Annotated in this window: 112 protein-coding genes and 1 tRNA gene (2 of these 113 cut by a window edge); 26 read left to right on the top strand and 87 right to left on the bottom strand. The window is 61.2% G+C overall.

Annotation, left to right across the window (positions count from 1 at the left end; genetic code table 11):
- Window positions 1–571: the 3' portion of an argininosuccinate lyase gene (gene argH / locus ACYPYQ_RS07515; protein WP_459722236.1), read on the top strand. It extends 818 nt beyond the left edge of the window; only the last 571 of its 1,389 coding nucleotides appear in the window; its start codon lies off the left edge, out of view; its stop codon occupies window positions 569–571.
- A 190-nt stretch (window positions 572–761) separates the two neighbouring features.
- Here the strand turns inward: argH and prmC are convergent, their stop codons facing one another.
- The 6 genes from prmC to ACYPYQ_RS07485 form a co-directional block, all read right to left on the bottom strand.
- Complete coding sequence (prmC, locus tag ACYPYQ_RS07510) at window positions 762–1,619, bottom strand: peptide chain release factor N(5)-glutamine methyltransferase (RefSeq protein ID WP_459722233.1); 858 nt, start codon at window positions 1,617–1,619, stop codon at window positions 762–764.
- 5 nt (window positions 1,620–1,624) lie between these two features.
- On the bottom strand, window positions 1,625–2,707 hold the full coding sequence (prfA, locus tag ACYPYQ_RS07505; RefSeq protein WP_459722230.1) for a peptide chain release factor 1: 1,083 nt from the start codon (window positions 2,705–2,707) through the stop codon (window positions 1,625–1,627).
- Window positions 2,704–3,957: a glutamyl-tRNA reductase gene (gene hemA / locus ACYPYQ_RS07500; RefSeq protein ID WP_459722226.1), complete on the bottom strand. Its 1,254-nt coding sequence runs from the start codon at window positions 3,955–3,957 to the stop codon at window positions 2,704–2,706. Before hemA ends, prfA begins: the two co-directional genes overlap by 4 nt.
- 83 nt (window positions 3,958–4,040) lie before the next feature.
- Window positions 4,041–4,436, bottom strand: a complete 396-nt coding sequence (locus tag ACYPYQ_RS07495; RefSeq protein WP_459722223.1) for a hypothetical protein — start codon at window positions 4,434–4,436, stop codon at window positions 4,041–4,043.
- A 37-nt stretch (window positions 4,437–4,473) separates the two neighbouring features.
- Window positions 4,474–8,223 (bottom strand): tetratricopeptide repeat protein, encoded by a 3,750-nt coding sequence (locus ACYPYQ_RS07490; protein ID WP_459722219.1) that lies wholly within the window; start codon window positions 8,221–8,223, stop codon window positions 4,474–4,476.
- A 52-nt stretch (window positions 8,224–8,275) separates the two neighbouring features.
- Window positions 8,276–10,318 (bottom strand): CHASE2 domain-containing protein, encoded by a 2,043-nt coding sequence (locus tag ACYPYQ_RS07485; RefSeq protein ID WP_459722214.1) that lies wholly within the window; start codon window positions 10,316–10,318, stop codon window positions 8,276–8,278.
- A 137-nt stretch (window positions 10,319–10,455) separates the two neighbouring features.
- On the opposite strand from ACYPYQ_RS07485, the gene ACYPYQ_RS07480 reads away from it, so the two are divergent.
- The 6 genes from ACYPYQ_RS07480 (at window position 10,456) to ACYPYQ_RS07455 (ending at window position 14,812) form a co-directional block, all read left to right on the top strand.
- A complete protein-coding gene (locus ACYPYQ_RS07480; protein WP_459722211.1) occupies window positions 10,456–12,345 on the top strand; it encodes an EAL domain-containing protein in 1,890 nt (629 codons plus the stop codon).
- Window positions 12,342–12,467 (top strand): hypothetical protein, encoded by a 126-nt coding sequence (locus tag ACYPYQ_RS07475; RefSeq protein WP_459722467.1) that lies wholly within the window; start codon window positions 12,342–12,344, stop codon window positions 12,465–12,467. The genes ACYPYQ_RS07480 and ACYPYQ_RS07475 overlap by 4 nt, the downstream gene beginning before the upstream one ends.
- Before the next feature lie 6 nt (window positions 12,468–12,473).
- Window positions 12,474–13,280: a lysophospholipid acyltransferase family protein gene (locus ACYPYQ_RS07470; protein WP_459722207.1), complete on the top strand. Its 807-nt coding sequence runs from the start codon at window positions 12,474–12,476 to the stop codon at window positions 13,278–13,280.
- A 10-nt stretch (window positions 13,281–13,290) separates the two neighbouring features.
- Window positions 13,291–14,052, top strand: coding sequence for a GNAT family N-acetyltransferase (locus ACYPYQ_RS07465; RefSeq protein ID WP_459722201.1), 762 nt, complete (start codon window positions 13,291–13,293; stop codon window positions 14,050–14,052).
- Between the two features lie 104 nt (window positions 14,053–14,156).
- Window positions 14,157–14,525: a diacylglycerol kinase gene (locus ACYPYQ_RS07460; RefSeq protein WP_459722197.1), complete on the top strand. Its 369-nt coding sequence runs from the start codon at window positions 14,157–14,159 to the stop codon at window positions 14,523–14,525.
- 32 nt (window positions 14,526–14,557) lie between these two features.
- Complete coding sequence (locus ACYPYQ_RS07455; RefSeq protein WP_459722193.1) at window positions 14,558–14,812, top strand: hypothetical protein; 255 nt, start codon at window positions 14,558–14,560, stop codon at window positions 14,810–14,812.
- Window positions 14,813–14,862: 50 nt separating this feature from the next.
- On the opposite strand, the gene ACYPYQ_RS07450 is transcribed toward ACYPYQ_RS07455, so the two are convergent.
- Window positions 14,863–16,770, bottom strand: coding sequence for a pyruvate kinase (locus tag ACYPYQ_RS07450; RefSeq protein ID WP_459722189.1), 1,908 nt, complete (start codon window positions 16,768–16,770; stop codon window positions 14,863–14,865).
- 219 nt (window positions 16,771–16,989) lie between these two features.
- Between ACYPYQ_RS07450 and ACYPYQ_RS07445 the strand changes: the two genes are divergently transcribed.
- Genes ACYPYQ_RS07445 through ACYPYQ_RS07425 form a run of 5 tightly spaced genes read left to right on the top strand, consistent with a single transcriptional unit; the run spans window position 16,990 to window position 20,250 of the window.
- Entirely contained in the window at window positions 16,990–17,289 is a 300-nt protein-coding gene (locus ACYPYQ_RS07445; protein WP_459722187.1) for a DnaJ domain-containing protein, read from the top strand.
- Window positions 17,290–17,308: 19 nt separating this feature from the next.
- Entirely contained in the window at window positions 17,309–17,833 is a 525-nt protein-coding gene (locus ACYPYQ_RS07440) for a hypothetical protein (RefSeq protein WP_459722184.1), read from the top strand.
- Window positions 17,823–18,626, top strand: coding sequence for a hypothetical protein (locus ACYPYQ_RS07435; RefSeq protein ID WP_459722181.1), 804 nt, complete (start codon window positions 17,823–17,825; stop codon window positions 18,624–18,626). The genes ACYPYQ_RS07440 and ACYPYQ_RS07435 overlap by 11 nt, the downstream gene beginning before the upstream one ends.
- The gene (locus ACYPYQ_RS07430) at window positions 18,626–19,495 is read left to right on the top strand and encodes a hypothetical protein (protein WP_459722179.1); all 870 of its coding nucleotides are present in this window, start codon (window positions 18,626–18,628) and stop codon (window positions 19,493–19,495) included. Before ACYPYQ_RS07435 ends, ACYPYQ_RS07430 begins: the two co-directional genes overlap by 1 nt.
- Before the next feature lie 5 nt (window positions 19,496–19,500).
- Complete coding sequence (locus ACYPYQ_RS07425; RefSeq protein WP_459722175.1) at window positions 19,501–20,250, top strand: UPF0149 family protein; 750 nt, start codon at window positions 19,501–19,503, stop codon at window positions 20,248–20,250.
- A gap of 12 nt (window positions 20,251–20,262) precedes the next feature.
- Here ACYPYQ_RS07425 and ACYPYQ_RS07420 read toward each other — a convergent pair whose 3' ends face one another.
- Complete coding sequence (locus tag ACYPYQ_RS07420) at window positions 20,263–20,796, bottom strand: hypothetical protein (protein ID WP_459722172.1); 534 nt, start codon at window positions 20,794–20,796, stop codon at window positions 20,263–20,265.
- A 399-nt stretch (window positions 20,797–21,195) separates the two neighbouring features.
- Here ACYPYQ_RS07420 and ACYPYQ_RS07415 point away from each other — a divergent pair, with 399 nt between their 5' ends.
- The 5 genes from ACYPYQ_RS07415 (at window position 21,196) to ACYPYQ_RS07395 (ending at window position 25,436) form a co-directional block, all read left to right on the top strand.
- Window positions 21,196–21,747, top strand: coding sequence for a superinfection exclusion B family protein (locus tag ACYPYQ_RS07415; RefSeq protein ID WP_459722168.1), 552 nt, complete (start codon window positions 21,196–21,198; stop codon window positions 21,745–21,747).
- An 82-nt stretch (window positions 21,748–21,829) separates the two neighbouring features.
- The gene (locus ACYPYQ_RS07410) at window positions 21,830–22,303 is read left to right on the top strand and encodes a hypothetical protein (protein WP_459722164.1); all 474 of its coding nucleotides are present in this window, start codon (window positions 21,830–21,832) and stop codon (window positions 22,301–22,303) included.
- An 86-nt stretch (window positions 22,304–22,389) separates the two neighbouring features.
- Window positions 22,390–23,517 (top strand): DUF3800 domain-containing protein, encoded by a 1,128-nt coding sequence (locus ACYPYQ_RS07405; protein WP_459722162.1) that lies wholly within the window; start codon window positions 22,390–22,392, stop codon window positions 23,515–23,517.
- Between the two features lie 205 nt (window positions 23,518–23,722).
- Window positions 23,723–24,937, top strand: coding sequence for a glycosyltransferase family 4 protein (locus ACYPYQ_RS07400; RefSeq protein ID WP_459722159.1), 1,215 nt, complete (start codon window positions 23,723–23,725; stop codon window positions 24,935–24,937).
- Window positions 24,903–25,436, top strand: coding sequence for a phosphatase PAP2 family protein (locus ACYPYQ_RS07395; RefSeq protein WP_459722156.1), 534 nt, complete (start codon window positions 24,903–24,905; stop codon window positions 25,434–25,436). The genes ACYPYQ_RS07400 and ACYPYQ_RS07395 overlap by 35 nt, the downstream gene beginning before the upstream one ends.
- A gap of 57 nt (window positions 25,437–25,493) precedes the next feature.
- Here the strand turns inward: ACYPYQ_RS07395 and ACYPYQ_RS07390 are convergent, their stop codons facing one another.
- Window positions 25,494–25,994: a YkgJ family cysteine cluster protein gene (locus ACYPYQ_RS07390; protein WP_459722153.1), complete on the bottom strand. Its 501-nt coding sequence runs from the start codon at window positions 25,992–25,994 to the stop codon at window positions 25,494–25,496.
- 143 nt (window positions 25,995–26,137) lie between these two features.
- Here ACYPYQ_RS07390 and ACYPYQ_RS07385 point away from each other — a divergent pair, with 143 nt between their 5' ends.
- Together ACYPYQ_RS07385 and ACYPYQ_RS07380 are read left to right on the top strand one after the other, a co-directional pair.
- A complete protein-coding gene (locus tag ACYPYQ_RS07385; protein ID WP_459722149.1) occupies window positions 26,138–26,731 on the top strand; it encodes an SRPBCC family protein in 594 nt (197 codons plus the stop codon).
- A gap of 77 nt (window positions 26,732–26,808) precedes the next feature.
- A complete protein-coding gene (locus ACYPYQ_RS07380; protein ID WP_459722147.1) occupies window positions 26,809–28,356 on the top strand; it encodes a methyl-accepting chemotaxis protein in 1,548 nt (515 codons plus the stop codon).
- 68 nt (window positions 28,357–28,424) lie between these two features.
- Here ACYPYQ_RS07380 and ACYPYQ_RS07375 read toward each other — a convergent pair whose 3' ends face one another.
- The 15 genes from ACYPYQ_RS07375 to ACYPYQ_RS07305 all read right to left on the bottom strand — a co-directional run bounded on the left by ACYPYQ_RS07375 (window position 28,425) and on the right by ACYPYQ_RS07305 (window position 40,954).
- Window positions 28,425–29,285 (bottom strand): EamA family transporter, encoded by an 861-nt coding sequence (locus ACYPYQ_RS07375; RefSeq protein WP_459722144.1) that lies wholly within the window; start codon window positions 29,283–29,285, stop codon window positions 28,425–28,427.
- On the bottom strand, window positions 29,282–30,043 hold the full coding sequence (gene phnP, locus ACYPYQ_RS07370; RefSeq protein WP_459722142.1) for a phosphonate metabolism protein PhnP: 762 nt from the start codon (window positions 30,041–30,043) through the stop codon (window positions 29,282–29,284). The genes ACYPYQ_RS07375 and phnP overlap by 4 nt, the downstream gene beginning before the upstream one ends.
- On the bottom strand, window positions 30,040–30,603 hold the full coding sequence (gene phnN / locus ACYPYQ_RS07365; protein WP_459722138.1) for a phosphonate metabolism protein/1,5-bisphosphokinase (PRPP-forming) PhnN: 564 nt from the start codon (window positions 30,601–30,603) through the stop codon (window positions 30,040–30,042). Before phnN ends, phnP begins: the two co-directional genes overlap by 4 nt.
- A gap of 1 nt (window position 30,604) precedes the next feature.
- Entirely contained in the window at window positions 30,605–31,765 is a 1,161-nt protein-coding gene (locus ACYPYQ_RS07360) for an alpha-D-ribose 1-methylphosphonate 5-triphosphate diphosphatase (protein ID WP_459722136.1), read from the bottom strand.
- Entirely contained in the window at window positions 31,762–32,484 is a 723-nt protein-coding gene (gene phnL, locus ACYPYQ_RS07355) for a phosphonate C-P lyase system protein PhnL (RefSeq protein ID WP_459722132.1), read from the bottom strand. Before phnL ends, ACYPYQ_RS07360 begins: the two co-directional genes overlap by 4 nt.
- Window positions 32,485–32,491: 7 nt before the next feature.
- Window positions 32,492–33,325 (bottom strand): ATP-binding cassette domain-containing protein, encoded by an 834-nt coding sequence (locus ACYPYQ_RS07350; RefSeq protein ID WP_459722129.1) that lies wholly within the window; start codon window positions 33,323–33,325, stop codon window positions 32,492–32,494.
- Window positions 33,322–34,218: an alpha-D-ribose 1-methylphosphonate 5-phosphate C-P-lyase PhnJ gene (locus ACYPYQ_RS07345; protein ID WP_459722126.1), complete on the bottom strand. Its 897-nt coding sequence runs from the start codon at window positions 34,216–34,218 to the stop codon at window positions 33,322–33,324. Before ACYPYQ_RS07345 ends, ACYPYQ_RS07350 begins: the two co-directional genes overlap by 4 nt.
- Window positions 34,215–35,324: a carbon-phosphorus lyase complex subunit PhnI gene (locus ACYPYQ_RS07340; protein WP_459722123.1), complete on the bottom strand. Its 1,110-nt coding sequence runs from the start codon at window positions 35,322–35,324 to the stop codon at window positions 34,215–34,217. The genes ACYPYQ_RS07345 and ACYPYQ_RS07340 overlap by 4 nt, the downstream gene beginning before the upstream one ends.
- Complete coding sequence (phnH, locus tag ACYPYQ_RS07335; protein WP_459722119.1) at window positions 35,321–35,893, bottom strand: phosphonate C-P lyase system protein PhnH; 573 nt, start codon at window positions 35,891–35,893, stop codon at window positions 35,321–35,323. Before phnH ends, ACYPYQ_RS07340 begins: the two co-directional genes overlap by 4 nt.
- The gene (gene phnG / locus ACYPYQ_RS07330; protein ID WP_459722115.1) at window positions 35,883–36,347 is read right to left on the bottom strand and encodes a phosphonate C-P lyase system protein PhnG; all 465 of its coding nucleotides are present in this window, start codon (window positions 36,345–36,347) and stop codon (window positions 35,883–35,885) included. The genes phnH and phnG overlap by 11 nt, the downstream gene beginning before the upstream one ends.
- 80 nt (window positions 36,348–36,427) lie before the next feature.
- Window positions 36,428–37,438, bottom strand: coding sequence for a phosphonate ABC transporter, permease protein PhnE (phnE, locus tag ACYPYQ_RS07325; RefSeq protein ID WP_459722112.1), 1,011 nt, complete (start codon window positions 37,436–37,438; stop codon window positions 36,428–36,430).
- Window positions 37,439–37,448: 10 nt separating this feature from the next.
- Window positions 37,449–38,252 carry a phosphonate ABC transporter ATP-binding protein gene (gene phnC, locus ACYPYQ_RS07320; protein ID WP_459722108.1) on the bottom strand — a complete coding sequence of 268 codons (804 nt, stop codon included), beginning with the start codon at window positions 38,250–38,252 and terminating at the stop codon, window positions 37,449–37,451.
- A 66-nt stretch (window positions 38,253–38,318) separates the two neighbouring features.
- Window positions 38,319–39,251 (bottom strand): phosphate/phosphite/phosphonate ABC transporter substrate-binding protein, encoded by a 933-nt coding sequence (locus ACYPYQ_RS07315; RefSeq protein WP_459722104.1) that lies wholly within the window; start codon window positions 39,249–39,251, stop codon window positions 38,319–38,321.
- A gap of 35 nt (window positions 39,252–39,286) precedes the next feature.
- A complete protein-coding gene (gene phnF, locus ACYPYQ_RS07310; RefSeq protein ID WP_459722102.1) occupies window positions 39,287–40,018 on the bottom strand; it encodes a phosphonate metabolism transcriptional regulator PhnF in 732 nt (243 codons plus the stop codon).
- A gap of 99 nt (window positions 40,019–40,117) precedes the next feature.
- Entirely contained in the window at window positions 40,118–40,954 is an 837-nt protein-coding gene (locus ACYPYQ_RS07305; RefSeq protein WP_459722099.1) for a zinc dependent phospholipase C family protein, read from the bottom strand.
- 123 nt (window positions 40,955–41,077) lie between these two features.
- Between ACYPYQ_RS07305 and glk the strand changes: the two genes are divergently transcribed.
- Together glk and ACYPYQ_RS07295 are read left to right on the top strand one after the other, a co-directional pair.
- The gene (gene glk, locus ACYPYQ_RS07300) at window positions 41,078–42,061 is read left to right on the top strand and encodes a glucokinase (protein WP_459722097.1); all 984 of its coding nucleotides are present in this window, start codon (window positions 41,078–41,080) and stop codon (window positions 42,059–42,061) included.
- A 36-nt stretch (window positions 42,062–42,097) separates the two neighbouring features.
- Window positions 42,098–43,789 (top strand): SulP family inorganic anion transporter, encoded by a 1,692-nt coding sequence (locus tag ACYPYQ_RS07295; RefSeq protein ID WP_459722094.1) that lies wholly within the window; start codon window positions 42,098–42,100, stop codon window positions 43,787–43,789.
- Here ACYPYQ_RS07295 and ACYPYQ_RS07290 read toward each other — a convergent pair.
- From ACYPYQ_RS07290 to ACYPYQ_RS07240, 11 genes are all read right to left on the bottom strand, one after another.
- A complete protein-coding gene (locus tag ACYPYQ_RS07290) occupies window positions 43,786–45,258 on the bottom strand; it encodes a hypothetical protein (RefSeq protein ID WP_459722091.1) in 1,473 nt (490 codons plus the stop codon). The two genes, ACYPYQ_RS07295 and ACYPYQ_RS07290, sit on opposite strands and share 4 nt — an antisense overlap.
- Before the next feature lie 37 nt (window positions 45,259–45,295).
- Window positions 45,296–45,448 (bottom strand): hypothetical protein, encoded by a 153-nt coding sequence (locus ACYPYQ_RS07285; RefSeq protein ID WP_459722088.1) that lies wholly within the window; start codon window positions 45,446–45,448, stop codon window positions 45,296–45,298.
- A gap of 98 nt (window positions 45,449–45,546) precedes the next feature.
- A complete protein-coding gene (locus ACYPYQ_RS07280) occupies window positions 45,547–46,146 on the bottom strand; it encodes an LPP20 family lipoprotein (protein WP_459722084.1) in 600 nt (199 codons plus the stop codon).
- A gap of 62 nt (window positions 46,147–46,208) precedes the next feature.
- On the bottom strand, window positions 46,209–46,955 hold the full coding sequence (locus ACYPYQ_RS07275) for a FecR domain-containing protein (protein WP_459722081.1): 747 nt from the start codon (window positions 46,953–46,955) through the stop codon (window positions 46,209–46,211).
- A gap of 79 nt (window positions 46,956–47,034) precedes the next feature.
- The gene (locus ACYPYQ_RS07270; RefSeq protein WP_459722079.1) at window positions 47,035–48,522 is read right to left on the bottom strand and encodes an LPP20 family lipoprotein; all 1,488 of its coding nucleotides are present in this window, start codon (window positions 48,520–48,522) and stop codon (window positions 47,035–47,037) included.
- 35 nt (window positions 48,523–48,557) lie between these two features.
- Window positions 48,558–49,667: a hypothetical protein gene (locus ACYPYQ_RS07265; protein ID WP_459722076.1), complete on the bottom strand. Its 1,110-nt coding sequence runs from the start codon at window positions 49,665–49,667 to the stop codon at window positions 48,558–48,560.
- A 328-nt stretch (window positions 49,668–49,995) separates the two neighbouring features.
- The gene (locus ACYPYQ_RS07260) at window positions 49,996–50,325 is read right to left on the bottom strand and encodes a hypothetical protein (protein WP_459722073.1); all 330 of its coding nucleotides are present in this window, start codon (window positions 50,323–50,325) and stop codon (window positions 49,996–49,998) included.
- A 143-nt stretch (window positions 50,326–50,468) separates the two neighbouring features.
- Entirely contained in the window at window positions 50,469–54,110 is a 3,642-nt protein-coding gene (locus tag ACYPYQ_RS07255) for an EAL domain-containing protein (protein ID WP_459722070.1), read from the bottom strand.
- Between the two features lie 86 nt (window positions 54,111–54,196).
- Entirely contained in the window at window positions 54,197–57,694 is a 3,498-nt protein-coding gene (gene dnaE, locus ACYPYQ_RS07250) for a DNA polymerase III subunit alpha (RefSeq protein ID WP_459722068.1), read from the bottom strand.
- An 88-nt stretch (window positions 57,695–57,782) separates the two neighbouring features.
- Window positions 57,783–58,037: a hypothetical protein gene (locus ACYPYQ_RS07245; RefSeq protein ID WP_459722065.1), complete on the bottom strand. Its 255-nt coding sequence runs from the start codon at window positions 58,035–58,037 to the stop codon at window positions 57,783–57,785.
- Window positions 58,038–58,167: 130 nt separating this feature from the next.
- A tRNA-Ser gene (locus ACYPYQ_RS07240) sits at window positions 58,168–58,255 on the bottom strand.
- A gap of 123 nt (window positions 58,256–58,378) precedes the next feature.
- On the opposite strand from ACYPYQ_RS07240, the gene mltF reads away from it, so the two are divergent.
- Window positions 58,379–59,743: a membrane-bound lytic murein transglycosylase MltF gene (gene mltF / locus ACYPYQ_RS07235; RefSeq protein ID WP_459722063.1), complete on the top strand. Its 1,365-nt coding sequence runs from the start codon at window positions 58,379–58,381 to the stop codon at window positions 59,741–59,743.
- A gap of 156 nt (window positions 59,744–59,899) precedes the next feature.
- On the opposite strand, the gene ACYPYQ_RS07230 is transcribed toward mltF, so the two are convergent.
- The 7 genes from ACYPYQ_RS07230 to ACYPYQ_RS07200 all read right to left on the bottom strand — a co-directional run bounded on the left by ACYPYQ_RS07230 (window position 59,900) and on the right by ACYPYQ_RS07200 (window position 66,887).
- The gene (locus tag ACYPYQ_RS07230) at window positions 59,900–61,087 is read right to left on the bottom strand and encodes a hypothetical protein (protein WP_459722061.1); all 1,188 of its coding nucleotides are present in this window, start codon (window positions 61,085–61,087) and stop codon (window positions 59,900–59,902) included.
- A gap of 65 nt (window positions 61,088–61,152) precedes the next feature.
- Complete coding sequence (locus ACYPYQ_RS07225; protein WP_459722058.1) at window positions 61,153–61,881, bottom strand: outer membrane lipoprotein-sorting protein; 729 nt, start codon at window positions 61,879–61,881, stop codon at window positions 61,153–61,155.
- Between the two features lie 10 nt (window positions 61,882–61,891).
- Window positions 61,892–63,154: an ABC transporter permease gene (locus ACYPYQ_RS07220; RefSeq protein ID WP_459722054.1), complete on the bottom strand. Its 1,263-nt coding sequence runs from the start codon at window positions 63,152–63,154 to the stop codon at window positions 61,892–61,894.
- Window positions 63,151–63,858: an ABC transporter ATP-binding protein gene (locus ACYPYQ_RS07215; RefSeq protein ID WP_459722051.1), complete on the bottom strand. Its 708-nt coding sequence runs from the start codon at window positions 63,856–63,858 to the stop codon at window positions 63,151–63,153. The genes ACYPYQ_RS07220 and ACYPYQ_RS07215 overlap by 4 nt, the downstream gene beginning before the upstream one ends.
- A gap of 8 nt (window positions 63,859–63,866) precedes the next feature.
- The gene (locus ACYPYQ_RS07210; RefSeq protein ID WP_459722048.1) at window positions 63,867–64,283 is read right to left on the bottom strand and encodes a DUF2141 domain-containing protein; all 417 of its coding nucleotides are present in this window, start codon (window positions 64,281–64,283) and stop codon (window positions 63,867–63,869) included.
- 130 nt (window positions 64,284–64,413) lie between these two features.
- Window positions 64,414–65,109 carry an alpha/beta hydrolase-fold protein gene (locus ACYPYQ_RS07205; protein ID WP_459722046.1) on the bottom strand — a complete coding sequence of 232 codons (696 nt, stop codon included), beginning with the start codon at window positions 65,107–65,109 and terminating at the stop codon, window positions 64,414–64,416.
- Window positions 65,106–66,887, bottom strand: coding sequence for a serine hydrolase domain-containing protein (locus tag ACYPYQ_RS07200; RefSeq protein WP_459722043.1), 1,782 nt, complete (start codon window positions 66,885–66,887; stop codon window positions 65,106–65,108). The genes ACYPYQ_RS07205 and ACYPYQ_RS07200 overlap by 4 nt, the downstream gene beginning before the upstream one ends.
- Window positions 66,888–66,958: 71 nt before the next feature.
- Here ACYPYQ_RS07200 and ACYPYQ_RS07195 point away from each other — a divergent pair, with 71 nt between their 5' ends.
- On the top strand, window positions 66,959–67,768 hold the full coding sequence (locus tag ACYPYQ_RS07195) for a polysaccharide deacetylase family protein (protein ID WP_459722040.1): 810 nt from the start codon (window positions 66,959–66,961) through the stop codon (window positions 67,766–67,768).
- On the top strand, window positions 67,765–68,475 hold the full coding sequence (locus ACYPYQ_RS07190) for a class I SAM-dependent methyltransferase (protein ID WP_459722036.1): 711 nt from the start codon (window positions 67,765–67,767) through the stop codon (window positions 68,473–68,475). Before ACYPYQ_RS07195 ends, ACYPYQ_RS07190 begins: the two co-directional genes overlap by 4 nt.
- 101 nt (window positions 68,476–68,576) lie before the next feature.
- Here ACYPYQ_RS07190 and ACYPYQ_RS07185 read toward each other — a convergent pair whose 3' ends face one another.
- The 19 genes from ACYPYQ_RS07185 to ACYPYQ_RS07095 form a co-directional block, all read right to left on the bottom strand.
- On the bottom strand, window positions 68,577–69,578 hold the full coding sequence (locus ACYPYQ_RS07185; protein ID WP_459722033.1) for an esterase/lipase family protein: 1,002 nt from the start codon (window positions 69,576–69,578) through the stop codon (window positions 68,577–68,579).
- 165 nt (window positions 69,579–69,743) lie between these two features.
- On the bottom strand, window positions 69,744–70,076 hold the full coding sequence (locus tag ACYPYQ_RS07180) for a phospholipase A (protein WP_459722030.1): 333 nt from the start codon (window positions 70,074–70,076) through the stop codon (window positions 69,744–69,746).
- A complete protein-coding gene (locus tag ACYPYQ_RS07175; protein ID WP_459722026.1) occupies window positions 70,003–70,623 on the bottom strand; it encodes a phospholipase A in 621 nt (206 codons plus the stop codon). Before ACYPYQ_RS07175 ends, ACYPYQ_RS07180 begins: the two co-directional genes overlap by 74 nt.
- 284 nt (window positions 70,624–70,907) lie before the next feature.
- The gene (locus tag ACYPYQ_RS07170) at window positions 70,908–71,045 is read right to left on the bottom strand and encodes a hypothetical protein (RefSeq protein WP_459722023.1); all 138 of its coding nucleotides are present in this window, start codon (window positions 71,043–71,045) and stop codon (window positions 70,908–70,910) included.
- Window positions 71,046–71,164: 119 nt separating this feature from the next.
- The gene (locus tag ACYPYQ_RS07165) at window positions 71,165–72,523 is read right to left on the bottom strand and encodes an alpha/beta fold hydrolase (RefSeq protein ID WP_459722019.1); all 1,359 of its coding nucleotides are present in this window, start codon (window positions 72,521–72,523) and stop codon (window positions 71,165–71,167) included.
- Between the two features lie 62 nt (window positions 72,524–72,585).
- Window positions 72,586–74,202 (bottom strand): B12-binding domain-containing radical SAM protein, encoded by a 1,617-nt coding sequence (locus ACYPYQ_RS07160; protein WP_459722015.1) that lies wholly within the window; start codon window positions 74,200–74,202, stop codon window positions 72,586–72,588.
- A 40-nt stretch (window positions 74,203–74,242) separates the two neighbouring features.
- A complete protein-coding gene (locus ACYPYQ_RS07155) occupies window positions 74,243–74,995 on the bottom strand; it encodes a glycosyltransferase family 2 protein (RefSeq protein ID WP_459722012.1) in 753 nt (250 codons plus the stop codon).
- Entirely contained in the window at window positions 74,992–75,741 is a 750-nt protein-coding gene (locus tag ACYPYQ_RS07150; protein WP_459722010.1) for a lysophospholipid acyltransferase family protein, read from the bottom strand. Before ACYPYQ_RS07150 ends, ACYPYQ_RS07155 begins: the two co-directional genes overlap by 4 nt.
- Window positions 75,742–75,744: 3 nt before the next feature.
- Window positions 75,745–76,548, bottom strand: coding sequence for a MipA/OmpV family protein (locus ACYPYQ_RS07145; protein WP_459722007.1), 804 nt, complete (start codon window positions 76,546–76,548; stop codon window positions 75,745–75,747).
- Between the two features lie 203 nt (window positions 76,549–76,751).
- Window positions 76,752–77,753 carry a chorismate transformation enzyme, FkbO/Hyg5 family gene (locus ACYPYQ_RS07140; RefSeq protein ID WP_459722004.1) on the bottom strand — a complete coding sequence of 334 codons (1,002 nt, stop codon included), beginning with the start codon at window positions 77,751–77,753 and terminating at the stop codon, window positions 76,752–76,754.
- Window positions 77,753–79,066, bottom strand: coding sequence for an NAD(P)/FAD-dependent oxidoreductase (locus tag ACYPYQ_RS07135; protein WP_459721999.1), 1,314 nt, complete (start codon window positions 79,064–79,066; stop codon window positions 77,753–77,755). Before ACYPYQ_RS07135 ends, ACYPYQ_RS07140 begins: the two co-directional genes overlap by 1 nt.
- A gap of 169 nt (window positions 79,067–79,235) precedes the next feature.
- Window positions 79,236–80,531: a cation:proton antiporter gene (locus ACYPYQ_RS07130; RefSeq protein WP_459721996.1), complete on the bottom strand. Its 1,296-nt coding sequence runs from the start codon at window positions 80,529–80,531 to the stop codon at window positions 79,236–79,238.
- A 61-nt stretch (window positions 80,532–80,592) separates the two neighbouring features.
- Window positions 80,593–81,138, bottom strand: a complete 546-nt coding sequence (locus ACYPYQ_RS07125; protein ID WP_459721993.1) for a methyltransferase family protein — start codon at window positions 81,136–81,138, stop codon at window positions 80,593–80,595.
- Between the two features lie 75 nt (window positions 81,139–81,213).
- Window positions 81,214–83,553, bottom strand: coding sequence for an MMPL family transporter (locus tag ACYPYQ_RS07120; RefSeq protein ID WP_459721990.1), 2,340 nt, complete (start codon window positions 83,551–83,553; stop codon window positions 81,214–81,216).
- Window positions 83,550–84,116 carry a LolA family protein gene (locus ACYPYQ_RS07115; RefSeq protein WP_459721987.1) on the bottom strand — a complete coding sequence of 189 codons (567 nt, stop codon included), beginning with the start codon at window positions 84,114–84,116 and terminating at the stop codon, window positions 83,550–83,552. The genes ACYPYQ_RS07120 and ACYPYQ_RS07115 overlap by 4 nt, the downstream gene beginning before the upstream one ends.
- A gap of 2 nt (window positions 84,117–84,118) precedes the next feature.
- Complete coding sequence (locus tag ACYPYQ_RS07110) at window positions 84,119–85,036, bottom strand: LpxL/LpxP family acyltransferase (RefSeq protein WP_459721983.1); 918 nt, start codon at window positions 85,034–85,036, stop codon at window positions 84,119–84,121.
- Complete coding sequence (locus ACYPYQ_RS07105; RefSeq protein WP_459721980.1) at window positions 85,023–85,319, bottom strand: hypothetical protein; 297 nt, start codon at window positions 85,317–85,319, stop codon at window positions 85,023–85,025. Before ACYPYQ_RS07105 ends, ACYPYQ_RS07110 begins: the two co-directional genes overlap by 14 nt.
- Window positions 85,319–86,647 carry an AMP-binding protein gene (locus ACYPYQ_RS07100; RefSeq protein ID WP_459721976.1) on the bottom strand — a complete coding sequence of 443 codons (1,329 nt, stop codon included), beginning with the start codon at window positions 86,645–86,647 and terminating at the stop codon, window positions 85,319–85,321. Before ACYPYQ_RS07100 ends, ACYPYQ_RS07105 begins: the two co-directional genes overlap by 1 nt.
- A gap of 12 nt (window positions 86,648–86,659) precedes the next feature.
- A complete protein-coding gene (locus ACYPYQ_RS07095; protein WP_459721973.1) occupies window positions 86,660–87,316 on the bottom strand; it encodes a COG4648 family protein in 657 nt (218 codons plus the stop codon).
- Between the two features lie 276 nt (window positions 87,317–87,592).
- Between ACYPYQ_RS07095 and ACYPYQ_RS07090 the strand changes: the two genes are divergently transcribed.
- Complete coding sequence (locus ACYPYQ_RS07090; RefSeq protein ID WP_459721970.1) at window positions 87,593–88,363, top strand: class I SAM-dependent methyltransferase; 771 nt, start codon at window positions 87,593–87,595, stop codon at window positions 88,361–88,363.
- Between the two features lie 86 nt (window positions 88,364–88,449).
- On the opposite strand, the gene ACYPYQ_RS07085 is transcribed toward ACYPYQ_RS07090, so the two are convergent.
- From ACYPYQ_RS07085 to bioB, 26 genes are all read right to left on the bottom strand, one after another.
- A complete protein-coding gene (locus ACYPYQ_RS07085; protein WP_459721967.1) occupies window positions 88,450–89,442 on the bottom strand; it encodes a BtrH N-terminal domain-containing protein in 993 nt (330 codons plus the stop codon).
- Window positions 89,439–89,834, bottom strand: a complete 396-nt coding sequence (locus tag ACYPYQ_RS07080; RefSeq protein ID WP_459721965.1) for a hypothetical protein — start codon at window positions 89,832–89,834, stop codon at window positions 89,439–89,441. Before ACYPYQ_RS07080 ends, ACYPYQ_RS07085 begins: the two co-directional genes overlap by 4 nt.
- Window positions 89,834–90,967 carry a beta-ketoacyl-ACP synthase III gene (locus ACYPYQ_RS07075; RefSeq protein WP_459721961.1) on the bottom strand — a complete coding sequence of 378 codons (1,134 nt, stop codon included), beginning with the start codon at window positions 90,965–90,967 and terminating at the stop codon, window positions 89,834–89,836. Before ACYPYQ_RS07075 ends, ACYPYQ_RS07080 begins: the two co-directional genes overlap by 1 nt.
- On the bottom strand, window positions 90,957–91,931 hold the full coding sequence (locus ACYPYQ_RS07070) for a dialkylrecorsinol condensing enzyme (protein WP_459721958.1): 975 nt from the start codon (window positions 91,929–91,931) through the stop codon (window positions 90,957–90,959). The genes ACYPYQ_RS07075 and ACYPYQ_RS07070 overlap by 11 nt, the downstream gene beginning before the upstream one ends.
- A gap of 5 nt (window positions 91,932–91,936) precedes the next feature.
- The gene (locus ACYPYQ_RS07065) at window positions 91,937–92,596 is read right to left on the bottom strand and encodes a hypothetical protein (RefSeq protein WP_459721955.1); all 660 of its coding nucleotides are present in this window, start codon (window positions 92,594–92,596) and stop codon (window positions 91,937–91,939) included.
- Window positions 92,593–93,654 carry a beta-ketoacyl synthase N-terminal-like domain-containing protein gene (locus ACYPYQ_RS07060; RefSeq protein WP_459721949.1) on the bottom strand — a complete coding sequence of 354 codons (1,062 nt, stop codon included), beginning with the start codon at window positions 93,652–93,654 and terminating at the stop codon, window positions 92,593–92,595. The genes ACYPYQ_RS07065 and ACYPYQ_RS07060 overlap by 4 nt, the downstream gene beginning before the upstream one ends.
- Complete coding sequence (locus tag ACYPYQ_RS07055) at window positions 93,651–93,923, bottom strand: phosphopantetheine-binding protein (RefSeq protein WP_459721944.1); 273 nt, start codon at window positions 93,921–93,923, stop codon at window positions 93,651–93,653. The genes ACYPYQ_RS07060 and ACYPYQ_RS07055 overlap by 4 nt, the downstream gene beginning before the upstream one ends.
- 36 nt (window positions 93,924–93,959) lie before the next feature.
- On the bottom strand, window positions 93,960–94,220 hold the full coding sequence (locus ACYPYQ_RS07050) for a phosphopantetheine-binding protein (protein ID WP_459721941.1): 261 nt from the start codon (window positions 94,218–94,220) through the stop codon (window positions 93,960–93,962).
- Window positions 94,221–94,291: 71 nt separating this feature from the next.
- Window positions 94,292–95,011, bottom strand: coding sequence for a 3-oxoacyl-ACP reductase FabG (fabG, locus tag ACYPYQ_RS07045; protein WP_459721938.1), 720 nt, complete (start codon window positions 95,009–95,011; stop codon window positions 94,292–94,294).
- The gene (locus ACYPYQ_RS07040) at window positions 95,008–95,451 is read right to left on the bottom strand and encodes a hydroxymyristoyl-ACP dehydratase (RefSeq protein ID WP_459721935.1); all 444 of its coding nucleotides are present in this window, start codon (window positions 95,449–95,451) and stop codon (window positions 95,008–95,010) included. Before ACYPYQ_RS07040 ends, fabG begins: the two co-directional genes overlap by 4 nt.
- Window positions 95,445–96,242, bottom strand: coding sequence for a beta-ketoacyl synthase chain length factor (locus ACYPYQ_RS07035; protein WP_459721932.1), 798 nt, complete (start codon window positions 96,240–96,242; stop codon window positions 95,445–95,447). The genes ACYPYQ_RS07040 and ACYPYQ_RS07035 overlap by 7 nt, the downstream gene beginning before the upstream one ends.
- Window positions 96,239–97,432, bottom strand: a complete 1,194-nt coding sequence (locus ACYPYQ_RS07030) for a beta-ketoacyl-[acyl-carrier-protein] synthase family protein (RefSeq protein WP_459721929.1) — start codon at window positions 97,430–97,432, stop codon at window positions 96,239–96,241. The genes ACYPYQ_RS07035 and ACYPYQ_RS07030 overlap by 4 nt, the downstream gene beginning before the upstream one ends.
- 129 nt (window positions 97,433–97,561) lie before the next feature.
- Window positions 97,562–98,344, bottom strand: coding sequence for a potassium channel family protein (locus tag ACYPYQ_RS07025; RefSeq protein ID WP_459721925.1), 783 nt, complete (start codon window positions 98,342–98,344; stop codon window positions 97,562–97,564).
- 9 nt (window positions 98,345–98,353) lie between these two features.
- Window positions 98,354–99,649, bottom strand: coding sequence for a serine--tRNA ligase (serS, locus tag ACYPYQ_RS07020; protein ID WP_459721922.1), 1,296 nt, complete (start codon window positions 99,647–99,649; stop codon window positions 98,354–98,356).
- Between the two features lie 5 nt (window positions 99,650–99,654).
- Complete coding sequence (locus tag ACYPYQ_RS07015) at window positions 99,655–100,971, bottom strand: replication-associated recombination protein A (RefSeq protein WP_459721918.1); 1,317 nt, start codon at window positions 100,969–100,971, stop codon at window positions 99,655–99,657.
- A complete protein-coding gene (gene lolA, locus ACYPYQ_RS07010) occupies window positions 100,971–101,585 on the bottom strand; it encodes an outer membrane lipoprotein chaperone LolA (RefSeq protein ID WP_459721914.1) in 615 nt (204 codons plus the stop codon). The genes ACYPYQ_RS07015 and lolA overlap by 1 nt, the downstream gene beginning before the upstream one ends.
- Before the next feature lie 2 nt (window positions 101,586–101,587).
- Window positions 101,588–103,861, bottom strand: a complete 2,274-nt coding sequence (locus tag ACYPYQ_RS07005; protein WP_459721911.1) for a DNA translocase FtsK — start codon at window positions 103,859–103,861, stop codon at window positions 101,588–101,590.
- The gene (locus tag ACYPYQ_RS07000; protein WP_459721908.1) at window positions 103,861–104,568 is read right to left on the bottom strand and encodes a response regulator; all 708 of its coding nucleotides are present in this window, start codon (window positions 104,566–104,568) and stop codon (window positions 103,861–103,863) included. Before ACYPYQ_RS07000 ends, ACYPYQ_RS07005 begins: the two co-directional genes overlap by 1 nt.
- Before the next feature lie 127 nt (window positions 104,569–104,695).
- On the bottom strand, window positions 104,696–106,510 hold the full coding sequence (locus tag ACYPYQ_RS06995) for an ATP-binding response regulator (RefSeq protein ID WP_459721904.1): 1,815 nt from the start codon (window positions 106,508–106,510) through the stop codon (window positions 104,696–104,698).
- A complete protein-coding gene (locus ACYPYQ_RS06990; RefSeq protein WP_459721899.1) occupies window positions 106,507–107,097 on the bottom strand; it encodes an SCO family protein in 591 nt (196 codons plus the stop codon). Before ACYPYQ_RS06990 ends, ACYPYQ_RS06995 begins: the two co-directional genes overlap by 4 nt.
- Window positions 107,084–107,794: a sulfite exporter TauE/SafE family protein gene (locus tag ACYPYQ_RS06985; RefSeq protein ID WP_459721896.1), complete on the bottom strand. Its 711-nt coding sequence runs from the start codon at window positions 107,792–107,794 to the stop codon at window positions 107,084–107,086. The genes ACYPYQ_RS06990 and ACYPYQ_RS06985 overlap by 14 nt, the downstream gene beginning before the upstream one ends.
- Entirely contained in the window at window positions 107,787–108,467 is a 681-nt protein-coding gene (gene bioD, locus ACYPYQ_RS06980; RefSeq protein WP_459721893.1) for a dethiobiotin synthase, read from the bottom strand. Before bioD ends, ACYPYQ_RS06985 begins: the two co-directional genes overlap by 8 nt.
- Window positions 108,464–109,333, bottom strand: a complete 870-nt coding sequence (gene bioC / locus ACYPYQ_RS06975; RefSeq protein WP_459721890.1) for a malonyl-ACP O-methyltransferase BioC — start codon at window positions 109,331–109,333, stop codon at window positions 108,464–108,466. The genes bioD and bioC overlap by 4 nt, the downstream gene beginning before the upstream one ends.
- Window positions 109,326–110,090, bottom strand: coding sequence for a pimeloyl-ACP methyl ester esterase BioH (gene bioH / locus ACYPYQ_RS06970; RefSeq protein ID WP_459721887.1), 765 nt, complete (start codon window positions 110,088–110,090; stop codon window positions 109,326–109,328). The genes bioC and bioH overlap by 8 nt, the downstream gene beginning before the upstream one ends.
- On the bottom strand, window positions 110,074–111,228 hold the full coding sequence (gene bioF / locus ACYPYQ_RS06965) for an 8-amino-7-oxononanoate synthase (RefSeq protein WP_459721884.1): 1,155 nt from the start codon (window positions 111,226–111,228) through the stop codon (window positions 110,074–110,076). Before bioF ends, bioH begins: the two co-directional genes overlap by 17 nt.
- On the bottom strand, window positions 111,228–112,229 hold the full coding sequence (gene bioB / locus ACYPYQ_RS06960) for a biotin synthase BioB (protein WP_459721881.1): 1,002 nt from the start codon (window positions 112,227–112,229) through the stop codon (window positions 111,228–111,230). The genes bioF and bioB overlap by 1 nt, the downstream gene beginning before the upstream one ends.
- Before the next feature lie 67 nt (window positions 112,230–112,296).
- Here bioB and ACYPYQ_RS06955 point away from each other — a divergent pair, with 67 nt between their 5' ends.
- Window positions 112,297–112,598, top strand: partial view of a double zinc ribbon domain-containing protein gene (locus ACYPYQ_RS06955; protein ID WP_459721878.1) — the beginning only. 424 nt of this gene lie beyond the right edge of the window; the window shows 302 of its 726 coding nt (coding positions 1–302); it begins with the start codon at window positions 112,297–112,299; its stop codon lies beyond the right edge, outside the window.

The following is a 112,598-nucleotide window of genomic DNA, read 5'->3' as shown; positions in this document are numbered from 1 at the left end:
TATCGCCGACCGCTTCTGCACCGGCTCGTCCATCATGCCGCAGAAGAAGAACCCTGACGTACCGGAACTGGTACGCGGCAAGACCGGACGCGTGAACGGCCATCTGATCGCCCTGCTGACTTTGATGAAAGGCCAGCCGCTGGCCTACAACAAGGACAACCAGGAAGACAAGGAGCCGCTGTTCGACACGGTGGACACACTGACCCAGACGCTGCGCATCTACGCCGACATGATCGCCGGCATCACCGTCAAACCGCAAGCGATGCGCGCCGCCGCATTGCAAGGTTATGCCACAGCCACCGACCTCGCCGATTATCTGGTGAAGAAGGGCCTACCCTTCCGCGATGCACACGAGGCTGTGGCGCTGGCAGTGCGTCATGCCGAGCGCAAAGGTTGCGATCTTGCCGACCTCAAGCTCGAAGAACTGCGCCAATTCTCGACGCTGATAGGCGACGATATCTATGCCGTGCTGACACTCGAAGGGTCGCTCGCCGCGCGCAACCATACTGGTGGCACGGCACCGCAGCAGGTCGAAGCCGCCATCGCACACGCACGCAAACTACTCTCCTGACCTTGCCCGCATGTTTCGCGGGCAAAAAAAACGGGCCACCTTGCGATGGCCCAGAATAGGGGGAGAGTATGAAAGATCGAGTTGATAACAACTCAAAGCTCACAACTCGGGGCGGATTGTAGGCAGCCGATCCCGCCTTGCCTATATGCCGTTTGGCCTATATATCGGCCTATATATCCCCCCGAAAGAGCTATATCCCCCCGCTGAACTGCCCGCCGGTGACGCGTTCTATCCCGGCCAAGTCCTTGGCGGAGCTGATATTCCCGAAACCGGCCCGTTGCAACAATACGCGCACCTGTGCGGCCTGGTCATAGCCGTGTTCCAGCAACAACCACCCATCCGCCGCAAGGTGAGCGCCCGCTTCACCGATAATGCGCCGGATATCATCCAGGCCATCCGGACCGGACGACAAGGCAGTGCGCGGCTCGAAACGCAAGTCTCCCTGCGACAGATGACTGTCGTTTTCGGCGATATAGGGTGGATTGGAGACGATAAGATCAAAATGCTGCTCCGCCAGCGCCGAGAACCAGTCGCTTGGGACGAAGCTGGCATTGCGGATCCCCAGCCGGACCGCATTCCCCTGCGCAACCGACAAGGCTGCCTCTGCGGCATCCACCGCCGTCACCCTTGCATCGGGGCGGGCGTGCGCAATGGCCAGCGCGATGGCACCGCTGCCTGTTCCGAGATCGAGCACCCGACCACCCGCTTCCGGCATAAGCTGCAATGCCAATTCCACCAATAGCTCGGTATCGGGTCGCGGGATCAACGTGGCCGGTGTGACCCTGAGGCCGAGGCCGAAGAACTCGCGCTCACCCAGGATGTAGGCCAGCGGCTCGCCCTGCAAACGACGTTGCAGCAATGATCGATAACGGGATAGTTCTTGCTCGGTGAGCACACGCTCAGGATGCGCCAGCAAATAGGCGCGATTCACAGCCAGCACGGCCTGCAGCAAGGCTTGCACCTCGCTACGCGCCTCATCCTGCTCCAGCGCCAGCGCCTGGCGTAGCGCGGCGACATCCTGCGCCAGCCGCTCGCGGATGCCAGGCACGGCGCTCAGCCTTCCTGGCCCAGCGCGGCCAATTGTTCGGCCTGATGCTCGGCCATCAGCGCATCGGTCAACTCGCTGATGTCGCCGTCCATGATCTGGTCCATCTTGTACAGGGTGAGGTTGATGCGATGGTCGGTGACGCGGCCCTGCGGGAAGTTGTAGGTGCGGATGCGTTCGGAGCGGTCGCCGCTGCCGACCAGCGATTTGCGCTCGGCGGCGATCTTGCTGTGCGCCGCCTGCTCCTCCTTGTCCTTGATGCGCGCAGCCAGCACGCGCATGGCCTGCGCCTTGTTCTGGTGCTGCGAACGGCCGTCCTGGCATTCCACCACGGTGCCACTTGGCAAGTGGGTGATGCGCACGGCGGAGTCGGTCTTGTTGATGTGCTGACCGCCCGCACCCGAGGCACGGAAAGTATCGATGCGCAGATCGGCCGGGTTCAGTTCCACTTCACCTACCTCCTCCGCCTCCGGCAGGATCGCCACGGTACAGGCCGAAGTGTGGATACGGCCTTGCGTCTCGGTGGCAGGCACGCGCTGCACGCGGTGCGCGCCCGATTCGAACTTGAGCACGGAATACGCGCCCTGACCGATGATGCGCGCGATGACCTCCTTGTAGCCGCCGACCTCGCCCGTACTTTCCGAGATGACCTCGACCTGCCAGCGGCGGCGTTCGGCGAAGCGCAGATACATGCGGAACAGGTCGCCCGCGAACAATGCCGCCTCGTCGCCGCCGGTGCCGGCTCGCACTTCGAGGATCACGTTGCGCTCGTCGTTGGGATCTTTGGGCAGCAACTGTTTCTGCAATTCGATCTCAAGTTGCGCCAGCTTCAGCTGTCCGGCCTTGATCTCCTCATCCGCGAATTCGCGCATGTCCGGATCGTTGGCTATCTCCTGCGCGGCGGCGATGTCGGATTCGCAGGATTGCCAGGCATGGAACAACTCGACCACCGGTTCGATCTCGACGCGCTCGCGGTTCAGTTTGCGGAAGGCCTCCATGTCGCGCGTGGCTTCTTCGCTGCTCAACAGGCGCGTGACCTCGTCCAGACGCTCGGCGAGACGCGCGAGTTTGTCGGCGATACTGGGTTTCATTCCGGGGTGTGCAGGTGATAGATGCGGTGGACGGCGTCCAGCAGAGCCTGCCGTTCGCTGTCCTGTGCCTGGTTCAGGCTGTGGGTCGGTGCATGCAGGAATTTGTTGGTGAGCGAGGCGCTCAATGCTTCCAGCACCTTCTCCGGCGCGTCGCCCTTGGCCAGTTGCTTCAACGCCTTGTCCATCTCGTGCCGGCGCTGGCGCTCGGTATGGTCGCGCAGGGCACGGATGGTGGGGACGACCTCGCGCGATTCCATCCAGTGGATGAACTCGTTCACGCCGGAATCGATGATGACCTCGGCTTCCTTCACCGCGCCCTGGCGCGCATCCTGCCCGTCGCGCACCACTTCGGCGAGATCATCCACCGTGTACAGGAACACGTCGTCCAGTTCGGCCACCTCCGGCTCCACGTCACGCGGCACGGCCAGATCGACGATGAACAAGGGGCGGTGCTTACGCTGCTTGAGCGCGCGCTCCACCAGCCCTTTGCCGAGTATGGGCAGCTGGCTGGCGGTACAGGTGACGATGATGTCGTGGTGAGCTAGCTGCTCGGACAACTCGTTCAGCGTGACGGCATGGCCGTCGATGCGGCGTGCCAGTGCCTGGGCGCGGTCCAGCGTGCGGTTGGCGACGGTGATCTTTTTGGGCTTGCGCGCGGCGAAGTGCACCGCGTTCAGTTCGATCATCTCGCCCGCGCCGATGAACAGCACGTTCTGTTCGGTGATGCTGGGGTAGATGCGCTCCGCCAGTTTGACGGCGGCGGCAGCCATCGACACCAGATTGGCACCGATCTCTGTCTGGGTGCGCACGTCCTTCGCCACCGAGAAGGTACGCTGGAACAGCTTGTGCAACAGGAATCCCATCGTGCCCGCCTGCTCGGCCTGGCGCACCGCCTGCTTCATCTGGCCGAGGATCTGCGGCTCCCCCAGCACCATGGAATCCAGCCCGCTGGCGACGCGGAAAGCATGCTTCACCGCTTGTTCCTGCGGCAGGCGGTAGATGTAGGGCTCGACGTCGTTGGCTGGCAGCTTGTGGTAATCCGCCAACCAGCCCACTGCCTGCGCGGGCGCATTGGTGCTGCAATAGATTTCGGTACGGTTGCAGGTGGACAGGATGGTCGCTTCCTTCGCAGCACCGTTACCGACCAGATCACGCAAGGCGTCACCCATCGTGTCGACGCTGAACGAGAGTTGCTCGCGCACGTCTAGCGGGGCGGTCTGGTGATTGAGGCCGAAGCTGAATAACTGCATGGAAGGTCCGCTGTCCGGAGGTTCGGGGGCGGAATTATAGTGGCTGGAGCGGCTTTCTACCAGCCGCCCCGCCATTTGTGGCCCTACTTGGCGGGGGCCAGCTGGGCCAGCGCCGCTTCAGCGTCGGGGCGCAACGAACTGTCCGGATATTGCTTGACGAAACCGGCGAACGCCGCCTTGGCATCATCCGCCTTGCCGGCATCGACCAGTTCGACGGCCTTGGTGAATGCAGTCAGTTCTGTCTCATCGATGGCGAGCTGCTCTGCTTCGCCCTTCCAGTAGACGTCATCCGCATCCGCCAGCGAACCGCGCACGCCACCGGCAGCAGTGGTGGTGGTCAGTTTCTTCTTCGGCGTCAGCAGCTCGATCTTCTTGCGCAGACGTTCCCACAGCGACAGCTCCTGGTCTGCAGCGGCGGCCTGCATCGGTGTCGCCAGCACGATCCCCAGCAACACGAACAACGAAATCAGTCTCTTCATGTCCATCTCTCCTTGAGTAAGCTTGCTGGCCTCGGACTCACAGCGCGTTCAAGAGTTCCAGTGCCAGCGCACGGTATTGTACCTGCACGTTCTTATCCAGTTTCTTGGCCTTGATGAAGGTCTCCTTGGCGCTCTTGGTGTTGCCCAGCCGTTTGTAGGCGCGCGCCAGATTGACCAGGATATGCGCATCCTTGGGACTCAGCTTGGCTGCCGCTTCATAAGCCTTGACGGCATCCTGGTATTTGTCGTCGATCATCAGCAGATTGCCCCGGTTGTTATACGCGGAAGCATTCTTCGCATCCAGGCTCAGCACCTTGTCGAAATATTTCATCGACTCCTTGCGGTCGCCGATCTTGGCCAGGATGATGCCGACCTGCAAGTGCGCATCCACATCGTTCGGCTTGTCCTTGATGATGTCCAGATAGCGGCGGGTCTTGGTCTGCGAGCTGATCTTCAGCACCGACAGGATATCGCCCGGGAACTTCTTCTCGATGGCGGCGCGATTCAGTCCGCTCGCCTTCCAGTCCGAATCCGGCAGGCTGGCCGGTTTGAACGTGTCCCAGGCGGCATGGACATCCAGTATCGTCAGCCCGTTGTCCTTGTACTTGTAGTAGGTCTCGCTACCCTTCTCCCAGGCCCTGATGAAGGAATTACCCACCAGCGTCGTCTCCACCGGCACCCACAGCGTGCCCTCGTGGATCACATACAGGTTGTTCATGGTGTAGCCGTCGTCGTCCGCCGGGATGCGCGTATCGAACATCATCAGCATGTGTCCCGGCACCTCCAGCACGCGCGTATTGATGCCCATGCTCTCCAGCCCCGCGCTATATACCGCCACCAGGTCGTCGCAATCACCGGACTTGCGCTCCAGCGTCTCACGCGGGAACTGGATGTAGTCGACGGTATGCTCCTTGCCGGAGGTGAGCTGGTAGGGATTGCTCGGGTCCTGGATATAGGTCAGGCCGTACACACCCATCGCATCGAACAGTGCCGCCGCCAGTTGCGCCTCATCCTTGGTATCGCGGTACTCGCCCACGATGCCGCGCGCCAGATTCAGCACCGGCGGGTCTTTGGGCGTGACGAACGCGGCGAAACGACCGCGCTCGTCCCAGGTCAGCCGGTGCTTGTCGTAGACGTTGACCGTGGCGTTGTGGCTGTACGTCACCTTCTTGCCGTTCTCGAAATAGCTGGCCTCGATCAGCGCCTGCACCGAACTGTCCTCGGTCATGGTGAGGATGCTGTTGTTGAACACCGCCTTCAGCGGCAATTCTTCGCTGGAGCCCGGCATCAACTTGAGGATCTTGTTCTCGGTCGAGAAATCCATGAAGTTCTTCAACAGGAAGCTGACACGGATCTTCTCCATCGCCTTGTCCGTATTGTTGGTCAGGCGGATGGTGCCGATGCCGTCACGCTCGTACAGCTTGTAGGAGTTGGAGAACACGTTCTCCAGCTTGACCACCTCGATGTCCAGCGGCGGGCGGCTGAACACCAGCGTCGTCACTTCCACCGGCAGCTTCGCCGATTCGGTCTGGTCGGTGCTCAGCACACTGACATGGAAGGTATATTTGGTTTCCGGCTGCAAGGCATCCTTGGTGAACTCGGGCGTGGTGACCTCGCCCACCTGGGTCAACGTGTCGCCGTCCTGCTGGTAGATGCGATAGGCGGCAAAGTATTGCGGATCGACAGCCGCCCAACTCAGCTTCGCCTGCCAGGGCGTCATCTCGGCCTTGACCTCCGCCAAAGCGGGTGGCGTGAACTTCTCGGTCATTGCGCTGGCGGCGGTACTGCTCGCCCCCTCGTAACCGAAATCGGAGACGGCCACCACACGATAGAAATAGCGCACATCCGCATCCAGCCCCGCATCGGTATACGAATTCGTCTCACTGGTACCGACTTGCACATAGCCCGCGTTCTCGTTCTTGGAGCGGTAGATATGGAAGGACTTGACGTAGAAAGCCGCCGGCTTGTCCCAGCTCAGGTCCACCGCATGCACATGGCCGTGCGCCGCGAAATTGGCCGGCTGCTGCGGCTTGTACATCACCGACAGGGATTCGACCCGTTTGCCCTCGCCATCCGCCACGAACAACGTGCTGCCGCCGCTGCTGGCCAATGCCACCGGGTCGCCCAGATTGGCCACACCGGTCGCCTTGGTGCCGAACACGCGCAACAGCTTGCCCTTGTGATCGAACGCCTTCACCTGGTTGCCGTCCAGCACCAGCACCTCGTCAGCGGTGACCGCCATGTCCAGCGGCTTGGTGAACAGGCCGCCTTCCTTCGGCCTGTCGAACTCGTGCGACAACTCGCCGCTGGGCGTGAACACCAGCACACTGTTGCGGCTGCCATCCAGCACGAACAGACGATCCTGCGGATCCATGCCGATCGCCAGGGGATTGCTGATGTTGCCACCCAGCTTGGCCACATAGACCCCGTCGTTGCGGAACACCTGCACCGAGCGATGACCGCGATCCGCCACGAACACCAGCCCGCTGCCGGCGACCGCCACCGATGTCGGGTTGCTGAACTGGCCTGCGCTGCTGCCGCCACTGCCGAAAGTAGCCAGTTCCTTGCCCGTTTCATCCAGTTTCACGCAACGCTTCTTCTTTTTGTCCAGCACCCACAGACTGCCGCCGGCATCGACTGTCACCGCCGTCAGTTCCATATCGGCCGGCTTGATCTCGGCCGCCACTTTGCCGTCCTTGAGTTTGAGCAGCGCACTGCCATCCTTGCCCGCCTTGGTGATGACGTACACCGTCCCCTTGCCGTCGCCCGCCAGCTGTACCGCCTCGACCGGGATGCTGCCCTGCCATTTGACGGATGAACGTCCGGCAGCCTTCGGCACCGGCTCCATGCGCGTACCCGCAACGGTCTGGAAATGGTTGATCAGTGACTTGCCGGCATCGCCGATGTAGACCTGCTGGCCCTTCTCCACCGCCAGCCCGGAGAGCCGCTTGGTTTGTGACTTCCCCTCACCCTTGGAGCCGAACGGAAAAGCCAGCTTGCCGTCGAAATCGAACTTGGAAACCACCTGCTTCTGCTCATCCGCCACATACACGCCGTCTTCCGCCACGGCCAGCGCGACCGGAGAACCGACATCCGAGAAGGAACGCAGATACAAGCCGCTGGGATCGTAGACCTTGACCAGGTTGTCATCGCTGTCCAGCACATAGATGCGGCCGGCCTCATCCAGCCCGACATCAACCGCCTTCTTCAGCTGCCAGGGCAACTCCCTGCCGCCCTCGCCGTTGCCTTTCGCATGCAACGCCAGCGTATGGATGAACACCCCGTTCACGCCGAACATCTGGATGCGTTTGTTGCCGGTATCGGCAACGTAGACCACCCCCTCATGCACCGCGATGCCGCGCGGGCCATCCAGCGCCTGGTCGTCGCCACCGAAGAACCCGCCCGCTTTCGCGCCGAAACGGCCCTTGTACTTGCCGCCCGGCAAGGCATACATCACCACCTGGTCGGTATCGCTGTCCACCACGTACAAGGTGTCCTTGGTCACTGCCGCCCCTTCCGGGCGCTTCAGGAGTTCTGTGTCACCGGACTTGGCCGGCAGGGTAAAGGCGACTTTACCCGTCGCATCCAGCGCCTCGACCACGCCGCCCTTGCGCGCGACGAACAGCAGGCCACCGCCGGTCGCCAGCAGCTTGTCCAGCTTGTCGACGGCCATCTCGCGTTTGAAGTCGGCCTTGATGAAACCATTGGCCAGCCCGTTACCGGTCAGTTCTGCCTGGGCGTTGAAGGAGATGAGTCCGATCAGGGATGCGATTAACAAATTACGCATGGTTCCACCTATCCAAATTCTGTTGATGAGATCCGCGACACTGGCGGCCGCGTTATTTTTCCGCCCGGTTGAACACGCCATCCCAGTCTTCCGCCGGGGGGTTGGCTGCGAAATAGAGGCAACGCTCGACGTACAACTGGCTGGGCTTATCCCCGGGTCGCTCCGCCAGCAAGGCGGCGAATTCCGACCGGGCTGCCGCCCAGTCACGTTGACGATAGAACCCGAGTCCCGCATTGAAACGTGCCAATTGGCCGCTGCTCAATGCCCCCGGGCCGACCTGAGGTTCGTAGATTGTAACGGGTAATTGCTTGCCGACCACCCGTATCTTGTCTATCTCGCGATATGGACAGACATCCGGTGCCAGTTGCCGGGTCTGCTCCCCCACCAGATAGGTGATGCCGTAGTATTTCGCGGTGCCTTCCAGGCGCGAGGCCAGATTCACCGTATCGCCGATCACGGTGTACTCCATCTTCTTGCCCGCAAAGCCGACGTTGCCCGCCACCACTTCGCCGGAATGCAACCCGCCACGTATCGCGAACGGCTCGACGCCTTCCGCTTCCCATTTCTCCTTCAACTGTCCCATGCGCGTCGCCATCGCGGTCACGCACTGTACCGCCAGCCGTGCATGGTCCGGCTGCGCCAGCGGCGCGCCCCAATAGGCCATCACCGCATCTCCGATGAACTTGTCGATGGTGCCATCGTGCTGCTCGATGATCTTCACCATCTCGCCCAGATATTCGTTCAGGCGCGACACCACCTCCTGCGGCGGATGCGATTCGCTGAAGGTGGTGAAGCCCTTGATGTCGGTGAACAGCACCGTGACGTCCTTGGTATCGCCGCCTATCTTGGCCGCATCCGGATCCTTCTCCAGCCGCGCCACCAGCTTGGGCGACAGATAGCTGGAGAACATGGAACGCATCTCGCGTGCGCTGCGTTCCAGCACCAGATAACGGAAACTGCCGCCGACCAGCAGCGCCAGCACGGCGGACAAGGTCGGATAGATGATGCTGATCCAGTGCCCGGTCTCGAACATGTCGTAGGCGAACCAGATATAGGCGGACAGCATCAGCACCGTGGCCGGGATGGCACCATACAGGCGCAGGCGCGTGGTCAGGAAATAAGCCAGCATGCCCAGCAGCACGATGAACAGCATGTCCACCAGCGCCTCCAGTCCGCCCTGGCGTATGAAGCGGTCGCTGATGATGTTGTCGGCCACGGTGGCGTGGATCTCCACCCCCGGCGTATTGCCGTGGAAGGGCGTGACACGCATGTCGTACACACCCAGCGCGGTCGCACCGACGAACAGCACCTTGCCCTTCAGCGCCTCCGCCGGCACGCGGCCGTGCACCACATCGGTGAAGGAATAACGCGGATAGCCGCCCGGCGGGCCGGTGTAATTGATCCACATCGCATATTGCCCGTCCACCGGGATGTGGCGTTCGCCGACCACCACATCGAAGGTCTCAGCCGTATAGTCCTTCACACCCAACGCGATCATCGCCGCCGTCATGCCCAGCGAAGGATGCAGCTTGCCGTCCGCCTCGACCAGCAGGGGCACGCGCCGGTTCACGCCGTCCTCGTCCGGGAACAGGTTGATCTGGCCGGTGGAGACCGCGGCCCGCTCGAACTCAGGCAACGAGCGTGTAACGCCCTTCACCTGTCCGTCCGGGCCGTACTCAAATAGTTGCGCCAGCGTGACATTGCCCGACTTCTGCATCGCCGCGGAGAACGCCTGGTCGCTCACCATGTCCTCGCGCTCGGGGAAAAAGGCATCGAACATCACCGCCTTCGCCTGCGCCGCCTTCAACCGCTCCAGCAGCCGCGCGTACTGGCTGCGCGTCCACGGATAGCGCCCCAGCTCGGCGATGCTCTTGTCGTCGATGGCGATGATGGCGATGGATGGTTCCAGCGGAACGGCACCGCGCATCTCGCGGAAGCGCAGATCGTAGGTGCGCGCCTCGAACGCTTCCAGGAAAGGGTTCTGCGAGTAATACAGCGTCAGCACGAACAGCACCGAGAGTGCCGACAGCAACACCGAGAATCCCCGGCTGTTCAAACGCTTGGACAAGTCTTGCAGAAAATTCGGAACGATCATGCGCGGACCCTCTGGAATGTAGGCGACGACGGAACGGGGCTCATTGTAACCGCCTTGCCCCCATGCGAAAGCCGTCATCTGCCCGTAACACGGCGGCGCTAACCTGCGCGCCCGTAAACAGAGATCCGAGGTGCGCCATGTTCGCCATTCCTCAAGCATCAAACCTCACCACGTTTCCGCGCGCACCGCGCGCACAGTTTCTGGCCGACCTGCTGCTGGCCAAAGATCAGAAGGAACAAACCATGTCAGCGCTTGAAGAGATACTTGCCCGACGCAGTCTGAGCGCGCTGTTCCAGCCCATCATCGACCTCAAGCGCGGCGAGTTCCTGGGCTTTGAAGGGTTGATCCGCGGCCCCGCCAATAGCTCCCTGCACTCACCGATCAACCTGTTCGCGACCGCCGAACGCGAAGGTCTGGCGCTGGAAATCGAGATGCTGGCGCGGCACACCGTGCTGGAAAGTTTCTCCCGGCAAGGCCTGCCCGGCCTGCTGTTCCTCAATGTCAGCCCGCAGACGCTGACCCAGCCCAGCTTCCGCAACGGCCAGACGCTGGCCTTCCTTGAGCAGCTGGACATCGACCCGTCACGCGTGGTGATCGAGATCACCGAGAACCAGCCCACCTTCGACTTCGATGCCATGCGCAGCGCCTTGCTGCACTATCGCGGCATGGGCTTCAAGATCGCGATCGACGACCTGGGAGAAGGCTTCTCCAGCTTGCGCCTGTGGTCCGAACTGCGCCCCGAATACATCAAGATCGACATGCATTTCGTGCAGGGCGTGGACCGCGATCCGATCAAGCTGCAGTTCCTCAAATCCATCCAGAGCATCGCCCAGAGCTGCGGCACACACGTCATCGCCGAAGGCGTGGAGACCGAGGCCGAACTGAAGGTCGTCAAAGACCTCGGCATCGCGCTAGGACAAGGCTATTTCATCGCACGCCCCAGCCCCACACCGCCGCTGCTCGCCTCCACCGAGACGGGGCGCATCCTCAACGCTTCCAGCATCTCCATCTTCCCGGATTCAGTCTGCCCGGCCTGCCCGCCCAACGCCCAGACCACCGCGCAGAAGTTGCTGACCTACATCGAGCCGGTGCACCCTGACGCACTGATCGAACACATCTTCGACCGCTTCAATGCCGACCCTGCGCTGCGTGCCATCCCGGTGGTCAGCAACGGTGCGCCGGTGGGCCTCATCAACCGCTACAGCTTCATCGACCGTTTCGCCAAGCCTTACCAGCGCGAACTGCACGGCAAGAAGCCCTGCAAGGAACTGATCCAGAGTCCACCGCTGCTGGTGGAGAAGAAGATGCCGATACAGGAGCTCAGCCATTTCCTGGCCGAATCGGAAGACCGCCATTTCGCCGAGGGTTTCATCATCACCGAAAGCGGCCGCTACATCGGCTTCGCCTCGGGCCAGGCCCTGCTGCGCGAACTGACGCAGATGCAGCTGGAAGCCGCGCGCTACGCCAACCCGCTCACCCAGTTGCCCGGCAACGTGCCGATCAACGAGCACATCGGCCGCCTGCTGCAGGCGAACACCCCGTTCGTCGCCTGCTATTGCGACCTCGACCATTTCAAACCCTTCAACGACACCTACGGCTACCGCAAGGGCGACGAGATGATCCAGCTCACCGGCCGCATGCTGAGCTGGGCCTGCGATCCGAAACTGGACTTCCTCGGCCATATCGGCGGCGATGACTTCATCCTGCTGATGCAAAGCCGCGACTGGCAGAACCGTTGCGAACAGGCGTTGCGTTCGTTCGAGCAAGCCGCCTCGCTGATGTTCCGCGAAGAGCATATCGCCGCCGGCGGCTACACCAGCGAAGCGCGCGACGGCAGCGTCATGTTCCACCCGCTCAGCAGCCTGTCCATCGGCGCGATCAGGATCGAACCCGGCCGTTTCACGTCGCACCACGAGGTCTCCGCCGCCATGACGGATGCCAAGAAGATGGCGAAGAAGATCCGCGGCAACAGCCTGTTCGTTGAACAGCGAGAGTACGAAACATCCCCAGCACAGGAGACAACATGAAGCGCAAGCCACCCGTACACCCCGTAGACGGCCGCATCAGCATCCCCGGCCTGCTGATGCGCACAGGATTCAACGCCACGCTGACCTTCTTCTGCACCCTGCGCATCTTCTCTCTGGACTGAACACGCATGCTGCGAAAGACCATCGCCCTGTGGCGGGCGCTCCGCCTCGCGCTGCACATAGCCTACGGCCTGCTCATGGCCGTGATCTATCCCCGCCTCTCCACCGCCATGCGTCGCCGCATCCTGCAACGCTGGTCCGCCGACCTGCTCGCCATCTTCAACGTGAGACTGTCCGCGCCGGGTCGGCACGGCATGCAGCGTGGCCTCATCGTCAGCAACCACATCTCCTGGCTGGACATCTTCGTGCTGAACAGTGTCGTGCCGATGCGCTTCGTCGCCAAATCCGAGGTGCGGCGCTGGCCCGCCATCGGCTGGCTGTGCGCGCGCGCGAACACCCTGTTCATCGAACGCGGCAACGCGCGCGCGGCAGCGCGCATCAACCGGCAGCTCGGCGCGCTGATGCGGCAGGGCGAATGTCTCGCCGTGTTCCCGGAAGGAACCAGCACCGACGGCGCACAGGTCGCGCATTTCCACGCCTCGTTGCTGCAGCCCGCCATCGACGCGCAAGTGCCGCTGCATCCCGTCGCCATCCGCTATGAAAACGATGACGGCGAACGCAGCACCGCCGCCGCCTACTTCGACGACATCTCCTTCGGCACATCGCTGTGGACGCTGCTCAACACCCCTGTGCTGCATGTGCACGTGCTGCCCGCACCGGCGCTGCACGCCGCTGCATTCGAGCGCCGCGAGCTGGCGCAGTGTGCGCATGGATCCATCTCTGCCGCACTGCAGCAGGCCGAGTCACACAAGCTTCATATTGCGTTAACTCACCCGCAACATTCGGACACTAATCTGCTCCCATCGACAACTTAGGAGCACGACGATGTTGGATCTGATCCGTCAGCAGCAGAAACAGGAAGCCCAGCGCCGCCTCACGTTCAACATGGCGCGTACAGTGGCCGAGATCGCCGAAGCACAGCGTATCCGCTTCAAGGTGTTCGGCGAAGAGATGGGCGCCAACCTGCCCAGCGCCGAGCTCGGCCTGGACATCGACCGCTTCGACGAATACTGCGACCACCTGCTGGTGCGCGACCACGGCAACGACAAGGTCGTCGGCACTTACCGCATCCTGCCGCCAGAACAGGCGGTGAACGCGGGCGGCTACTACTCCGAGACCGAGTTCGACCTGTCACGTCTGGAGAACCTGCGCGACCGCATGGTGGAAGTCGGCCGCTCCTGCGTGCACCCCGACTACCGCGATGGCGCGACCATCACCCAGTTGTGGAGCGGTCTCGCGGACTACATCGGCAAGCATAACCACGAATACCTGATCGGCTGCGCCAGCATCAGCATGGCCGACGGCGGCCACTACGCCGCCAGCGTGTACAACAAGGTGCACAAGCTGCATGCCGCACCGAGTGAATACACCGTGTTCCCGCACTGCCGCCTGCCGCTCGAATCGCTGCAGCAGGATCTGGAAGTCACCATCCCGCCGCTGATCAAGGGCTACCTGCGCCTCGGTGCCTACATCGCAGGCGAACCGGCTTGGGACCCCGACTTCAACTGTGCCGACCTGTTCATCCTGATGCCGGTGTCGCGCATGAACGCGCGCTACGCCAAACACTTCCTGAAGAAGGCGGCTTAATCACGCGACATGATCTCTCCTCCCTTGCGCGCACGCAGTCTGGTGCGCGTTCTTTTTTGTGTATAGTTATCGGCCCCATTATGACAACGCTTCAGGAGCAACAATTGGAAAGTCCCTACAAAGGCAAGACTGGTCTGGTTCGCCTGTGGAACGCCTTCGGCTACTCGCTCGCCGGCTTCCGCGCCGCCTACAAACATGAAGATGCCTTCCGCCAGGAAGTGTGGCTCGCCCTCATCCTCGTCCCGCTCGCGCTGTGGATGCCGGTGACGATGATCGCCAAGGCGCTGATGATCGGCAGTGTGCTGCTGGTCATCATCGTCGAGCTGCTCAACTCCGCGGTCGAAGCCACCGTGGACCGCATCTCGCTGGAGAACCACGACCTCGCCAAACGCGCGAAAGACATCGGCAGTTCCGCCGTGCTGGTGAGTCTGATCAATGTAGTTGTCGTTTGGGCCCTGGTGTTATTGGGCTGAATCATCACTGGAGGAAATACATAATGGGAAAAATGAGCAAACCTGAATACGAAGAGCAAGCGCGCGCCCTGAGCAAAGAAGAGGCAGAACGCCTGCTCTCCCGCATGAGCGGGAAATTACCCAAGCGCCTGCACAACGAGAAATTGTCCCGCGAAGAAGCGCTGGCCATACAGCTCGAACTGGAGGACGAGCAACTGGACGAGTGGCGCAAGAACATGCAGGAGCTCAACACCAAGATCGAGGCAAAGGGCAACCGAAGGAAGACAGACCAGAAGGACAAGAAGTAATCGAAGCACTTGTCAGCCGGATGGACGGCGCAACGCCGTCCGGTCCGATCCTAGCCCGCCGAAAGGTCGAACACGCTCGCCAGCTTCAACTCCCGCATCGTCGGCCGTTTCTTGTCCTGATGCGTGGCCATGCGCCGCATGATGTCGTCCAGATAGGACAGCGCCTTCAGGATGTGCGGCCCCTTGTTCAGCATGATGCATTCCGCCCGCTGTGCCATCGCCGCATCGGTGATCTCGGCCCTGGTGGGGATGCCGTCACGCACCAGCGTCTCCAGCACCTGCGTCGCCCAGATCACCGGCACGTGCGCCGCCTCGCAGGTCCACAGGATCTCTTCCTGTATCTCCGCCATACGCTGATAGCCGACCTCCACCGCAAGATCCCCGCGCGCGATCATCACACCGCATGACGATGCCTGCATCGCCTCCAGCAACATGCCGGGCAGGTTCTCGAAACCGCGCCGCGTCTCGATCTTGAGCACGACCCCCAACTGCTTCGCGCCGAGCGCATGCATCTCGCCCAGCAGTTCGCGCACATCCTCCTCGCAATTGGCGAACGAGAGCGCAACGATGTCCGCATGGGCGGCGACGAAACGCAGATAGTCCTTGTCCAGTGTGCTCAGCGCCGGCAGATGCAGGCGGCTGTCAGGGAAGTTGATCCCCTTGTCGCAGCGCAGCCTGACACCTTTCGCCCGTGCGCTGGTGATGCGCAGCAGCAATCCGTCGCCGCGCTTCTCCTCGATGACGGCACCGATCTTGCCGTCATCCAGCCAGACCGGTTCGCCGACCGCCACATACCCGAACACCTCGGGCAGCGTGCAACCGATCTCGGCCGGCGAGACGACCTTGCCTTCCTCGTCGAAGGTCGGCTGCTTGCCCGCGTTCTGATCGGCGCGTATCAGCAGCCTGTCCCCCACGTGCAGCAGCAGCGCGCCCTCGATCGGCGGGATGTTCCTGATCTCGGTCTCGAAGCCGTCGCGTGTATCCAGCGTCGTGCTCCGGTGCTCAAGCACCGTTCCGGACTTGACGAACGTGGTCTGCGAACACTGTGCCCAGACGCCATCCGGCGTCACAGAAAGCACATGGAAGCAACGGTCGCGGTCCGCCGTATCGACCAGGCAGATGCTATCACCGGCCGCCAGTCGCGCCAGCCAAGTGCCGCTCACCGACAGGCTGACGTCGGCCTCTTCCGGCACCTCGGCCTCCGAATTCTCATCCCGCAGCCATATGCGCACCGGGGCGATCACATGGCCGAACACATCACGGCCCGGATGGATGCGCAACACTTCAGGCCCCGGCTCCAGGTGTCCGGTACGCAACTTCGGCCCCGGCAGATCCATCAGGATGCGGCAGGACTTCTCCAGAGCGGCCTCCGCGCGCCGCAGGTGCCCGATCATCGCCTCCCACTCGGCAGGCGAATCATGCGCACAATTGATGCGCATGCAATCCATACCCTGCGCGAGCAGATCATGCACCAGCCGCCCGTCGCGTGCGGCCTCCCTCGGCATCGTCACCATGATCCGGGCTTCGCGCCCGTTCTGCACCGGACCCAACAATGCGTGTGTGCGCTGCTGCAGCAACTGCCGCCCCCGCTCGAACGCCCCATCGATCGCGGCATGCTGCCACTCGTGCCAGACATCGCTGGACAACTTGTACAGCAGTGCCAGAACCGCATCGATGCTCGCCATCACATGCGGCTCCGAACGGCCGAGCGACGACAATCCAAGCCGGCTCAAACGCACTTGCAGGCCGCGCAGGTCATGCCTGCGCAAGGCGATGTAATGGAGCAGGTTCCTGGCACTCTCGTGCCGGGCAGGCGGCAAGGCATACCAGCGTTCGGAGGAGGTCATCTCGATATCGAGCAAACTGATGCGTATCAGCTCCAGTTCGCCCAGCAAGGTGACCAGCGCCTCTTTGCGCGCCTGTGCGTGCGGAAGCCTGGTGGTAGTCATATGGTTCATGCGCATGACTCTATGCCCAGCATGTTGCATGCCTGTTTCATTTATGTTTCAGTCACCTATGTGTTCGCATGTGATGCCACATGTCACTGCCCCCCCCCGGCCCGTCACCTGCCAAGCGACACCGCCCATCCCGAAAATCGGGAGCCCGTTGCCAGCGCATGGAACCCCAACAGTCCGCGATGGAACTTGGTAAAATCGCGCGCCTTGCAGGAGGCCTCATTGGAAAACCCATACGACATCCTTGGCGTCTCGCCGACCGCTTCGACCGACGACATCAAGAAGGCATACCGCGCACTTGCCATGCGCCATCACCCGGACCGCAACCCCGACGCCAGCGCCGAACGCAGATTCGACGCGATCAAGAAGGCGTACGAACTGCTGTCCGATCCGCAGAAGCGGGCCGAGTACGACTACAGCAAGCACAACCGCATCGTCATCGACCCGGCGCACGAAGCGCAGAGCCTGTGGCGTTCGCTGTTCGACCGCTGCGGCATCGAACTGCCGCACCGCACCCGTTAACCATTTACAGAAGACCATCATGAAAAAGATCCACCAGGAATTCCTCTACCAGACCCGCGAACTCGGCTTCCAGGTCAGCGACACGATGGGCGAGCCGCCCGACCGCAAGCGTTATACGCGCGTGGTCGAATCGCTGCTCGGCGAATACGCCAAGGGCACGGGCCTCGACGATGTGAACATGCTGAGCTTCGCGCTGGCCGACCACCTGGTGTTCGGCAACGAGGACGGCCTGATCGCCGAGGCGGCCGAATACGACGACGGCGATGCCGCCAAAGTGATGAAGATGGTCTCCACCACCACCGCCACTTCCGGCGATGCGCTGGCCACCGTGTTCGCCGCCGATCCCGAGCTGGCACGCAAGGCGGTCATCACCGCCTTCCTGTTCAAGAAGGCCAAGGGCGGCAAGGAAGAGGACACCTCGCTCGACGCCCTGCTGGAAGAAGAAGACAAGCAGAACGACGAGGACGAAGACGAGAACGAATCCATGCACGGCGAGAACATCGAGCACCTGTTCGACACACGCGGAGGCGACGATGACAGATAACCCCCAGCTGCCTGCCATCCGCGAGCAGGTCACCGCACTGGTGGTCTCCGGCTCGCCGGAGCACGCGGAAGAAGTCATCAACGACACCGCCGAGCAGTTCGGTGACCTGGCCGTGGTCGAAGTGCTGAACGCGCTGGAACCGCAGGTCGCCTCGCTGCACCTGTCGTCCTTCGACGGCGGCAAGCTGTCGCTGGCCACCATGCTCATCCCGCCCAAGGCCTGGGCCGAGAGCCTGGCCTACTTCGCCGCCACCTGGGACGAGGACTGGATCGAGGACGAGCCGGAGGTGCTGGCCGAATCGCTCTTCTCGCACATCCACGGCATGCTGTATGCCACCGACGATGAAGAGCGCCGCGCCGAGCTGCTGAATGCCGCCCTCGCCACCGACTGGGGCACCACCGCCTTCGCCGTGCTGTTCTCCACCGCCGCCGAAGAGATCATCGAGATCGCCAACGACATCCACAACCTCGGCGCGCACCGCAGCAGCCACACCACCTCCGACCACGACGTGATCCCGCTGGCGCTGGAGATCGCGCGCACCAACGAGGAAGCCTGGGACCGCGTGCTGTTCGAGATCTTCCCCGACTGGAAGCCCGGCGAGAACGAACTGCACTCGCATTCCGAAGAGTGGGAAGAAGAAGACCACGGCGACGAAGAGATGCGCGAGAGCGAATTCGCCATGGGGCGCAGCACCAAGGAACTGCTGCTGCGTCTGCGCAAACAGGTGCCCACCAAGGCCGCGCCGGCCAAGCCGGGTGTCCGTCCCAGCCTGGGCGAGGACATCTTCTCCTGATGACGCTTGCCCATTACACCGCCCACACGCCGCAGCTGGTGCAAGCGCTGCAAGCGCTCGGCCAGCGCGCGGACAAACAGGCCGCCGACATCCTGTTCGACGAACTGTGCGGCATCACCCAGCTCGTCGCCAAGAAGTTCACCAACGACCGCACCGCCGAAGGCCTGCAGGAAGCCTACCGTCTCACCATCGGCTGCCTGTCGCTGGCGATCAGCCAGGCGGACATCGCCGACAGCAGTGATGCCAAGCTCTCCTTCCTGCTGCAGCACGGCGCGGAACACGTGTTCCAGATGGGCTTCCGCCACATCAAACAACTGTCCGCCCTGCCCTACACCACCTTCGTCTCCGATTTCGACAACGACCCCTTCGTGCAACAGCGCAACCTGAAGGCCGTGTTCATGGAGATCTGCAGTGCCGACGCATCGTCCGACTGGAAGGGCGATGCCGTGTTCCGCAGCGAACTGGAAGACCGCCAGCGCAATCAGCAGGTCATCGCTTGCGGCAAATGGCTGCGCAAGAACAATGCAGGCGGACTGGTGCGCGATTCCGAGATGGACGCCAACGCCGTCATCACCGTAGCCGTGCTGTTCGCGCTCAACGGCAGCGGACGCATCGTCGCCCGCACCGCACAGCGCGATCTGGAACAGCTCATTTCTCAGGTACGCGAGTCCAAGCCAGATGTCGATGCCGTCTGGAACGCCTTCCTGAAAAAGATCCCGACCGAATACCAGCCCCTGCTGCGCGACCGCATGGAAAGACTGCGCGACACCATCGTGAAGAAGATGCTGGGCCGCAGCAAACCCAAGACCGTGCTCGCCGAACTGCAAGACCATTACATCGGCAGCGAGCAGGACATCGATTACGACTGAACACCATGTCCGCACAAGAACCCAGCCCCGCCAAAGCTTCGCTCTCCGAACAGGAGATGGAAGCGCTCGACGCCTTCCTCATGTCCGACGCCACCAGCAGCGAAGTGATGATGCTCGACCAGCTCGACGGCTTCCTCACCGCCCTCGCCTCCGGCCCGGCCACGCCGGCACCGAAAGTGTGGATGGCACGGGTATGGGGGCCGACCGCAGCCGATGCGCCGACCTTCGCCAGCAAGGACGAAGAGGATGCCATCGCCGACCTGCTCACGCGCCACATGAACGCCATCGCGGAGAATCTGGCGCAGGAACTGGAAAGTTTCGAACCCATCTTCGACATGAACGTGTACGAAGGCGACGAGCACGAATACATGGACGGCGAGATGTGGGCGCACGGCTACATGACCGGCATCGAGATGCAGCGCAAATACTGGCAGAAACTGTTCGAGGCGCGCCACGGCGCAGAAGTGCTGCGCCCCATCTACCTGCTCGGCTCGCCGGACATCAGCGAGGAAGAAGAAGCCCTCATCGAAACGCCCGCCCAGCGCGAAGCGCTATCGCAGACCATCCCCGCCAGCGTCGCCGCCATCTACAAATTCTGGGCGCCGCATCGCCGCGCTGCAGAAGAACGCCTCCACGGCAAAGCACCCGAAAAGAGCGGACAAAAGATCAGCCGCAACGCACCCTGCCCATGCGGCAGCGGAAGGAAGTACAAGAAGTGTTGCGGTAAAACCGAGGGTGAAGCAGAAGACGCATGAGCAGACTGCGGCTCACTTCAGCGGCGTACTGAAACCGATGCTGTAGATGACGTTGCCGGAGAAGGTGGAGCTGTAATAACGCCGTGCGGAGAGCGTGATGCCGATATACCGCGTGTACCAGGCGATGCCCACCTCCGGATACAACACCGCACTGAAATCATGCTTCAGGTAGGTCTCGCCCGGCTCGTCGACCTGGCCGTTGCGGTTGTTGTCGAGCTTGTCTTTCGTGGCATCGACTTCATGGCTGGTCATGCCCAGCAACATGCCGAACCCCGCGAACGGCGACAGCGTCTCGCCCGCCTGCAGGCGCAGCGAACCGGTCACGCCCGAATATTTGAACTTCTCATCCGCGAAATACGAAGCCCCCACGCGCAGCCCGCTGAACCAGTGCGGGCAAACCGTGTAGGCCGCGTCTATCCCCGCGATGCGAAGATCCTTCTCCGCCCAGAAGGCACCTTCGAGTTGGGGCTTGCAGGGAGCGGCGCGACTCAACGCAGGCAAAAGTGCCAACACGAGCAATGTAGAAACGGATCGGATAGCAGACATGGTCTGCGCATCATAAGTTGAATCGATGGCGATTGCTGACTACAACTATGGTTCGGTGAAAGTAAATTCGATGCCGCCCTGTTAACTCCAGGCCAGCCCGAGTTTGCGAATTGACTGTTCATCGGCCGAAGCGGACAGTCGGCGGGTCTCTCAATTGCTTCAGCTTTGGTCTAAATAGCGGCCGATCAATAAATATAGAGGTCAATCTATACCTTTTGGCATATTGCTTTGCTGTTCACTGCGGCCTAAGCTTTGCTCGTCCTTACTATTTATGCATAGACGGACAGACAAAATGGAGGGCCTTCTAATGATTCAATTGGTTATCGAAAATAAGTGCGCCGTATTATTAACAATAATACGGGCCGGTGCGTCCGTCTAATAACTGTTGGGCAGCTTAAGATGATCACCGCCGAAATCGCAAAGACGTTTCTTGAGTTCCTGAAGCTCGCGCCACGTTATCTCATAGCGCTCGGAGTTATGGCTGCTATCCTTCTTTTTCCAAGTCGCCAGTTCCTTGAACAAATCGGCGTTGCGGAGTTTGCACAAAATAATCGGGCGGTTCTCGGCCTTACCCTTGTTGTCACCGTGTCGCTTTTTATCGTCTCTGTTGCCGCCGATGTAATCGACCTTATAAAAAAATGGCGAAGACGGCGAAATCTCTATAGGCGCATAACCGATAGACTCCATAGTCTGACCGAAGATGAAAAGCAAATTCTCCGCTTTTACCTTGCCGAGAATACGCGAGCCAATATGCTTCGCATTGAAGATGGCGTCGTTCAAGGACTCAAAGCCGATGGCATCATTTTCCAATCTGCCTCTCTCGGTAATGTTCTTGAAGGGTTCGCGCATAACATTAGCGACTTCGCATGGGATTATCTCCACGTACATCCGCATCTGCTCGAAGGAACCACCAACACCTACCGAACTGATAAACGGGAGTCGTATTGGTAACCCGCTGCCCAACCCGGCAGTCGAGAGGGACGCTCCGCCTATCGGCGTCGCTCCCCTCACTTTTACGTTAGCGCTTAAAAACATGCCCTACCATCACGTCATCGCCAAAGTCGGAACGGAAGTAAAATTCCGCGAATTGTTCACGGATCTCACTTTTGAAGACCTGAGTGAGCGTTTCGTCAAACCCTATGAGAAAGGCACTTCCTTCTTTTCTGGCAATGATCTGATTTCACCAAATGACTTGCGCTCGGTTCAAATAATTCGGACTGAACGCAAGAATGAGGTTGAGCGAGACGAAATCAACCGCAAAGACCGCGAAAGCATCGATCGGCTCAATAACTCAAGTTCAAGTGTTTTCATCGTAAGCGTAGGCGGCGGCTATGAACCTCAAGACATCGCTGAGGCCGGAGAAGACCTCACCCATACTTTCATTAAGGGGCATCCAGGTTTCAAGGCTGGACGTTGGGATCCTTCAATAAAAGTAGTGGCTTGGGTTGGCGGCATCGTTGCCACAGTAATAGCAGCTGGCATAGTCAAATGGCTTGGCTGGCTATGAGCGCTAACCCGTCAGTTGAGAGGGACGCCGCAAAAGCGCGGCGCCCCTCACTTTTACGTTAGCCATCACATTACCGAGGACGCTTCTTGTACTTCTACATTGATGAGAGCGGTCACACCGGCCCAAACCTATTCGACCCCGATCAGCCAATGCTGTACTACGGCGTTCTTTCCGGTCAGGTCAACATCGACGTTTTGGCCGAGGAACATCTTCAGAAGCTAAGGCGTCAGGCGCAGATGCCACGCCTTCATGCAAATGAACTTGGCAACGGTGGTTTAGTCCCCTTGATCGAAGGACTCGTTGCACTCCAACGACGACTCGATTTTCGATTTGACCTATATCGGGTTGCAAAGCCGGATCACGCGATCATTTGCTTTTTTGACCAAGTCTTTGACCATGGGAATAACCCCGCTATTACTTGGTCGGGTTACTGGACGCCGATGCGCTATGTACTGCTGCTTAAATTGGCGTCAATATTCGACGAGGATATTGCCAAACGCGCATGGGAGGCACGGATTGAAATCGATGATGCAAAAGCGGAAGCTGCACTTGTGTCCGTCTGCGTAGATTTGCGTTCCCGAGTAGGAGAAATACCCGATGCTCGATCCCAGCAGCTTATCTCCGATGTCCTCACATGGGCTGAGAATAATCCGTCCAAGATCTACTACAACACCAAGAGCAAAAAAGATCGGCTACAGGTCATGCCAAACATCATTGGTTTTCAGTCGGTAATGCATGGCATTGCCTCTCGTCTGAAAAAGCAACGCAAGAAGGAATCCGCAATCATCGTTGACCAACAGTCCCAATTCAACAAGGCCCAAAAGTCTCTATCTGAATACTTCGCTGCAATGAGCGGGGTTCCGGGAGTTAACGGCCCAGGCCTTCCGGCAATCGATTTCAGCGGCATGCCGAAAACTCCAATCTCGTTTTCGTCTAGTGCAAACAGTGGGGGACTTGAGCTTGTCGACGTTCATCTGTGGGTATTTAAGCGCGTGATGGAAAAGAAGGAACTTGCCCCAGAACTTTATGCCCTCATCAAACCTCACATTCACCGAGGGCGTACAGATGAAATCTCGTTGAATGCACTGGCGGCTAGATGGGAACGCTGGTTTGAAGAGCTGCCGGACCCCACTGAAGAGCAGATTGCGAAAGGGAAAGAGCTAATGGCAATCGATGAAGAAAGGCGTCTTCGTGCAGTGCGCGGCCATGGCTAACCTACGGTCAAGTTCACCGCTTGGGCTGCGCTTTAGCGCAGCCCTTACCTTCACCTTGCATGTCAGGTTTCTAACGCAAACTTGCCGTAATTCAAATGACCCTGTAACGGCTGCATTGGCCGAACACCAGCCCCTAGTCCTTCCCGTCACAAACTCTTCACCCCCCGTAATCAAATATTCACACGCGCGCGCCACGATGCGCGCCATGAATACACCTAACGAAACTCTTCATGTCGCGCCAGCGCTGAGTATCGCGCTGGTTACCGAAACCTATGTGCCGGAAGTGAACGGCGTGGCGATCACCATCGGCCGCATGGTGCACGGGCTGCTCAAGCGCGGGCATCGCATCCACATGATCCGCCCGCGTCAGGGCAAGCAGGATGCGCCGGCCGCCGAGGGCAGCTATGCGGAGACGCTGGTGTCGGGCATGCCGATCCCCGGCTACCCGGAATTGAAATCCGGCCTGCCCGCGAAGAACCTGTTGCTTAAGTTGTGGCGCGCGCAGCGGCCGGACGTGGTGCACATCGCGACCGAGGGGCCGCTGGGCTGGTCGGCGTTATCGGCGGCGCGCAAGCTGGCGATCCCGGTGAGCACGGACTTCCACACCAACTTCCACAATTACACGCAGCACTACGGCATCGGCCTGTTGAAGAAGCCCATCGCGGCTTACCTGCGCCACTTCCACAACAAGTCGGCCTGCACGCTGGTGCCCACCGCTTCGCTGCAACAGCAACTGGAGCACGAGGGGTATCAGAACGTGCTGGTGGTGTCGCGCGGGGTGGATACCGAGTTGTTCCATCCGGCCAAGCGCGATGTGGAGCTGCGCGCTTCGTGGAACGCGGACGATGAGACGCCGGTGGTGATGCTGGTGAGCCGCATCGCGCCGGAGAAGAACCTGCAGGTGGTGATCCAGGCCTTCGAGCAGATGCGCAAGGTCAACCCGCTGCTGCGTCTGGTGATGGTGGGCGACGGCCCGGCGCGCGCCGAGCTGCAGAAGCAGCATCCGCATGTGATCTTCGCGGGTATGCAGACCGGCGAGGCGCTGGCGCGCCATTACGCTTCCGGCGACATCTTCCTCTACCCCAGCCTGACCGAGACCTACGGCAACGTGACCGTCGAGGCGATGGCCAGCGGACTGGCGACACTGGCCTACAACTACGCCGCCGCGCAGCAGCACATCAAGCATGACGTGAACGGTCTGCTGGCGACCTATGCCGACAGCGATGCCTTCATCGCCGAGGCACGCACGCTGGCGAACGATCTGCCGCGCGTGCGCCGACTGGGCAAGACTGCACGCGACACCGTGGAATCGCTGACCTGGGAACACATCATGGGTCAGATGGAAGCTGTACTGCTGGACACCGTACGTTCACAGGGAGTGAAACATGGCCAACCTGAGCTCTCCGCTGCAACAGATTAAGCAGTTCGATGTCGCGTTGTGCGTCTCGTGCAACAGGCTGAGCCGCAGCTTCACCCTGCGCAACCTGTTCCGCCTCGCCAGCCGTCTGGGCGACGGCGTGTTCTGGTATGTGCTGATGATCTCTTTCCTGCTGCAGGATGGTTACGAGGCGGTGCCCGCCGTGTTGCACATGCTGATCGCGGGCGGCACCGGCACGCTGCTGTACAAACTCATCAAGGGCAAGACCTTGCGCCCGCGCCCCTTCAACGTTTACCCCGCCATCCAGTGCGTGGGCAAGACGCTGGACCAGTTCAGCTTCCCCTCCGGCCACACGCTGCACGCCACCGTGTTCTGCATCGTGGCGCTGTCTTATTACCCCGGCCTGTTCTGGCTGCTGGTGCCGTTCTCCGCCATGGTCGCCCTGTCGCGCCCCATCCTCGGCTTGCACTATCCCAGCGATGTGCTGGCGGGTGCGGCGCTGGGGGCGCTGATCGCCTGGTTGTCTTTCCTGTTCGTCTGAGCGCATCTTCCTCAACGCAAAACAATTGCTCCTGCCGGAGCCGTCGTCTCACCGGCCTTAATCGGACCTCGATCTCCTTTTCTTCTTTTTGACCGGTAGCGCTTCGTCCCAATGCTTGAACTTCTTCCTGCAGTGCGCCAGCAGGGATTCATAGCTCGGGAAGAACAGTTTGAATTCGTCTTCCAACACCAGGTCGAACTCGCATGACTCGTCGCTGTGCTCGCGACAGGCATCGGGACGGTGTTCATAGATCCCGCAACGCCCGTCGGCCTGCAGATGCACGCATCGCCCTTCGACTTTCAGATACCAGCCTTCCTTGTCATTGAAGACCGAACCATGCTCATGGGAGACCTGCCACAACAGGTTCAGGTAGTCGCTCCGGGTGCGGGGCTTCCTGATCGCTTGCGTGATGTAGGTGCAACAGCTGGATGTCGTGCAGCGGGAGCATTTGCTCCCGGATGCGATCGCTATCTTCCTGGGCATATTCGTGGCGCGGCAACGGCACAGGGCGAGTGGCTCGATCCACGGCCATGCGCCAAGCCGTGTGGCATGGGTCATTCAGGGGTCTTGTATTCTTGATCGATCCTGTTAAGGATGTATCAAGACGACGCCTGGCCACTTGGCCCCGCTGCGTCCGGCATCATCAAACCGTATTGCATCCTTCACACAGCTTTCATGCTGCAGGTCTATAAACCTGCGGCATGAAGCGCACACCGACAATCGCCCTCGCACTGCTGCTGGCCCTGAGCGCCAACGCCGCCCCCTCGCCGGGGGAAAGCGCGCTGCAAGTGGAAGTGCAGAGACACGGCGGCACCTATCATCTCAGCGCCCGCTTCGACACTTCGCTGTCGCAATGTGCGGCGTTCCTTTATCTCACCGATTACGAGTCCGCCACCAGACTGCCCGGCATCCTGCATTCCAGTGCCCGCCGCGAGTCGGACAACAGGGTGAAGGTGGAACGCACGGCTGAAGAACGTGTGCTGTTCATGCGCATCCACCTGCATTCGGTGCTGGAGTTCACCGAATACCCCAATACCAGGCTGGCCTTCACCCAGCTCTCGGGTGATTCGAAAGCCTTCAGCGGTCATTGGCTGATCGAACCGAAGCCGTCCGGCAGCACGCTGCGCTTCGAGGGCAGATGGGAGCCGGACACTTTGCTGCCCCTGTTCGTCATCGACTATTTCGCCAAACACGATCTGGAACAACGCTTCGGCGAGATCGCCCGTCTGGCCGAAGAGCACGACAGTTCGCATGCCGGAGCGTGCCGGCAAGCGACACAGCTCGCCACGCGCTGAACGAGGGAGCAGTCATAGAGCCGTAACAAACCATCAATAAGATTCTCCTTATATTCTCACTCACGGAGTCCCCGCCCATGACACTGTTCTCGCCACTCAAGACACTCTCCCTGCAACACCAGTTGCGACTGATGACCGGGCTTTCACTGCTCGGCATGCTGGCGGTGATCGTGTTCGTGATGCTGAACCTGAGCAACCTGCGACAGGAGTTCCGCAGCTTCCAGGCCTTGCAGACCATCGACAAGAGCCTGATCGAGATCAAGGCGACCGCGCTGGCCGCGAGCCGCGCCGACCCCATCCTGCTGGAATCGGGCGAGCAACTCAAACAGGCGGATGCGGACATCGCCGAGGCGATGCAGCGCGCAAGCGCACTGATGACCGATGCCGATGCGCAGGCCAAGCTGCAGGAGATGACGGACAGCTGGGCGGCATACAGCAAGGGCTACCGCGGCGCGATGAAGATCGCCGAGACCAGCCCGGAGGATGCGCTGCAGATCCCGGATGCGATGTACGACATGCATCTGCAGCCCATGGTGCAACAGATCGATACGCTGGTAGCGGCCAACAAGTCGCGCGAGGCGACCTCGGCGCAGAACATCAGCAGCGGCATGAACGACCTGCTGTGGATCGTGCTGGCACCGATGGTGATGCTGGGCATATTGACGCTGGTGTCGCAGACCATGTTCGGCCGGCACCTGCGCCAGCGGCTGGATGCCATCATCGGCGAGATCACCCATCTGCATAACGGCGACCTGAGCCGCCGCCTGCCGGTGTACAACAAGGACGAGATCAGCCATCTCGCCGACACCATCAACAACTTCATCGCGCGTTTCCAGACCATCCTGCACGAGGTGCACAGCTCGGCCGACCGGACCCAGCGCACCGCGCACGGCGTGAGCCGGATGGCACACTCGGTCACCGCCAACGCCAAGGAACAGTCGGCCAAGGCCTCGCAGGTGAGCGACGCCATAGAAGGCATGGGCAGCACCATCAAGACCATCGCCAGCAACGCGAACAACGCGGCGGCGGCTTCCAGCAAGACGCTGGAACTGGTGCGCTCAGGCAGCGATACCGGCCGCGCCACCATCGTCGCGCTGAACCAGATCGACCAGACCGTGGCCTCCTCGGTGCAGACCATGCAGGCGCTGCACCAGTCGATCAAGCAGATCGGCTCGGTGAGCACGCTCATCAAGGACATCGCCGACCAGACCAACCTGCTGGCGCTGAACGCAGCCATCGAAGCGGCGCGCGCGGGCGAACAGGGACGCGGTTTCGCGGTGGTCGCCGACGAGGTACGCAAACTGGCAGAGCGCACCAGCAACGCCACCACAGACATAGACGCGATGGTGCAACTGATCGAGCGCGAGACCGACGGTGCCAGCAAAGCGATGGGCATCGCCAAGCATGAAGTGGCTCAGGGCGTGCAGCACGGCGAGGGCATGGGGCAGTTGCTGCAGCAGATCGAGGATTCCATGCACCTCGTGTCGGACATGATGCGCCAGATCGCCAGCGCCACCGAAGACCAGTCCGCCGCGGCGAACACATCTGGCGCAACATCGATTCCGTCGCCACCATCAGCGCCGACACCGCCGTCAGCTTCGAACAGGCGCGCAACGAGATGCTGACGCTGGCGGACGCCTCCAAAGTGTTGTTCGATACGGTGGGCCAGTTCAAGCTGGCGAAGGCCGCCTGATCAGGCGGACAGCACGCCCACGCCGACCAGCCCCAACACCACCAGCCCCGCACCGGCAGCGCGCTGCTGCCAGCCTTCGTGTTCCTTCAGCCACACGATGCCCAGCAGCACGGTGAGCACGATGCCTGCGTTGGTCAGCGTCACCGCGTAAGCGGCGGGCAGCCAGCGCATGGCGTAGATCACCAGCGCGTAGGCCGTGCCCACGCCCAGCGTGCCGATCAGCAAGGATCGTTTCGACGGCGTGACCAAGGGCACCCAGCGTCGCGTGCGGCGCTTCTGTTCTCCGCACAGGAACAGCCAGCCGATGGCGTAGTTCACGCACACATAACCGAGCGCGACATGCAGACCGTCCAGATGCCCCGCCGCCACCTTGTCGCTGAGGCTGTACACCAGCGTCATGGTGGCGGCGAACAGCGCATACGGCCAGGCTTTGCTCAGGCGGCGCACGCCGTCGTGCGAACTGGTGGCGATCAGCCACAGACCGCCCGCCGCGACGAGGATGGCGACCCAGGACAGCAGGGGAAAGTCGCGCGCGAAGAACAAGGTCTCGATCACCGCAATCAGCAAGGGCGAACTGCGCACCATGGGATAGACCGCGCTGGCCGGTGCCGCGTGATAGGCGGCGCGCAGGCCGAGGAAGTACAGTCCGTTGGCGATGCCGCTGATGGCGGCACACAGATAGAGCACGGGCGAAGTCTGCGCCGCCTGCAGGAAAGCAGGCAGCGCGAACGGCGCGAAGGTCAGCACATGCAGGCCGACGATCCACCACAGGAAATTTGCATCGCTGTGCGTGCGCCGTGTCAGGAGGTTCCACGACACATGCAACAGCACCGATAGCCCGACAGCCAGCAACGGTGTCATGGCGTACCGATGCAGACCACTGTCTCGCCGTCGCGTGCCAGCGTCATGCCGGAAGACAATGCTTCGGGACGATCCAGCAGCCAGGCATCTAGCTTGTGTCCGATGTGCATCAGCACCGTCTCGCAGTTCGAAAAGCTCTGCGCGATAGCGATGGCTTCCGACAGATCGAAATGGTTGCGCGGCTCGGGCGCTCCGGGCGGAAAGGTGCAATCCAGACAGAGGGTGTGCGGCTGCCAGCGTTGCAGGAATTCCAGCGTGGCGGGCGGCAGCTCACGGCTATCGGAAAGATAGGCCAGCCGCGCGCCGTCATGCTCGATGCAATAACCCAGCGTCGGTTTGGAATGAACCAGCGGCACAGCCGTGATGCGTACCTCACCCACCTCGATCTGCTCGAACTTGGAGAGTTGCGTGAACTGCAAGGGACCGGGATATTTGTACAGATCGGCGCAGCCCTCGCTGTCGTGCGGGGCATAGACATCCAATGCACCCTTACCCCACCGCAAGTGGAACAGGCCCTGCACATGGTCGGCGTGGAAATGCGTGACCAGCACCGCATCCAGTGCGCCCGGCGGGAACCGCTCGGCCACATCCATCACGCCCGCGTCGATCAGCAGGCGCGTTCCGCCCGCTTCCAGCAGCGCGCAGTTCGGTTGTCTGCGCGCGGTGATGTCCACCCGCGCCAAGGTGCATACCGCACAATCACATCCCCACAGCGGCACACCACCGGCCGCGCCGGTGCCGAGGAAGGTCAGCCTCATAGTGTCACCTTCTCGTGACTGCGGATCAGTTCGACGAACTCGGGGCCGGTCTTCTCCAGCGCGTCATCGTTGCGGAAACGCAGCAGTCTGCCGTGTTGCAGGGTGTCGAACTCGCCAGCACGCCGCAACCTGTTTTCGATCTCCGTCGCGCTCTCGCGCCCTCGTTCCTGCAAACGCGCACGCAACACGGCAGGCGACACTTCGATCAGCACCGGCACCAGTTCCGGGTAACGGCGCGAGGCTTCATGCAGATAGGCGCGCGAGCCGTTGAGGATCACGGTCAGGCCTTTCGCCAGCCAGTGGTTCAGCTCGCAGCCGATGCCGTAGCGCAGACCGTGGCTGTGCCAGTGCAGCGGGAACAGCTTCTGTGTCACACGCGATTCGAACTCGTCCTCGCTCAGCGCCACATGGTTCTCGCCGCCGGCATCCGCCGGACGGGTGATGTAGCGGTGCGCGAACACCACGTTTGCATCCTGCGCCAGTTTGAAGCGTGCGTGCTGTATCAGGCTGTCCTTGCCGCTGCCTGATGCGCCGATCACATAGAGCAGGACGCCGCTCATCTCAGGCTCCGTGGTCGAAAGTGAGTGTCATCACCGGCAGGCCTTGCGACCACACGCGCGAGACTTGTGGCAACCCGCCGAGGTAACGCACGGCAAGCAGGTCGGCGCGCTTGCCTGCGACGATGGAACCGCGGTCGTTCAGGCCGACAGCACGTGCCGGGTTGCAGGTGACCAGTGCGACTGCCTCGTGCAGCGGCAACCCGGCCAGTTCCGGCAACTTCATCACCGCCGGCAGCAAGGCCGCCGGGGAGTAGTCGCCGCACAGGCAGTCCGCCGCACCTTCCTTCACTGCATCCAGCGCGCGCATGGATCCGGACTGCGAGCCCCCGCGCACCACGTTGGGCGCGCCGAACAGGGTATACAGGCCGGCACTGCGGGCTGCGCGTGCGGTCGGCAGATTGATGGGGAATTCGGAGACGGTGACGCCCAGCGCCTTCACCACCTCGACCTTCTCCGGCTGGTCATCGTCGTGGCTGGCGAGCGGGATGCCGAGGGCGCGTGCGCGCCCGGCCAGTTGCTCCATGCGCGCCGTCGCACTTTCACCCTGCGCCAGCTTCGCTGCCAGCAATGCCTCGAACTCGGCGGCGTCCTTCTTGTAGGTGCGTGACAGGAAGTTGCGATAAGCGTCGACGTTCTTGAACTGGCCCTGCCCCGGCGTGTGGTCCATGAACGACAGCAGATGGATCTCGCCGTTGTCCAGCAGCTCGTTCAACACCTCGGGTGCGGTCGGATCGGTGATCTCGTAACGGGCATGCACGCGGTTGTCGACCAGCGCATGTTCCTGCCAGGCATGCACGGCACGCGCCAGCTCGGCCGCCGTGGCGTTGTTGCGCACGCCCAGCTCGGCGTTGGCGAACGACAGCGCGTGATAGATGGTGGTGATGCCGGCGGCGGCGTTGCGTTTGTCGGCCTGTGCACAGGCGAAGTCGAACGGGAAATGCACGCCGGGACGCGGCTCGGCTTCTTTCTCCAGCGCGTCGCAATGCAGGTCGATCATGCCCGGCATCAGGGTGTGGCCGCGCAAGTCGATCTCCTGTGCGCCTGCATGACTTTCCGGATCGATGGCGACGATGTTGCCGTCCGCGATCAGCACGGCGGCATCTGACAGGGTTTCGTTCTCCAGCACGACTTGCGCGCCGGTCAGGTAAAAATGGGTATTCATGCGATTTCCTCTGCAGGTTCCACGATAGTGATGGGGGGTGACAATTCGATGACGTCATCGGCCAGGCGCTGCACCAGATCTGGGTGGTGGAAGATGGCGAGCATGGCGATGCCGGTGTCCTTCAACGATTCGATGTGCGCGACCACGCGCTCGGTGGTGGCGGGATCGAGACTGGCGGTCGGCTCGTCCAGCAGCAGCAGGCGCGGTTTTGCGATCAGGCCGCGCGCCAGGTTCACGCGCTGCTTCTCGCCGCCTGAGAAGGTGGCGGGCGGCACGTTCCACAGATGGGATGGAACGGCCAGTTGCGCCAGCAGGTCGGCGGCGTGTCCGCGCGCCTCTTCGGCGGGGACGCCGCGCGCGAACAACGGTTCGGCCACCACATCCAGCGCTGACTTGCGCGGCAGGCAATGCAGGAACTGCGTGACGAAACCGATCTCGGTCTTGCGCAGTTCCAATATGCGGTGCTCGTCCGCTTGTGCCAGATCGACGATCTCGCCTGCGGCGGTTCGGAACAGGATGCGCCCGGCGCTGGGCAGGTAAGTGCGGTACACGCCCTTCAGCACCGAGGATTTTCCCGCTCCGGTAGGTCCGATCAGCGCGGTGAGCTTGCCCGGATACACGCTCAGGTTCACATGCGAGGCGGACGGGATGGATATGTCGCGCTCGTGCAGACGGAAGGTCTTGCCGAAGTTCTGTATATCGAGGATGGCTGTATTCATACTCATCTCACAAGGCGGAAGCCACCAGCCGCTGGGTGTAGGCGTGCTGCGGGTCTTCCAGTATCTGGTCGGTGAGGCCGGACTCGATCACGCGGCCGTGTTTCATCACCAGCGTGCGCCCCGCCAGCAGGCGGATCACGCCGAGGTCGTGCGTCACCACGATCATCGCAGTGCCGAGTTCGTGCTGGATCTCCAGGATCAGGTCGAGGATGGCGGCCTGCACCGACAGGTCGAGGCCGGTGGTGACTTCGTCCAGGAACAGCAGCGGCGGTCGTGTGGCCAGCGCCTTGGCGATCTGCACGCGTTGCTGCATGCCACCGGAGAAGGTCCGGGGGTTCTGGTCCATGCGCGCGCGCGACACTTCGGTGCGTACCAGCAGGTCACCGGCGCGGGTGCGTATCTCTTCGTAGTGGCGTAGGTCGCTCATCAGCAGGCGCTCGGCGATGTTGCCGCCCGCCGAGATCTGGAAATTCAGGCCAAGATGCGGGTTCTGATACACCATGCCGAAACGTTTGTTGCGCATGCTGCGTTGCTGCGCGGCATTGAGCGCGAACATGTCGTGTTGCGCATCGCCGTCGTAAAAGGTCGCGCTGCCGGCGGTCGGCATGTCATCGAAATACAGCATCTTCACCGTGCTCGACTTGCCGCTGCCGGATTCGCCGATGATGCCCAGTATCTCGCCGCGATACAGGTCGAAGCTCACATCGTGCGCGGCGACTACGCTGCCGCAATGCGGACAGATGTTGGTGTCGTGTTGCGGCCCGGTGCTGCTGATGCACAGCGGGCAGGGTTCGCCGTGGATGCGCGACAGGCCGCGCACGGACAATATCTTGCTGCTCATGCTGGCTTCCTCTCGCTGATCTTTTCCTGTTCTTCCTCGCAGTACGCGGAGTCGGAACATTGATGGGTGACCTTGCCCGCGTCGTCGATGAGCTCATCCAGAAAACTCACGGTCGAGCCACAGCAACGACAGGCGATGCGCTTGCCGTTCGCGTCGCGGAAATCTTCCACGCGGAAGGCGATGTCGTCGAACACCAGCGGCTCGGCCACGGTGTAGGGCGGCACGGCGTAGATCTTCTTCTCGCGTCCGGCACCGAGCAGCACCAGCGCGGGCGACTGATGCAGACGCGGCACGTCCCAGCGCGGGATGGGTGACGGGTCGATCACGTAGTGGCCGTTGATGCGCGTGGGGTAGCGGTGCGACAGCGTGATCTCGTCGAAGCGCACCACGTCCTCGTACAGCTTGACCAGCAGGCGCGAATAGTCCGCTTCGCCGTGCATGACCTTGCGTCGCGCCTCGGAAGGCTCGACCACCACCAGCGCATCGGGATACGGCACCTGCAGCACCAGTATCTGCTGCTCGGTGAGCATCTTCTCGGGGATGCGGTGGCGCGACTGGATCAGCGTCGCCTCCTCCGTCTTCTCTGTGACATCGACGCCGGGACAGGTGAGCTGCACGAACTGGCGCAGGTTCACCGCGTTGACCGAATCGTCCGAACCCTGGTCGATCACTTTCAAAGTGTCGTCCACGCCGATCAGCGACAGCGTGAGTTGTAGACCGCCGGTACCGAAGCCGCGCCCCATCGGCATCTCGCGCGAGGCATAGGGCGTCTGGTAACCGGGGATGGAGATCGCTTTCAGGATGCAGCGGCGTACTTCCTTCTTGGCATATTCGTCGAGGAAGCCGAAGGAGTAGCCCGCGTCTTCCAGCGGCAGTTCGTAATGTGCGTTCATGCCGTGGCCTCCGTGACCTGCTGCATCTTCTGTTGCGTGGTGCGCAGGCGATCCATGTCCGACTGGAAGGTGACGTAGTGCGGCATCTTGTAGTGCGAGGCGAAGCCCATGGAGTCCACGCCGTCCACATGCAGCAGTACGAACTCCGGATCTTCCGAAGGATTGGTGGGGCCGTCGCGCATGCCTTTCTGCAACGCACGATCCAGGATCGCCATGCTGATCGCTTTCACTTCGTTATGGCCGAAGCACGCGCCGTAGCCGAGCGTGAAGGTGGGCAGCTCGTCGCCGTTGCTGCCTTCGTACATCGCCACCACTTCGCATTCGGTGACCAGCACCTCGCCCGCTTCCATCAGTTCACCGCTCACCGGATGCGGCAGCATCACCGGAAGATAGCCGACGCGCAGTTCCGCCACCGTGGGGTGCACATCGCCGTAACCGCGCATATTGGAATAGGCCATCGCCAGCAGGCCGCCGGTCTCGGCACGCGCCATGGTGGCCAGTGCGGCGGAACGCGGTACCGGGAACACCAGCGGGTCGCGCGTGATGTCGAAGGCGGGTGCGCGACTCGGCACGACCGGCGGCAGCAGTCCTTCGGCACGCAACGCGTCGATCACCTTGGGGAAGTTGTCCGGCAGCTCGCTATCCGGTGTGTCGCGCAGGAAACTTTGCGCGACGGCCTTGAATGCAGCCGGGTCTTCGTTGGCGAGATCGAGTTGCAGCAGACGCAGCGCGTAGTCGTAGGTCGCGCCCAGATACTGCCCGCCCGGCACTTCCTTGAACGCGGACGAGATGCGGCGGATGCAGCGCATGTTGCTCGTGTCCTGCGGCGGAGATTCGAGCAGACGCGGTTTGGTGGAGCGGTAGGCGCGCAAAGCGAACGCCGCTTCCAGTGTGTCGCCCTGGAATTGTTTGAGCGCGAGTGCGGCCAGTCGCGGGTGATACAGACCGCCTTCGGACACCACGCGCGAAGTGAGCAGGCGCAACTGCTCTTCTATCATCGCCAGTGTCAGCGGTTCGTCCAGTGAGCCTTTGCAGCGCAGGTAGTCGGTGGCTGCTGCCGCGCCGTCGATGGCGGCCTTGCCGCCCTTGATCGCGACGTAACTCATGCCGCACCTCCGATCACGATGCGCGTGGTGCGCGGCAGTGCAACGAAGTGCTGCACATCGCACAGCACCAACTCCACTCCGAGCGGGAAGTTGCCCACCCAGTCGTTGCGTGCGGCGATCCAGTCGGCATGCAGGCCATCGACGCCGAGGGTGACCGGCTGGCGGATGCCGGGGCCGCTCAATCGCAGGCGCAATGCGCCCGCGCTGTCTTCATGCAGTGCGGCGACGCGCAACAGCAGGGTCGCGCCATGTTCCGGCGCTTCCAGCGTGCCGAGGCTGGGCACCATTTGCGGCGCACGGCTGCCGTCCAGCAGGATGAAGGCAGCCAGTTCGTATGGCACGCGCTGCGCTTCCAGTTTCGGCCAGATGGATTCCGGCAGCAGGTCTTGCGGATCGGACAATGTGGTCTGCCCGTCCAGCAATGCGCTGAGCAGCGACAGGCTGGATTCCGCCGCACAGCTCTGGATGCGCCCCGGGTAGCTGTACGCATCGAGCAGACTGCGGAACAGTCGCTGCTGTTGCGCCGGATGCCAGATGTCGGCTTCGGCCATGGTCATTTCATTCTTCATCTTCGTCGTCCTCTTGTCCCAGCAGCGAGAAATCCACGCGCGTCGCGGCCAACAACTTTTTGCGTTCGCTGTGCTTCTGCTGGCGCGCTGCCATGCCGCGCTGCACCAGCGCCATGGCCGGCACGCCGCCGGGAAGTTTTCCCGCCAGCACCGCGTCGATGATGGCGATGGAACGCGCGAGCTGTGCACGGTCATCCACGATCAACGCCCCGCCGCGTTCCTCGATACCGCCAGCAGTGCGCACGATCACTTCGGCGCGCGCCACCGGGATCTCGCCGATGAAATACGATTCCTCGAACGCACCGTCGCGCAGGTTGAGCAGGCCCAGCCCGGCATGCGGCAAGGCGACGTCCCGCACTTCCAGCTCACCCGACAGCACGCTGGCCAGATGCTTCACTTCAGCTGCTGGCAGTGCGCACAAGGCGGCTGCCCATTCTTTCCTTGGGATGTTCATATGCATTCTTTCCGTTTCGTCGTATAGCCAGATATCTATACAAGTTCACCTGCCCCGCCTGTCGGAACAGGCAGGGCTTCCTACATCAGGCGGCTGCGCAATCTTGCGGAGAACTGGTCGAGGATGATCACCGTCAGGAAGATGATCACCAGGATGGTGCCGACGTGGTCGAAGTTGAACATGTCGAAGCGACCCTTCAATTCCAGTCCGATGCCGCCCGCGCCGACGATGCCGATCACCGTGGCCATGCGGATATTGCGATCGAGGATGTAGAGCGTGTAGGCGATGTACTGCGGCAGGACTTGCGGCAACACGCCATACCAGAGCGTCTTGATCTGTCCAGCGCCTATGGATTGCAGCGCCTCCTGCGGACCACGGTCAGCGTTCTCGATGTCTTCCGCATAGAACTTGCCGAGGAAGCCCGCACTATGGATGCCCAGCGCGAGGAAACCGGCGATGGGGCCGAAGCCGAAGGCCAACACGAGGAACAATGCACTGACCAGTTCCGGGATGGCGCGGAACAGGCTGATGGTGGAACGCGCCAGGTTGTAGATGAAGCGGTTGGGCGCGTAGTTGGCAGCGGCGAAACATGCCAGCGGGATCGACAGGGCGACTGCCAGCAATGTGCCCCACAGCGCCATCTCCAGCGTCTCCAGCATCTTGAGCAGCACATGGGCCAGATAGCCTACCGGCTTGACCAGCATCTCCTTGCGCTCGATGGTCTCTTCCAGTTGCAGCGTCTCGGTGTTCAAATGTGGCGTGCGCGATTCGATCACTTCCACATGCGAGAACCAGGGCAGATCGTTGCGGTCGAAGTTCTCGATGCGCGATACCTCGATCTCTTCGGAGATGCGCAGCGGCCAGATCGATTCGGCGATACGCTTCACGCCGGTGGCTACAGAGGATTCTTCGTTCAGGCCGACGGCGTAACCCAGCCCCTGCGCGGTTTCCTGCACCATGCGCGGCACTTCCATACGACTGCCTGTCACCGCAAGGATCACAAACACGATGATCGCGAACAGCAGATGGCGCGCGTTGTAGGGCTGGTCCAGATGCCATGTGGCATCCCGGTTCACTGAAAGGTTTTTCATCATATTCATTTCAGGCCGCAGCCAGTTCAAGTTCGGTTTCACACACCGGGAGCGCCGCTTCGGGCAGGTCTTGCTCGCGGTTCAGAGCACCGTGATACAGCTCCTCGCAGACCTTGTCGGTAAGCTGCTCCGGCGTACCGTCGAACACCAGACGTCCCTGGTTGACCGCGATGATGCGGTCGCCGAACTCTCGTGCCAGTTCGGGCTGGTGCAGACTGCACAGCACGGTGGTGTCGTGGTTGCGCGATTGGCGATGCAGCAATTCCAGGATGCCGCGGCTGATGCGCGGATCGAGACTGGCGACCGGTTCGTCGGCCAGCAACACGGCCGGGTCCATCATGAAGGCACGCGCGATGCCGACGCGCTGCTGTTGTCCGCCGGACAGTTCGGAGACGCGGCGGTTCACATGTTCGGGAGTCAGTCCGACCTCATCGAGCAGGCGGCAGGCTTTCTCACGCAGCTCGGGCGGGAACAGGCCGATCGCCGCGCGCCAATGGGCGACCTGCGGCAATGCGCCGGAGAGTACGTTGAGCGCCACAGACATGCGCGGCGTCAGATTGAATTGTTGGTGTACCGTTGCGACGCGTTTGCGCAGCCGCTGTACCGATCGCTCGGTGATCTGCTCGCCTGCCAGATGGACACTGCCTTCGGTCGGCTGCGACAAGCCGTTGAGCATGCGCAGCAGGGTCGATTTTCCCGCGCCTGACGGGCCAAGCAGCACACAGAACTGGCCTTTTGGTACGTGCAACGAGATATTCCTCAACGCTTCCGTGCCATCCGGAAATCGTTTGTAGACATTTTCGAATCTCAGCATGATTGTTTCCTCTGCAATGGCCAACAACAGAACGCCCACCCTATAGTTGCGGGTGGGCGACTGCGCTTAGCGTTGTGCTGCTTTCTTGAGAAGTTCGGCTTTCACCTGATCATCCACCAGCGCCATCTTCTTGCCTGGGGCGTCCATGCCGGATTCCGGGAAGTCGGCGTCATAGCTATCCACTTTCGAACCGCCATAACCGCGGATCATGTCGGGTGTGACGCCCGGTGCCTTATGCACGGTGTTGAAAGCGTCTTTAAGCTGCTTCTGGATGTGCTGCGGCAACGCTGTCGACATCGCCAGCGGCGGCTGGGGGATCGGGTCGCTCTTGGCCAGCACGCGAACCTGCGTCGGATCGATCGCGCCCTGCTTCACGGCCTTCTCGAATGAGTCGAACGATGCGCCGCTCAGGTCCGCCTTGCCTTCGGCTACCGCCTTGAGCGAGTTGGCATGACTGCCGGTGATCACCACCTGCCCCATGTCGCGTGCCGGATTGACACCCGCATCCATCAGCATCGCCACCGGATACAGGAAGCTCGATGTCGAGTTCACATCGCCCAGCGCCAGACGCGCACCCTTGGTGTCTTTGAGACTCTTGTAAGGTGCGTCGGCACGCGCAAAGACGCCGGAGTAGTACACGGACGCACCCTTGTGTACCGCTACTGCGAGCAGTTTTGCACAGCCCTTGTCGCGCACCGGGATATAGCTTGCGGCACCGAAGAAGGCGATCTCGGTCTGCTTCAGACACATGGCTTCCATCACGGCGCTGTAGCTCTGGCCCACGCGGATGTCGAAATGCAGGCCGGTGGTCTTGGTCACCGCGTTGAAGATCGGCAGAAAGTCCGCCTTGGTGCCGTCTTCTGTACCGCCGTCTGCGGGGATCAGCATGACGCGCAGGGGGTGGGCCTTGCTACCGTCTTGCATGGCGGCCGCCATACTTTGAGGCGCGACCATCGCGGTACAGACCAGTGTTGAGAATAGGATTTGCTTGAGATTCATTTGAAAGACTCCTGTCGGGAAAGATGGAAAAGGTGTTACTGGGTCGGGGTGATGCAAAGTTGGATCCGGTCGGCCCGGAACCGTGTGATGGCGTACTCGACCGGTGTCGCATCGCTTTCGAGCACGTTCAGACTCTTGACCCGCAATACGGGCCGGTGCTGGGTGATGCCCAGCAGTTTCGCGTCGTCGCCCTGCGGCAACACGGCGGTGACCAGACTTTCGGTGCGGCGCAGCGCACCGCAGTGCAGGTTCAGCACGGCATGCAGCGATCCGCTCTGATAGTCCTCCAGCAGTTCGCGATAGGGCTCAAGCGGCAGGAAGTGCGAGATCACGCAGAAGGGGATGCCGTCGGCGATACGCAGGGTCTCTATCCACAGCACCTCTTCGTCGGCTTTGATGGCCAGATGCTTGGCCACGCCCGACGAGGCCGGTGCCACCATCTTGCGGATCACCTTGGTATCGGTGGCGATGCCGATCTCGGCCAGCGTCTGGGTGAAGCGCGTGCCGCTGCCGACGCGATAGTCGAGGAGGCGGTCGGTGATGAAGATGCCCACACCGTGCTGGCGCTCCAGCAGGCCCTCGATGATCAGTTCGTCCACCGCGCGGCGCAGGGTGTGACGGTTCACCCCGAAGCGGTCTGCCAGTTCGCCTTCCGCAGGCAGACGGTCGCCTGGCGAGCCTTGGCGCACGTATTCGCGCTCCAGCACTTCGGCGATCTGGGCATACAGGGCGATCCCGGTGTCGCGTTCGATGGCATACAGACTCATGGCAATAGATGTCTAGATATGTGATGCAGCCATATTGCAAAGTGAATATTTCGCATCGGTGAAATGTTTATTGCAGTTCCGTCACAATCCAGCGGCGAACTAGACTTCGCTGAAAACGTCCTGCGGCAGCGGCATGCGGTGGCGCAGTTCGCGCGGACGCAGCAGGGCGATGCGCTGGCGGATGACGGGGTCGTCGGCGTGCGGGTTGGCGTCCCACACCGGTTCCTCGCCGGAGAGGATGCGGTCGATGTGGCCGAGGCGCGCGCCGGTCTGCTGCAGGTAGTAGTCGAAGCGGCGCGGCATGCCGCCGTCCAGCAGCTTGCCGCCGCGATGGCACAGTTGCGACAGGCGGCTGACGCGCAGCAACTGTTCGGCCCCGGACAGCATGGCGATGCCGCGTGTGGCGACGGGCTGCGGACAGCCGAAGTGTTGCGCCACGTAATCGGCGAGCTCGGCGCGATGCGCATCCATCAGCTCGCCCGGCTGGGCGAACAGCTGGTCGCGGAGGTGCATGTCCATCGCCCACTCGCAGGCGGCGTGGGTGAGCACCGGCACGTTGCCCCATAGCTTCTCGTGCGCGGGAACGAAGTGGTTGTGGGCAATGACGTCCACCAGCAGATGGCTGACAAAACCCAGCGACAGCGCGCATTCCTCGTCGCTCTGCGCATCGTCCAGCAGCTTGCGCGCGCGTTGCCAGTGGTGGGTGGTGGAGAACGGTTCGCCCCAGGTGCGGTCGCTCCACAGCGCGAGGTCGGGCAGACAGGCCCCGGCCAGCACCAGACGCGGATAAGCGAGCACTGCCTTGCGGAATCGCGCATCGGTGAGCGGCACCGCCCACAGCAGCAACTGCGCGAAATAGACGTGGGTGTACAGCCCCCATGCATTGGCATCCGCGCTCCACAACAGCAGCAGGATCCACCAACGCCAATGTCTCATCGCAAGCTTCATGGCGCGCAGTATGTGGACGCCACATGAAGCGCAGATGACAAGTGCGTGAGATTTTGATGAAGACTGGGCGTATCATCCGCGCGTACATTTCCTTTCGGGCTAGAGGCTTACATGGCAGGCGTATTGGCAGGTGATATCGGCGGCACGAAGACGCGACTGGCGCTGGTCGAGGTTCGCGGCACGCAAGCGACGATCACCGGCGAACGCGAATTCGTCAGCGCCGACTACGCCTCTTTCGATGATCTGCTGGCCGAATTCATGGCCACTGCCGGTACCATCCAGTCCGCCGCCTTCGGCGTGGCCGGGCCGGTAAAGAACGACACCGTACAGACCACCAACCTGCCCTGGCGCATAGAGGCCGATGCCTTGCGCAAACGGTTCGGTTTCGCCAACTGCCATCTGCTGAACGATCTGGAGGCGACCGCATACGGTCTGCCCGCGCTACAGGCGGACGATCTGTTCACGCTGCATGCAGGCAAGCTCGATGCACACGGCAACCGCGCCATCATCGCCGCCGGTACCGGATTGGGTGAGGCCGGACTGTTCTGGGACGGCCATAGCCACAGACCCTATGCCACCGAAGGCGGACACGCCAGTTTCGCGCCGCGCGATGCATTGGAGTTCGATTTCGCGCAGGTGCTGCGCCAACGTTTCGGCCATGTGAGCTGGGAGCGCGTGGTGTCCGGCATGGGCGTCCCCGACCTGTACGATTTTCTGCTGGCTCGTCAGGGTGGGCATACGCCGGACTGGCTGGCGGAAACGATGCAGTCTCAAGGAAAGGCTGCGGCGATCTCGAACACCGCATTGTCCGAACGCGATGCCGTGTGCAGCGAGACCCTGCGCCGCTTCGTCGGCCTGTACGGCGCGGAGGCGGGAAATCTGGCTCTGAAGACGATGAGCAGCGGCGGCCTGTATATCGGTGGCGGCATCGCACCCAAGATATTGCCGCTGCTGGAGAGCGGCGTGTTCCTCGATGCATTCTTCGACAAAGGCCGCATGCGCCCGCTGCTGGAAGCCGTGCCGGTACGCGTCATCCTCAACGACCGCGCCGCACTCTACGGCCCGGCCCTTTTCGCCGCGCAACGACAGGCGTAGCATCGCAGCCCAACAGGAGGTGCTGAAACAGCCATCATGAAACAAGCGATTATTGCCACGATCTCGTCTTACTTCCGTCCCCGTCTGATCGATTCACTGCGCGACTACGACAAAACCAGGTTCAGAACAGATATCTCCGCCGGCATCACCGTCGGCATCGTCGCCCTGCCGCTGGCCATCGCCTTCGCCATCGCCTCCGGCGCGAAGCCCGAAGCGGGCATCTTCACCGCCATCATCGCCGGTTTCATCATCTCCGCGCTCGGCGGTTCCCGCGTGCAGATCGGCGGGCCGACCGGAGCCTTCATCGTCATCGTGTACAACATCATCCTGCAGTACGGTTATGCCAACCTGCTGATCTGCACCATGATGGCCGGCGTGATGCTGGTGGCTATGGGGATGTTCAAGCTGGGCAACCTGATCAAGTATTTCCCGCGTCCGCTCATCATCGGCTTCACCAACGGCATCGCGGTGCTGATCATCCTCAGTCAGGTGAAGGAATTCTTCGGCCTGCAGATCGAGGTGATGCCTGCCGACTTCCTCGGCAAGCTGCGCGCCATCTCCGCTGCCATCGGCACGGTCGATCCGCTCACCGTGGCGCTGGCCGTCGCCTCCGCCTTGCTGATCTGGTTCTATCCCAAACGCTGGGCACAAAAGCTGCCCTCGCCCATCGTGGCGCTGATCATCGGCACGCTGCTCGTCGGCCTGTTCAACCTGCCGACCGAGACCATCGGCTCGCGCTTCGGCGGCATCCCGCAGGGCCTGCCCAGCTTCGAATTCCCCGAGCTCACCTTCGCCACACTGCGTCACTTGTTCGCCCCGGCGATGACCATCGCGCTGCTCGGTGCGATCGAGTCGCTGCTGTCGGCGGCGGTGGCGGACGGCATGATCGACGACAAGCATGATTCCAACCAGGAACTGATCGCGCAGGGAATCGCCAACATCGTCACACCGTTCTTCGGCGGCATCCCCGCCACCGGTGCCATCGCGCGCACGGCCACCAATGTGCGCAGCGGTGCCACCAGCCCGGTGTCCGGCATCGTGCATGCGCTGACGCTGCTGGTGATCGTGCTGGTCGCAGCACCTCTGGCGCAATACATCCCTCTCGCTTCTCTGTCCGCCATCCTGCTGGTGGTGGCGCTCAACATGGGCGAATGGGAAGGCTTCCGCACGCTGCGCAAATATCCGCTCAGCGACAGCGCGGTGCTGGTGACGACTTTCGTGCTGACGGTGATGTTCGGCCTGACGGTGGCGGTGGAGATCGGCCTGTTCATCGCGGTGTTCTCCTTCATGCACCGCATCACCGCGCTGACCCACGTCAGCGTGGCGGACGAGTCGCCGCTGCCCGACGACGGCGACGCGACCATCATGCGCAAGGCGGTGCCCAAGGGCGTGGTGATCTACCGCGTGTTCGGCGCACTGTTCTTCGGCGCGGCAGACAAGCTGGAGAACATCCTGATCGAGTTGCACAACGAGCCCGAGGTGCTGGTGCTCAAGATGCACGAGGTGATCAGCATGGACTCCAGCGCACTGCACAAGCTGGAACACCTGCACGGCAAACTGCGCAAACGCGGCAAGCACCTGATCCTGTGCGGGCCGCATACGCAGCCCTATTTCCTCATGCACCAGTCAGGATTCTTCGATCAGGTGGGCAGGGAGAACGTGGTTGGGAGTGTGGAAGAAGCGTTGAAGCGTGCGCGCGAACTGTTGCCGGAACGTAACAGCGCTTAGCTTCCGTTTCTGATGGCTACGATCTGGCTGGGTTTGGTCGCGGCGTAGGCCGGCATCGCCATGCCGACCGTCGCGCCGATATAGGTCGGGTCGGCGATCACGAACCGCTGCCCGAGATGTTCGACACTCGCCATACTGTTTCCCGGCTGCGTGAGTGCGACAGCAGTCGTCATGTGACCCGGGTATAGCAAGCCGATCACTTTCAGGCCTGTCAGTTCGCGCACCAGCCAGGCGAACAACACCGAGCGATCCTCGCAGTCGTTGTATGGAAAATACAATGACTCCTCGATGAAGAAGTATTTCTCGCGTCCGAACTGATCGTTGTCCGTCTTGTAGGCGAAGGCACGCTGGACGAAAGCCAGCAGGAAGTTGACCGCCTCCTGCTCTTTCATATTTTCCGTGTATGCGCGCAACCCCGCCAATACACTGCGGCGCAACAATGAGCTGCCATCGGTATCGAAATAAAGCGCGAACTCCGACTGCGGAAAACCTTCCAGATATTCGACCAGATTGCGGTCATACGGCACGCTCAACTTGACCGCCTGTCCCTTGTAGTCGAAAGACAAGCTGCGCTCTGCACGCACTTCGCGGGTGAAGCCGATCTCGGCCGAACCGATATCCAGCGCTTTCAACTTGACCGGGTAGCTGGCCTCATAGGTATAGAAACGGCCGATGCTGTCTCCGCGATCGTCCGCCAGCACGGCGTAGTAGGTCTGCTCGCCGACGCGTGTGAACTTGGTCGCATACACCGGTTGCCGCACTGCCACGAACAGATAGACATCGTTACCGGCATAACCCAGACGCACGTCATAGCCGGATTTGATCAGGAAGTACCAGAGCAGGAGACTTTGCTCAGTCTTGCGACCGGGTTGCAGGGACCGTGCCACCGCGCGCCAGAGTGAGACCCTGCCCCAATCGTCCAGCTTGAGCCGTTGGCTGGCCATGTTGACAGCCTGCAGCGTCTGCGCATAGCGGCTACCGCTCATCATCATCCAGAAGGCACTCATCGCTTGCGATGATGCTTGCTCTCCCGAGCGGTAACGCTGCCATGCCGGATCGAAACTGAAGTCGAGCGGGTTGCCGTAGAAATCGATACGCAAGGTATCCGGCGACACCGGCGAGGGTTTGGATGGCACGGGCGGAGCTGGGCGCACGGGCGCAACCGGCTTCGGTGCGATGATCTGTCTGGGTGGAGTCACTCCCGGCGCAACAGGGATCTGTGCGGGCTTGGGTTCTTTGATGCGGACTTTGCCATGGAAGCTGTCGAACTCGCGCCACCGCGCCTTGAGGAAATCGGCGAAATCGGCATCCTGCTGCTCGCGGTAAGACTGGAACTCTGCCTGCTGCTTGTGTATGCCCTGCTGTTGCTGCCGGCGGTAGCTTTCGAAATCGTCAGCCGCCGCCGCACATTGCGGGACGATGAACATCCCGCACAACAGTAACGGTGTGTATCGATCGCCTGATGTCATGCAAGACGTACCGAAGCGACGTTACATCCGGCCGGAATCAGGGCGCGCTCTTCTGCGTCTCGGTCGAGAGTTCATCCTGTGCCTTATGGGCCCGGTATTGCTCCCAATCATCCTTCTCTTTCTTCGTGGCACAACCGGTCGTTACACACAGGAAACCGACTGACAGGATCAAAGCGATGAATCTACGCATGCTGCCTCCCTAAATCATTTAACCGCTCACTGGAGTCGGCCTGTCGCGATCTGCGACAGGCCGACCGTGGTTCGCGCGCAATCGCTGCGCTTTCGTCTTTACTGGGCCAACTTCTGCTGGGCGATGTCTGCCGCCAACTCGTCCTGACCTTTTTGGGCCCGGAACTGCTGCCAGGCTGCGCGATCGTTGTTCATGCTGGACTTGAGCGCGGTCTCGGTGATCTTCTGAGCGCTGACCTCATCCAGTCCGACCAGTGCATACATGGAACCGTCCGGCCCGGTGATGGTGCGATACAAGCGGGTGCCGACCAGCGTCTCTTCCGTGATCTGCTTGGTGACCGATGTATTCACCTGATCCACGGTCTGCTGATTGGCGGCACCGGTCGTCTCCGCATACTGCTTGATCATATTGGTCACGCGGATACGCACCATCTGCGCCAGTTGCACACGCGCATCGGCCATCGCCATCTGCTTCATGAATCCCGCGCCGGCGGCAGACTTCGCCGCCACGCCTACCGCCGATACCGTTACGCCTTCAACCGGCATGTCGCACACCCAGTCCGGTGCCGCTTTCTGGGAGTTCGGGAACACGCACTCAGGTGCCACCTCGACCTTCTCCTCCTTTACCGGCGCGCTGCCGCAACCACTGACTGCCAACAGTCCCAGAACCACTAACGAACCAACGATACGATTACGCATGATGCACCCTCCTTTGATTGATATACCCGAACACCCCATTGCACTTCAGCACACGCCCCGACTCAGTCGTGCACTGCCCCTATCCACTCCGCCCCGAAGGATTCGAGGCTTTGCATATCCTGCCTGGTCTTTTCGTTCAGCGCACCTTCCGTGACTTTGTTGCCATCGAAGGACACCATCCTGTCGGCAGCCAGGGTGAATTCGCGCTTGTACTCGATGAACTCCCTGGCCGTTTCCGCGCGATAGGCTTCGAACGCCTGCTTCTCACGCGCGATCGCATCGCGTGCCTCTTTCTTGTAAGCGTCGAATTCATCATTCACTTGCCGGCGGTGGATCTCGTATTCATCGCTGGGGCTAGTCACGCTGATCTCGCCCTTGCGCATACCGATCTCCTTGCGCGCTTCCTCATCGACCACCACAAAGCGCGTGCCCCGCACGCCGATCACGGCAGTCGACGTCTTGATCTGTACCTTGTGCATGGATCGCTGCACCTTGTTCATCGCGTAATAGATCATACCGCTGACCTGCCTGAAAAGATTCGCCGCGCCGCCGGTGCGATCCACTTCCAGCGTACTGTTGCGTTCGACGACCACGAATCCGGCGCTGCCGACTCTGACCACCGCCCTGCCGTTGGCGCCCGTGCTGAACACATAGCGGTTGCCGGTCAATCGTTTGACCCGTGCATCCGTCGCCTGCTTGTCCGGCTCGCCAACCTGGAGCACCCCTTCCGACCTGACCACTTCGATGCTTTCATCGGCCAGACAGACATCGACCGCCGTCAGTCCAAGCAGGCTGGAAAACAAAGCCATGCTCAAGATCTTTCGAACCCCCATCATCACACTCCTTCGGCCCCGCCCCGGTATCGGATCGATCCGGTCACGACAGGCGTCATTGCTTCATGTCCTGATTCAGGAACTTCGAGAACTTGCTCTGCCAACGCTTCACGACATTGATCCCGAGCACATCCATCACCATATCTGCGGAGATCGGATTCCAGCCTGTCGTACCTTTGAAGCGGTCGGAGAACACGACCTCGCCGTTCTCCACCAACAGGCTGGCCATGGCACCATCGAACTGATAATCGCGACCGCGACTTTGCGGATCGCGATCGACACGCGAGGCCATCTGGCCGGAAGCGACCACTGCCAGCAGGAGGCCGTCCTGTCGCAGCATATCCGGCACTTCGCCTTGCGTCATCGCATTCAATTGAGCTGCCGTCAGCGGCTTGCTCCTGACCTCGACTTCCGCACCCAATGGGCGGATCACATTGTTGAATCCATCGCATGCCTTGAGCCAGCTTCCCGCATCCTTGCCCGCTTTGAAATAGCATAACAGCGTCACCGGGCGACCTTCGAAATACTGCCGCCACAACGTTTTTTCCATGTCTTCCGCCGAGCAGGCGAGTGTCTCGGCCTTCTTGCGCGCGATCTCACGGCGATCGATCAACTGCTCGGAATCCTGCGCCTGCTGAAAGTAGTTCCTGGCGCCGCACGGACTGCGTCTTTGCAGCTCCACTTCCCCCAGCTTGAACAACAGATCGCCGGGACCGAACATATCGGGGATACCGGCGTTGTGGTTGGCCAGCAGCGTCTTGTAAAGAATGGTCGCCCTGGTCAGTCGCTTCGCCCGCTCGTTCTCGCTGGTCTGCATACCGGCCTCGGCGACCAACAGGTCAGCCTCGCGCAGATCGGACTGCGCCTGCTGCAGCTTGTCCTTGGCGCGCTGCAACGATGCTTTCAATCCGCCCAGCAATTTCCGGTAGTAATCCGCCGAACCGGGATCCTTGACGAACTCGAAAGCGATACGCGACAAGGCATCCTGCGCGGCCTCGGTAGCGGCCAACCGCTTATCGAGTGATTGCGTGTCGTTCTGCGCGATTTCGGCATTCGCTTTCATCGCGGCGAACAGCATCTTCGACAGCCCTTCCTGCTTGCCCTTCTCCACATCGGCTTTGGAAACGCGCGCGCGCAACCACATATCGCAAGATTTTGGATCTTCCCAGGTGTCTATGATCTCGACATTGCGCAACGAGGCCTCGGTGGATGTCTGGGTCACCGAACTCAGATTGGAATCGGTGAATTCGCTGCCCCAGCTCTTGCGGCTCGTCTGTTCAAGAACGAATGCGTTCTTGACCGAGACCTGGATCATCTCGGACAGACTCTTCAAGGCATTCTGCTTGGCGGTGGCGATACGTTCCGACAAGGGGACGAGCGCACTATCCGATACACCGGCAGCGAAGAAGTGCTGGTCGGTCACCGTCTCCGGGCTGTCGATCCACGCCGGTCGCGGGCCGCCCTCCGTGCATGCAGCTGCATGTGCGGAAGAGAAGAACGAAAAAGCCGCAGTAGCGAGAAATACTGTCGCGCCGAACTTCATCAGCGATCGATTCGTTCCGGTAGCGCGCGCAGGAATCACTCTCTCACCACCTGATAGAACAGTCTGCGCCCACCCTCGCTCACCGCGAGATAGTCCGCTTCCTGGGTATGCAGATGATCCAGCACGGGCGCGTCGAACGGATCATCGAACAATATCCGCGCCAATTCGACGCCGCGCTCCGTGTCCGCGAACACCAGATGGCTCTGCGATACAGCCGCCACATAGCGCCAGGTCTGCATGAACATGCAATCGGTGATCTTCGAGCCGCCGCGCTGATAGCGGGGATCCTTGTTGGAAACTTCGAATCGCTCGACTTCGCGCTTCGCATCACCGTCGACCACATGCAGATAGGAAGCATAGGAGCGGGTCGGCCGTCCGAAATTGAATGCCGTGCGCATCAGGTAGGTGCCGACCGCTGCCATGCGGCCATCGGGTGATGCCCTGACACAGGTCGGCTCTTCAAAGGTCCAATCGTCCGATTGCAATTTTGCATAGGCGACCATTTCGCTGTCTTTTGCCAGCAGCGGGGGGGCTGCGCGCAATTCCGCCCCGTCAGGCAACATCGGTACCGGTTTGAGCGAGAACTTGACCAGCCTGGGATTGGTGATATCCATCACCTGTATGCCGAACTTTTCGGCAGTCTGGTCGATCGCGCGCTGGATAGCATTGTTCACAGCGGCGGACTCCGTCAGCCCGTCCGAGGGTGGCATACCCTTGCTGCCCATCGGGGCGGAGGCGAATGATTTGATCCTTGCGTCCTCGCCGATGAAGCGGATGTCCGCGACAGCGGTCGCGGTGAAAGTTGAAGTCAATCCCGTGGTCTTGCCCACGCCCAGATAGACGCGGTAGATGCCCGAGATGTCGTATTTGCCTGCGTTCTCGACAAAGTCCTCTGCCGTGATCAACGCGCCGGGATCGCCCAGCCGCGCCCAGGATCTTTTAAGTTGTTCAGACTTCTTCTGGTCTAGCACCACTACGCCGTTATCGGCGAGCAGTTGTTCAAAACGGGTCTGCGCCACGCGCAGGTATTGTTTGCCGGCAGCATTATGGCCGTACACGACGACCGCGACCTGATCTTCTTTGGCTCCCGCATCGGACAGCACCAAAGCCATGGACAGGATGATGCCAAGAAGGATCTTCTTCATCAGATGATCTGCACTTTTTATTGGATCGCCGAAAAAACAGGCCGCTGACGCGGCCTGTTCAGGCAATGCTAGATCAAAAACGAGCAGTGAGACCCACGTTCAGGCGCACACCGGACGTGCTCGTGCCGGAAAAGCTGTTTGAATAGACCTGCAATGTTCCGTCCAGTGACACTTCTTCAGTGACGAAGTGCGCAAAACCGCCGCCTCCCTGTATGGAGAATCCAGTGTCTGAACTGTCGGTAGTGACATTATTGCTCGTGGTTGAAGAGGACGTGAACAGGATACCAGCGTTACCCAGCACAAACGGCACGGTGGCCGACTTGGCCGGCTACCCAAAATAATACTTGGCGCCCATACCCACGGTCATGAAGTTGCTTACACTTTCTGCCGGCCCACCGCTGTCAGTGACCGAGAGCGTGTCCATCAAAATGAACGAAATAACGGTCTTTGGATTGAGATAACGGCCTTCGCTCAAAAATACCGTACCTGTTGTGGTCTTATCCCCAATATCGATCATGCCCATCAGAGTGCGTTCACCCGCGTAGCCTCCTGCCGATTTTCCATCTCCGAGGAGGCTTGCGAACATTGACTCTTCCGCCATTGCGGAACCCGCCACGAACATCGACAACATTGCCACAGCAGCCATATTCTTTTTCATTTCATGCCCCTTTTCTAAGATTATTTAACTGCAATACATGGCTATAGCCCCCTAGCCGATGCAAGCGCCGTACTGCGCTAAAGGCAGTGTATTGTCAATCCGGAGGCGGTACATCCCCCATGAGGGGTATGGCGCTTTGTCAGCTACTGATAGTGCTGCGATTTGGTCGAATTTCCAAACTGATTTATCCACCCCGCGATCTCTCCGGCTGGCATGGGCTGCGCGATGCTGTAGCCCTGCACAGAGCTGCAGCCCATCGCTTGCAGTTCCTCCTTCAGCGCACTGTCTTCCACACCTTCCGCCACGGTATGCCGACCGAAGGTGTTCGCAAGCGCGATGACGCCCTGCACGATGGCATGGTCGCCTTTGTTCAGGCTCATGCCCTGCACGAAGGATTGGTCGATCTTCAGTGTGTCAGCGGAGAGACGACTCAAGTAGACAAGGGATGAGTAGCCGGTGCCGAAATCGTCCAGCGCGAAGGTGACGCCCATCTTGCGGCAGGCTTCGATGACTTCGGACGATTGGGCGATGTCTTCCAGCGCAGCGGTCTCCAGCACTTCGATCTGCAGCGCGCCGTCGCGCAGTTGCGGATACTGCGCCAGCTCGCCTTGCAGATTGGTGACGAAGTCTGCGACCTGCAGATGTTGCGCGGAGATGTTGATGCTCACTTGCAGGTGCAATCCCGCGCGCTCCCAGGCGAACAGTTGCGCCAAGGCGTTCTTGATCACCCATGCACCCAGCTGCACATCCTGTTCCGAGTTCTCTATGATGGGCAGGAACTCGGCGGGGGAGAGCAGGCCGCGTTGCGGATGGTTCCAGCGGATCAGCGCTTCGACGCCGAAGATCTCTCCGCTCGCTAGTTCCTGCTTGGGCTGGTAATACAACTCGAACTCGCCTGCTTCCAGACCTTGCGAGATACGGCGGCGTCCTTCGTGCAGTGAACGCACGCGCTTGTCGTGCATGGCGTCGTACAGATGGAAACGGTTCTTGCCGCTCTGTTTGGCGATGTACATGGCCTGATCGGCGTGCCGCAGCAGGGTGTCGCTGTCAGCATCGTCCTCGGGATAGAGGGTCACGCCGATGCTGGCCGACACCACGACCTGGGCACCCTTGAGCACGACCGGCTGTGAGATGACGCTCAGCACACGTTCCAGTACCAGATAGCATTCGCTTTCGTCGCGCATCTCGTTGAACAGCATCACGAACTCGTCGCCGCCCAGACGCGACAAGGTATCACCCGCGCGCAAGACTTCCTGCAGGCGGCGCGTGATGTCGATCAGCAACTTGTCGCCCATCTCGTGACCATAGCGATCGTTCACGTCCTTGAAACCGTCTAGGTCGATGTAACAGACTGCCAGCAAAGTGTCGCTGCGCTGCGTAACAGCGATCGCCTGACGCAGTCGATCCGCCAGCAGGCGGCGATTGGGCACGCCGGTCAACGCGTCGTAGTTGGCGACATGACTGAGTTCGGCTTCGTGGTCCTTGAAATAGGTGATGTCGGAAAAGATGCCGACATAACGCTGCACCTGGCCGAGATGGTCGGCGATGACCGAGATGGAGAGCATCTCGGCGAACACTTCGCCGCTCTTGCGCCGGTTCCATATCTCGCCGCGCCAGGTGCCCTTCTCTTGCAGCGCCTGCCACATGGCTTGGTAGAACGCCTTGTCCTGCCGGCCGGAACTCATCGCGTTCGGATTCTTGCCCAACACCTCGGCGCGCGCATAGCCGGTAATGGAAGTAAACGCCGTATTGACGTCGATGATGAGATTGTTCGCATCGGTGACGACGATGGCTTCCTGGCTGTTGTCGAACACGCTGGCGTTGATACGCAGCGATTCTTCCGCACGGCGGCGGTCGGTGATGTCGTACTGGATGCCGTCCCACAGGATGTCGCCGTTCTCCAACCGGGTCGGCTGCGACGCAAAGTGCAACCAGCGCACCTCGCCGTCACCCCGTTTGATGCGTCCTTCCCATTCGAACGGATGCATCTGCTCACGGGCCGCATTGCGCAGCCAGACGAATTCCTCCAACTCGTCCGGCAGGATGCGCGAGAAAGCGATCTGCGGGTCGCGCTTCACATCAGCCTCTTCCACATCCAGCAGTTCGCACCAGCGCTGGCTGACGTAATCGAACACCCCTCCGCCCTGCGCGAGCATGCGGTATTTGTACACGCCGACGGGGATCTTCTGCACAAGGTCGCTGTATTTCTCGATGCTGTCCTTGAGCGCTTGCTCCGCATGCTTGCGTTCATTGATATCGCGACCTATGCCCAACGCGCCGATGACCTCTCCCTCCTTGTTCCATTCCGGGACGAAGATGACATGGTGCCAGTGCAAGCCTCCGTTCGGATGTTCGATCGGGTACTCGACCTCCACCCGTTCGCCCTTGTCCATGACCTTTTCCACCAGATCTTGCAGCTCACGCACCTCGGGAGAATCAGGCGCGGCATCGACAGGAAATTCGCCGACCACCGGCAATATATGCGCGGCGATGGTGCGTGCCATCGAAGGGTTCATGTAGAGCACCCGACAATCGCGACCGTAGCGGATGATGTTGTCCGGCAGGTTCTCCGCAAGCGAGCGGAACTCGTGTTCGCTCTCGGCCAGTTTATGTTGGGCTCGCTCGCGCTCGGTGATGTCGCGCCCGACACCCAGCACGCCGATCAGCCTGCCGGAACGGTCGCGCATCGGCGTCTTGATGGTCTCCAGCAGCTCCCTGTGACCATCGTCCGCGAAGGTGATCCACTCCTCGTTGATCGTGGGCATCTCCGCCGCCATCGCCATGCGGTCATGCTCGCGGAAGGCATCCGCCAGCGCGCGATCGACGAAGTCGTGATCGGTTCTGCCGACGATGTCTTTTTCTTCGGCACCGAAGAATCGCTCGAAGCGATGATTGCAGGCCAGATAATGCCCCTCGACATCCTTCAGCCAGATCAGATCGGGAATGGTGTCGAGCAAGGCATGCAGGAAGGACTCTTCGATGCCGGCACGCTGTTCGTGCAAACCGGTCGCCATCAGTTGCGTCAGGTCGTGTTCGCTCACCAGACCGGTCATGTTGCCGTCGGCATCGACCACCACGAGATGGCGCACCTTGTGCAGCAGCATCTGCTCGGCCGCTTCACTGGTGGTGGCGCTGAGCGGCACGCTCAACACCGGCGAGATCATCACATCGCCCAACGTGACATCCATCCAGTCCGTTTGCGAGGAAAAGAGTCGCACCACATCGCGCTCGGTCACGATGCCGAGCGGTTTGTCCGCGGCGACCACGACCACGCAGCTTTTGTGCTGCGCGTGCATCAGGTCTAGCGCCCGTTTGAGCAGCGTCTCGGGCGGCATGGAGATGCCGGTGCGTTGTGCGATGGAGGCTACGCGGCGGCGGCCGGCCAATACCGTGAGATCGAGATGCATACGGAAATCGGTCTCGCTGACCACGCCGCAGACCACCCCCGCCTCGTCGACCAGCACCAGATGGCGTATGCCTTCGCGCTGGCAGGTATGGTATCCCTCCAGCACGCGGGTATCGCCGGGCATGACCACGACCGGTGCCGACATGACGCTTTGCAACGGGGATGCTGCCGCGACACCTTCATGCATGGCGCGCAGAATATTGCGCTCGGTGATGATGCCCACCGGATGCCGGGTGTCGTCGGTAACGACGATGGACGAATAGCGCCGTTGCGCCATCAGTCCGGCAGCTTCGGCCAGACTGGATCGCGCAAGACAGGTCGTGACATCGCGCGTGGCGATATCGATCAACCGCAGATTGTTTTGATTCTCTCCTCGCATTGCCACCAGCCTTTATACGTATTTGCGGCCCCCCGACCCTCAAAATACCACACTGCGATCAATGCGTTAGCCGTGCCTTCTCCGGACTAGGCATAGACCACGCGCACCTTGTCGTGCCCGATCTCCTCGGACAGCGTGGCCAGCAATTCCTCGGGCAGGGTGACCTTCCACTCCTCGCCCAGTCGCAGCGGTGCCGCACCGATCAGGTTGCGGTAGTTGATCTGCACGGTGCATTCGCCCCCGCAATAGGGCTTGAGCATCTCGGCCAGACGCTTGGTGCACACCTTGTCGTCCATGCTGCAATCGATATCCAGCCGTTTGGCGAACACCGCGCGTGCCGAAGCGAAATCGAACAGCGCATCGGCGCTGATACGCATACCGCCTGAGTAATCGTCCATGCTGGCGCGACCGCGCGCCACCACCAGCTGGTCGTCGCGCAACCAGTTGCGATTGGGTTCGAACAGGTCGTTGAACACCGTCATCTCGATCTGCGCGCTGCCGTCGTCCAGCGTCAGCACCGCCATGCGGCCGCGCCGCGTTTGCAGGATGCGGATGCCGCTGACGATGCCGGACAGCACCAGTTCTTTTTCCTGCCGGCGTGATTTGCCGTTGCTCGCGGGCAATATCTCCGGCGTGACCTTGTCCAGACGCATGCTGACGAAGTTGGACAGCTCCCGCTCGAACTCCTGATACGGGTGGCCCGACAGATAGAAACCGAGCGCGGTCTTCTCCTGCTGCAACTGTTCGCGCAGTTTCCAGCGCGCCACATCCGCCAGCGGCAATGTCATGTCTTCCGCCGGATCGTCACCGAACAGGCTGACCTGGTTGGCCGCGCGCGCATGCTGCTCGGCACTGCCCAGTGCCGAATCGAGCGAGGCCAGCAACTGGTAGCGATGGTCGTTGATGCTGTCGAACGCACCGGCACGGATCAGCGCCTCGATGGCGCGGCGGTTGACCACACGTTTGTCCACGCGGCGGCAGAAATCGAACAGGTCGGTGAACGGCCCGCCTTCCTTGCGCGCCGCCACGATGTTCTCCACGGCCGCTTCGCCCGTGCCCTTCACCGCACCCAGACCGTAGGCCATGGTCTTCTCGTCAGTGGGCGTGAAGCGGTACAGCGAACTGTTGATGTCCGGCGGCAGGATCTGCACGCCTTGCAGCGCGGTGTCCTGATAGAAGAAGCTCACCTTGTCGGTGTTGTCCATTTCCGAGGACAGCGTGGCCGCCATGAACGCGGCCGGATAGTGGCACTTCAGGTAGGCGGTTTGGTAGGCGACCACGGAGTAGGCGGCGGCGTGCGACTTGTTGAAGCCGTAGCCCGCGAACTTCTCCATGGTGTCGAAGATCTCGTTCGCCTTCTTCTCGTCGATGTTGTTATTGGCCGCACCGGCCACGAAGATGGCGCGCTGCTCGGCCATCTCCTCGGCCTTCTTCTTGCCCATCGCGCGGCGCAGCATGTCGGCGCCGCCCAGCGTGTAACCGGCCACCGCCTGCGCAGCCTGCATCACCTGCTCCTGATACACCATGATGCCGTAGGTGCTGCGCACCACCTTGTCCAGCAAAGGGTGCGGGATGATGACCTTTTCGCGCCCGTGCTTGCGGTTGATGTAGTCCGGGATGAAGTCCATCGGACCGGGACGGTACAAAGCGTTCAGGGCGATCAGGTCGTCGATGCAATCGGGCTGGGCTTTCACCAGCGTGTCCTTCATGCCGCGCGATTCGAACTGGAACACGGCGGTGGTGTTCGCGTTGCGGAATATCTTGTCGTAAGTCGCTTTGTCGTCGAGCGGGATGGTGTCGATGTTGAAGTCTTGCGTCCCTTCGATGCCAGATGCCTTGATGTAGCGCACCGCCCAATCGATGATGGTCAGCGTGCGCAGCCCCAGAAAGTCGAACTTCACCAGACCGACCGCTTCCACGTCGTCCTTGTCGAACTGGCTGACCGTGCTCTCGCTGCCCTCGGCGCAATACAGCGGACAGAAATCGGTGAGCTTGCCCGGCGCGATCAGCACACCACCGGCGTGCATGCCGACGTTGCGCGTCAGGTCTTCCAGCCGCATGCCCAGTTCCATCAGTTCGTCCACGCCTTCTTCGCTGGCGATGATGGCGTTGAACTCCGGCTCCATCTCGCGTGCCTTGCTCAGCGACACCGGCTTGACGCCCTCCACCGGCACCAGCTTGGACAGGCGATCGCACAGCATGTAGGGGAAGTCCAGCACGCGACCGACGTCGCGGATCACGCCCTTGGAGGCCATGGTGCCGAAGGTGGCGATCTGCGACACGCAGGCCTCGCCGTAGTGATGGCGCACGTACTGGATCACCAGTTCGCGCCCGTCCTGGCAGAAGTCCACGTCGAAGTCGGGCATGGAGACGCGCTCTGGATTGAGGAAGCGCTCGAACAGCAGTTCGTAACGCAGCGGATCCAGATCGGTGATGCCCAGCGAATACGCCACCAGCGAACCGGCACCGGAACCGCGCCCCGGCCCCACCGGCACGCCGTTGGGAAAGCGCTCATGGCGATAGGACTTCGCCCAGCGGATGAAGTCCGACACGATCAGGAAGTAGCCGGGGAAGCCCATCTTGATGATGGTCTCGGTCTCGAATTCCAGACGCGCCAGATATTCCGGCATCTTCTCGGCGCGCAATGTCTCGTCCGGATACAGATGCAGCATGCGCTGCTGCAGGCCGCGCAGGGATTCGTCGCGCAGGAACTGGTCCAGTGATTCGCCGTTGGGCGTGGGGAAATCGGGCAGGTAGTTGGTGCCGAGTTTGAGCGTGAGGTTGCAGCGCTTGGCGATCTCTACGCTATTCTGCAAGGCCTGCGGCAGATCGGCGAACAGTTCGGCCATCTCGGCCTGTGTCTTGAAATGTTGCTGCGCGGTGAATTGCTTCACACGGCGTTTGTCGTTCAGCACATAGCCTTCGGCGATGCACACGCGCGCCTCGTGCGCCTTGTAATCGTCGATGGCAAGGAACTGCACCGGATGCGTGGCCACTACCGGCAAGTCCAGCGCGTTCGCCAGCTTCACCGTGTCGCGTATAAATTCTTCCTCGCGCGGAAATCCGCAGCGCTGCACTTCCAGATAGAAACGATCAGGGAACAGCGAGGCGTAGTCGCGTGCCGCCTGTTTGGCGGCGTTCGGGTTGCCGTTCTGCATTGCCAGCCCCACCTCGCCCATATGGAAGCCGGACAGCGCGATCAAGCCCTCGGTGCCTTCGCTCAGCCATTCACGGCGGATCTCAGGACGCCCCCGGTACTGGTTGCCCAGATAGGCACGGGTCAGCAGATCGCACAGGCGCAGATAACCGGCATTGGATTGGCACAGCAACAGCAGACGGTGCGGCTGGTCGCGCGCGGCATCGTTGGTGACGAACACATCGCAACCGGCCACGGGCTTGATACCCGCCCCGCGTGTCTTCTTGTAGAACTTCACCAGCCCGAATACGTTGGAAAGGTCGGTCAGCGCCAGCGCGGCTTGTGCATCCGCCTGCGCTGCCGCCACCGCTTCGTCGATGCGCACGATGCCGTCAGCGATGGAATATTCGCTATGGAGACGAAGATGGACGAAAGCGGGTTGAGGCATGATCGGCGACAGTCAATTCAGGCGCGGATTTTAACACCGCCCCCGCCCCGCCCCGGGAAGAAATCCTGTCGCCGTTGACAGCCCGTTGTTATTGGCGAGAAGACTTGTCCTGCTCGCGAAACACCCGGGTCAGGGAGGCGATCAGGATGGGAAGGTCCTGTTTGTGCAGATCGGGAAAGGCGTTATGCAGTGTCTGGTGCAGCATGCTGCGCGAGGGTGTGCCGCCCCCTTCACCATGTGTAGCCAGCAACGGGGACGCGATGCGATAGGCATCGTCGAATATGTCGCGGATGTGCGGGTATTTGCGGCGCTCGACACCGCCGTTGCCTGACTGGACACTCATACTTCCTCCGTTACCACTGTTTTTGTTCCAAGCTATCTGTCCACACTAACGGCAAGCCAGTAGATGGTCAATTGAAAATCTGTGTTGTTTCGACTGTAAAAAAAACCGCCCACGCGGGGCGATTTGTATTTGGCGGAGAGGGAGGGATTCGAACCCTCGATACCTTGCGGTATGCCTGATTTCGAGTCAGGTACATTCGACCACTCTGCCACCTCTCCGAGACTCTGTTCGAACGCGCATGCAAAAGCCATCTGCGGTCCGAAGGGCGCGCATTTTACCAGCAACCTCCTTTTTCGGGCAGAATGTTGCTCACTCCATCCTGAATCGCATCACGATCGATAATGCGCAGCCTCTATCCAATGCGGGCGGTCGTCCTAGTCGGCCTGTTCGCATGGCTGGTGATCAAGGCGACCGAAACGCCGCCGCTGCCTGATTGGCGGTCTGGAGAGCTGATCGCAGTGGTACCCGACGCCTCCATGGTCACCGATTCAGCGTTCGAATCCGATCTGGTCACCTTGTTCGCCAAACACCTCAACGTCCGGGTGAGATTGGTCAAACAGACATCTGACGAGGCGGTCGCCACTTTGCTGGCGGGTGATGCCCATCTGGTCGCCGGCTTCCGTTCGCGTTCGAACCCCTCCCTTCGCTACAGCGGCGGTTACCACAAGCTGGATGAACGCGTGGTCTGCAACGGCAACACACCCCGCAGACTCGATGAACTCACTCTGCGCGAGATCGTGGTCGCACGCGAGTCCGCGCAGGAAGCCGCGCTGCGCAAACTGCGCGAAGAACATGAAGAATTGGCATGGGAGTCGCGCAAAGGCAGCTCGCCCATCGAACTTCTGGAAACGCTGGCCAGAGGCGAGATCGATTGCACGGTAGCGAACGAAGAGCAGATCACCACCATGCGCAACTACTACCCCGAGATAGGCAGCGGCCTGAGCCTGAACCTTGATTCGGACATGAGTTGGGCCATCAGCGCCGAAGGCGACGAAGCCCTGCTGGAGGAGATCGACCGCTTCCTTGCCGAGAGCCGCAAGAACCGGACACTGCATCATGCGATCGATCGCCATTACGGTCATAACGACCGGCTGGGACCCATCGATGTCACGGCATTCATCGAGGATACGCGCGCCGTGCTACCGCACTACCGCCAATGGTTCCAGGATGCTGCCGACCTGACCGGTATCGACTGGCGCCTCATCGCCGCACTGGCCTACCGCGAATCACGCTGGGACCCGAACGCCACCTCGTACACCAATGTGCGCGGCCTGATGATGCTGACCGAGGTGACTGCCGACCGTATGGGGGTGGAGAACCGTCTCGATGCGCGCGAGAGCATCATGGCGGGCGCTCGCTACCTGCAACTGCTGAAGGAACAACTGCCGCTGCGCATCTCGGAACAGAACCGCCTGTGGATGGCGCTGGCCGCCTATAACCAGGGCATGGGGCATCTGGAGGACGCGCGCATCCTGACAGGACAGCGCGGACTCAACCCCGACGTATGGTCCGACGTGAAACGCGTGATGCCCCTGTTGTCACGCGCCGAGTTCTACGAGAACACCAAATACGGTCAGGCACGCGGCGGCGAAGCGGTGGTGCATGTCGAGACGGTGCGGCTGTACCACGACATGCTAAAGCGATTGGATGCGGAAGGGAAACTGCCGAAGACTTCGCATTTCCCATTCGGGCTGGGAAAGGAATAGTCGAGACTCACATCTGCCGGAAATGATGCGCAGCTATTGCATGACTTTCCCGATAAGACCGTGCTGTTCGCTGAAGATCTGGCGCACGTTTACCAGCGCTCCGCGAAACCCTTGTCAGAAGTTGAGTAGCAATGGGATGGCTGCTTCTTCATGGACTCAGATTGAAGACTTGAGTCCCAGTGTGACACTGCGCGTGAACAATGCACCGGATTCCTGCCTTGCACCTGCCAGCGGCAACACGACCAGTGCATAGAGGCTCAGGCGCGGATGCAGGGTGGTCTCACCGTAGGCGGCAAACTCATTGCCATTATCAGTGAGGTTGCGTGTGTACATCAATCGCCAGTAGCCGGTTTCGGTCATCATGTTGGCCTGCCACACAGCGTGGAAGTAGTCGCGCCCGAGCAGACGCGGCATCAGACCCAGCGGCAGTCCGAACTGCGTGGTGGCGCGCTCGAAGTAGGCAGCTTCTTCCGCTTTGCTGTAACCGTGCCCGTCATGCAGATATTCGAGCGACAACGCCTGACCGTTCTCGAAGGTGTAGGACGACCCAAACAAGGCGGCATTTCCGCGCAGCGAAGGCGATTGGATGACATAGGGTTGTGCTGCATGGGCTGGCGAGCCAAGCGCTACCGACAACACCGACGATCCGAATTCGCCGTACAGCATCAGTTCGTCACTCATCGTGTACTGTCCATGAGTACCGTAGAACGCCCCCAGATGCGGCGCCTTGGCGGCGACCACACCCCAAACCATCTCTTCGCCGCGCATATCGAACTTCGCCAGCCAGCTGTCGCGCCACGCATCCGGTTGTTCCTTACCGTAACCTGAACGCACCACATGCGCCAGCGTGGCGCTGCTCTGCATATCTGGCGTCCACGAAAGTTTCACCACATCCATGCCGGCCAGTTCGCGCATCGGATCGCTGCGGCCGTTGTCGAAATAGAACGGACTCGATGGCGAGCGGAACTGCGCCGGCCCCCAGTTCAGCACATCGCGCCCGACGGCGGCATTCCAGCCCTCCGCCGCGCGCACGCGCACCTGCCATTGGCTGGCATAGCCTTCGCTTCGCGAACTCCGGCCGAAGCCGTTGTGCAGTTCGCGCGTGGAGCCGATGAAACGGCCGCTCAATCGCACGTTCTCGTTCTCCACCTTGAAGCCGACGCGCAACTCGACCACCTCGCTCACCTGCGGCAGCCGCGCAATCTGGTTATGGGGGTTCAGCACGCTGTCATCGCGCAGCGTCATACGACTGGCATAGCCGTACAGCGTGGCATCGCCGGAGGTATGCCAGTCGGAGTCATCGGCTACTGCATAAGATGAGGCAACGGTCAGAATCGCCGCCAATAACAAATCCCCCCCAGCCCTGCTTTGCAGAAGTGGGATGGAGAGGTGATTGAAACTCACTCCCTTCACTGCATCTGCCCCAGATCGAATTCCGACGCCGCGATCTTCTTCACCTTGACCGTGCCGAACTCCATGACTGTTTCGGCGTCGATCAGTGCGTCGCGGATGGTCATCCTGCTGATGAAGGGCATTCGCTTTCCTTCATGCTCGATAATGTTTCCGTACTGGAAGGTGGCAGTCTTGAGCAACTTGCCGCTGACAGAATAGAACTCGGCCTTGATGCCGACCACGCGCTTGACCGACACCCAGTAGCGGATCTTGTCGTAGGTGGCGCGTTTGTGTTTCGCGGCAAGATTCAGCACATGGCATTCTTCTCCATCGACGTTCTCGGTGCCGGCCAGCTCTGCCTCGTAGTCGCCCGCATAATTGGTGGCGGCGATGTCACCGTTGGATGCCTGCCCGCTCATGCGCTGGCGCGGTGAGATGGGGATGGGTTTGGACAGGCCGGGCCGCGTCATCCACATGTTGCGCCCCACCTGCATGATCTTCGAGCCCTTGAAGCGCACCGGCTCCTGTGTCTCAGCGAGACTGGAGTCGTCCACCGCCTTCACCAGGATGCGCTGCGCTTCGTCGCGGCGTTCGCCGTCGCGCGATTGCAACTTGATCTCCCACACGATGCCGGGCAGGCCGCCGCCGCGCGCCTGGTCGGAGTCCTTGAGGATGCTGTGCGCGTCGGGTGCGGCCATGACGGCACCGGACATTGCGAACAACATCAAACTGACGATCTTTCTCATAGCCTGCTCCTTAAACATGCCCCAACGCATCGATGATGTCCTTCTTCGCCGCGCGCCGCGCCGGCATGTATGCGGCCAGCGTGCCCACCAGCCCCATCAGGATAAAGGTGAAAATGGTACGGCCCACATCCATATCGACCAGCAAGGGCACAGGGCTGGCGCTGTTGGGCGGCACATAAGAGATGTTCGCCAGATTGATTCCCCAGCGCACCAGCAACGCGATCAGCAGTCCGGTGGCGCAGCCGATCAGCGTGAGCAGCAGCGACTCCATGGTGAACAGCCGGATCACGCCGCTGCGCTTGAGGCCGATGGCGCGCAGGGTGCCGATCTCGCGGGTGCGCTCGATCACGGTCATGCCCATGGAGTTGGCGACGCTCATGATGACCACGGTCAACACGATGTTGAAGATGAAGCCGAAGATCATGTCGAACATGCCGTGCACCTGATTGTAGAAGTCTGACAAGTCCTTCCAGGTCAGGATCTCAACTTCAAACCCCGCTGCGGCGAGCTTCGTCTGCAGGCTGTCGCGCATCGCCCCGGTCTTTGATTCATCGTCGAGCAGGATGGTCAGCCGTTGTGCGCGCCCTTCCGCATCCAGCAAGGTGCGCGCGAGCGCCAGCGAGACAAAGGCGAACTTGTCGTTGCTGCCCGCATTGCCGGTGTTGAAGGATCTGCCCAGCGTGATGTCGGCGGCATTGGCCTGCCCGCTCAGCGTGTTCACCAGCACCTGCGCCTGCTCGCCCTCCTTCAGGTGCAGCATCTCAACCAGCCCTTCGCTCAGGCTGGCCACTTCCGCATGCTCGGGGTCGAGCCGCATCTTCATGTTGTCGAACATGCCGCTCTCGCGTTCGTTCTCGGTCAGCGAACCCTCACGCAGCTTGATGACCGCTTCCGGCGCTATGCCCTCGGCGATGAAGATGGTGCTGGCGCGGCCGTTGCTCACCAGCCCGCTCATGCCCAGACGCGGCGCGACCAGTATGACGTGCGCTTCTTCCTGCACCAGTGTGGTGATGGCGGAGACTTCCTGCGCCGTGAGCAGATAGCGCTCGGGATCGAGCTTGCCTTCCGTGCGCATGCCCTGCTTGTACAGCGTCAGGTGACCCAGCATCTCGCCGTGGATGGACTGGCGACCGAGACCGTCGTAGACGTTGTGCGTGTAGCCCGCGAACAGCACGATGGCCGCGAAGCCAAAGGCGATGGCGAGCATCGTCACTGTCGAGCGGCGGCGGTTGCGCATCAGGCCGCGCAATGCCAGTTTGATCATGTTCTTCATGCCGTCACCTCATCGCTCACGATGTTGCCGTCGCGCAGCAATATCTTCCTGTCCACATGGTCGAGCAGGCGCTGGTCGTGCGTGGTGAACACGAAGGTCACCTTGCGCGCGCGGTTCATCTCGCGCATCAGCTCCACCACCATGCGGCTGTTCTCCGAATCCAGGTTGGCGGTCGGTTCGTCGGCGATGACCAGCATGGGATCGACCACCAGTGCGCGCGCGATGGCCACGCGCTGGCGCTGGCCGCCGGAGAGTTTGTCCGGCAAGGAATTTTTGAACCGTTCCAGCCCCACATCCACCAGCGCGGCAGCTGCACGTTCGCGCGCCTCCTGTTCGGCCACGCCCTGTATCTGCAAAGGCAGCATCACGTTCTCCAGTGCGGAGAGCACGGGCACCAGGTTGAAGTTCTGGAACACGAAGCCGAGCTTCTTGCTGCGAAACTCGGTGAGCGCATCGTCATCCAGCACGCGCGTATCCTGCTCGTCAAAATGCACCTCGCCCTCGGTGGGGGCGTCGATCAGGCCGATGATGTTCATCAGTGTGGATTTGCCGCTGCCGGACGGTCCCCACACGGCGAGGAACTCGCCCGCGCGGATGTCCAGCGAGATGCTGTTCAGTGCGTCGATGGTGGTCTCGCCCAGCAAGAATCGGCGCTTGATGTTGCGCAGTTTCAGAATGGGCGGGCGGATGGTGGTTTCGCTCATATTCGTTCTCAGTGAATGTGAATGGATCTTGAAACGGTATCGTCGCCGATCTCAAAAGCTGCATCGGCAAAATCGGGCGGACCGAAGCGGCCGCGCGCATCGTTGGAAAAACCGTAGTCTTCCTTTGGTACACCAAAAAGGTTCTTGTCATGCATGCCGTTTTTGTTGCTGTCCACATAAACTGCCACGGCATATTTACCCGGCGGCAGATCCGGTACGAATACCGTCAGACTCTCGCCAGCGGCCTCGCTGACGACGCTGCGATAGAACTTGTCGGCAACCGGGAATTGCTTCGACTGGCTGGCCGAATAGACCGCGATGTGTATCTTATTCCCGGCCAGACTTTTGCCCTGCAACTCCAGTTTGATCTCGCCAGCCTGAACGCCTGTTGCCGCCAGCAACACTGCCATTATCAATCGCTTCATCCTTACCTTTCCCGCACATGACACGCGCACTGTAAACAGGTGGCGTTCGGAATGGGAGAAAAAACAACGAAACGTCAAATACAGGGAGCAAATCGCTTCCCGTCCGGCTTGGGTGTACTGATGAAATACGCTACTCATGCACTGCGGGCATGCCAGCCACATTCGTCACCCTGTCTAGTAGCTTCCCCCACAGCGCAGACCAAGTATCCCAATCGTGGCCGCCGTCCACCTTAAGCACATGCTGAGGCAACAAGCGCTCTGCCAACAGGATGCTGGCAGCGCCATAGCGATCTTCATGTCCGTAACCGAGGTACATGACGGGGAAAGCATCTCCTTGAATGGGTGCCTGTTTGATTTGATCCAGCAAGGCACGCTCATGGTCGCGCGGGGCGATCTCGCCCACGCGCCACTGCTGCAACCCGCCTGCCGCCCCCACCTCGGCGATGAGGCCGCGCGTGCCGAGGAACGGTGCCAACAGGAATACTCTTTCTATCTCCGTTGGGCGCTGCGTGGCACAGATCATCGCCCCCGAACCGCCGAGCGAGATACCGAGCAACCAGATGCGGCGGTAACCCTGCGCGCGGATCTCATCCAGCGTGCCATGCAGCACACGCTCTATATCGGCGTGTTCCAGATAAAGGTCAACATGCGCATCCAGTGCCAGCACGTCCACCGGCAGTTCGCGTTCGCGCAGCGCGCGGATGAAGCCGTTATCCACCAGTTGCTGCGGCGTATTCTTCGCGCCCGGCAGCATCAGCAACAGAATACGTTCGCCATCCGCAGCGGGCGCGGCATCAAAGACGTGATCGATCGGCAGTTGCATCATTTCACAAAACCATCTTTCGTCCGCATCTTGAGCTCGAAGCCGGAGAAGTACATGCGCGGCACCCCATCAACCTTGGCCACGCGCACCGTCTCACCTTTGCCGCTGCCAACACCGGCCATGATCAGTTCGCCCTGCGCCGGCGCGGGCAGGAAAGCGGTGCGCAGCAGGAAGCCCGGCATCAGCGAGGTATTGAACTCGCCCACCAGCAGGTCACCATCGCGCACCACGCGCACGTTCTCGGGCATGGGGCCGTCGTGCGGATTGACGAAATCGTATTCGCCCACGTAGTCGTTCAGATAGTCAGGTAGCGGCTGCGGATGCAGCTTCTCGCCGACCAGCATGGCGCGGCCATCTTTCTCGTAAACCAGCACCTCGCGCCCGGCCACGCGGCGCAGCGACAGCTTCATCTCTTTCATCTGCTGATTGGCGACCGGGATGAAGCCGAGCAGTTTGAGGCGCACGCCAAAATGGCCGTCCTCGTGCTTCACCAACTCGAAATCGAAATCCATCAGTTCGGCGATAAGCTCATCCTTGCGGTTCTCCACCTTGACCAGACCGATCAGCGTCTCGAAGTAGCCGTCGTAATCGCGCAGGTCGTCCGTGCTCAGCGGCACCATCTTTGATTCGACGAACTGCTTCTGCGGCTGCGTGATGCCGCGCTTGGCTTCGAGTGCGAGCTTGAGCGTCTCTTCCGTCACCTTCGCCACCAGCGCCTGCGAGTTGGCCGAATTGGATAACACCACCACGCCCAGCTTGTGCTCGGGCAGCAGCGCCAACATGGTGTGGTAATTGAGCGTGGTGCCGCCATGACTGACCACCTTGCCCGCGCGCGGCACGTCCACGCCGCTCAGCATCCAGCCCAAGCCCATCCTGAAATCAAAATCGAGCGCCACGTTCTCATTCTGTGCGCGGACCATCTCGCGCAGGCTGTCCGGCTTGAGTATCTGCCGCCCGGCGAAACTACCGTCGGCGAACAGCATGCGCATGAAGCGGGTCATATCGCTGGCGCTGGAGATCAGGCTGCTCGAAGGCAAGTCGCGCAGCGGAATGGCTTCCACTTCCTTGCCGTCTTTGTAGGCCTTGCCGGGAATGCGCGCGGCGAACTCGGAGCGCGACATGCCCAGCGGCTGCAACAGGTGGCGGTTCATGTAACCGGCATAACAATCACCGCCGATCTCACCGATAGCCGCGCCGAGCAGCGAGTAACCGAGATTGGAATAAGCGAACACAGTATTGGGCAACGTCGCGACATATTCATCGCGCACCGCAGTGACCTGCTCCTCGAACGGCGCAGGATGGCGGTCGGCCATGCCGCGCACCCAGTAACCGGGCAAGCCGGAATGGTGGGTCATGATGTTGCGTGGCGTGATGCCGCGCGTGTCACCGAAGCGGCTCTTGATGGAGAACTCGGACAAGTAGTTTTGCAAGGGCTGGTCGATATCGAGCTTGCCCTGCTCCGCCAGTTGCATCGCCGCCGTGGCGGTGAACACCTTGGCGATGGAGCCCAGATGATAGGACGTGTCCTGCGTGGCCTTGACTTTGGCCGCCTTGTCTTCATAACCGAAGCCCTGCGCCCACACCACCTGCTGGTCGTCCACCAGCGCGATGCTAAGCCCGGTGACATCGTCGTCATCCATGCCCTGCTCGATCAGCCAACCGATGTATTGTTTTGTATAACCGTAATCGCCGCGCGTGACGGCGGCGGGTTTTTGCGGCGGTGTGCTGCACGCGCTCAGGGCGGCGATGAAGGCAAACAGAACGATCTGGCGAAACAGCACAAGGACTCCTCAAGGTTCGAACGAAACGCCATTGTATAATGCCGCACGAATCCCACACCTCCGCCGCAACGATGCTTTTCCCCTGCCGCAACTGGAAGCCGACACTCGCCATCAAGCTCTCGCTCGTGCTGCTTGCCGTCTGCATCCTGCTCACCTTGTGGCACCCTGCGCTGTGGCCGTGGACGGCAAGCATCGTGTTTGCCAACCACATGATCCTCACCATCGCCGGCCTGATTCCGCGCAGCACGCTGTTGGGCCCCAACATCACGCACTTACCAGCGGATGCAGCGCAACGCGGAGAAGTGGCGATCACCATAGACGACGGCCCCGACCCGGAAGTGACGCCAAAGGTGCTGGATATTCTCGACCATTACCAAGCCAGGGCGACCTTCTTCTGCATCGGCAAACTCGCCGCGCAACATCCCGATCTTTGCCGTGAGATCGTGCAGCGCGGCCATCAGGTCGAGAACCACAGCATGTCGCACAACTGGTATTTCTCGCTGCTCGACCCGTGGCACATCCACCGCGAAGTGCGCGAAGCGCAGGACACATTGAGCGCGATCACCGGACAGGTGCCGCGCTTCTTCCGCGCCACCGCCGGCCTGCGCAACCCGGAGCTCGAACCCGTACTCGCCCACTGCGGCCTGCGACTATGCAGTTGGAGCAAGCGCGGCTTCGACACGCAGGTACGCGATGCCGATACCGTATTCAACAGCCTCGCGCATGACCTCCGGGGCGGCGACATCCTGCTCCTGCACGACGGCAGCGCCGCGCGCACCGCAGCAGGCCAGCCCGTCATCCTCGACGTGCTGCCTCGCCTGCTGGAAAATCTTTCGCAACGCAATCTCCACTCCATCACCCTCGCCGACGCCATCCCATGACCACACGATTCCGCCGCACCCTGCTTGAAAGCGCTGCACAACCTTACCGTTCCGCCGGTCTGTTCGCGTGGAAATTCGCTCTGGGAAAATTAAAAGGCGACCCGGCTTTCCTCGGCCTGCTGCAACTCGGCCTCATCCCGGACGGGAAGCGCCTCATCGACCTCGGCTGCGGTCAGGGACTGCTCGCCGCGTGGTTACTAGAAGCGCGCACGATTTATGAAGCGGGAGAATGGCCGCAGGGCTGGCCCGCCGCGCCAAAGATCGAACATATCTGGGGACTGGAATTGATGCCCAAGGACGTGGCACGCGCCCGTGCCGCGCTCGACGCCCGCGCCGAGATCGTACAGGGCGACATCCGCAGCGCCGACTTGGGCCAGGCCGATGTGGCGATTATCCTCGATGTGCTGCATTACATCAGCTACGAAGCACAGGAAGACGTATTGCGCCGCATCCATGCCGCCCTGCCCAAAGGCGGCACCTTCATCACCCGTATCGGCGATGCGGCAGGCGGACTGCCGTTCTACTACAGCAACTGGGTCGACCGCGTCATCTTCTTCCTGCGCGGCCACGGCATCAACCCCATCTACTGCCGCAGCACCACCGAGTGGTTGGAAGTGCTCAAACGCTGCGGCTTCGAAGCCCGCTCGATGCCCATGCACAAAGGCACCCCGTTCAGCAGCGTGATGCTGATCGCGAAAGCGGTTTGATTGCTTGTTTCATCACAAGAACAAGGCCGCTTTAGAGCGGCCTTGTTCACTTCTTGCATCGTGATTTTCGTGAATGAAGCGGTTCTTATTTGCGCCGAATATCAGGGATGCGGCAGCGCAACATCATCCTCGTGCAACAAGGTGTCGTCCTGATAGATGCGCGCCAGTAGCAGATTTAAAGCGGAAACGCGTTCGGGCGCTGTGAGGCGGAGGACGCCTTGCTGTTGCAACGTGGCGATGAGCTTGGTCGGCGCGATACGCTTGTCGCCGACGATTTCAACGTGCCCGGCCTTTACGACGACAAGTCTTGCGCGGGCGTCATTCTCTATCTGTGGATTGTGCTGTTCTGCCAGAGAGAATACATCGTCATCTTCCATACAGCGCCCGTTCTCTATGCGACGACAAGTGCCGCGTTCATCCGTGTCGATCTTCAGATAGCTGTTCACTTGCGGGTTCAGCTCGCCGGGGGCGCGAATGAAACTCGATGAATAGGTGATGTCGTTCCATTTTGCGCCGGTCACGATGTAGCAGCTCGCAGGTACCAATCCCAGTGAGAGTACTTGCAGCCATTTTTTTCCGCATGTTTCCGCCGAGGCAATACCGTCGAAGGGGCCGGATATCGTGACGAGTCTCAGGTCGGCTTGGTGCCCGGCTTTGACAAGCGGCAAGTCGGTGAGCGACTTGCGAGAGATGAGCGCCCCCTGGCTGTGGCCTATCACCGTGATCGATGGCGTGCCCGTCTGTTCGGCGAGCTGGTCGACGGCATTGCGCAATCCGGTCGCGCTACGGGTAAGGTCGTCGCGGTCGTCGTAGGTGAAGCAGGCGGTCTGCTGCCCATGAAAAGCCAGCACTTGAGCCAAGCCGCGAAACTCGCCTGATGAGCCGAAACAGCCATGTGTCAGCACATTGACGGGTTGGTTCTTGTCTATACGCAAAGTGCGGTCCGGGTTGTCGGTGCAGGGACCGAGGCCGGGAATGTTCAGCGCGACGTTGGCAGCGGGCAAGTTGCCATGGTCCATCTCGTAGTAGGCCGGATCGCGCGGGGCGCGTGTGCCGCAAGCCGCCAGTTGCAGGAGCAAACAAAGAATGATTAGAAGTCTCATTTCGGCATGACCCAAAGTGTGCCTGGAAGCGGGTTATTCCAGTGTTGATTGGATTGGCGGATTAAAGTTTGCAGTGCAACGCCCGACCGGAAGAATACCTGACCGGCTGTCTGGCATTCAAGGGAATCAGCAAAGTTGGCAGCCCAGACGGCAGCCTTTATTCGCTTATTCATACGGCATGGAGATACCAATGCCGACGGTGCGGTGGCGTTGGTTGTAATCGATGAGGCTTTCGCCGTAACCATCGAAATACTGCAGATGCAGATTGGTGTTATGCAACAGCGGTGTGACCAGTGTTGAAGAGAGTGCGAGATCGAACTGCACCGAGCGGATGCGCAATAGCGCGCTGAGAGTAGCCAGCTCGTTGTGCTGGTAGCGCAGTTCGAGATCGCCGTGACCGAGATATTTCGCGATGTCCGGGTTGTCATCTTCGGCGCCCCCCCCCCCCCCCGCCCAGCCGTTTCCACACGCGAGGCAGCAGCGCGAGCCTGCGCCCATCGCCGAAATCGCGCTCAAGGCCGGCTTGCAGATACACGCGATTCCACGCGCGCGAGCGCGGCAATACCTGTCCGTTGGAATGGTGGACGATGGCAAGGTTGACGAAGGCGGCATCGAAGCCGCCGACCTTCTGGCCTTCCGGACGGTGCGAGAGGATGAGTTCGGGTTCGAAGTTGTTCTCGCGGAAGGGTTGCGAGCGCTCGAAATCGTAGAACTGCCAGAAAGAGAGCTGCGTGTAGCCGAACCAGAGCGTATTGCGGCCTTCGCCCATCATGTGCCCCTTCAGGCTGATCTGGAACTTCATCTCGTTGTGATCGAGCTGATACGAAGGCGGCACCTGATTCGCCGGATTGGGACTGGCGGGCGTGTCATTGGGGTTGGAAGAGCGCGCGAAAAACAAAAAGTAGTTCTGCCTGTGCATGCGCAGGGCTTGATCCGAGGGTGTCCATTGTTCGGCCAGCGTCCACCGGTGCTCCGGTCGCTCTTCCCCTGCACCAACTGCATAAATGGGCAGCGCAAGCAGCAGGGCGAGGAGAGCATGCTTCATCATCAGACGGCGGCGAGGTCGTAACCCGCAGGAACAAGGCAAGGGGCCTGTTTTGAAAAAAGTTGGCGCATTGGTCAGGTTCCGGGTTTCGTAGAAATCAAAATTGGCGCGGATTCAGCCCCGCCTGACCTGAAGAATACCTGAGCGCACGTCAGGGACCCAAGGCGTTTTCGGACGCGCGGCAGCGGAACATGCAAGTTAAGTGCGCTCACGCATCCTTAGCGTTATTGCGGATTGCCCCGCTTCCGGCACTGCAAATCCATGAAGGGACCTTGATACCTCACTCATCCCTCACCCGGCGACACCTGGTTGCAGATGATGGTGCGATCTTCGGAGCTCATCCACTTGTACCACGGCGCACCAGCAGCCCAGACTGCAGTGCCAAACAGCGACAATAGCAATATTGCGACCTTCGATTTCATACCATCACCTCTTCGTAATTACTATTCGATGCTGACCCGTTTCGCTTCTCTTGGTAGCTAAAGCGATCTGAACCGCGCTCCGCTGCGCTCAAGCACGGCTCGCTACGATCGCCGACTTCTCATAACACCGCATCATTCATCTTCTTGTAGGCGTGCAGCGCACCATCCATATGCGGACTGCGCACATGGCAGATGGAGAATACGAACTTGCTTCCTTTCGCCTTGACCGCATGTTCACTTCCTTTCAGAGATACGCCGGCCAGATCGAAGCGGCTCTTCTCTGCCTCTATAGCGATCACACCCGAAATGGATCCATTGGTGATAGTGACGTTCGATCCAAACGCTTGCACGCCACCGACCTTGCCTGAAATGTCGGTATCGATCAGGCTGATTCTGGAATCGACCACCTTCAATCGCCCCATCCGTGCATCTCGTATGATGACATTAGTGCAATCTCGCACATCGATACTGAGGTAATCGCCTTGGAACACTTTGCCAGACTCGCCCGAGCATGTTCCCACACGTTTGCTGGCGAGCGCGGGCTGGCGACGGGATAGCGGATTCAGACGACTCAGCTCCTGATCGCTGGCCGACAGATGTCGCCTGATCAGCTCGTTCGTCTTCTTGGACTGGTCTTGCATGGGCACGTGCCCTGAATCGAAAACGATCTCCAAACGTGCGTGCGGCATGTGCGCGGCCAGGACCTCACCGGTACGCCGTGGCACCGTCGGATCGCCATCCCCCCAGAGGATGAGCGTCTCTTCCGTCACAGAGACGATGGCATCGCTAAAATCCTCACCCGCCAGCTCAAGCGCGGCGATCATCTGGGGATCCCCCTGCAGCACATACTCGCGTCCCATCTTCGAGTTGGCGATATCGATCGGCGAGATCGGCAATCTGTCGATCTGCTCCATGATCTTGCCGGAGAATCGTTCTGCGAACCCCCGTGTCTGCTTCATGCCGCTCGCTTCCTGCAGCATCGATCCGGCCTGGAACTTAGAGAGCACCTGCGGATGCAGGATACCGGCCGCATCCAGCAACACCAATCGCTGGAAGTGAGCCGGACGAAGCGATGCGAAACGTAAGGCGATGGCCCCGCCCATCGAGTGACCCACGATGTGGTAAGGCTTGCCATGGAAATAATGCGCTGCCAGATGATCGGCCAGCTTCGCGTAACGTGTCGGAGAATAGGTCTGACTGCCCTTGTCGGACTTGCCGAATCCCGGCAGATCGAATGCGAGCACATGGAAGTCGGCCCCCAGTGCGGCGATGGTGGTTTCCCAATCCTCGATCGAGCCACCGAGTCCGTGTATCAGGATCAGACCGACATCGGCATCACGGTTGAGCTGAAGGGTACATACCTTGCCTTCAAAGACCGGCTCCTTGATGCACTCCTCGTAGACCCCTGTATCGCTCCAAGCCGTCTGAAGCCAGATGACGGAGGTCAAACAGACCAGCATTCTTATGATGGTTTTCATTTCGTGCTTCTCATCCGGATAGATAGCCACGGTGTGGCGAAACGTACGAGTGGCGGTACGGACTAATCCTCTGTCATCGCAGTGCTCTGTAACGGCACGTCCGCCGCCTTCTTCTGCACGCTGACCGGCAAGGTGACTTTCACCGTCGATATCTTGTCGGCATACAGTTCCTCGCCCAACAGAGGTACGAGGTTAGTCGGCTGACGCGGGTGTTTAGGGAAATCCTGTTTGATCGCTTCCAAGTCTTTCTGCTTGGACTGGAAGTAGCGGTTAGCCTGGATCACGCGCGGCAGGTTCTTGATCAGGTGCCACAGGCTCCAGCGATGTTGCCACAGGCGTTTGGCGAAGGTGCGGTGGTAGTTCTTGCTGTTGTAGAAGCGCAAGATGTGCCAGTTGTAGAGCGCATCCATCTCTTCGCGTGATTTGAATCCTTTGGGCAGGAACACGAAGTTGAGGCAGTTGAGCAGGCGCCAGTCTTCAACAAAGTCGCCCTCTTCGCCGCTCACGCATTCGTCCCAGATCGGCGCGCCGTAGAGCGGGCTGAACTTGGTCATATTCATCTCGTCGAGATTGAGCGAGAGGATGAAGTCGCTGGTGGTCTTCACCGTCTCCAGCGTCTCGCCCGGCATGCCGAAGATGAACAAGCCTTTAGCGCGCAGTCCGGCGGCGTGGATCTGCTCCACGGTCTTCTTCACTGCTTCCAGCGTGACGCCCGCCTTGTGCCGCTCCATCATCGCGGGGTCGGCGGATTCCACACCCATGGACACCATCAGCGCGCCCGCCTGCTTGAGCTTGGCCAGCATCTCGTCCGAAGTGTGGCCGGTGCGGATGGCGCAGTTGAACTGCATGCCGAGCGGTTTCTCAATCAACAGGTCGCACAGATCGAACACGCGCTTCTTCTGCGCGGTGAACAGGTCGTCGTAGAAGTTGATGTGGTACACGCCGAAGTTATCGCGCAGGTGCTTCATGTGGTCGTAGATGTACTGCGCCGAGTTCACTTTGTACAAACGCTCGAACACGGTGCGGTCGCAGAACGAGCAGGTGTAGGGGCAACCGCGCGAGGTGATCATGGTCGCGCCGTGTTTCTTGATGTAGGAGAACAGCGGCAGGTGGTAAGCCTCGGGAAATCCTTGCAGCTTTTCGTAAGCGGGGAAGGGCAAGTCGTCGAGATTGAGGATGCGCTGGCGGCGCGGGTTGGAGATGATCTTGTCGCCGTCGCGGTACACCATGTTGGATATCTGCGCGACCGGCATGCCGTTGGCGTAATCCGGCAGCGCGCCCTCGCCTTCGCCGATACACAGGTAGTCGATCTCAGGAAAGTGCTCCAGCAGCGGCGCGCCGATAGACGAGGCGTGCACATTACCGAACAGGATCTTGATGTCGGGACGCTTCTTCTTGATATAGGTAGCCATGTCCACCGCATCCATGAAGCCTGAAGTGGTGGCGGAGAAGCCGATCATCTCGGGATCACTCGCGAGCACTATCTCGGCATTCGCTTCGATGCTCGGCGGCGCGAAGGGGCCGAGGCAGTCGTGCACGAAGGTGGTGTGGCCGTGCTTGTCCAGCCAGGCGGCGAGCGAAAGGATGCCGATGGGCGGCATGCGGTTCGCCAGCACCGAGAAGTCGGGCTGACCGGGGACGAAGTTGAAACCGGCGGGATGGACGAAAGTGATGCGCATCAGAATCTACGACTCTCAGCGTGAACTAGTCTGGAGTATGTCAGAACAATTTCCGCCAAATCAACAAGGGCAATCGGATCAGGAATCCTGTGAACAGGCGCAGGTGCATGCTGGTAAGTAGGATGTTGTCGCGCAGGTAGTTGAAGTGCGACACGCCGCCTTCGTCGGCGCGGAAATATTTCACGGGCGCATCGACGTTGATGGGTTTCGCGCCGCACCAGCACAGGCGCACCGCGGCCTCGGGGTCGAAGTCGAAATGGCGCATCCAGTAGCTGTTCTCCATCACGCCCAGCAGCATCTGCGCGGGATAGACGCGAAAACCGTACAGCGAATCGCCGATGCCTTGCCACAGCGTTTCGAAGTTTGCCCACCAGTTTGAGACACGGCGCCCGCGCACGCGCAGCAGCGGCGCGCTGGCGTCGAACACCGGACGGCCCAGAACCAGCCCGTCGGGATTGGCGATGGAGACCTGCATGAACTCGGGAATTTTTTCAGGCGGGTGCTGGCCGTCTGAATCCATGGTCAGCACATGCGTGTAGCCCTCGTGCACCGCCACGCGCAGACCGAGCAGCACTGCCGCACCCTTGCCGTGGTTCTCTTTTGACACGAGTACGCGCAGTTGCGGGTCCTGTTCGGCCATCTTCAGCAGGCCCTCGGCGGTACCGTCGGTGCTGCCGTCCACCACCACCCACACCGGCGCCCATTGCGCGCGCGCGGCGCGCACGGTGTCGTACACCTTGTCGCCGGTGTTGTAGCTGGGGATGAGAACGAGATGGGTCTTGGAGGGAGTCATGATTCTTTCTGCGTCATTTGTTCGCAATAGTATCGCTCAAGATCGGCGGCGAAGGTCTTGGCATCGCCCTTCACCTCGAAACGCTCGCCCAGCCGCGCCGTGTAGCGCAGGGGAAAGACCGGCTTGTCAAAGAACGACCAGTTCTTGCCGAGGAAAGGGCTGCTGGCCTCGATGAACACGGTCTGCACCGGCACGCCCGCCTTCTTGGCGACCAGCGCGAAACCGCCCTTGAATTCGTTCACCGGCTCGCGCACGGTGCGCGTGCCCTCGGGGAAGATCAGCAGTTGCGCGCCTTCGCGCAAAGCGACACCGGCCTCGCGCACCAGCATGGCGGTCGAGTCGTTGCGCACATAGCCTGCCATGCTGGCACCGCCGCCGAGCAGCGGGTTGTCGAGCAGCTTGGCCTTGAGCACGCAGACGAAATTTGGCAGGCGCGAGCCGATCAGCACCACGTCGATCAGCGCGGGATGGTTGGTCACGATGACCAGCGAAGGTTCGTTGCGCAGCGCGTCCAGCGCCTTGAGGTCCAGCCTCACCAGACCGCTGGCGCGCACCACGAACAGGTAGATGCGGAACACCATCATGATGGCATAGCGGCCGACGCGCAGTCCTAGACGGTGCGGCAGCAGGTGGCGCAGCAGACTGGCGGGCAGGCTCCAAGCCAGGCAGATGACGGCGAAGAACAGCAGGCCGCCGTACAGCACCACATATTCATACAGCGATCTGATTGCGCGCCAGAGGATCATCGCTTACTCGTATTCCACTTCCACCAGCTCATCCGACTTGTCGAAGATCCACGTAATGGCGAAACCGACAGTGAAATATTGCTTGCTTCTGACCAGCGGACTGCCGGCAAAGACCGCACTTTTCAGACTGTCCCATTTCGCGAATCCGCCGACCCAACGTCCGGGGTAACGCTTGTTGAAAGCAAAGATGAACTGTGTGCCGGCATAACCGCCGGGCGCCTGGTAGGCCGGGCGATCCGCTGTGGCGTATTGCGGATCGACATCGTAGAAATACGAGTGGTAGCGCCGGTCGGAATAGATCACCCCGCCCACCAGGCCGATGTTCCAGCCGCTGCGGTCGATGTCGTAGAAATCCAGATTCAATTGCGGCTGGAACAACCAGCCTTCGTGGTGCACGCGCTTGAAGTCGGATGCAACGACCGCGCGCAGGGGCATGCGGATGTCGAAGGTGTTCTTCTTGTCTTCGGTATACCAAAGGTGGAAGTTGAGTGAAGGGCCGACTTCCAGCGTGGGATCGAGGTTGGGCATACCCTGCCGCGCTTTCGCACCTTCGGCCGGGACGGAACCGTTCACGCTGACATCCATCTCCACCCTGTCCTTCTTGAAGATCAGGCCGCGCACCCGCTCGCGGCTGACCTGCAGCACTTCGCCGTTGTAGACGACATAGGGCGCCGGCAGCAGATAGGACTTGCGCTCGTCCGAGCCGCGATAGACGGGAAAGTCGATGGCGGCAACACCGGCACCGATCTCCCACAGCGGTCTGATCTCGGTCTGTGCCTGGGCCGCCGACAAACAGCAGAACGACAACAGCACGCCACGAACAAGATTATTTATTACTGAAAAAGCAGTTGTCCACGAAATACACGAACGAGGGCGTTTGCATATTTTGAGCTCGGCCTCTCCCAAGGAGAGGAATGCCAAGCGGAAGTGCTCAGTTGAAATATTTCGTGCCTTTCGTGCTTTTCGTGGACCCTTAGGTTTTGTCTGTCTCATTCCAAAAGACCCGTGCGCTAGCGCGCGTCGTTGAAATACGCGCCTTCGATCTCCAGCAGCAAATCGGATCGGCAGATGTTGGAATGCAGATAGACGGCCCGGCAGGCAGTACCGAATTCGGCCTGCACCCGGCTTTGCACCATCGCCAGATCATGCTCGTGGCGCACATAGACCTTGAGCAGCATGCGTCCCTGCGCGTGATCGTAATGCGGCCCCTGCTGCAGCAGGGTGCGGATGTTGAGTAGCGTTTCCTCCGTTTGTTTCTCCGCGTCGCCATGGTGCAGGGTCTCGAAACCGACGATGCTGGCCGTTCCGGAGATGAAGAAGCAATCCTGTCCGCCCAGCGTCACCGCCAGTGCGCGCACAAAGATCGGACTTTTGGGGCCGAACTTTTCGGGGTAGTGGTAGGCACTGACCTGACGCGGATTTTCAACCGCACGCCCGGGTTGTTTGCCTGCCATGAAATATATGGTTAGCGAGCCGCTATTGCTGCCCAGTGCGCTGGCGGCAGGCACATCTTCCTCGCTGATGCTGCGACCGTTGGCGACGAATGCGGCATGCCGACCAACGTTGAAACAGCGATAACGCTCCTGGCCGTTCTCGTCATCATTGATCTGCGGGAAGTAATGCCAGACGCGCAACAGATTGCGGTAGCCGAAATGATCAATAAAACCGAAGATGCGCATATAAGCCTGCTCGGCCAGCATCTCAAGCGTCTCGCCGGGGCGCTGTTCCAGCGTCAAACCGCCGAACAGGGCCTTGCCGTCACGGGTGCCGCAGATGCCCAGATGCTCGCAGACGGTAGCCTCTTCGTCGCTGGTCCACACTTCGACGCTGCTGTGTTTGCCGCCCAGCACCGGCGCGGCCACCGCGAGCGGCGCGCAAGGCATGGGCGGAAGCGCGACCTCGCGACCGAAGCCGATCACACCCAGCACTTTTCCGGCATGCTTCTGCAGATATACGGGTGCCTCATCCGGATCGAGATATGCCAGCCCGAATTTTGTATCTTCACTCGCCATCAGTCCGACACTCCAACTTCGGCCACCTTGATCGAATGCTTGCGCTTGCGCCACGCCATGATGGAGGACGGCAGATGCAATATCGAACCCGCGTAGTACATGAGCTTGAACATCGACAGCCAGAAAGAATATCGCTCGGTGCGATATACATCGCCGATCAGGATGGAGATCAGCGCCTTCTTCACCCGGCTCTCGGCGCCCTTGTACATGAGCAGGTTGCGCATGGCCGGCGTGGTGATGCGGTAGATGAACCAGGAGAACACCGTGGGGCCGTGCATGATGGCACGGTCGAATTCCTTCAGCGCCTGTCGCGCTTCCTGCGGTTTGCTCAGGCAACGCTCGACCGCATCGGCCCCGGCGAAAGAACTGGCCATCGCGAGGAACACGCCGGAAGAAAAGATCGGGTCGATGAAAGCGAAGGCATCGCCGAGCAGGATGTAGTTCTCGCCGGAAGCGCGTTCCGACTGGTAGGAGAAGTTGCCGGTGGCGGTGACCGGTGTTTCCAGCTTGGCATCCTGCAGGCGCTCCACCAACGCCGGACACATGGCGATGGTGTCCATGAAGAACTGCGTGAAATCGGTCTTGCGCGTCTGCATGTAATAGGGCCAGCAGGTCGCGCCGATGCTGGTGTTGCCGTCGGCCAGCGGGATGAACCAGAACCAGCCGTGGTCGAACCAGAACAGGCTGATGTTGCCCTCGACTTCGCCTTCCAGACGCATCGCGTTGGAGAAGTGGCCGAACATGGCGGCGCTGTTGTGCTTCTTGTTGCGGTGCTTCATGCGGAAATGGTTGGACAGGAAAGTGTCGCGACCGGAGGCATCCACCACGAACCGGGCTGTGATCTTCCGTTGTGTCCCGTCCTTGTCCTGCGCGCTCACCACCGCGCCGTCGCCCTGCAGGAACTGGATGTCGTTGACCTTGCATTCCTCGACCGCGCGCGCGCCCTTGGCGACGGCGTTTTTGAACAGGACCTCATCGAACTCGTCGCGCCGCACCTGATAGGCCGAGGGCCAGGTGTTGTCCCATGCGTCGTTGAAGTCGATCATCACCGGCGCACCGTGCCACGGCGAAACGAATTCCGCTCCGCGCTTGACGATGCCGATGCGCCTGATCTCGTCGGCGATGCCAAGACGGTCGAACATGGGCATGTTCATCGGCAAGAGCGATTCGCCGATATGGAATCGCGGGTGTTTGGCTTTCTCCAGCATCAGCACATCGCGGCCGCGCTCCGCCAGCAATGCGGCGATGGTTGCGCCGGCCGGACCGCCGCCTATGATCAGGACCTCGCAGGCATCCAGGTTTTCATTACGCATGTCGCTACTTGATTCCATTTGTCATTCCGCCTTTGTACGCACTGCGACCGGCGACTGTTCTGGCCGATTCATAAATGCAGCCGACATACAAAGTTGCGGCACTCTGAACTGCGAGCACATTCGAATATTGCATTTTCCGGGGAGATGCATCAGATAACACCAGTCGACTTCATTTCTTCGGCATAGTAACCAACACACCCGCGCCAGGCAACCAGCGGCGCAATCCGGGCACGGTGATCACCGTGCTGAACACCGCCATCAGTACCAGCATGGTGAATACGTTCTGGGATATCACGCCCAGATCGAAGCCGACGTTGATGATGATGAGCTCCATCAGCGCACGCGTATTCATCATGATGCCGATCACTTTTGATTCATGGTGATTCAGACCCGACCAGCGCGCGGCCAGATAGCATCCGCCCAGCTTGCCCGTCACGGCAAGCACGATCAGCAATCCGCACCAGCCCCATAATTCCCAGCTATCCAGCCAGCCGATATCGGTTCGCAGGCCGGTATAGGTGAAAAAGATCGGCAGAAAGAACACGGCGACAAATTCGCCTACTTTCTTGCGCCAGGCTTTTACCACGGCATGCTGGTCGTGCAGCAGCACACCCAGCATGAACCCGCCGAAGATCGCGAAGATACCGATCATGTAGGTTGTCATCGCCGACAGGAAGATGGCCGCGACCAGCACACCCATCAGATTATTGGAGAGCGGCTCCCCGCCCGCCGCCGACCGACGCACCGACCACTGCAAGGCCGGCCGCACGACCATCCAGCTGATCGCGATATACAGTGCCAGCAGGCCCAATGTCCGCACGAACCCCCACGCGGAAAAATCCGACAGCGACACGGCGGTGACCACTGCCAGCAACAGCCATCCCGCCACATCGGTGATGGCGGCGACGCTGATGCCGATCACCGCTATCTTTGTGCGCGTCATATTGAAGTCCATCATGATGCGCCCCAGGATGGGCAGTGCAGTGATGGAGAACGCGGTCGCCACGAACAGGCCGGAAGCCATGCTGTTTGCCTCGGGCGACAGGATAGGAGCCGTGTAATAGCCGAACAAAAAGCCCAGCGCAAAAGGTATCCCGATACTGGCTGTTGAGATATTCATCACCGCATTGCGGCTCTTTTTCGCCGTCAGGTGCGAAAAATCGAACTCCAGTCCGATCTGGAACATCAGCAGCACCAACCCGATCTGGCTGAGGATGAACATGGTCTGCGAGGTATTCGGCATGAATACGTAATGGAAGACATCCGGTGCCAGCAGGCCGAGCAAGGACGGGCCCAGCAGGATGCCCATGATGATCTCGCCCACCGCCCTCGATTGCGATACGCGCTCCGCGATCTCGCCGCCGATGCGTCCCATCAGGACGATCACGACAAGCTGCAGAAGGATGGAAAAGAGCAATGCCTCGCTCTGGTGAGTGGCGGACTGCGCCAGCGTTACAGTAGACACATGCAAACCCTATTATTCATTGACAATCAAAACCCCGAACCGCAACACCGCCTGCTGATACCTACAGAACGAAAGGCAGGAAGCGCCAGGTACGCTTCATGTAGCGGCGATACTCCTCGCCGAAATATCCCACATTCTCGGCCTCCTCCACCAGCGCGGCCGCCAGAAGGAACGCGCTGCACGCTACTGCAAGTACGGCTCCCGCCAGCGAAGGCGATCTGAAGAAGAAGCCCCAGCCAAGCAGCAGCAGCGATGCGTACATCGGGTGCCTGATATAGCGGTATATCCCCTGCGTCACCAGCACCGTGGTCCGTTCGAATGCCAGCATCGACTTGTCGCCGCGCGCGGCATTCTGCCTGCCGGACCACAGCAACTGCGCAAGCGCCGCGAGCACCAGCAGCAAAGAGATCATCAACAGCGTCCCTGCGATAGTCAAATAGCGCGCTTCGGTTGAAGCGGACTGCCCTCCCAGATTCAGCACAAATACTCCCAACAGGCATTCCCATGCGATGAAGCGATAGAACCCATGGGTGCCCGGCGCGAAGATCGAGTTGCGCGATATGAATGCCAGTACGCAGGTCGTTGCCGCAAACAGCATGATCTTCATCGCCCGTTTCTCCCGTCCGGCAAAGCGGCCGCAGGCAAAGCGCCTTCCCGCCTCGCGACCGCACAATAGCGTGTCTTATACACTGCCCTCTTGCGCATTTTCCCGTGTGATCAGTATCGCGGAGCACACCATACTCAATACCGCCCCCAACGCCACCGTCGAGCCCAGCGCATTGAGTACCGGCGATTGCGAGAACGACAACAGACCAAAACCGAGCATGGTGGAGGTGTTGGCGAACAGCAACGAGATCAAAGTGCGTTCACGGTCCTGCATCGCATCGCTACGACGGTCAAAGAACAAGGTGTAATTGGATCCGACCGCCACCACCAGCAACAATCCGATCAGATGGAAGATGGACAGCGCGTGTCCGCCGAGCAGCAACAGCGCTGTGACAAGGATGACCGCCGCCGCCAGCGGCAACGACACCAGCAACACGCGCCGGGCCGAGCGCAGACTGACGAACAGCAGCACGACGATACCCAGTGCGCCGAGCAAGGCATTCTTCACCGCCTCGTGACGATAGTCGCGAAACATCTGTTCGGATTCTCGCTTCATATCGAGCAGCACGAACGGCGCTTCCGTGACTTGAAGGATGCCCTGCTCGATGCCGGCCACATCTTTCACGCCGCGCAACGGCAGCATCACCGACCAGCCGCCCTCGCGCCGCACCAGATAGGTATCCAGCTTCAAACCCAAGGCAGTACCTTGCAGCATATTACGATCCAGCAGCGGCTGGCGCTTGGCCGCCGCGATTTCAGCCGCGAATGGCGCAAAAGTGGCGCTTCGAAAAGGCAGTCCTTGCAAAGCTTCACCCATGTTGCGGCGCAATTCCTGTTCGACCGGCAGAGCGGCCTGACGCGCCATCTGCATCTTTCGGCTCGGCAGCGGCGGCGCATCGTATCCGAGCAGCATGTCCCGTGCCGCCAGTTCGCTCAATACGCCAGCCAGCACCTCACCCTGCTGCAACGCGAGCTCCTCGTCGGCGGCCTCCGTCACCAGCATGTAGCGCACGTCCGGCGCGCCCATGTCGCGGCGCAACTGTTCGTCTAGCTTCATCGCCTCCTGCGGAATGGGGCTCATACTCGACAGATTGTCGTTCCACATAACATCGCGCTTGAGCACCAAAAAGGCCAGAGCAACCGCCACCATCAGAAACAGCGCAGGGCGCATGCGCGGCGCGCGCTGCACCATCGCCATCAGCGCGCCGCCCAGCCCTGCCGGGATGCGCACGAAGAAACCCTGCGGCAGCAGGTGCGGGATCACCAGCCGCGTTGTAGCCAGCGCCACGATGAGCCCGGTGATGGAAAACACACCGAGCTGCGCCAATCCGGTGAAGCCGGAGAACAGCATGGCGGAGAAGCCGCACACCGAGGTGAGCACGCCCAGCCGCATCGTCGGCCAGATACTCCGCAGCGTGCTTTGCGGGCTGCCGTTGCGTTCGATCTGGGTGAACAGATAGATGGCGTAATCCACGCCTTCGCCGATGAGCGTGATACCGAAGCCGAGCGTGATGCCGTGCACGCTGCCGAAACCCAGACTCACCGCCGCGATACCGGCCAGCGCGCCGCTTGCCACCGGAAATAGGCCCAGCGCCAGCGCGCGCGGCGAACGGTACAACAGCAACAGCATACTGGCGATTAGCAGGGTGGCGATGATGGAAAGCCGCAACGCATCGTCGCGGATGGCGGCGCGCGATTGCACAGAGAACACGCCGGGACCGGTCATGTGCAACTGTGCGCCAGCCGCTTGCGCATTGCCCTTGCGCGCCTCATCGAACGCGCCGCATATCGCCAGCATGGCGCGCTCCTGCGCGTCGATGTCGTTGCCCACACCTCGGGTATGCGCCAGCAACATGGCGCGCGCGCCGTCACCGGAGAACCACACATCATCCTGCACCAGCGGTTGCGCCTGCCCCTGCAACTGTTCGAGCATGTGGATCAATTCGCCGCTCGGGTCGGTGGGCAGCATACGCTGCACCATGCCGCTCATCGGCGTGGCGAGCAGGTCGAGATAGTTGTTCAGACTGTCGCGCAATCCGATAGCGGAGAAACGCTGCGGCGTGACCGCGTCGCTAAGCAGGTAGCGATTGCTGCGTAGCAGTTCGAAGTCCTTCTCCATGCCGACCTGCTCGCCGTTGTTCACCGCCACGAGTTCCGGCGACACGCGCAATTTCCCCGCCATCTTCTTGCTGACCTCGGCCAGCGCAGGCGCGGGCGCGCCCTCCACACCGATAAGGATCAGGCGCGACACCACACCGTCGCGCAACTGTTCGACCATGATCTTCTGCGTGGGAGTGGGATCGCGCGGCATGAACGCCGACATATCGGCGGTGAACTGCGTGCGCGAGATGACCAGCACACAGCCCGCGACGAACGCGAGCCAGAGCACCACCGCCAGATAGCCGCGTAGTTTCACTGCGCCTCCCCGCTGACGGTCATGGTCGAGCTGTTACCGCCCGCTTCCAGCATTTCGATTCCGGTCACGCGATCACCACGCCCGGAGATGACGATCTCCGTCACCATGTCGCGCGTCCGGCTATCCGTCGGCAGCAGCTTCATGCGCCACTTCGCCGCATCGCCTTTCAGCTCGACCTTGTAGAAGCGCTGCAACATGGGCAGATCGCCCGCCAGCGTGGAACGTATGCTTTCGACGAAGGCCCACACCGCCGGAAACTGCTGCACCACCAGCGTGCGCTTCACGTTGCGCGCCTTGTTCTCAATGGTGAGTACGCCCTGATCCAGCACCAGCATCTCGTCCTTTGGCTCCAGCGTGTGCTTCTCCAGATGATTCGGCGCGCGGAACGACAGCATGCCGGACGAGGTCAGCGGCACATCCAGCACGGCGAGGTGCTTGCGCTCGACGAATTTTCCCTGCGAAGTCTGCACCTGCGCCAGGCTCTGCATCAGTTGCGGCAGACCCCATTCTTCGGCACTCGCGGGAAGTGCGAACAGACCGGCCAGCAATATCAGGATGCGCATATTCACTTCCAGAAGTCGAAAAAGTTGAACCAGTTGTAGGGCGCTTCGTGGCAGTAATGCTCGATGCGCGCCACATAGCGCTGCTGCGCAAGACGGATCATCTCGTTGCGCGGAATGTCGATCTTGCCCATATCCACCAACTCTTCAAAGTACAGATCATAACGATTGCCGCCGCGATACACGCCGACCATCAGCAGCACCGGACTTTTCAGCATATAGGCCATGCGCAACGGGCCGGTGGGGAATTTCGCCGCTTCGCCGAGGAAATCGAATGTCGCGCTCGCGCCGCCGTACTCCAGACCGCGGTCGGCGAGGATGCCGATGAACTCGCCGCGCTGCAGCGCCTGTTCCACCTTGAGCATGGAATCCACTTTACCCAGACCAATCACCTGCTGCGCCAGATTCGGATTGATCGCCTTCAGCACCGAATTGAGCTTGCGCGCGTTCTCCTCATACATCACCACGCTGGCGGGCGGCCCCTGAATCTCGTCGGCATAGGCGCGCATGATCTCGAAGCTGCCCAGATGCGCGCCAAGCAGGATGCAGCCGCGCTCGTTGGAGATCATCGCCTGTGCCGCCTCATCCAAATGCACGCGCACATCGAACTTGTCAAAACGGCCGTTGAGCAGAAACACGCGATCAAGGATGGTGGAAGCAAAAGTATGGATGTGACGGAAGCCGTCGCCGATGCTCGCCTTGCGCCCCAGCACTTTGCTCAAATACTTGCGCGACGATCTGCGCGCGTCTGCAGAGAACAGAAAGAAATAAAGGCAGATTGGATACAGGAACAAACGCGCGACGCGACGCCCCAGTGTGAGCGCGACCCATACGATGAAACGGATGGCCAGCGTGTTGCTGCGCTCCGGCCTCTCCGACCATACGGTGGTGGTCTTGTCTGCGTTTTTATCAGATGTTGGCACTGATGACTCCCGACAGGACCTTGTTACCCGCGACCACGCAATCGAAGGTGAGGCTACCCTGCGCCGACTTCGCGTACTCGATCTCGACCGTGTCGCCCGGTCGCGCCGGGGCGGGGAACTTGGTGTTCTTTACGTTGCATGCAACATAGCTTGCCCCTTCTGCGCGCTCGATGCAGCGCAACACCTCGGCCAACAGCAGCGCCCCCGGGATGATGGGGTTGCCGGGAAAGTGTCCGGTGCCGGTGGGGTGGTTCGCGGGGAATTGCAGGGTCAGCTTGCTCATCATTTTTTCGCGCACTGCGCTCTCAGCCGCAACAGCGATTCGCGCGTCAGCTTGCCGGTGCTGTTGCGCGGCAGCGCTTCGACGAGATACAGCGGACGCGGCAGGAACACTGCATCCATGCTGTTGCGCAGCGCATCCAGTATCTGTTGAACAGCCAGTCCCGGCGCGACCACGAAGGCCAGCGGCCGCGTCACCGCGCCGTCGCCGTCGTCGGGCATCAGGAACACGCCGTCCTGCACCCCCGGTATGGCGTTCAGATGATGGTTGAGACTGGCCAGCGAGGTGCGCTTGCCGACTATGTTCACCATGTCGGCGGTGCGCCCGTGCAGAGTGAAGCTGCCGTCCGCATTACGCTCGATCACATCGGAGAGCGCGGCCTCGACCTCGACATGGCCGCCGTGTACGCGCGTGCCCTGCTCGTCCTGCGCCATGGTCACGCCGGACAGCAAATGCCAAGCCACACCTTGCGTGGTGCGACGGCTCGCCACCATACCCGCCTCGGTGCAGCCGTATATCTCGTACAGCGGCGCGCCGAAACGCGCTTCCGCTTCCACTGCCAGTTGCGGTGCGAGCGGCGCAGTCGCGCACAGCACGAAGTCGACCGGCGGCACTTGCGCCGCTTCCGCCAGCAGGGTGCGCAGGTGTACCGGCGTGGTGATCAGGCAGCGCGCACGCGGCAAAGCCGATAGCTGCGAACAGATGTCCGCCGGATAGAACGGTCGCTCGGCCACCAGCGCCAGGCCGTTCTGCATGGCCAGCAGCATGCTCGATTCCAGCCCGTACATGTGCTGCGCGGGCACCGTGCCCAGCACCGCCATGCCCGAGTTCTGCACGATGCCGAGGCGCTTCGCTTCGGCGACCGCGCCGCTGCACAGACTGCCCCATGATTTGGCATGCGCCACAGGATCGCCGGTGGAGCCGGAGGTGAACACCAGCGCGGCCTGCTGCTGATCATCGATCTGCGGCATAGCACCAGACGTCTCACCCGAGAACGATGCGGGAAACGCGACGACCTCGATGTCGTGCAACTCGGTCGCACCATCGGTCAGGCAATACAGATCGGGGTAACGCTGCGTCAGGCGCGCGACGAAATCGGCGGTGTAGTTGGGGGGCAGAAGACTGGTCTGTCCGCGCAGCAGCGCGGCGGCGAATCCGACCGCAAAACGATAGCGGTCGGTGCACAGATTCAGGATATGCCGCTTGGCGGGCAGACTGGCAGAGAGTTGCGCGACATCGCGCAGATACTCGGCGACCGTGACCGGCTGCCCGGCGCGCCAGGCGAACACGCCGGCGGGATCGTTGTGACGGATGAGTGGGATAGCAGCCATGGTTCTCGAATCTCAGCGTTCGCTATCGGTTTTTTTCGGTGCGGCAAAATCTTTGCTGTACACCTCGATCGCTTTCAGGATGGATGTCTTTGGATGATTGGGAAAACACATCGTGCGATAGGCCTTTTCGACAACAAACATCAGGATCAGCAGCGGCAGGTTGAGCACGTTGATGAAGAACGACCATGCGGCGAGCGGTGCGAACAGATACAACAACAGCGAGGTGATCGCCTGCAATACGAAATAGATGCACCAGGCGATGGTGACATGACGGGTGTACGCGGCCACCTCGGATTTCAGCTCACCGTTGATGCGGCGCGAGATCTGCGAGATCAACGGCTCGCGCCCGGGTAGCAGCGTGCGGCCGAAGAACCAGAGCAGGAACAGATTGAGCGTGGCATGCGACATCCCGTTGACTGCGAGCAGACCGATACGGCCGTGATCGCCGGTGACGATGTAGTAGATCGCGGCAGCGAAGCCCAATGCCAGCAACGGCCACCACACCTTGCCGACCATGCGGGACAGCACCCATGCCGCCACGGCCAGCAACGGTGCGAACACCAGCAGCAGGTGCGACATCGCCACCTCTTCCTTGAGGACGAAGATGTGCAACAAGATGGGATAGGCGATGAACGCCGCCAGCAACAATATCTTGGCCAGACGTCCCATGTCAGAATCTCCGGCGCGACGCTGCGCGCGAGGTTGTGGCGAATGTGGAAAACCGGCTAATGGAAGGCATGTCGCTGTATGGATTCCGCCGCTGGGCGGATAGTTCTTTGCTAAGGGACTGCAAGTTGATTCCCCGATCATTTTCAGGCCGGCATTCTACCCCGAATCACGCGCTCCCGACCTCCCAGCGCGGCGTTGCAAGCGCTTTTGGTGCCCGCCGAGGCAAGATTTCGGTTAGCATTCACGCATAACTATCCGACAATAAAATAGCAAACCATGACCACCCCATCCAACGACGCATCCAGCAACATCGTCCACGCCCCGCACGCCCCGCTCACCGAGTACTACCAAAGCGAAGAAGACCGCCGCGAATGGGTGGGTGAGCAGTTCGACAAGACCGCCCCCGATTACGACCGGGTGGAAAAGATCCTCGGCCTGGGCACCGGCCCGGCCTACCGCCGCAAGATGCTGCAAGTTGCCGGACTCAAGCCCGGCATGCGCATCCTCGATGTCGGCATGGGCACCGGTCTGGTAGCGAAGCAGGCCGCCGCCATCATCGGCGATGCCAGCCTGGTCACCGGCGTCGACCCGAGCGCGGGCATGATCCGCAACGCAAAACTTCCCGCCGGAGTGACCGTGGTCGAAGGCCGCGCCGAATCGATCCCGCTGGCCGACGCCGGCTATGACTTCCTCAGCATGGGCTACGCCCTGCGCCATGTGTCGGACATGTCGGTCGCCTTCTCCGAATTCCACCGCGTGCTGAAACCGGGCAGCAAAGTGTGCATCCTCGAGATCACCCCGCCCAAAGGAAGGATCGCCACGGCACTGCTAAAGGGCTACTGCAAATACGCAGTCCCCATGCTGGCCAAACTGGTTGCCAAAGACAAAGATACCGCGCAATTGTGGCGTTACTACTGGGACACTATCGAAGCCTGTGCCGCACCTGAGCAAGTGATGAAGACGCTGGAAAGCGCTGGCTTCGTCAACGTACGACGCACGGTGGATCTGGGGATGTTTTCGAGTTATCTGGCGGACAAGCCGCAGTAATATTCAGGACGGGCGCGCTTCTGCGCCCACCTGTTCTTCAAGTTCAAGGCCAGCGAACTTCGCCCACTCGTCGACAGGACTAACGATCAGGCAATCGCCCGCTTCAACGCCTGAAAGAATTCCTTTTCCTGCTCGGACTGGCCATGCAACATATCGGCCAATCGTCTCGCGTCGAATGCTTCACGACCCCGGATCATGCGCGCCGCTTTCAGCGCGAATTCGCGCCAGCCGTCGCCGATCTCGACCAGTCTTTCCGACAGTACCGCCAACGCTTCAATGCCGGTGATCTGCGCGCTTTCCTGCAAAAATGCGGCATACAGAAAACGGAACCCGCCGCCGCCGGTGCCGATCTCTTCCTGCATGCGCACGATGTGACCCACATAGTTCAGGCTGTGTTCCGAACCATCCAGCTTCGCTACTTTATTCGCCAGCATACGCATGCCGCGCACCCCGACGATGGGGATGGGGCCCAGCATGATGCGCACTGTTTTGCGGATCGCTTTTTTGATTTCTTCCGGCAGTATCTCGGTGCGCCCGATGTTTGTCGGGTAATACAACAATCCTTTGGGTGCGAGGGCGCCCTTGGCGAAGCGCGCACGCTGCAGATCGGCGCTGCCGCAGCGCTGCGGTAATTCGGTCACCGGATCGCTGATCAGATAGTCGTCGCCCTCTTTTCCGTATACCAGCAGGTTATGCGCGTTGAAATGGAAGCGCATATCTTCCGGGAAGTAAGGCAGCCAGAACACGGAGGTTTGCAAACCGACCACACGCCCCTCCGCCAGCAGCGCATCCAGCCTGTTCATTCCCCTGGCCGGATCGCGGAATGTCTCGAACTGGAAGCTGGCCTTGAACGGCCGGCTCATACCCTTGAGTATGGACTTGGGCGGCATGCGGTAGGCGATCAGCGGGAAGCCGGTCAGCTTGACGAATGGCAGATAAGCGAACGACAGCGCCGACGATAATCCGAATGCCATCGCTTCCGAAAGCGCGACGCCATGATGGATCATCAGATTGGATGCGACGCCGCTCTCGCAATGCGCCGCATGGTGATGCTGGAATTCTTTGTTGGTGATCATCATGGCAGACTCTGTATCTGTGTCGGGGATAGTCCCAGCGCCTCGGCATAGACATCCAGCACACGCGGCGACAGATTCTTGAAGTGCTGCGGACGGAAGTGGCGGCGGATACGCCATTGCCAAAATCCGGTGACTTGCGAAAGCAATGGCACGTCCATGCGCCGGGCATACATCCAGAATTCCAGCGGCGAGGTCTGCCCTGCACTGGCACGTGTCCTGGCTTCTTCCGCCATCGCATTCATGCGATCGACCGCCTGCATGGTAACGGTCTCATCCACCTCGGAACCGCGCGAGGGTACGATCACCATACGTCCGTCCCCATCCTTGGCATAGATCGCCTTGCGATGAGAACCGAGCGTGCAATTGCCTTCCTGCGGAACTTGATCGATATCCATCAGACTGCTTCCATGTAGATGAAGCCGCTGGAGAAACGGCCGCTCTCGGGGATGTACATCAGCAGGCGCTGCCCCTTCTGGATGCGGCCGGACTTGAACAGTTCGTCGAGCATGATGAAGGGCGAGGCAGAGCCGGTGTTGCCCTTTTCGACCAGATTGGTGAACCATTTCTCTTGCGGGATATCGAGTCCGGCTTCAACCACGCCTGCAGCGACCAGATTGGCGAAATACTTGGAGGAGTAGTGCGGCAGGAACCAGTCGACGCGCTGCTTATCCAGACCGTGCTTGTTCACCAGCTCGCGCAGCGGCTCGGTGAGCGTGGCGCGGATGACCTGGTCGTTGAGCAGCCGCACATCCTGCTTCACCGTGAACACCGAGCGTGTCGCCCATTCCTGGGTGGTGAATTCCTGCCAGCCGGTGAGCGAACCGTCTTCGTTCTTCTCGGCACCGGAATACATGCAGGCGGGCAACTCGTGCGCGGCGGAGGACAACTCTACCCACAACACTTTAAGGCTCTGCGGTCCGCGCGGCTGATTCTCCAGCAGCACCGCACCGGCTCCGTCGGACAACATCCAGCGCAGAAAATCTTTTTCGAAGGCGATCTCTGGACGCTCTTCCAATTCCTTCACCTTGTGTTCGGCTTCGGCGTCGAAGTTGCGCGCGTGCAGGGCCAGCGAAGCCATCTCGGAAGCCACCGCGACCGCGCGTTGCGCGTCGCCCGCCTTCACCGCCAGCCAGGCGTGCTTGAATGCTGCCGCGCCCGCCACGCAGATGCCGGACAAGGACACCACTTCCATGCGCGGCCAGCCCAGTTCGCCGTGCACCATCACACCGTGTCCGGGCATCAGCTGGTCGGGGCGCGAGGTCGCTGCCGCCAGACTGTCCACCTTGCCGACTTCGCCCAACCCCTTGATCGCCGTGGCTGCCATCTGCGCATTGCTCATCACCGGCAGTCCGGTAACGCGGTCGAGCGCGTAATGGCGATGCTGGATGCCGTTGTTGCGCAACACCAGACGGCGCGCCTTGGACGGCTTGCCGCCGATCATGCCGAGCACGGATTCCATCTCGTCATTGCCGACCGGTTCCAGCGGCAGGAAAGATGAAGTGCGCGTCAGGTAAACATCAATGCTCATACAGGTGCATCCTCTCCACTCCCGAGCCGGACGGTTGGTCGAACTGCTGCTTCAACGCCGCAAAGCGCCGCCGCATGAGCGGACGCGTCAGCGACTGGAGCAGCAGGCTGACCGGCACCACCGTCGAGATCAGGGTAATCAAAAAAATCACATACAAAACCAGAAACGGGTAGCGACGCAGCTGGCCGGGCTTGCCGACCGCGCGCAGCAGCTTGCCCCAGACGAAGAAGCTTCGTGTGGCGGCCTTCTCACTGAACAGCAGCTGCGGGTTGGAATCCACCGCCTTCAAACCGCTAAGCAGCGGTGCCGTGCCGCGCTCTTCGTTGTTGTGCAACGCATCGCGCAAGGCCAGGCCGAAGCGGCTTGTCGCAGCGATACTCGCCGCATCCACACCGGCCGGGGGCAGGAACTTGAGGAAGTCCTTCTTGCCGCTCAACAGCCAGAACGGTGTGCTCCACAGGCTGGCCATGGTCGGGCTGGGATCGACCAGCGCGACGTTGTCGAGCAGGCGCGCGCCGCAATCCTGCAACAGGCCTTTCATCTTTTCCTGCGCCATCATCCACATGTTGCGGCAGGCGATCACAGTGACCACCGGCTTACCCGCCAGCAGGCGCTTCGCAACAGGAAGTTTAAGAAAGGCGGTGACCGGCTGCGACGGCGCGAGGAACCACACCTGATAAGGCAGAATGACCAGATCGAAATCCTCGTCGCCGGTCAGCGACAACGGCTGCAGCGCGGGCGGTGCCATGTGCGCCGACTCGGGAAAAGCATCGAGAAAACTGAAGAAACTCCACGGAAACGGAAAGGGCTTGAGCGGACGCAGGGTCTCGATATGCACCGCGATACCCGCATCCTGCTGCAGCGACGCAACGATGCGCCGTGTGATTTCGGCGAGTTGTCCGGTCTGGGAATAATCCAGCACCAATACGCGCTTGCTCGGAAAGGATGTGGATACTGTATTCACTGCGGTCACGCAACTGATCGAGGAGGATTGGAGAACGGGCGGATTCTATCATCGCATACCATGCTCTCCAAGGATGCCGCCCGCGATGAACAGCTATGCAAGCCCGCGCCATCGATGCATACATGAGTAATTTCCGGGCTGAACAGTTTCTCCGCTGCGAGCGGCAGGCACGCTCCCGCCGCTTTTCCGCCGGGAAGCAGGCGCAGCCAGTTGGTGGCGCCGCCCTGCATCTCGTCGACCCAACCCAGCAACAGGCCACCCGCCCCGCATTGTGCCGCCGCCTGGCGCAGCAAGGCTTGCGGGTCGGCACCGGCGACAAAACAAGCATGTCCGTTCCATCCCAGTTGCGCCGCCAGCAACGCCAGCAACTGGCTGGGCTGGGTCTGCAGGAAGGCCAGCGGCATGGGCAGATCGTCCTGCATCTGCGCCATGACCGTTTCCGTCGCCGCGTAGGTTCCGCGTTCGCTGCCCAGCCATATCTGCGCGTCCGGCGACAATGCCTGCTCGCCCGCCTCCGCCATGCAAGTCAATGCGCCGTACAGCCCCAGTTCCGCCCAGGTGCCGATGCGGCGCGGCTTGGCACCCAGCATGCGCGCCAGTGCTTCGCGCCAGTCTTGCGCAGGCGGGGTCGCCGCGCATCGGCCTGCTATGGTGAAGTCTTTCATACGCGCTCCAGCACCACAGAGGCATGACTGCCGCCGAAGCCAAGTATGGTCGCCATGATGCGGCGCGCGTTCTCCGGCGCTGTCGCCGCCAGCGACACATTCAGTTCCGCATCGATCTCATGTTCAATTCGCGGCCACACGTCGTGTTGCAGGCAGGCGGTAAGCAGGGCGATCTCGGCCGCGCCGGATGCACCCATAGTGTGGCCCATCGCCGCCTTGAGCGAGACCAGCGGCGGCACGCTGTCGAAGGCATCATGCAGCCCCTGCGCCTCGGCCGCATCATTACCGGGACTGCCTGCGGCCTGCACCTTGATCAGATCGATTGCATCCTCAGTCAGGCCGCTCGCCGCCAAAGCGCGTTGATACATGCTCGCTACCGCGCCGACCGAAGCGCCGGTCGGCTGGCTGCCGTCCACCACGTTCGCGCCGCCCAGCATCTTCCAGTTAGAAGGTTCGCGCGCGGACAGCCGCAGTGCGGAGACCGCCTCGCCCAGCACCAGCCCGTCGCGCTGTGCACCGAACGGCCTGCTGTCGCTGCGAGTGAGCAATTGCAGCGCGGCGAATCCGCCCGTCGTCATGCGGTTATCCAGTTCCACACCCAGCACCAGCGCATCCTCCACTTCACCCGCAGCCAGCAAAGCATGAGCCGCAATCAGCGCGTTCAGACTGGAGGTGCAGGCAGTGCTGATGATATATACCGGTCCCGTCCAGTCCAGCCAGGCCGCGACCTTGTCGGCGAACGCGCGGTAATCCATCTGCGCGGCCCCCTGTTCCACGGCACCGATATCGAACGAGGAGGTGGCGATGAACAAGACACCGCTGCGCGCCTGCTGTGCGCCCGCTTCGGCGGCGACGCGTTGCACCAGTTGGCGTGCGCGTTCGTTCCAGTCGCTCTGCGAACCGGGAATAGCGCGATAGGGGAAGGAGCCGCCCAGCATGCCGGACAAGGTGATCTGCGATGGCGCAACACCGCCCTGACGCAACGTTGCCAGAGCGTGCGCCACATCCAGCCCCAGCGTACAGGCTAGTCCGCTGCCGCAGAGGTAGACCGGCTTCATGCTTTCCGATGTTGGCGCAGATACTCTGCCAACGTCAGCAACGAAACCAGCGCACGGCGGGTCTCCTTGCTGTCCGGCATACGCACGCCGTACTTCTTCTGGATCGCCATCGAGATCTGCAAGGCATCGAGGGAATCGAGGCCCAGCCTGGCATCGTCGCCGAACCAAGGTTCGTCATCACGCAGGCCGTCGGCTGGCTCGTCCTTTTCCACAGCAGTCAGGATGAGCGCCTTGAGTTCGGAGCGGAAAGCAATGTCGTTATCGTTCATGGATGAAGAACGCCCGCCGGACGGCGGGCGCTTAAATCATTGGCGATGTTGCTGGATATGTTCGTTCAGACTGCGCAACGAGCTGAATATCTTGTTGTTGTCCGCATCGTCCGATTTGAGTTGCACGCCGTAGGTCTTGGAAATCGCCAGCGACAATTCCAGAATGTCGATGGAATCCAGACCGAGTCCTTCGCCGTACAGCGGCGCTTCGGGCTCGATCTCGTCTGCGCTCACTTCAAGGTTCAACGAGGTGACGATGAGTTGTGCCAACTCTTTTTCTTGCGTGCTTGCTGCCATGATGCTCCCTTTGTTTTTTAATTATGCGGGCGCATTTTACCCCATTCACGTACGGCCTTTAATTCCTTGTATCAGATCATTGCGCCGTTGATGGAGATGATCTGGCCAGATATATAGGCCGCTTTATCGGAGGCAATGAAGGCCACCAGCTCGGCAACTTCTTCCGCCTTGCCCGCGCGGCCGACCGGCACGAGGCGCTTGATGGTGTCCTTGTCGAACACATTCTCGGTCATGGCCGATTCGATGATGCCGGGCGCGATGGCGTTGACGGTGATGCCACGACTGGCGACTTCCAGCGCCAGCGATTTGGTTGCGCCATGCAGGCCCGCCTTGGCTGCCGCATAGTTGGTCTGGCCGCGGTTGCCCGCGATGGCGGCCACCGATGAGATGTTGATGATGCGCCCCCAGCGCTTGCCGATCATCGGCAGCAGCAGCGGCTGGGTCACGTTGAAAAAACCGTTCAGCGACACATCGATGACCTTATGCCATTGCTGCACGTTCATTCCGGGCATCACGGCATCGTCATGGATGCCCGCGTTGTTGACCAGTATCTGGATGGCACCTTCCGCGAGCACAGCTTGCAACGCGGTCGCGGTCTGCTCGGCATCCGCCACATTGAAGGCGATGGCCTGCGCACTGCCGCCTTCGGCCTTGATCTCGGCGACAAGGCTTTCGGCGGTTGGCAGCGAACTGTTGGCATGCACATAGACGTGATAGCCAAGGCCTGCCAGCTTGCGGCATATCTCGGAGCCGATGCCGCCGCTGCCGCCTGTCACCAATGCACGTTTCATAATCCTGCCCTGTCTGCGTCCAGCACCACCGTGGCGCGGCCGCTCATGATCTTGCTTGCCCCGGCGTGGATGTTGAACTGGTAGATGACGCGCGCGTCGTCGCCCATGATTTTTTCGGCCTCGATGGTCAGGTCGTCGGCCAAGTCGTCCAGCCGCATCCTTGCGCACGCGACATCACGCAACGCGGCCAAGTATCCGGCGCGCGGTTTGCTGTCGTATTTGGCATCCCAAGCACCGTGCACGGCCATCGCCTGTGCCGCATATTCGATTCCGCACAGCGCAAGCAGTTCGTTGCCTGAGCGCATCGGATTATTCACGTCGCGGTGCGAGCCGCTGATACAGCGGATATGTTGCGCATCGCATTCCATCACGCCGTCCAGCAAACACATGTCGCCAGCGTGCGGAATGACTCTGGCGATGGCGGCCTTGTCCGCTAGCATGGCGTGACGCGGATATCGAGGTGGTTTTCGTCGAGGTAGGCGATGCAGACCTGTGCCGCTTCGCCGCCTGCCAAAGCTGCCAGCAATGGCAAGCCGCGCGCAGCCGGTACGCCACTGCGCAGCGCTTCCAGTCCGGCATCGCGCATCACGGTCTCCTGCCCGCTGCCGGGAACGAGTTCCACTTCGATGCTCGCGATGGAATTTTCAGTCTTGCGCGGCGTCAGGATCAACGCCATGCCGAGCGCGGCAGTGATCGGACGCACCGCATTCAGCGGCTCGGGATATGAATGGTCGTAGGCGATCAACACCACCGCCGCATCGTCCACTGTCACCTGCACGGCCGATTCGAGCAAGCCTGCGGCGAAGCTCGCGTCGAACGCGCACAGGCTGGTGGAAGGTTCGTGCGTGCCTGCCGCGATGCACCAATAACCCGCGGCGGCGTTGTGCACGGAATTATGGAAACGCGTCGGCGACACTTCGCGCGGCGCAGTCGCCAGAATGCTGTTGATGGCATGCACGTTGTCGTTGTCGCCGCCGGACGAGGTGAACACCGTCGAGGTCGTTCCGGTGTCGCGACCAGCGTGCAGGAATGCTTCTTGTCCAACGGCCAGCGCCAGCTTGATCGGCACGCCCGCGCGGCGACGTTCTGCCGCTGGCAACATATCGCTGGCGCGCAGGTTCGTCGGCGACGCCACATATGACGTTCTTCCCGCCAGCACTTCACGGCCGGCCGGCCAGCCGTCCAGCCCCGGTCCGAGCAGGCCTATCCCTTCAACGTAGAGACGCATCATGATCTCCTCCCCAGCACGAGGCTGCAGTTGCTGCCGCCGAATCCGAAGGAGTTGCTCAGTACGCGCTTGATGGTTCCTGTGCCGTTCTCGATGCGGTAATCGATCGCGATGGCCGGGTCGAGCCGGTTTGTATTCACGCTGCCGGGGATGAAGCCATGCTCGACCGCCAGCATGGCGATGATGGCTTCGGTTATCCCCGCCGCGCCCAACTGGTGGCCGGTCCAGCCTTTGGTCGAACTGCAGGCGACCTTGTCGCCGAATACCTCGGCGACGGCCTTGCCCTCGCTGGCATCGTTGGACTTGGTCGCGGTGCCATGCAGGTTGATGTAGTCGATGTCGCCCGCCTGCAGTCCGGCGGAAGCCAATGCGCGCTGCATCGCCATGATCGCCCCCAGCCCTTCCGGATGCGGGGTGGACATATGGTGGGCATCCGAGCTCTCGCCGACGCCCAGCAGCAGCATCGCATCCGGGGCGCTCGCTGCCGTGCTGCGTTCGAGCAATACGAATCCCGCGCCTTCGCCGATAGAGATAACATCGCGCTCCGCGTCGTAGGGGCGGCAGGGCGAACGCGATACCAGACCCAGCGAATTGAAACCGTACAGCGTGCTCAGACACATGCTGTCGACCCCGCCGACCACCGCCGCATCACACACACCGGCGGCCATCATGCGTGCCGCATTGGCGAACACCTTGGCGCTGGAGGAACAGGCGGACGACACCACGAAGGAAGGACCGGTCAGTCCCAGATAGTGCGAGACGAATCCCGCCAGCGAGTTGGAGTTCTGCGTTTCCGCATAATGGAAATCGGCGGGCAATGCCCCGGTCTGCGCATCGAGATGCCGGTAGGCCAACTCGGTCTGCAAAATGCCGGAGGTGCTGGTGCCCAGAAACACGCCGATGCGGGAAGCGCCGTACTTCGCCTTGGCGGCTTCGGCCGCGGCGATGAAACCATCCTGCTCCAGACACAACTGGGCAAGCCGGTTGTTGCGGCAATCGTAGGCGGAAAGATCGGCGCGCACACGCATGTCATCCAGCGCATCGACCTTGGCGATATACGTCTCCAGATCGACATCCTCGAATGCACACGGTGCCAGACCGGAGCGGCGCGTACGTAAAGCATTCAGGGTCGCGTTCAAGCCCGAGCCCAGGCTGTTCGCAAGCGTGTAGTGACTGATGGTTAGAGGTTGCAAGTTAGCCTTAAACGCCGAATCAACGGCAGCGATTCAAATTATTCATCATCAAAATATACCCGACCATGCCGCGCATTATCTCAAGGGCACCTCTAGAAATCCAAACTTCGTTGCAATTGGCAAAGCGTTCTAGTCGCGCCTGTTCTGACTCTCTTCCAGCATCTGTTCGACGCGCGCGAGGCGGGCCGAGATCTCTTTCAACAAACGTTCCGATTCTTTTTCTTCAGTTTCGATTTTCTCCACGTCGCTGCCGATGAAGAAGGCGGCCAGATTGGCGGTGAGCAGGGAGATGAGCACCACACCGAACAGCACCACCAGCGAGGCGAACAGACGCCCCGCACCGGTGTGCGGCACCACATCGCCGTAGCCTACGGTGGCCATGGTGACCCAGGCCCACCACATGCCGTCCCACACATCGCCGATCGAGGGATCGACGCGCGACATGATGATGCCGGACAACACCATCGCGACGAAAGCGACGATCAGCGTGGTGCCAAGCTTGTGCTGCGACAACAACTTGCGCGCAGAACGCGACATGCGCAGCAGCAGAGCGACCACCAACACCAGCCGCACGCTGCGCAGCAGGCCGATGAGCGGCGCGTATTGCCAGAAATACGGGAAGCCGGCGGTGATGATGAGGATGTTCAGCCAGTTGCCGAACAGGTAGCTGCGCTTGTCGCGCACCTGAGTGGTGAGGATGACGGTCTCCAGCAGGAAGGCCAGCCACACCAGCCAGTCGGCGATACGCGCCACGGCATGGGACAGGCTGCCTGTCTCTTCCAGATACCACTGCAGCACGATCCACAGCGCCACGCCGACCATCGGCCATTCCAGACGGCGTGCCCAGTGCCGCGCGGCGGCGGTCTCATGTTCCGCGACACCGGCGATACCGAGCAGATGGACGACGCCCATTCGCGCGCCTTACTTGGAGAGTTTCTCCATGCCGCCCATGTACGGGCGCAGCACGTCGGGGATGGTCACGCTGCCGTCGGCGTTCTGGTAGTTCTCAAGAACGGCCACGAGTGTACGGCCCACCGCCAAACCGGAACCGTTCAGTGTGTGCAGCAGTTCCGGCTTGCCCGCCGCGTTGCGGAAACGCGCCTGCATGCGGCGCGCCTGGAACGCCTCGAAGTTGGAGCAGGACGAGATCTCGCGGTAGGTGTTCTGCGCCGGCAGCCACACTTCGATGTCGTAGGTGGTGGCGGCGGAAAAGCCCATGTCGCCGGTGCAAAGCTTGACCACGCGATACGGCAGCCCGAGCTTCTGCAGGATGATCTCGGCATGGCCGAGCAGCGCTTCCAGCGCGGCATAGGATTGCTCCGGATGCACCATCTGCACCAGCTCCACCTTCTCGAACTGGTGCTGGCGGATCATGCCGCGCGTGTCGCGCCCGTAGGAACCGGCTTCGGAACGGAAGCACGGCGTGTGCGCCACGAACTTCATCGGCAGCTTCTCCAGCGGCACGATCTCGTCGCGCACCATGTTGGTCACCGGCACTTCGGCGGTGGGGATGAGATAGAAATTCTTCTCTTCCTGCTCTTCGCCCACCACGCGCGGGATACGGAACAGGTCTTCCTCGAACTTCGGCAACTGCCCGGTGCCGCGCATCGATTCTGCATTCACCAGATAGGGCACATAGGTCTCGGTGTAACCGTGTTTCTCGGTGTGAGTGTCCAGCATGAACTGCGCCAACGCGCGATGCATGCGCGCCAGCGGACCTTTCAGCAAGGTGAAACGCGCACCGGCGATCTTGGTAGCGGTCTCGAAATCCAGCCCGCCCAGCCCTTCGCCGATGCTGACGTGGTCCTGCACCTCAAAGTCGAACTTGCGCGGCTCGCCGAAGCGATGGGTCTCGACGTTATCCACTTCCGACTTGCCGACCGGCACGCCGGCGTGCGGCACGTTGGGGATCACGGCAAGGAAAGCATCCATGTCCGCCAGCACCTGCGGCAGCTTGGCTTCCAGCTGTTTCAGCTCCTCGCCCAGCGCGCCCACCTCGGCCATGATGGCTGTCGTATCTTCGCCCTTGGCTTTAGCCTGACCGATCAACTTTGAGGTGGCATTGCGCTTGGCCTGCAACTCTTGCGTGCGCGTCTGGATGGTCTTGCGCTCGGCCTCCAGTTGCTCGAACTTGGCTGTATCCAGTTCGAAACCGCGCGTCTTCAGGCGCGCCGCGACACCGGCCAGGTCGTTACGTAATGTCTGTATGTCCAGCATGCTGCTTATCCTTTTCTGTTCTTTGCTGCTTCATCCAGCGCGCGCAAATGCGCGAGCTTCTCCGATATCTTCGCTTCCAGCCCGCGATCCACCGGTTCGTAGAAACTCACCTTGGGCATGCCGTCCGGGAAATAATCCTCGCCCGCCGCATAGCCGCCCGCTTCGTCGTGCGCGTAGCGGTAGTCCTTGCCGTAATCGAGTTGCTTCATCAGTTTGGTCGGCGCGTTGCGCAGGTGCAGTGGCACTTCGCGCGAGCCGTCCTGTTTGACGAAAGCGCGGGCGGCATTATACGCGACGTACCCGGCGTTCGATTTTGCGGCGACGGCCAGATACAGCACGGCCTGCGCCAGTGCCAGTTCGCCTTCCGGCGAGCCCAAGCGCTCGTAGGTGGTGGCGGCATCGTTGCAGATCTGCATGGCGCGCGGATCGGCCAGACCGATGTCTTCCCAGGCCATGCGCACGATGCGGCGCGCGAGATAACGCGGGTCGGCACCGCCGTCCAGCATGCGCACCAGCCAATACAGCGCCGCATCGGGACTGGAACCGCGCACCGATTTGTGCAGCGCGGAGATCTGGTCGTAGAACGCCTCGCCGCCTTTGTCGAAGCGGCGCATCTTCTGCGCCAGCGTGGCATCGAGGAAGGCGACATCGATGTTGTTGCGGCCTGCCGCCTGGGCGGCGGTCTGCAACTGTTCCAGCACGTTGAGCAGGCGGCGCGCATCACCGTCGGCGTAGCAGATCACGCGCTCCTTAGCCGCCGCGTCGAATGACAGGCCTTGCAGCGCCTCCTGCTGTGCACGCGCGAACAGTTGCCCCATCTCATCTTCGGACAGCGACTGCAGCACATAGACCTGCGCGCGCGACAGCAGCGCGTTGTTCAGTTCGAACGAGGGATTCTCGGTGGTCGCACCGATGAAGGTGACCAGCCCCTGCTCGACGAAAGGCAGGAAGGCATCCTGCTGCGACTTGTTGAAACGGTGCACCTCGTCCACGAACAGGATGGTGTGGCGACCGTTGCGCTGCAGGGTCTGCTCGGCCTGCGCGATGGCGTCGCGGATGTCCTTCACGCCGGACAGCACAGCCGACAACGGCAGGAACTCGGCGTCGAATGCCGACGCCATCAGGCGCGCCAGCGTGGTCTTGCCCACCCCCGGCGGCCCCCACAGGATCATGGAATGCAGCTTTCCGGACTGGAAGGCAAGGCGCAGCGGCTTGCCCTCGCCGAGCAGATGCGACTGGCCGATGACCTCTTCGATATGCTTGGGACGCAGGCGCTCGGCGAGCGGTGCGGCCGGCGCATTGGGTGCGAACAGGTCGGACATCACTCGCCCAGAACGTCAGCGCCTTTGGGCGGCACGAAACGGAACAGCGACGGTGCGAGCTGCGGATTGCGTCGCAGTTGGGCGAAACGCAGGATGGTGGTGTTGCCGAACGCGTCGTTCAGCTCCATCGCCGCCAGTTCAGACTGCGCGTTGAACCCCATGCGGATGGTGGAGAAGGTGGATTCCTTGCTGCGCGGTTTGGCGCTCAGCCAGTGCAGACCGTATTGCTCTCCCGCTTCTTCCAGCAGGAAGCCGCGCTCGATCTCGTTGTTGCCGGAGAGCAGAGCCGCCGGGCTGCTGCCCAGCGCGGCGTCCAGTTTGCGCACGGTGACTTGTTCCAGATCGGCGTCGTACAGCCAGAATTTCTCGCCGTCGCCGACGATGAGTTGTTCATAGGGTTTGCGGTATTCCCAGCGGAACTTGCCGGGGCGCACGAACTGCATGGTGCCGGATGCGCTCTGCATCTTGCGGCCTTTGCTGTCGAGCACGGTCTGGGTGAACTCTGCCTGGGCGGAACGTGTGCCGGAGATGAAGGATTTGAGCTGGGCGATGGCACCAGCATGGGCTTCGAACGCTGTCAGACACAGCAAGAGCGAGATCACACTTTTCAGCATGTTCATTCCTGCCGTGCCGGTGCCAGCACTTCGCGGTTACCGTTGCTCTGCATCGGCGACACCAGCCCGGCCTGTTCCATCGCTTCGATCAGGCGTGCGGCGCGGTTGTAGCCGATGCGCAGGTGGCGCTGCACCAGCGAGATGGAGGGGCGGCGCGTCTTGAGCACGATCTCCACCGCCTGGTCGTACAGCGCGTCGGCCTCGGCGTTGCCGCCACCGCCGTCGTACTCACCTTCGGCCGGCTCATCCATCGAGGTGAGGATGCCTTCGATGTAGTTCGGTTCACCCTGCGCCTTCAGATGCTCGGTGACGCGATGCACTTCCTGGTCGGACACGAAGGCACCGTGCACGCGCTGCGGATAGCCGCTGCCCGGCGGCAGGTAGAGCATGTCGCCCTGTCCCAGCAGCGCTTCCGCGCCCTGCTGGTCGAGGATGGTGCGCGAGTCGATCTTGCTCGACACCTGAAATGCCACGCGTGTCGGCACGTTGGCCTTGATCAGGCCGGTGATGACGTCCACCGACGGACGCTGTGTGGCCAGCACGAGATGGATGCCGGCGGCACGCGCCTTCTGCGCCAGTCGTGCGATCAGCTCTTCCACCTTCTTCCCGACCACCATCATCAGGTCGGCCAGCTCGTCGATGAAGATGACGATGTAGGGCAACTCTTCCAGCGGCTCCGGCGACTCGGGCGTGATGCTGAAGGGGTTGCTCAGCGGTTTGCCTTCCTTGATCGCGTCGCGCACCTTCTGGTTGTAGCCGGCGATGTTGCGCACGCCGAGTGCGGACATCAGCTTGTAGCGTTTGTCCATCTCCTGCACGCCCCAGTTGAGCGCGGAGGCGGCCTGGCGCATATCGGTGACCACCGGTGCCAGCAGGTGCGGGATGCCTTCGTACACGGAAAGCTCCAGCATCTTGGGATCGATCAGGATCAGGCGCACTTCCTGCGGCGTGGATTTGTACAGCAGCGACAGGATCATGGCGTTGATCGCCACCGACTTGCCGGAACCGGTGGTGCCCGCCACCAGCACGTGCGGCATCTTGGCCAGGTCGGCCACCACCGGTTTGCCGGAGATGTCCTTGCCCATGGCCATGGTGAGCGGCGAATGCATGTCTGCATACACCTGCGAGCCCAGGATCTCGGACAGGTGCACCATCTGCCGTTTCGGGTTGGGCAGCTCCAGTGCCATGCAGGTCTTGCCGGGGATGGTCTCCACCACGCGGATACTGACCACCGACAGCGCGCGCGCCAGATCGCGCACCAGGTTGGTGATCTGACTGCCCTTCACGCCCACGTCCGGCTCGATCTCGTAGCGGGTGATGACAGGACCGGGATAGGCACCGACCACTTTCACGGTGACGTTGAAATCGTTGAGCTTGCGCTCGATCAGGCGCGAGGTGAACTCCAGCGTCTCGGTGGAGACCACCTCGACCTGCTTGCCGGCCTGGTCGAGGATGTGCAGCGGCGGCAGCGGCGAATCGGACAGGTCGGCGAACAGCGAGACCTGCTTCTCCTTCTCCACTCGCTTCGACTTCGGCACCTCGACCACCTGCATCTCGATATGGATGGGCTGGTGGTCTTCGACGCGCTTCTTCTCTTCTTCCACGTTCACTTCGCGCCGCTGCGTGGCCCGCGCGCCGATGCGCTTGTCCTGCCAGGTCTGCCAGGCGTTGCGTGTCCACAGGTAGGCGTCCTCTATCCACTCGCCGAGACGGTCGATGAAACGCAGCCAGGAAAGGCCGGTGTAAAGGCTGAAGCTGACCGCCATCAGCGTCAGCAGGAACAGGGTCGCGCCGACGTAACCCAACACTTGCGCCAGCCAGCCGCCGAGTACCGCGCCCAGCATGCCGCCGGGTTCCTGCGGCAGTTCGACCTGCCAGGTGTAGAGACGCAAAGCCTCCAGCGCGCTGCTGGACAGCAACAGGATGAAGAAACCGGTCAGCGACAGCCACAGGGTGCGCACGTCGAACAGGCTGTCGGCACGCATGCGGCGATAGCTCGCCCACACGCGTTGCAGCAGCAGTGTGACCCACCACCAGGCGGAGAAGCCGAACACGTAAAGCAGCACGTCGGACAACCATGCACCGAATGCGCCGCCGGGGTTCTGCGTGACGGCGGTGCTGGCCTCGTGCGACCAGGCGCTGTCCTGACGGTCGTAACCGGCGAGGATCAGAATCAGGTAGGCGGCCAATGCCACCAGCAACAGCCAGCGCGATTCGCGCAGCAGATGCAGCATCCGCTCGGGCAGCGGTGCGCGCGCGTTATCCAGTGCGGCCATCAGGCTTCCCCGGCCGATCTGCCATCTTCGGCCTCGGACTCACCGTTCTCGGAGATGAAACCGAAGCGGCGCGCGGTCTCCACCGCTTCGACGCGCGAATTGACATGCAGGGGCTGGTAGATGGCGGCGACATGGATCTTGACCGTACCTTCGGCCAGGTCCAGTTCGCGCGAGATGTCCTTGTTGCTCTTTCCCGCCCCGATCAGTTGCAGCACCTGCAGCTGGCGCGGGGTAAGGCCATATTTGCTGGCACGCATGCTGCGTTTGTCGTTGAGCGCCTGACCGGGCTCCAGTTTGGATACGGCCTGTTGCAGCAGCTGCGGCGGCACATACACACCGCCGTCCAGCACCATGCGCAACGCGGACAGCATGGACTTGCTCGGCGACATCTTGGAGATGAAGCCCATCGCGCCGAGGTTCATCACGCTCTCGATGTCGTCGCGCTGGTCGGAACCGGACACCACGACCAGCGGCACGGCGGGGAAGCGCTGGTGGAAGAGTTGCAGCGAAGAGACGCCGTTGCTGTCCGGCATGTGCAGATCCAGCAACGCCAGATCCAGGTCGGGGTTGGCCATGACCAGTTGCAGGGCCTCGGTGAAATTGCCGGTATCGAGTATCTCCACCTCGTCGGCCAGTTGCTGTAGCACATAGCGCATGCCATCGCGGAACAGCGCGTGATCATCCACCAGCAGTACCTTGATCTTCATTCTCATGTCCCCTTTTGCAGCCACCTTCCTTTCCGGCCTCCCCCGCAAGCGGGAGCGTGAACCCTCATGAAAGGCGGTCTCGATCCTTGCCCGCGATCATATCACTCCGGGCATGGTCATTCAGCCGCTAATGCTTGCCGGTCAAGGCGAAATACACCATCGCACGCAGGCGTATCGGAGCGATCGGTTTATGCAGCAGCACGGCGCCGCTGGCGTGTATCTCGTGCAAGGTCTCACTGGCGGTATCCCCCGTGAGCACCACGGCCGGCAGATCGGCACCCCACAGTTCGCGCATGCGCCGGATGACATGGATCGCCGTCATGCCCTGCGGCAGACGGTAGTCGCATACCAGCACGTCCGGCCGCTGTGCGGCCACATCGAGTTCGCGCATCACCTCATCCGCCGATTCCGAGGCGAACACCCGGCACCCCCATTGCCGCATCAACTCGTGCGTCGATTCACGGATATCCGGATCATCCTCGACCAGTGCGACCACCCGGCCATCCAGTTCGTATTCGGAATGCGAGATGACAAACGGCTGGGCGAGTTGCGCGGCATCGCCCTTGGGGATGGTGAAAGAGAAGGTGGTGCCGACACCGGATTCCGACCTGACTTCGAGTCCGCTCCCAAGCAACTGGTCGATGCGGTGCACGATGGTGAGCCCCAGGCCCAGCCCCTTGCGGCGGTCACGATGCGGATTGCCTACCTGGTAGTACTCATCGAAGATGTGCGGCAAGGCCTCGGCTTTGATGCCGATACCGGTATCCTCGACCGTGATCACCACCTTGGCATCCTTGCATAGGCAGCGCACCACCACACTGCCGGTGTCGGTATAGCGGATGGCGTTCGAGATCAGGTTGCGCAACATGCGCTCCAGCAGGAACGGGTCGCTGTAGACCACGGAAGCGCATCCCTGCGGCGTGCAATGCTCGCCGATGTTCGGCATCTCGTAGCCGAGCCCCTTGGCCTGGGCGATGGGGGCGAAATCGCCGTACAGCCTGTCCAGCAACGGCCCCAGATTGAAATGCTGCCAGCGGGGTTCTACGATGCCCGCGCCCAGTCTCGAGACATCCAGCAGGTCGTCGAACATATCCACCAGCGCATCGACCGATTTGCCGATCTGCCCCGACAAGCGTAGCGTTTCCTTGTCCTTCGCGGTTTCCTGCAGAGCCTCGGTGAACAGGCGCAATGCTTGCAAAGGTTGGCGCAGGTCGTGACTGGCGGTGGCGAGGAACTTCGATTTGGCGCGACTGGCTGATTCAGCCTGTTCCAGCGCTTCGGCGATCGCCTCTTCGCGCTGGCGCAACTCGCGCAACAGCCCCTCCTTCTCGAAACGCTGCCGCAACGAGAGTTCGAAGGTATACATCAGACGCATCGCCGCATTCAGCATGAAAGCGATGAACACCACCAGCATCAGTGCCAGGAACCAGTGCTGCTTGTCGTTCTCCAGCGCCAGACGGATAACGAGCGGCACCAGCAGGAAGATGAGATACAGGAACAGCGAGGGACGGTGTACCGGGTTGATGGTCACACCGCCCGAGGCGAAGCCCATCGCCACGCAGATGATCAGTATCTGGTAAGCCAGGTCGCCCGGCACATACATCAACAGCCATGCCAACCCCCAGACGGACGCGCCGAGCGCGGTGTTGAAGCGGAAGCGCCGGTCCCAGCGACGGCATTGGTGTATATCGTTGGCCGCCGCGCGGTGACGCCACCATTGCCACAGCTCGAACAGTTGCGACGAGAAGGCCAGCGCCATCCACCACAGCAGGACCTGATGCGACACCTCGTCCCACATCACCCACGCCAGCAGCGGCACGATGGCCATCGCCGGCAGGATCATGGTCGGATAGCAGGCGATGCGCGCGCGCACCTGCTCGCGCCGCACCGGCAGGTTGTCTTCGTCGATGTCGAACTTCAGGAAACCCGCGAGGCCGTTCATTTCATCGCCAGCAGCAAGCGGATGTCTTGCGCGAGGAATTCAGGGCGCTGCGCGAAGGGCGACAGCAGCACCGGCTTGCCGGACGGCGAGATCAGATAGGTGCCGGCCGAATGATCGAGCGTGTAGCTGCCGCTCTTGGTGGCCTGCCGCTGGTAGATGATGTCGAAGGCCTGAGCGGCCCGGGCGGTCTCCTGCGCATCACCGTACAGGCCGAGGAAGGAAGGGTAGAAGGCAGGCGCGTACTGCGCCAGCAATTCCGGTTTGTCGCGCTCGGGATCCAGCGTCACGAACAGCACCTGGACCTTCTCCGAGTCCTTGCCCAGCATGCGCATCACCTGCGCCATGTCGGCCAGGGTGGTCGGGCAGACGTCTGGACAATGGATATAGCCGAAGAACAGCGCGACCGCCTTGCCGCGAAAGTCGGCCAGCGTCACGGTCTTGCCGGACGGGTCGTGCAAACTGAAATCGGCCTGCGCATATTTTCCGGTGACTTCGTTCGCCTTGAACGGCGAGGGCAGTTTGGGCTCGCCGCACGCACCGAGCAGCAGCAGCGACGACAGCAGCAACAGGATGTTACGCAGCGACATGACACGCTCCAGTCCAACCATGCACATAGAATGTGTACGAGACCTTGACCAGGCCGTACACCCCGAAACCCGCCACCAGCGCCCCAGCCGCCAGTCGCACACGCGGCGATTGTACCCAACTCCGGATGCTTTCCCAGAACAGGCCGATGGCAAGCAGGTTAGGCAACGTCCCCAGGCCGAAGGCCAGCATGGTCAACCCGCCCTGCAGCGCATCGCCGCTGGCCAGTGCGGTGAGGAGCACACTGTATACCAGTCCGCACGGCAACCAGCCCCACAGCGCGCCCAGACCCAGCGCGCGCGGCACGGTGTCCACCGGCAGCAGCCTTGTGGTGTACGGCTGCAAGCGCTTCCACAGGCCGCCGCCCAGTTGCTCCAGCCGCCGCACTGCGCCCCACACTCCGGCCAGATACAGGCCGAGCATGACCAGCATCAGGCTGGACAGCGCGAACAGCAGATGCTGCACCGGCACCGCGTCGCGCATCAGCAGACCGGCCTGCCCCACCGCGCCGACCAGCACACCGGCGATAACGTAACTGGCGATGCGCCCGCTGCTGTACGCCAGATGGAACGGCCAGCGTGCGTGCTGCTTCGGCACCTGCGAGGTGAACGCGCCGACGATGCTGCCGCACATGCCGAGGCAGTGCACGCCCCCCAGCAGCCCGACCACGAACACTGCAAAGATACTGAATTCACTCATCGTCCCGCACGTGCTCCAATAGATCCATATTCAGATGCCGCGCCACAAGCTTCCCATCCGCCACGTCCATGCGCGGCACGATACCGAGCAGGGGGGCTGCGATGCGCGCGCGCAGCGTGTCGATGTTCTCCTGTAGCGCGGGCATGTCCTCGTCCAGCACATTGGCCACCCAGCCGGCACATTCCAGCTGGCGTTCCTCGATCGCGGCCATGGTCAGCAGCGCATGGTTGATGCAACCCAGGCGCATGCCCACCACCAGTATCAGCGGGATATCCAGCTCGCGCGCCAGATCGGCGAAAGTGAGGTCTTCGTTCAGCGGCACCAGCAGGCCGCCCGCACCTTCCACGATGACCTCATCCGCCTGCCCGGCCAGTTCCTGGAACGAAGTCAGTATGCGGCGCATCTCGATGCGCACGCCGACATGTCTTGCCGCAAGATGCGGCGCGATGGCGCGCGGGAAACAATAGGGGTTCACCTGACCATAGGCAAGTTGCGTACTGCTGGCTTCGCGCAACGCGATGGCATCTTCGTTATGGTCATGTTCGTCGGCTCCTGCAGCGACCGGTTTGAAGCCGTATGCACGCTTCCCCCGCGCGGCGAATCCATGCAACAGGGCGCAACTGACCAGCGTCTTGCCGACGCCGGTGTCGGTGCCGGTGACGAAGTAGCTCATAGCTTGAAATCGGTGCGGATGATGGCGCGCCCGTCCGGGGCGGCCTTGGGCACGGGCTTCCAGGCATGGCCGTAGACGATCTCGAATGTGGCCGGCAACTTGCCGTGGCGGCGCAACGTCTCATAGTTCTCGATGACGCGCTGCCAGGCGGCCTTGCCCATCATGCCCGTTGCACGCCCCGCAGTGACATTGTGTGCACCGATACTCTTCAGGTCCTGCATCACCGCGCGCGCATCCTCATAGGTCAAGGTGATCTTCTCCATCTCCATCACCGGGTCGGCGAATCCGGCCGCCACCAGCATGTCGCCGACATCGTGCATATCCACGAAACGGTTGAGGTGATTGTAGCCATCCACGTCGCGGAATGCGATGCGCAATTCCTTGAGTGTATCCACCCCGAAGCAGGAGAACATCAGCAGGCCGTCCGTGCGCAAGATCCGGTGCAGTTCGACGAAGGTGGCAGGCAGATCGTTGCACCATTGCAGCGCGAGGTTGGACCACACCATGTCCACGCTGCCCGAAGCGAGCGGCAACGCCTCGACATCCGCACACAGGAAGCGCTCGCGACGCCCCTGGAACAGCTTCCGCCACCAGCCCGCTGTGCCGCGCGCATGCTGCAGCATGCCGAGCGCGATATCGAGCGCGGTGACGTCCGCCTTCGGATAACGCTCTCCCAATTGTCGCGTGCCCCAGCCGGTGCCGCTGCCCACATCCAACAGGTGTGCCGGTTGCAGCTTGATGTAGTCCAGCTTCTCCAGCATGCGGATGCACACTTCGCGTTGCATCACCGCCGCCGCATCGTAGTCCGCTGCGGCACGGCTGAATGCCTGTCGCACTTGCTTCTTGTCTATCTCGAATTCATTCATGCAGGAATCTCTTCATATGCTGGATCACAGTGTCGGTATGAGACAGGAACGGCGCATGCGCCGCGCCCGCCACCTCCACCACGCGTGCGTCCGGCATCACCTGTGCCAGATAGTAAGAGGCTTCCGGCGGCGTCAGTTTGTCACGCTGGCCGGCGATGGCCAGCGTCGGCTGTTTGATCCGTGCCGCCTGCTCGCGCAGATCGGCATCGCGCAGGATATCCAGACCACCGCGCAGCGCGGACACATCCGGTTCGCCACGGCTGAACAGTTGCTCGCGCAACACGACCAGCAACTCGCGCTCGTGTTCGCTGCCGCGCACCTGCAAAGCAAGGAAACGACGCAAGGTGGCGGCATGGTTCTTTTCCAGTTCAGCCGCGAACTGCTGCAGTGTCTCGCCAGCCATCCCGAACAGCCAGTCTTCGCGTGCAGTGAAGCACGGCGTGCTCGCCAGCAGTATCAGGCGCTCGACCTTGTGCGGCGCACGTGCAGCCCAGTGTTGCGCGATGATGCCGCCGAGCGACCAGCCGAGGACTGCGACAGGCTGACCGAACTGCGCATCGAGTTGTTCGACGATGCCGTCCAGCGTGAGATCGCCTTGCGCCTCGCTTGCACCATGTCCGGGCAGATCGAGGTTGTGTACTTCAAAGTCCTCCGCCAACCGGATGGCGGCTTCGCCCCAGATGCCGCCGTGCATGCCCCAGCCATGCAGCATGACCAACGGTTTGCCCTGCCCCGTCACTTCAACATGCAAGCGCATGCAAGGCCTCGATCAATCGTTGCACATCCGATTCCGTATGCGCGGCCGACAAGGTGATGCGCAGACGCGCCGTGCGCTGCGGCACGGTGGGCGGGCGGATCGCGGCGACCCAGATGCCGCGTGCGCGCAGACCCTCGCTCAAAGTGAGCGCCTGCTTGTTGTCGCCGACCAGCAAAGGCTGGATGGCCGTGTCGGAAGGCATCAATTGCCAGGGCAGATCGCTCAATCCTGCGCGCAGCTTCGCGATCAACCGTTGCAGATGCGCGCGCATGGCATCGCCCTGTTCGATGAGCGTCAGACTTTCCAGCAGCGCAACGGCCAGCGCGGGAGGCGATGCCGTGGTGTACACATAGCTATGCGCGTTATTGACGAGGCTGTCGACGACGACCTGCTCCGCCGCGACGAAGGCACCGGATACGCCCGCCGCTTTGCCCAATGTGCCCATCAGGATGATGCGCGGAGAATCCAGACCGGAATGCGAGAGTGAGCCGCGTCCTTGTTGCCCCAGCACGCCGAATCCATGCGCATCGTCCACCAGCAGCCATGCATCGTGTTTCTCGCACAGCGCCAGCAATTCCGGCAGCGGCGCGATATCACCATCCATGCTGAACACGGCGTCGGTGACGACCAGTTTTCTTCCACCGTGCTGCTTCGCCAGCAGGCTCTCCAGATGGGACATATCGCCGTGGCGGTAACGCTGCATGCTCGCGCGCGACAGCAGCATCGCATCGTTCAGTGAAGCGTGATTGAGTTTGTCGGCGTACACCGTGTCATCTTTGCCGACCAGCGCCTGCACCACGCCCAGATTGGCCATGAAGCCGGTCGAGAACAGCAGGGCAGCGGGTTTACCGACGAAGGCGGCGAGGCTTTGTTCGAGTTCGTGGTGCGGCGTGAAATGTCCGTTCACCAGATGCGCCGCGCCTGCGCCCACGCCCCATGTTGCCGCGCCCTGTTGCAGGGCTTGGATCAGTTGCGGATGGTTGGCGAGGCCGAGGTAGTCGTTGCTGCTGAACGCGAGGTAAGGTTTGCCGTCGACGATGATGTGCGGCGATTGCGGCGTTTGCAGCGTGCGACGCTGACGCAGCAAGCCCTCTGCGGCGCGCTCGTCGAGATCACCTTGCAGCGCCGCAAAGGTCATCAGTGTTTCTCGGCGAAGGGGTACATGCCCAGCTTGTCCATCAGCGCGCGGTCGCGCTCGACATCCGGGTTGCCGGTGGTCAGCAACTGGTCACCATAGAAGATGGAGTTCGCGCCCGCGAGGAAGCACAACGCCTGTATCGCTTCACTCATCTGCTGGCGCCCGGCGGACAGGCGCACGCGCGCGGTGGGCATGGTGATGCGCGCCACGGCGATGGTGCGTACGAAATCCAGCGGGTCGATGTCTTCCTGCTGCGCCAGCGGCGTGCCTTCCACCTTGACCAGATTGTTGATCGGCACACTCTCGGGATAGGGCTCCATGTTGGCCAGTTGCGCGATCAGCCCGGCGCGCTGCGTCAGGTTCTCGCCCAGGCCGACGATGCCGCCGCTGCATACATGCATGCCTGCCTTGCGCACGCGTTCCAGTGTGTCGATGCGATCCTGATAGTCGCGCGTGCTGATGATGTCGCCATAGAACTCCGGCGCGGTATCCAGATTGTGGTTGTAGTAGTCGAGTCCGGCCTGGCGCAGTTGCTCGGTCTGTTCGTCATTGAGCATGCCCAGCGTGGCGCAAGTCTCCATGCCCAGTGCCTTGACCTCTTTCACCATCTCCACCACGGCCGCCATGTCTTCCTTGCTCGGCTCGCGCCAGGCCGCGCCCATGCAGAAACGGTCGGCACCGGCAGCCTGTGCAGCCTTCGCGGCCTTGATCACTTCCTGCACTTCCAGCATCTTGCGGTTCTCCACGCCCGCATCGTGGAACGCCGATTGCGGGCAGTAACCGCAGTCCTCGGAACAACCGCCGGTCTTGATCGAGAGCAAGGTGGAAAGCTGCACCGCGTTCGGATCGAAATGCTCGCGGTGCACCTGCTGCGCCTGGAACAGCAAATCTGCGAACGGCAGTTTGAACAGGGCTTCGATGGCTTCCACACGCCAGCGTTGCGGCGTGGCCGGTGTCTTAGCTTTAACAGGACGAACGAGGGTGACGGGCTGGCTTTGCATTTTGGTGTTTGCTTTCAGGGGATTCGGCGCTAAATTGCGGCACGCATGTTCGTTGATGGAGGTTGTATTGTCAATTTTTGGCTCGCAATCGCTGAACATCAGCCCATATATTGCTCGCCTGCTACCCGCGCAACCCTGTTTCCTGTGCGGTGCCTCCAGTCACGACGGCTTGTGCTGTTCCGCTTGCGCCGACAGCCTGCCCCATCATACCGGTCCCGCTTGCACGGTCTGTGCCGCCCCCTTGCCCTCGGGCGAGGTGTGCGGACGCTGCCTGCAGCATCCGCCCGGCTTTATGCATACCCTCGCCGCCTTCCGCTACGAGTTTCCGCTGGATAGTCTGATCAAGGCGCTCAAGTTCGATGAGCAGCT

Source organism: Sideroxyarcus sp. TK5 (assembly GCF_054601595.1).
Note: the sequence above shows the minus strand (reverse complement) of the source record. Positions and strands in the feature narration are given on the sequence as shown.

What these genes read in the sequence shown, in the direction of transcription:
- ACYPYQ_RS07125 (WP_459721993.1), bottom strand. Translation starts at nt 81,138, where the DNA reads ATGAAGATCATGCTGTTTGCGGCAACGACCTGCGTACTGGCATTCATA.
- ACYPYQ_RS07475 (WP_459722467.1), top strand. Translation starts at nt 12,342, where the DNA reads ATGAAGCGCAAGCCACCCGTACACCCCGTAGACGGCCGCATCAGCATC.
- ACYPYQ_RS07050 (WP_459721941.1), bottom strand. Translation starts at nt 94,220, where the DNA reads ATGGCAGCAAGCACGCAAGAAAAAGAGTTGGCACAACTCATCGTCACC.
- ACYPYQ_RS07305 (WP_459722099.1), bottom strand. Translation starts at nt 40,954, where the DNA reads ATGAGACATTGGCGTTGGTGGATCCTGCTGCTGTTGTGGAGCGCGGAT.
- ACYPYQ_RS07160 (WP_459722015.1), bottom strand. Translation starts at nt 74,202, where the DNA reads ATGCGCATCACTTTCGTCCATCCCGCCGGTTTCAACTTCGTCCCCGGT.
- bioC (WP_459721890.1), bottom strand. Translation starts at nt 109,333, where the DNA reads ATGAATGAATTCGAGATAGACAAGAAGCAAGTGCGACAGGCATTCAGC.
- bioB (WP_459721881.1), bottom strand. Translation starts at nt 112,229, where the DNA reads ATGCAAAGCCAGCCCGTCACCCTCGTTCGTCCTGTTAAAGCTAAGACA.
- phnP (WP_459722142.1), bottom strand. Translation starts at nt 30,043, where the DNA reads ATGAGGCTGACCTTCCTCGGCACCGGCGCGGCCGGTGGTGTGCCGCTG.
- glk (WP_459722097.1), top strand. Translation starts at nt 41,078, where the DNA reads ATGGCAGGCGTATTGGCAGGTGATATCGGCGGCACGAAGACGCGACTG.
- ACYPYQ_RS07135 (WP_459721999.1), bottom strand. Translation starts at nt 79,066, where the DNA reads ATGCGTAATGAAAACCTGGATGCCTGCGAGGTCCTGATCATAGGCGGC.
- ACYPYQ_RS07360 (WP_459722136.1), bottom strand. Translation starts at nt 31,765, where the DNA reads ATGAATACCCATTTTTACCTGACCGGCGCGCAAGTCGTGCTGGAGAAC.
- ACYPYQ_RS07260 (WP_459722073.1), bottom strand. Translation starts at nt 50,325, where the DNA reads ATGAAAAAGAATATGGCTGCTGTGGCAATGTTGTCGATGTTCGTGGCG.
- ACYPYQ_RS07150 (WP_459722010.1), bottom strand. Translation starts at nt 75,741, where the DNA reads ATGATCCTCTGGCGCGCAATCAGATCGCTGTATGAATATGTGGTGCTG.
- ACYPYQ_RS07055 (WP_459721944.1), bottom strand. Translation starts at nt 93,923, where the DNA reads ATGAACGATAACGACATTGCTTTCCGCTCCGAACTCAAGGCGCTCATC.
- ACYPYQ_RS07040 (WP_459721935.1), bottom strand. Translation starts at nt 95,451, where the DNA reads ATGCTAGCGGACAAGGCCGCCATCGCCAGAGTCATTCCGCACGCTGGC.
- ACYPYQ_RS07060 (WP_459721949.1), bottom strand. Translation starts at nt 93,654, where the DNA reads ATGAAGCCGGTCTACCTCTGCGGCAGCGGACTAGCCTGTACGCTGGGG.
- phnE (WP_459722112.1), bottom strand. Translation starts at nt 37,438, where the DNA reads ATGAAAAACCTTTCAGTGAACCGGGATGCCACATGGCATCTGGACCAG.
- ACYPYQ_RS07165 (WP_459722019.1), bottom strand. Translation starts at nt 72,523, where the DNA reads ATGAAAACCATCATAAGAATGCTGGTCTGTTTGACCTCCGTCATCTGG.
- lolA (WP_459721914.1), bottom strand. Translation starts at nt 101,585, where the DNA reads ATGCTGAAAAGTGTGATCTCGCTCTTGCTGTGTCTGACAGCGTTCGAA.
- serS (WP_459721922.1), bottom strand. Translation starts at nt 99,649, where the DNA reads ATGCTGGACATACAGACATTACGTAACGACCTGGCCGGTGTCGCGGCG.
- ACYPYQ_RS06985 (WP_459721896.1), bottom strand. Translation starts at nt 107,794, where the DNA reads ATGAGTGAATTCAGTATCTTTGCAGTGTTCGTGGTCGGGCTGCTGGGG.
- phnL (WP_459722132.1), bottom strand. Translation starts at nt 32,484, where the DNA reads ATGAATACAGCCATCCTCGATATACAGAACTTCGGCAAGACCTTCCGT.
- ACYPYQ_RS07380 (WP_459722147.1), top strand. Translation starts at nt 26,809, where the DNA reads ATGACACTGTTCTCGCCACTCAAGACACTCTCCCTGCAACACCAGTTG.
- ACYPYQ_RS07035 (WP_459721932.1), bottom strand. Translation starts at nt 96,242, where the DNA reads ATGATGCGTCTCTACGTTGAAGGGATAGGCCTGCTCGGACCGGGGCTG.
- ACYPYQ_RS07280 (WP_459722084.1), bottom strand. Translation starts at nt 46,146, where the DNA reads ATGCGTAATCGTATCGTTGGTTCGTTAGTGGTTCTGGGACTGTTGGCA.
- ACYPYQ_RS07090 (WP_459721970.1), top strand. Translation starts at nt 87,593, where the DNA reads ATGACCACCCCATCCAACGACGCATCCAGCAACATCGTCCACGCCCCG.
- ACYPYQ_RS07490 (WP_459722219.1), bottom strand. Translation starts at nt 8,223, where the DNA reads ATGCGTAATTTGTTAATCGCATCCCTGATCGGACTCATCTCCTTCAAC.
- ACYPYQ_RS07265 (WP_459722076.1), bottom strand. Translation starts at nt 49,667, where the DNA reads ATGAAGAAGATCCTTCTTGGCATCATCCTGTCCATGGCTTTGGTGCTG.
- ACYPYQ_RS07295 (WP_459722094.1), top strand. Translation starts at nt 42,098, where the DNA reads ATGAAACAAGCGATTATTGCCACGATCTCGTCTTACTTCCGTCCCCGT.
- ACYPYQ_RS07340 (WP_459722123.1), bottom strand. Translation starts at nt 35,324, where the DNA reads ATGAGTTACGTCGCGATCAAGGGCGGCAAGGCCGCCATCGACGGCGCG.
- ACYPYQ_RS07220 (WP_459722054.1), bottom strand. Translation starts at nt 63,154, where the DNA reads ATGAAGAACATGATCAAACTGGCATTGCGCGGCCTGATGCGCAACCGC.
- ACYPYQ_RS07205 (WP_459722046.1), bottom strand. Translation starts at nt 65,109, where the DNA reads ATGATGCAACTGCCGATCGATCACGTCTTTGATGCCGCGCCCGCTGCG.
- ACYPYQ_RS07430 (WP_459722179.1), top strand. Translation starts at nt 18,626, where the DNA reads ATGACGCTTGCCCATTACACCGCCCACACGCCGCAGCTGGTGCAAGCG.
- ACYPYQ_RS07065 (WP_459721955.1), bottom strand. Translation starts at nt 92,596, where the DNA reads ATGAAAGACTTCACCATAGCAGGCCGATGCGCGGCGACCCCGCCTGCG.
- ACYPYQ_RS07075 (WP_459721961.1), bottom strand. Translation starts at nt 90,967, where the DNA reads ATGAGCATTGATGTTTACCTGACGCGCACTTCATCTTTCCTGCCGCTG.
- ACYPYQ_RS07465 (WP_459722201.1), top strand. Translation starts at nt 13,291, where the DNA reads ATGTTGGATCTGATCCGTCAGCAGCAGAAACAGGAAGCCCAGCGCCGC.
- ACYPYQ_RS07015 (WP_459721918.1), bottom strand. Translation starts at nt 100,971, where the DNA reads ATGTCCGACCTGTTCGCACCCAATGCGCCGGCCGCACCGCTCGCCGAG.
- ACYPYQ_RS07185 (WP_459722033.1), bottom strand. Translation starts at nt 69,578, where the DNA reads ATGAGACTTCTAATCATTCTTTGTTTGCTCCTGCAACTGGCGGCTTGC.
- ACYPYQ_RS07140 (WP_459722004.1), bottom strand. Translation starts at nt 77,753, where the DNA reads ATGGCGAGTGAAGATACAAAATTCGGGCTGGCATATCTCGATCCGGAT.
- phnF (WP_459722102.1), bottom strand. Translation starts at nt 40,018, where the DNA reads ATGAGTCTGTATGCCATCGAACGCGACACCGGGATCGCCCTGTATGCC.
- ACYPYQ_RS07395 (WP_459722156.1), top strand. Translation starts at nt 24,903, where the DNA reads ATGGCCAACCTGAGCTCTCCGCTGCAACAGATTAAGCAGTTCGATGTC.
- ACYPYQ_RS07435 (WP_459722181.1), top strand. Translation starts at nt 17,823, where the DNA reads ATGACAGATAACCCCCAGCTGCCTGCCATCCGCGAGCAGGTCACCGCA.
- ACYPYQ_RS07170 (WP_459722023.1), bottom strand. Translation starts at nt 71,045, where the DNA reads ATGAAATCGAAGGTCGCAATATTGCTATTGTCGCTGTTTGGCACTGCA.
- ACYPYQ_RS07005 (WP_459721911.1), bottom strand. Translation starts at nt 103,861, where the DNA reads ATGGCCGCACTGGATAACGCGCGCGCACCGCTGCCCGAGCGGATGCTG.
- ACYPYQ_RS07080 (WP_459721965.1), bottom strand. Translation starts at nt 89,834, where the DNA reads ATGGATATCGATCAAGTTCCGCAGGAAGGCAATTGCACGCTCGGTTCT.
- ACYPYQ_RS07480 (WP_459722211.1), top strand. Translation starts at nt 10,456, where the DNA reads ATGTTCGCCATTCCTCAAGCATCAAACCTCACCACGTTTCCGCGCGCA.
- ACYPYQ_RS07495 (WP_459722223.1), bottom strand. Translation starts at nt 4,436, where the DNA reads ATGAAGAGACTGATTTCGTTGTTCGTGTTGCTGGGGATCGTGCTGGCG.
- bioD (WP_459721893.1), bottom strand. Translation starts at nt 108,467, where the DNA reads ATGAGCTACTTCGTCACCGGCACCGACACCGGCGTCGGCAAGACGCTG.
- ACYPYQ_RS07315 (WP_459722104.1), bottom strand. Translation starts at nt 39,251, where the DNA reads ATGAATCTCAAGCAAATCCTATTCTCAACACTGGTCTGTACCGCGATG.
- ACYPYQ_RS07245 (WP_459722065.1), bottom strand. Translation starts at nt 58,037, where the DNA reads ATGAGTGTCCAGTCAGGCAACGGCGGTGTCGAGCGCCGCAAATACCCG.
- ACYPYQ_RS07400 (WP_459722159.1), top strand. Translation starts at nt 23,723, where the DNA reads ATGAATACACCTAACGAAACTCTTCATGTCGCGCCAGCGCTGAGTATC.
- ACYPYQ_RS07255 (WP_459722070.1), bottom strand. Translation starts at nt 54,110, where the DNA reads ATGCGAGGAGAGAATCAAAACAATCTGCGGTTGATCGATATCGCCACG.
- ACYPYQ_RS07085 (WP_459721967.1), bottom strand. Translation starts at nt 89,442, where the DNA reads ATGATGATCACCAACAAAGAATTCCAGCATCACCATGCGGCGCATTGC.
- ACYPYQ_RS07415 (WP_459722168.1), top strand. Translation starts at nt 21,196, where the DNA reads ATGATCACCGCCGAAATCGCAAAGACGTTTCTTGAGTTCCTGAAGCTC.
- ACYPYQ_RS07345 (WP_459722126.1), bottom strand. Translation starts at nt 34,218, where the DNA reads ATGAACGCACATTACGAACTGCCGCTGGAAGACGCGGGCTACTCCTTC.
- dnaE (WP_459722068.1), bottom strand. Translation starts at nt 57,694, where the DNA reads ATGCCTCAACCCGCTTTCGTCCATCTTCGTCTCCATAGCGAATATTCC.
- ACYPYQ_RS07455 (WP_459722193.1), top strand. Translation starts at nt 14,558, where the DNA reads ATGAGCAAACCTGAATACGAAGAGCAAGCGCGCGCCCTGAGCAAAGAA.
- phnH (WP_459722119.1), bottom strand. Translation starts at nt 35,893, where the DNA reads ATGAAGAATGAAATGACCATGGCCGAAGCCGACATCTGGCATCCGGCG.
- ACYPYQ_RS07290 (WP_459722091.1), bottom strand. Translation starts at nt 45,258, where the DNA reads ATGACATCAGGCGATCGATACACACCGTTACTGTTGTGCGGGATGTTC.
- ACYPYQ_RS07105 (WP_459721980.1), bottom strand. Translation starts at nt 85,319, where the DNA reads ATGAGCAAGCTGACCCTGCAATTCCCCGCGAACCACCCCACCGGCACC.
- ACYPYQ_RS07175 (WP_459722026.1), bottom strand. Translation starts at nt 70,623, where the DNA reads ATGAAGCATGCTCTCCTCGCCCTGCTGCTTGCGCTGCCCATTTATGCA.
- ACYPYQ_RS07450 (WP_459722189.1), bottom strand. Translation starts at nt 16,770, where the DNA reads ATGAACCATATGACTACCACCAGGCTTCCGCACGCACAGGCGCGCAAA.
- ACYPYQ_RS07025 (WP_459721925.1), bottom strand. Translation starts at nt 98,344, where the DNA reads ATGGGCGTCGTCCATCTGCTCGGTATCGCCGGTGTCGCGGAACATGAG.
- ACYPYQ_RS07155 (WP_459722012.1), bottom strand. Translation starts at nt 74,995, where the DNA reads ATGACTCCCTCCAAGACCCATCTCGTTCTCATCCCCAGCTACAACACC.
- ACYPYQ_RS07190 (WP_459722036.1), top strand. Translation starts at nt 67,765, where the DNA reads ATGACCACACGATTCCGCCGCACCCTGCTTGAAAGCGCTGCACAACCT.
- ACYPYQ_RS07470 (WP_459722207.1), top strand. Translation starts at nt 12,474, where the DNA reads ATGCTGCGAAAGACCATCGCCCTGTGGCGGGCGCTCCGCCTCGCGCTG.
- fabG (WP_459721938.1), bottom strand. Translation starts at nt 95,011, where the DNA reads ATGAAACGTGCATTGGTGACAGGCGGCAGCGGCGGCATCGGCTCCGAG.
- mltF (WP_459722063.1), top strand. Translation starts at nt 58,379, where the DNA reads ATGCGCAGCCTCTATCCAATGCGGGCGGTCGTCCTAGTCGGCCTGTTC.
- ACYPYQ_RS07420 (WP_459722172.1), bottom strand. Translation starts at nt 20,796, where the DNA reads ATGTCTGCTATCCGATCCGTTTCTACATTGCTCGTGTTGGCACTTTTG.
- ACYPYQ_RS07100 (WP_459721976.1), bottom strand. Translation starts at nt 86,647, where the DNA reads ATGGCTGCTATCCCACTCATCCGTCACAACGATCCCGCCGGCGTGTTC.
- phnN (WP_459722138.1), bottom strand. Translation starts at nt 30,603, where the DNA reads ATGAGCGGCGTCCTGCTCTATGTGATCGGCGCATCAGGCAGCGGCAAG.
- ACYPYQ_RS07440 (WP_459722184.1), top strand. Translation starts at nt 17,309, where the DNA reads ATGAAAAAGATCCACCAGGAATTCCTCTACCAGACCCGCGAACTCGGC.
- ACYPYQ_RS07485 (WP_459722214.1), bottom strand. Translation starts at nt 10,318, where the DNA reads ATGATCGTTCCGAATTTTCTGCAAGACTTGTCCAAGCGTTTGAACAGC.
- ACYPYQ_RS07215 (WP_459722051.1), bottom strand. Translation starts at nt 63,858, where the DNA reads ATGAGCGAAACCACCATCCGCCCGCCCATTCTGAAACTGCGCAACATC.
- ACYPYQ_RS07390 (WP_459722153.1), bottom strand. Translation starts at nt 25,994, where the DNA reads ATGACCCATGCCACACGGCTTGGCGCATGGCCGTGGATCGAGCCACTC.
- phnC (WP_459722108.1), bottom strand. Translation starts at nt 38,252, where the DNA reads ATGCTGAGATTCGAAAATGTCTACAAACGATTTCCGGATGGCACGGAA.
- ACYPYQ_RS07275 (WP_459722081.1), bottom strand. Translation starts at nt 46,955, where the DNA reads ATGGCTTTGTTTTCCAGCCTGCTTGGACTGACGGCGGTCGATGTCTGT.
- ACYPYQ_RS07375 (WP_459722144.1), bottom strand. Translation starts at nt 29,285, where the DNA reads ATGACACCGTTGCTGGCTGTCGGGCTATCGGTGCTGTTGCATGTGTCG.
- ACYPYQ_RS07270 (WP_459722079.1), bottom strand. Translation starts at nt 48,522, where the DNA reads ATGAAGTTCGGCGCGACAGTATTTCTCGCTACTGCGGCTTTTTCGTTC.
- phnG (WP_459722115.1), bottom strand. Translation starts at nt 36,347, where the DNA reads ATGAACATCCCAAGGAAAGAATGGGCAGCCGCCTTGTGCGCACTGCCA.
- hemA (WP_459722226.1), bottom strand. Translation starts at nt 3,957, where the DNA reads ATGCAGTTATTCAGCTTCGGCCTCAATCACCAGACCGCCCCGCTAGAC.
- prfA (WP_459722230.1), bottom strand. Translation starts at nt 2,707, where the DNA reads ATGAAACCCAGTATCGCCGACAAACTCGCGCGTCTCGCCGAGCGTCTG.
- ACYPYQ_RS07410 (WP_459722164.1), top strand. Translation starts at nt 21,830, where the DNA reads ATGCCCTACCATCACGTCATCGCCAAAGTCGGAACGGAAGTAAAATTC.
- ACYPYQ_RS07285 (WP_459722088.1), bottom strand. Translation starts at nt 45,448, where the DNA reads ATGCGTAGATTCATCGCTTTGATCCTGTCAGTCGGTTTCCTGTGTGTA.
- bioH (WP_459721887.1), bottom strand. Translation starts at nt 110,090, where the DNA reads ATGCGCTTGCATGTTGAAGTGACGGGGCAGGGCAAACCGTTGGTCATG.
- ACYPYQ_RS07095 (WP_459721973.1), bottom strand. Translation starts at nt 87,316, where the DNA reads ATGGGACGTCTGGCCAAGATATTGTTGCTGGCGGCGTTCATCGCCTAT.
- ACYPYQ_RS06995 (WP_459721904.1), bottom strand. Translation starts at nt 106,510, where the DNA reads ATGAACGGCCTCGCGGGTTTCCTGAAGTTCGACATCGACGAAGACAAC.
- ACYPYQ_RS07210 (WP_459722048.1), bottom strand. Translation starts at nt 64,283, where the DNA reads ATGAAGCGATTGATAATGGCAGTGTTGCTGGCGGCAACAGGCGTTCAG.
- ACYPYQ_RS07225 (WP_459722058.1), bottom strand. Translation starts at nt 61,881, where the DNA reads ATGAGAAAGATCGTCAGTTTGATGTTGTTCGCAATGTCCGGTGCCGTC.
- ACYPYQ_RS07385 (WP_459722149.1), top strand. Translation starts at nt 26,138, where the DNA reads ATGAAGCGCACACCGACAATCGCCCTCGCACTGCTGCTGGCCCTGAGC.
- bioF (WP_459721884.1), bottom strand. Translation starts at nt 111,228, where the DNA reads ATGACCTTTGCGGCGCTGCAAGGTGATCTCGACGAGCGCGCCGCAGAG.
- ACYPYQ_RS07195 (WP_459722040.1), top strand. Translation starts at nt 66,959, where the DNA reads ATGCTTTTCCCCTGCCGCAACTGGAAGCCGACACTCGCCATCAAGCTC.
- ACYPYQ_RS07115 (WP_459721987.1), bottom strand. Translation starts at nt 84,116, where the DNA reads ATGCGCATCCTGATATTGCTGGCCGGTCTGTTCGCACTTCCCGCGAGT.
- ACYPYQ_RS07350 (WP_459722129.1), bottom strand. Translation starts at nt 33,325, where the DNA reads ATGAGCAGCAAGATATTGTCCGTGCGCGGCCTGTCGCGCATCCACGGC.
- ACYPYQ_RS07425 (WP_459722175.1), top strand. Translation starts at nt 19,501, where the DNA reads ATGTCCGCACAAGAACCCAGCCCCGCCAAAGCTTCGCTCTCCGAACAG.
- ACYPYQ_RS07000 (WP_459721908.1), bottom strand. Translation starts at nt 104,568, where the DNA reads ATGAAGATCAAGGTACTGCTGGTGGATGATCACGCGCTGTTCCGCGAT.
- ACYPYQ_RS06990 (WP_459721899.1), bottom strand. Translation starts at nt 107,097, where the DNA reads ATGTCGCTGCGTAACATCCTGTTGCTGCTGTCGTCGCTGCTGCTGCTC.
- ACYPYQ_RS07180 (WP_459722030.1), bottom strand. Translation starts at nt 70,076, where the DNA reads ATGGGCGCAGGCTCGCGCTGCTGCCTCGCGTGTGGAAACGGCTGGGCG.